This window comes from Olivibacter sp. 47 (genome assembly GCF_030372825.1).
GTDB lineage: Bacteria > Bacteroidota > Bacteroidia > Sphingobacteriales > Sphingobacteriaceae > Olivibacter > Olivibacter oleidegradans.
Genome location: NZ_JAUCNR010000001.1, coordinates 1,060,422 through 1,169,793 on the forward strand (window position 1 = coordinate 1,060,422; position 109,372 = coordinate 1,169,793).

The following is a 109,372-nucleotide window of genomic DNA, read 5'->3' on the forward strand; positions in this document are numbered from 1 at the left end:
GATCTTACCCCGAATCAGTAAAGCGAAAGATTGTATCTTAAATTCAAACCGGATCGCTCAGCCAACGAGCCGCCGAGAAAAAATTCAAGATCAACAGAAAAACGATCGATAGTTGGATAACTCAACATTCTTTGATTCCTTTGAAGCCGAAGACATTCAGCCAAACTATAGCGATGACAAAACCTTCCGAGAATGGCAGGTAGTTTTCTATCCAAACACGTTAGTGAACTACTGAATATTCATACTGCCCCCCTCTAAACGGGTAATTGGTCTTTATCGGAGTCAGGTTGTTCCTTGTATGGATTTCAGTAAATCAAGTAAGTTTAGAATCTATGCTAAAATAGAGGCTTTGTAAAAACAGAGGAAACACAAAAACAGATATTAGTTACTGAAGAACGGCTCTACGTGATGAGTATCCATATATTCTTCAATTAAATCCACTTCGCTGGTAGGTACCAGCTGAACTGCGGAATAGGTTTTAATACTTTTCCAAATACTGTGATGCTCTGGAAGTTTTTTTGATGGTTCGTCACCGATGAAAAAGAATTTGGTATCCTTGTTCTTTTCCTTCATTTTATCAACTAGAAACAAATGAGATCCAACTTGTTGTTTAAGCATATACAAGGCTTTGGTAAAATCGCTCATCTCCCCTACCACCTCTACATTATTTTTACCAACAAAAGTAACTTTAGACGGAACAATTAAGCCCGGCACCTCATTTTCCGTCATTTCTACATCGAAATTGACACGCTTTGCGATAGACTTGGCAAGTCTCTTTCTCACTATATCAATTTTACTTACTTTTTCTGTCCGATTAACAGGTATGTTAAAAACAAACTTCTCGAAAAGACGGTTAAAGTTATTCTGATCTAATGTGATGTTAATTTTAGTAGGCGCAGAAAATGTAAGCAGATTATTTGCGTATACAGAAAGATAGCTAAAATAACTTTCGCTCAAAATGGAGCTACTTTTATGCGCATGCATAAAATCGTCCGCGTATGCATTTGCTAGCTCACTGATAGCTCGCAGATTTGACTTTAAAAGCGAAAAAGCATCTCCCGGAATTAACTCTTTTAAGATATTTAGTTTCTCCTTCGAAAAAGAAAAGAAGCACCTTTCACCATCAGCCATAAAAAGGCCAATACTAATCCGTTCGCCTTGATTGGGGCGAATAGTACAGTACAATATGGAGTAAAACGCGCTCATCTTTTTATTATATACTCTGCTACCAGTTCTTTAAAGTTCGCTTTTGTATCCGCTATCCACGTAGCATTATCAATAATACTACTTTTTATTTGTTCGTGCAAAGTTCCCTTATCACTACACCAGTCATCAGGGATACCAGCTACTATTTCAGGTAGTGCATTGTTACAGGCAGTTACAAAGTTAGGAAAGTTATTCAACAGTAACAGTGTCTCTTCTGCAATTTTTTATTGTTATATAACAAAGTCTTCGCCAAATCGGAAGACAATATACTATCATACTCAGTCAATTGGGCAAGATCCTGCCCTAACCTACATCCATCAAAAATGTCGGAATGGTCAATGGGTGTTATTTCATAATAGCCTTTATTTGAATTCATCAAAAGGTTATAATTATTGACACTTCTATCTGTATTGGCAACCCAAAGATCAAATAAACCGATTTTTAAGAGGTCATATCTATTTTGAAATTTCTGCAACTCATTGTAATCTGACTTTAACCCTACTAACAGATTGGAGGCGTCTGTTGCTAAGTTATTATACCGCAAACCGAAACAGGGTTTATTGAAATGATGTAATTGTGTGCGATTTGAAAGTATGCTTGTACCCACATGTTCGGGAAGGATCTGTACAATGGCGGCATCTAATATTGGTAATTCCCAAATACGTAAAAAACAATGAGCTATGTATTCACTGATTAACTTGCTGCTGGCGTCGTATTTACATGCATAATCTTCTAAATCGTCTACCAAGACTACTACAGGCCGACTGCCATTGGTATCAATTACTCTACGAATAGATTCTATGGATATTCTAAGTGGCAGCATTTAGGCTTAGTTTCCGAATTTATTATATCATTGGCAATTTAACGAATTTAGAAGAAATATTAAAAACTTCGACACATGCTAGGCCAAATAACCGTAAATATTAACGGTAGTCGTGCTTTATACTTGAACTTGAATCTTATGGTGCATCCAATCCATTTTCAATAGATTGAATGCACTATGAACTTAGCTAAAAAGTTTATCGCTCACGATATCTGGATTGCTTTTCACAAAATTGCTAACGGTTAGGCGGTGTACCCCTAGAATTCTACCGATTGCAGAGAAAGACACTTGTTTATCCAATAGCTCTTTAATTTTCTTTTCCTGGCCCGTGAGCTTCATTTTAGACGATTTACTGCCGTGGGGGCGTCCTAGTGTAACTCCTTCTGCGCGCTTTCTAGCCAAGGCCTCTTTAGTGCGTTGGGAAATCAAATTTCTTTCAATCTCTGCGGAGAGGCCGAAAGCAAAAGCTAAAACTTTAGAGTTTATATCGCTACCTAAGCGGTAGTTATCTTTTATTGTCCAGACACGGATATCGCGGTTCATACACTCGTTTAGTACCCCCATGATCATCAGTAGATTCCTTCCTAATCTGGACAGCTCGGAACAAATAAGTACATCACCTTTTTTCATTCGTTTTAATAAACGACCAAGCTTTCGCTCTTCCACACTCCTAGCTCCAGATATTGTCTCTTCTATCCACTTATTGACGACAGTGCTATTTCTATCGCAAAAATCATTAATCTCAAATCGTTGGTTTTCTACTGTTTGTTTGTCTGTACTGACTCGGATGTAACCGTAAATCATCATAGTTGAATCTGTTAAAATATGTTATACAATAATGGTTTAAATTAAACGGATATTGTCTAAAATAAAACATTGCTATTTTTATGACACAAAAACGAGCGTTTATTTTAGACAATCAGCTTCGATCTGCGCCTTTTCAGGAGATTCTAGTTGGGTAATCTTAAGCGAAATAGAACAGCGTATCAAAGCCAAAATTGAAGCAGTCGGAACACCATTAAGGGATTGGAATATCAACATCTATCGTGGAATTCTTACCGGATATAACGAGGCTTTTATCATCGACAAAAATAAGCGAGATGAACTTATTGAAGAAGATCCAAAATCTGCCGAAATTATACGACCCTTATTAAGAGGACGTGATATTAAGAGATATTCTTACGAGTTTGCTGATTTGTATCTTTTATTTATTCCTTGGCATTTCCCATTACACAAAGATCCAAGTATAACTGGTGCATCCCAACAAGCTGAAGAAGCATTTGAAAATCAATATCCTGCAGTATATAGACATTTATTAAAGTTTAAATCGGAGCTCTCTAACCGGAACAAATCTGAGACGGGAGTTCGTTATGAATGGTACGCGTTACAAAGGTGGGGAGCAAATTATTGGGAGGATTTTTTTAGACAGAAAATAGTGTATCCCGACATTATGCGAATGCCTCGGGATAAGACGCTACTAAGAGAATATCCGTATTTCCACTTGGATAACGACAATTTTTTCATCGAAGCGACTAATTTTATGATAACTGGGGAGGATATTGATTTAATTTTTCTTTTTCTTACATCAAACTTAGGTTTTTTTGCATTTTCTAAATTCTATACTGGCCCACAATTTGATTCAACTGGCTTTCGATATAAAAAAGCATATCTGGATGAAACTTTTGTGCCTAAGCCGAACGATGTAGCAGCATCTTTGCTCCGCAACAAAATGGAGCACCTATCACACGAAGATATGGAAGACAGCTTAAATGATTTATGGTCAGATATTGTCGGTTTAACGATTGAAGAACGTCATTTCGTAAACGTATATAAAGAAAATCTTTTAACTAGCACTTTCAATGAATTTGATTTCCTCGATTGATAGATTATATAATTCGTAAATTGCCGCGTCTATTTCGTTTCTATTTTCTAAAGTTGGCGAAGAAACTAAAGCAGAAAAAGTTTCTTGATCCTTTGCAGATAGGATCCGAACAGGAAGTTGTTCGACAAACATTGGTTTATATTCAAAGTAACCTCCATTTCTTGTTACTCCCTTCTGTCGAATATACCAATCCCCCAGTTTGGAATTAAGGATTGCCAGTAAATATGCGTTATATGGAACGATTATCGAGCACGGCGCATTTAGAAACATTCCACTTGGAGTTGCAGAAAAGGCGGCCGAAAGCGATAAGTTTCCCCATACTATTTTTTGTCTAAAAAAATCCTCCATATAAGCACAGTTGCGAAGATTGTATGGAGTATCGCCTTTGTCAGTCCGCTTTGCCAGTTGTGGGTAGAAATTATCCAAATGCTTTTTTATAGCAGGGTAATCGTCTATTTTGATGGGTGTTATGCCTTTTTCTTTGATGCCGTTATGGACGTTTATTAGCCATAGATCCGCAAAATCATATCCATACTTTTTTATATCTCTGCCGCGTAAAATAGGTCGTATAATTTCATCACTTTTTGGGTCCTGTTCTATTAATTCTTTACGCTTAACACCATCTATGATAAACGCATCATTAAAGCCAGTTTTTATACCATAGTTAATTTGGATATCCCAATCTTTGAGTGGAGTGCCTATCCGTTCTATTTTCTCTTTAATACTCCTTTCTATAGACGAAAGTATGACCCAGCTGTCATTAGTTGTAAATTCTGCAATGGTTAGGTGTTGTCTAAAATAAACGCTCAAATTATTTAACACCTTTTCTTTGATAATACAAGTCTCCGTTTGTTGTCTATTTTTATCGTTAGCAAACATCAAAATATTGGTATCGACTGTTGCTGTATCAAAAATCTGCGTACCACCAAAATCTATCAAAATTAGTGGATCTGTTTTCTCTGCTAAAAACCTTCTTAGACTTTCTCCGTACGCTGCACGCATCCATTTATTGGATGTTATAAATGTCAACAAACCTTTTGGTCGTAAAATATAGAGTCCTTGTTCATAAAATAGGCTATAGATATCGCCTGTTTTGGCATAGGTATCATAGTTCATTTTTTGAAGAACATCGCTCTCGGTGCCCATTTTCTGTAATTGTATATATGGTGGATTACCGATCAACGCGTCAAAACCGACAAAATTGCCTTCGCCGTCCAATACCTCCGGAAACTCAAAACGCCATTCGAACGCATTTTTAAAATTAGCATTATCCAGTATCTCGTTCCTCTTCTTAATTTCTTTGTCGGCCTTGCTTTTTAACTTCTTTAACTCGTCCTTGTCCGCCTGCCTTAGTTTCTCACCAAATTGCAATAGATTTTGTTGACGTTGGCTTTCTTGTTCATATGCTCCCATGGCTTTCTGTACAGCCTCTTTGATCTTTCTATCAAGGGTTGATTTGAAATTGCTTTTTATGGTGTCAATGATGTTTTGGATTTCCCTTTTCTTACTTTTAGAGTTCGTTTTTTTGTAGTCGTTAACTGCTTGCTTATAGTCTTCAATAGTATAACTGACTTCTTTATTCTTAAACGCCGATTTGAGACTGTCCTCTAGAGAAAAACGATGAATTAACGAATTACCATGCTTGATATTAATATCAATATTAGGCAGTGTTTGCAGCTCCCCTTCGTCGGTATAATATGCATTCTTTAGAAGCTCAATCCATAGGCGCAAGCGGCATATATTTACGGAATTGGGATTAATGTCTACGCCAAAGAGACAATTCTCGATAATGGTTTGCTTCTCGTGAAAAATCGTTTTCTGTATACGCAGGCTATTTGGATCATTCCTACGATATTCAAACAAATCTCCATGGGCGTCCGAAATATAAAGTTCATCGTTTTCAATCTGGATATCACACGGTAGACGATGGCCATGCTCGTCCACTAGGATCCCTAATTCGCTTTTTATAGCAATTAATTCATTAAGAGCAGAAACCAAAAAATGCCCAGAGCCCACCGCGGGATCGCACACTCTGATAGAGTTGATGATTTCGTTAAACCGTTTTACATCTTGGTTCTTAAAGAAGCGAGCGCAGTAAGATTTAAGATCTTCAAAGTCATCAATTTGCTGATTCTCTAGAGCTTGAAACTTTTCGACTACCACTTTCCTCAGGGTCTCTCGACACATAAACATGGTAATGACACCGGGAGTATAGAAAGATCCATCTTTATAACCATTAATTTTTTCAAATATCAACCCAAGCACAGAAGCATTTATCAACCTTTTGCTTTCATGAGTATGGTCTGTTTCCGTACCCGCTTCAGCTGAAAAATCGTAGGCATCAAGAAATTTGAAAAGATATTCTAAGGTATTGATCTTGCCTTTTAGTCTACGGCTGTTGCTGTCTTTCAATATTGTAGCCGCATATACATCCATTACCTCATCTTTTAGCGATGTAATATCAAAGGTGATCTGCTCAATATAGCTGCGCTCAAATAGACTACTATTGAGATATGGAATATGTTTAAATTTGTCCGCATACCGCGCATGACGCTCACCTAGTGGCTTGGCTAAAGCGGAGAAAAACAGGTCGTTTAGCTCATCAAAGCCATTAATAAAGTCGATATTTAGAAATTTATAGGCAGGTGTTTGTAGATTATAACTTAATAATTGAGACTCGAGAAGCTTTAAGAATAATATTCGATTGACCCACGTCAAACACAACTCTAATCCTGCTGTGAAAGCTTTGTTTGAGTCGTTCGGTATATGCTTTACATTACTAAGATAATCTCTATCCTCAAGAGTGAAGATAGTGTTCTCCATCAGGGAACCGTAATCACGATCTCTGTTTTGCTTACGCTGAATAATCCTTTTAGAGTTTTCTTTGACTTCTTCCAGACCGATAATATGCAATAGTTCGTTATAAAACTCTTTGTTAAGGTAATTGCTGTCATTACCGAAACTCTTACCCATTAGGTGAACGTCGGAAAATAGTTTATAGATGTTTACTAATTCTTTGGAACTATGCTTGGCAACATCTTTTGTACGGAAATCTATATAAACATAAGGCAGTTCATTTTTAACAGTTTCAATATTGGGAGATGCTATCTCACTGAAGAAAAGTTCATTTTTTGAGGTGTCTTTTAACCTGTCTCTAAAACGCTCGTATTCTTTGATTAGATTTTTGTTCTTGTAAAAAGCGTTGTAGAAATCCTCTCCTTTGAATAGAAACCACTCCAATCCATTTGTTATGATAAGATGCTTGATATTATTGTTTTTGTGGTCTACCCGCTCTCTCAAGTAATACAATAATAGTTCTTGAAGAGCCTTCTTATTTAAGTTTGCGTTGGTTGGGAATTCAGCCTTGTTACTTGGGCGTTTTGCTTCTATGACTACACCGATATCGCTTTTTGCATCGCGGCCTAGATAAATTGCGAGGTCAATACGACCTTTCGTATTGATCTCATGCTGATTGTAGAAAGTCGCTTCCAAAAATTTTCTAATCGGTGACTTTAAATGCTCTTCGCTTTCACCTTTCTGATCGATGAACTTAATAGTCTCAATGCACTGCTCCAGCTTTTCAACAAAATCATCCACATCCTTTTTCAGGGGTTTGAATTTTTTATATGCAGGATTTAAAGCTTTTCGAAAATCGGTTTGGTTTGCGCTCATGTTAGTGGTTCGTATTCTTAGTTAATAGGTAAGGCTATATTATATTAGGTTAAAAGCAATGTTCCAAGTTGTAGAAATTTATCAATTCTTCATATTGTGAGTATATTCTTTCAAATATGCCCTTTCGGTAAGTAAGTAAATCGACAGAATTTTTAAGCACAAAATCTAACGTCAGTTCATTATCTACGTATAGAAATTTTTCCAGAATATCATTGCCTATTAATTTTGGCGAGATTGTGATATTAAAGCCTTTCTGCTCAACACTGCTTAAGTTGTAGAGTAAAGATTTCATGTTTCCAAGGCCACCACCAGATCCTTGTAAAGCAAATGTAGCGTCCGAAAATTCATATATTTTCCCCGAACTCCTTTGACGAATGATAGGCATTACCAAATGCCATTCACTACCGAGAGATTGCTCTTTTGAAATTAAAAGATAGACGTCTAGATCACTTTTTAATTTTCTGACCAGTTCTATCTGACTTCCACTTAGAAGTGTTTTGAAGTCCTGACTTCCTTTTATCTCAGGCACCTCTAATCGTTCATCATTTTCATGGACAGAAGTCGCACGTACTTGTTTAGAGCTAGGTTGATACGTAACATTAATGATATTGAAAGATATACCATTTAAACTTGGTTCAAAGAGGCTTATATTGAACATAATTTTTATTCTTTAACTAAAACAACATGAGACACCATACTCTCTATTATTTCCTCTATAGCAAAGATAGATTTTTCTGCAAGAAACGTATACAGTACCACTCAATTCCCTAATGTGTTATATTTTTAACCTTTTTGAGTAATTGCGATCTATTTATAAAACCATCCAAGGTATCGGTGGTAGTGGCGGCAAGTGTGAAAATTCAGGCATAGGTTATTGGTTTTGGTAGAAATACTACATATTATATAATTGGTTTTCTTTTAATGATTCATAAAAATGTCTCTCTTCGATTATATGTTGCCCTTGTATGATTGCAAATTTGGCAGCATCAGTAGCTATCTTAACAATAAGTGCCGCTGAGAAACCTTCCATTTGTTCTGCAAGCTTAGTCCAGTTCATCTTTTTGGCTACTTCTATTGAAGCTAATGTAGATTGAAGGATGCGTTTGATCTCCTCTTTGCCCGGCTTGGGCATCTCAATAATATCGTCGAAACGACGGAACAGTGCCTTATCTAAGATACCCTGTAAGTTGGTGGTAGCAATGATAATTCCCGGCCCATCATAATCTTCCAATACGTTCAGTAGAATATTTACTACCCTGTGCATCTCACCCACGTCCTGTTTACCATCACGTGATTTTGCAATAAAGTCAAATTCATCCAATAATAGTACACAGGGATAATGCTGTATCGCATCAAACAGGCTTTTCAGGTTACTTGCTGACTCTCCCAAATAGGAAGAAATAATAGCCTCAAATCGTACCTTTAAAAACGGTAAACCTATATTCCAAGCGATACGCTCGGCACTCATACTTTTTCCACAGCCCGGAGCTCCATGCAACAGGATTCTCTTTTTGGGTTTAAGTCCAAAATGCGCAAGACGCTCGCGCGCAATATATTCTTTCTCTATTCGATGAATCTTCTGCTCTACCTCTTTGGGCAAAATCATATCATGTCGAAGATGTTCCCTTGGCACCTCAACCGCCAAGGGTATATTCTTGCGCTTATCATTAGGTATATTTACCGAACCGCCGAAAATATTTTTCAGCTCTCCCTTTAGCGATTGCCCAGTATGTATATTCCGTTTCAATATAGCATCTAACCGATCTGCTAATTTCTCATGCCCTTTCTTGCGTTCAGAATCAATAATAACGTTAGCCACCTTAACGATATCGTCCTGTGGTTCTCCTTCGATTGAACGAAATAAACGTAGCATTAAGTCTTGATTCATGACACTTTGTTATTTTGATATAAATTTAGGCAAATATACAGTTAGACAAAAATTTCCTGGTCATAAAAAGGAAAGGATTTTACTGTTGGTCGAGTTCTTTTTTTACTATTGGGCGGAGATGTATTTTGAAGTATCTTGGTTATGCAGACAATAAATCTCCAATTTTCTTAAAGCAAACTTCATCGCTAAATTCATCTGCCACCCATTGGTATGCATTCTTGCCGAGTCGATGCCTCAACTCATTGTCATTAATGAGCATAAGAAGAGATTCAGCAAATGTGTCAGGATCATCCGCTATTAAAAAGGAGTTGTTTATACCCTTTTCCAGACCACTTGCACCATGAGTAGTGGTTATCAGAGGCAATCCGTTTGCTAGGGCTTCTATATTTTTAATTTTTAATCCAGAACCGATTCTAACAGGGTTTATAATAACATCCATATTCTTATAGACCTCTGTTAAGTTATCTTTAAAGCCTTCCAAGATTACGTTGTCAAATACGGACAACAGGGACGGGGCAATTTTTCTACCTACCGCACCAAAAATATGCAATTTTACTCCTATAGACGGTGGAATCAAAGGCCACACTTTTCGCAAAAACCAACTTATTGAATCAACGTTTGGCAGATAATCGCTTGCGATAAACCCAATTGCCGACGGTCTGCTACGAAGGCTCTGATATCTAGGAGTTGCTGGATGGGGCGCTAAGATCAGTCTTTCAGCACCAATAGCTTCGGTTACTGTATCGTAGTCTTTTTTTGATATCAATATAACGTAATCAAAAAGTCGATAAATCTTAAACTCTCTTTCTCGTGATAAATTATAATCCCAGTTTGCATACTGCAAACTGTTAAAGCTCCTGTTTCTCTCACTTATGATATCGTGAGTGTCTAAAATAGTGATAACTTCGTCGGGAACAGAGGCGAGATAGCGGGCATGGTGAATATACTCGAAAAAACAAACCTTATATTGTTCGAAGGAAAACAATCGCCCGATAAAATCGATATTCCTTTTTTTATCCTCCCTAGAGCTATTTTCCAAGAAAACAATGTTCACCCTGGGAGGAAGAAAACGTTCTATAGAGCGAAGTGGCTCCCGGCCCAAGTATACCACAGTAACGAAGCTATACTTAGTTAGAAACTGGATCAGCTTCTGTAATCGAGAGATGTGACCTGCACCGTATACCCAAATCGCAATATCGGTGATAATCATGCATTTTTGCATATCTAGCTAGGAAATGATAGGAAATTGATTTATTATAAAAAGCAATGCAGAAATTTTCTCTTCAAATAACCTTACCTGTTACGTGATTACAACACCTTTCATTTAATCATTTTTATTTTAAATTTTTTCTGAATTACTTCTGCAAGATTCTCTAGCTCCTTTTTATTTTCTTTACGCACAGGAATCCAAACCGGGATCAAAGGATAATAACTACTCATAAAAATCAAATACCCCTTGTAAAATTGTAAACTCTGAAACATTTGCAAGCCACATTCATTCACCAAATGCCCATAACTTATACGGACTCTCTTTTCATCTAAATCATAAACCATGCTCGTTTTTCCAACCTGCCTTTCGAACTCCCGCATAAATGGTATCCCTCTCAAAGAAGCGTTTAGCTTATAAAACCACCATGCTATCACCAATAATGCCGAAAACATCATAAAATACCAAAAGCGGACATCTAAAAGGAAAAGGCAATAATCATTAGAAAGGCCATCTTCTTGGTTGGCGCCTATTATTTGCGCCAAGCTATACACTGTAACAGTTGCCGACAAAAACAACCATCCTTTGTTTCGTTCATACCACCATCTTTTCGTCATTCGTTTATAAGTCTCCAGATAATGATCGTCTGTAATTATTAACTGCATAGATTGTTTAAATCATGGGTTTTAGGTTTATTCTTTCTTTGCTATCTGCCTGGTTTATTAACACTAATTTATAAATTAAATGATGTATTGCAAAATATGTAAAAATTTAAGAACACAATCTCTGCTTTCCTACAAGCTTACTATCATTTAGCAGTATAATAATCCCAGGTTGCTTTGGCGATGGAGGCAATCATATCCTCCGCAGTTTTGTATTTTTCCGTTGTGTTATACACAAACACTGCAATTGCAAAATGTTTTCCGTTGGGTAATTGTATAATCCCTACATCATTAACTGCAGCCGTTAATCCTTGTTCATTGGTAAAAGAGCTGCCCGGTCTATGCGCAACTTCTGCATTTGCAGGTAGTTTTCCTTTTATACGGTTCGGCCCAACAACCGTTTCTACCATAGTTTTATACAGGAATTCGGTTGATGATTTAGTTAAAATTCTTCCTTCGTAAAACTGCTTCAACTGCTGCGTAGAAAAATTTGGCGTTATTGTATTTACATATTGGGCATCCCAATTTCGGTGCATTTCTTCTTCGTTGTTTTTAATAACGAAGTTGGGACTGGCAATGAAGGTGTCAATAGCATGTACTCCTCCTACAAGTCTTATCAAAATGTCACAGATATTGTTATCGCTGTGGGAAACCATCCATTGTAACGATTCCTTTAGGGTTATATAGACATTTCCCTCCGGATATTTTTTCCTGAACGGACTCCATGTTTCTTTGAGCAATTCGTCTTTTTTTATAAAGATTTTTTGATTTAGTGATAGTTCACCTTTGTCAACCTTGTTTAAAACTGTCAACGCAATTTGAAATTTGAAAACACTGATCATAGGATAGTGTTTGTAACCGTTAACGCTCAGGGTATCATTGTCTTCAATACCTAGAATAGAAACGCCTACTTCTGCGTTTCCCGTCGCGATAATTCCCTTTATCTGACTGCGAAGTACTTCTTTTGGAGGTTGCGCGAGCGCATGAAAGGAAATAAATATAAAGAGGGCTGATATCAATAAGCGTGTTGGTAAACTATATTTCATAAGATGCTGTTAAAACGGCAAAATAACGTTTTTATACCTTATTTTCCTTCTTTTACAAATCAATTACATGACGACTTGAATATTAACAGTAGTCCCTCTACAAAATATGTGAAATACTGAAAAACACCATCCTTCGCATTCTACTATATGCCAGAAACAAACTTAATTGGCTTTATTTTTAGGCTTCTATGGAAAACTATTTCCTAAAGAACGATCGATTGTTCGGAATCAGACAAGAGTGTCCGTATCTGAACAGCAACCGATTGGTATAGAGAGCTTAACATGTCTATGCAATCGGAATTCCCGTGTTTGGCAAACTTCTTGTCAAAGGATAACTAAAAGAAATACCATGAAAAGGTTAATCCTATTTGTTTTATCGGTGATTCATTTAGTATGTTCAGCACTTGCTCAATCGGATGATCGCTCAGCTGCTATTAGTGGTTTGTTCAAGGGGTATGATATCAATAACATGGCCGGTGTGAGCGTAATGGTGATCAAAGACAGCCAAATCATTTATAACCGATCTTTCGGCTTTGCAGATGCCGCTCATAAAGTACCCGCTACTCCGCATACGAATTATCGCCTCGCTTCCCTGAGCAAGCCATTCACTGCTATGGCTGTAATGATACTACGGGATGAGCGCAAGCTTTCACTGGATGACCCTCTGCATAAATTCTTTCCAAAGATTCGTATATATGGGAATCAGATAACAATACGCCATATGCTGACCCATACAGCCGGCTTACCGAATTACGGCGACCTCATTCCGCCGGGAACCACCAAACCGCTTACCGACTGGGATGTGCTCAATTTAGTAGAACAACAGGATACGGCTGCTTTTAAACCGGGGCAACGGTTCGAATACAGTAACACTGCTTATTCTCTACTTAGTCTTATTGTAGAAAAAGTATCCGGGATGCCGTATGATGAATTCATAAAACAGCGCATTTTTAAACCACTGGGAATGACCAATAGTACCCTTAACGTCATGGGCGACAGCATTCGGAACCGTGCCTATGGCTACGACAAAAAAGGCGATAGCCTGGTGATGAGCGATCAAAGTCTATACAGTTATGTTCTGGGCGATGGCGGCGTTTACTCTTCCGTAAGTGACCTTTTTAAATGGGATCAGGCTTTATATACTTCTAAATTGGTAAAATCTGAAACAATAGACGAGATGTTTACAATTAAATCCTGGGAAAATGACCACACAGCATACGGATATGGATGGTATATCGACGAAAAATACGGTCAGAAACGGGTTTCCCATTCCGGCGGTACATCAGGCTTTTCAACTTACATGATCCGTTATCCTACCCTGAAATTTTCAATTATCATACTTTCCAACCTGGATGAAGGTTTTACTGTGGGAGAGGTCGCCAATCGGATTGAGAATATTTATTTGAAAGGGCATTGACAGGTCAGCTTCAACGTCTCAGCGTAATAGTTCACGATAGAAAGGTCCGTGAGGAGTTCCAGTTTAGTTCCACTAGGTTATAAATTAAATGATATTTCACAAAGTTTGTAAAATTGAGAAGATTTCTTCTCCCCCATCCTGTCAACCAATTAGCTGCTTTCTTGTCAGGGTGTTAAACTATTGATAAGCATATAAATAATGTTTTCAATGAAAGCTAATTGATAAAGGTTTAGTTATCGCAAAATTTGCAACAGCCGTATTAGACGCTATCATGTAGACTATTACAATTCGGAGGTTATTATTTCCGTTGTAATTCCAAAATTGTCGCCCGCTTGTAGTTTAAGCCTTTTTCGGGATCGTGTAGTCTTGCTCATACCGATCTATAAAAAAGTAAGTGAGTGACGTAAATACAACACTAAATAAAGCTGCCAAACAGGGATAGAGCAAATTGACATACCAGGGATCTGTCACAAATAGATTCAGTACAAAACAACCCAGCATAACAATGTAGAACATAAACAATACGAACAGCGTAAGAAATTTCCTGTAAAAGGTATAATTTCTACCCGCTTTCCGCTCGTAATCTTTGATCAATTGGAAAGGCAATAAAAGGAAAATCAAGCAAACAAAATAAAGTAGAAAAAAGACCCCATAGTCATAAATAGAAGTTAAGTATTCATAAAATGATGCGAACCGTTGTCCGTTCGTTTCATATTTACCCGATATCAGCGCTTTGAAAACACCTTGTAAAGCGCCCACATGCAATACGATGGGTGACAATAAAGCCAAAAGCAGATTTAATGCTATCTTTCTTAAAGTCATGTAAAAAGAACTTTATCCGATCCGGGCAATCTCACTTAATATCCCCCTTTCACAAATGGTCTTACAGTACAATTAGCCGTCATAGGTGGTAGTTGATTTACCAAAGAAACTGCTTAATTATTACTAAAACATTATGCTGTTGTTACTTTTAGGAAGAAAGGAATCGTAGCAGAACAAGAATCAACACGTCAAATCAAAAAAGTTTAATCGGTTCTGTTTTGTTTTTTACAGCGTAAAGGAAGGGAAAGTGTGTAAAAAAAGCCATCTAGGAGATGGCTTTTTTAAACAATTATATCAGTTGTAAAACCTACAACTTCTCTACTACCGCCAAGGGCAGTTTTAGACTTTCAGCAATGACGTGGTTGGCTACACCTGCGTTTTTTAAAGACTGTGCAGAGGCCAATTTCTCTTGGTCTGCTTTTTTACGCTCCTTTTCAGCTGCTTTTTCAGCAGCCTTTTTCTCAGCAAGCGACATCGCGCTGTTCCATAACCACTTGTCCTGCAAACTTGCTTCGTATGCCATTCTTTCCTCCTTTGTTAAATTGGACACTTCTGCTATTTTAAAAATTCGTTGAAATATCCGTTTGTTCATGAACGTTGGGATCTTATCCGCCTTACTTAGGTTATTCAATAGCCAGAACCACCTATCCTTATCCGATTTTATTTCCTCGTCCTTTTTGACAAAGTTAGGGAGTTCTAGGAATATATAGCTCAATTTACTGTAAAAAATTCTTCCCGAATCTTTGTCTATCAAGGAGATACTCTTCAAATATCGTTCCCGTTCCGTATCATCCATCCTAAACTCCAATATGCCTATGAAAATCACTTCCGGCAGTTCAAAGTTCCAGTATTCAACTCCTTTGGGATACTGGCTGCTTATAAGCCGCGAAGTACTGAACATAACCCGCTCTTTAAAGTTATCGTGGTTCATACGCTGCATTTCCACAATGATTTCTTCTCCGTTATCACCTGTACATCGAAGATCAAAAATAACTTTCTTCTGATCGGCTGTTTCGCCCAAATATTCTGTGGGGCCATATACAAGGCTTTTGATACGTTTACTGCTTCCGATCAATTCATTCAAAAAGGGGATCAATATATCCTGATGGGCAGGTCTTCCAAACAAAAATTTAAATCCGAAGTCGCTCCCGGGGTCAATATATCGACCAACAGTAGGTTTGTCTAAGTTGTTTTTTGTCATGCTTTGATATTTAGGTCATTTACAAATATAGCAAAACAGATTTTAAATTACTAAAAAAATTAGCTTTGTTTTGTAGTTGGTTGTCGAAAACAATCATGTTTCTAACCGAATATAATCGGTTCTGCTTTGGGTTTTTACGATTTCCGTAAGTTGATAGGATTACTGATTTACCACCCGTTTTCCCAGAGCCGTCAATGTATACCGTTGCTCACTACTTGTAGGGTTATCTGGATTTGACAACGCTACAAATCCTGCCTCGATTGCTGGACTTAAATAGTTTTTAGTGAAGTTTCCTATCTGATAAACCTAACAGATGTTGTAATTCTTGCCGTTTATGTTCCTTAGTAAATACAGCCAACAATCGCTCAACTTGGGGGGATACTTTGAACTTTCTAAAATCTTAGGCACACCCGATCCAAGTTGTTCTACCAATTCCAGATCCCGATAAACTCGCATAAGTTCCCGATTTCTCGGAATGGATACACCATCAAAAGACTCTGCGACACTTAAACCTTCCGGCAATGTTCCTGCCGACGTAATTTCTATTCGATCGGAAAATATTTCAAATTTAGGGGGTACTTCTCTCGTAAAATCATTACGTACTACCGCCTCGTGTGTCTTTAGCTTATCACATTATCATTCTGTCTTTAGAGACTTGACCGGGTTCATCAGAGCAGCTTTCAAGGATCGGTACCCAACGGTCAACATTGCTATGACCAGCGTGATCGCAATAGCCATTATGAAGATGCCGGCGCCAATATTAATCCGGTAAACAAAGTTTTCCAGCCAGCTATTCATTATCCACCAGGCCACGGGTGTTGCGATCAGAAAAGCAATAAGCAGTAGCCGGACAAACTCTCTTCCGTACAGCCATAGGATGTTTCTTATACTAGCTCCCAGCACTTTGCGTACACCAACTTCTTTGGTTTTCTGAGTGATCATAAAAGAGACAAGGCCGTACAAACCTAGACACCCTATTATTATCGCAATGCCGGCGAAGGTCTGGACTAAGCGCAGTATCCTATAGTCCTGCTCGTAAAACCGTGCAATCTGATCATCCAAGAAGTCATATTCATATACATGATTTGGAAAGGTCACTTTCCAAACCGGAGCAATCGCTTCCAACGTACGTCGCAGATTAGAAGGGTTGATCTTTACAGCAATCCGATTGTACCAGTCACCTTGTGTTGTTATGCAGAGTGGGTCAATGCCTGTATGGAACGATTGATTATGAAAGTCCTTTACTACGCCAACAATAGTACCTTTCGTATCGTTAATAATGGCGTTCTTTCCGATCACTCCGTCATTGGACACGCCTAATTTTTTCGCCAAGGTTTCATTAATAAGGTACTCACGTACAGTATCCGAAGAATGCAGATTACGCCCCGCCAACAATTCCAGTCCGAAAGTGGATAAATACTGCTCATCTCCTCCTTTGAAGACGACGTCGTAATTTTCCTTTTCGGTGCGGGTGTCATATACAATTTCGAAGCTGTTGCCACTCTCGCTGGCCGGAGCTTGTGTGCAAAAACTCACCCTTTCAACCCCCGCCAGTCTGGAGAACTCGGAACGGAGCGTACTTACAGTTGATTTGTCGCTGGTTGGCAGCGGCAATGTCACGATAGCGTCCTTGGTAAATCCCATATCGGTCTGCCGGGTAAAGTTTATCTGATGTGCTATAACCAACGTACCGATGATGAGGAGCTGAGAAATCGTAAACTGTGTCACGACCAATCCCCTTCGCAGTGAAAAGCCTCCTGTATGACGCTCGGATATTTTTCCTTTGAGCGCCAACACAGGCTGGAAACCCGCCAGAACAAGACCCGGATATGCTCCCGAAAGGAAAGTAATCAGAAGAAAAAGTAGCGGCAAAAATATCAGCAGATAATAATCGTAGAAAAAGATGCTCATAACAGGCACTTCAAATACCGATCTGAGTAAGGGCAAGGCCCAGTATAACACCATGAATGCCAACACTATAGCTATGAAGACAATGAGAGCCGTTTCGACCATAAATTGCCAGAAAAGTTGTTTTCGGAAGCTACCCAATGTTTTCCGGATGCCGATCTCTTTTGCGCGGTTCAATGCTTGAGCGGTAGCCAGGTTAACAAAATTTACCGATGCAGTTATAATGAGAAAAACCGCAATAAGAGACAACGCCCAAAGGCTTTGCTTAGTTATCTTTCCATCGAAGTCCGGATTGAAGTGAATATCCGAAAGAGGTTGGAGACGGAACCGCCATTCTTTAACATAGTTTCCGTCGTAATACTTACTTGAAAAATCATGAAAAGCCTGATTGACGGTGGCAGGCAGGACGCCTGGTTTCAATAATACGAAACTTTGCAATTCGTCGGCATAACTGAGCCAGTTGTTGTCATTGCCTGCCCATGGATTGTAATCTTTCAGGTTGCCGTATGACAGATAGATCTCCTGCCTTCGATCCGTATTTTCCGGGAGATCTCGCAGAATACCGTCGATGCGGAAGTTTAGCTTATTATCTAAACGGATGATCTTTCCCATAGGGTCTGTGTCGCCGAAATATTTTTTTGCTACCCGTTCGGTAATCAGGGCTGTATTCGGATTCGTTAAAACGGTATTTTTATCACCCTTCACTAACGGGAAGTCCAGGATATGGAAAAAATCCGGCTCGGCAAAAGCGACACCGTCTTCTTCCAAAAATTTTTGATTATCAGAGGAGTGCGGAAGAGAGATTAATCGTTCCCTTTTTACATAGATTCGGGCAACTTTTTCTCCAAATGTATAATCTTCTCTGAAAGCCCTCCCTAGCGGTGGCGGACCACCCGGACTATATACAGTTTGCTCAAGGCGGTTTTCCGTAACGATACGGTATATCCTATTTTTTTTTGCGTGAAAAGCGTCAACACTCAGGTGATATTTAACAAGAGAGAAGATGAAGACCTTACAGGCAATTCCCAGTGTCAGGCCCAGTACGTTAGTCAGGGTATAGCCTCTATTGCGGTTTAGGCTTCTTAGCGCAGTCTTGCAATAATTCCTTATCATTATCAGGCAGTTTTTTGAAAAAGCTCAAGAATATTGCCGGCTGTCGAAAATCAACTTCAAATACCATCTGCAATGATTTTAGCTATCGGAAAGTGTTCGAATGCGAACACCCGGTGTCTGAAGTTGGACAGTGACTATTGCGCGTTGTGAGTGCCATCCTTTAACCTCAATTTTTGTTAGCATTTTGATTTTAGCTAATAGTTTCAGTTTAGTTCTACTAAGTTATAAAATAGATGTCATGTCACGATTTGTAAATATTGAGAAATTTCCCTCTCCTAGCCTACTGTGCTTCGGAAACGAATATAATCGGTTCTGTTCATTTTTTATGGGAAGCCGTAAGTTGATATGATTACTGATTTACTATTCGTTTCCTCTTTTCTGTGAATCAGCATAGGCGCCTGAAATCAGGTGATTGGTTTTATTTCCGCCAACTGCTGTTTTAATCGCTCCACCTCCTGCTTGAGTTCCCCGATCTGTCTGTCCTTGGGCGCTGTTATTTCGTCAATTTCCGACAGGCTATATTTCGGAGTGATGTGTTGTGGGCAATTCCAGTCATAGGCCTTGATGTGGAACAATAAGATACGTTCGGGCCTGAATTTATAGTCTTCGGGTTTGAGAAAATCGAACAGCTCCGGCCTATCATCGATCTCAACGATTTCAGCCTCGGCATACATCTTCAACCTTGCCCGCATTGGATAGGATACAAAAATCAGGGATACCTTGGGGTTCATGGTAATATTTCCTAGGGAAATGTATTGCCTATTTCCTGTGAAATCGATCAGACCGATCGTTTGATCATCAATTACCTTTACAAAACCTTTCGGCCCCCCTCGGTGCTGAATGTAAGGGTAACCATTATCCCCGAAGGATGCCATATAGAAGCTATCCAATTGACCGAGAAACTGAATTTCAATAGGTGTCAACCCATCTACATAAGTCATTTTCTCGACGCGCTTATAAGCCGTTCTGCTGCCCAGTTTTTCCTGGAGGGTTTTAACGACATCGGTAAATGCAAGCTTTGGGTAATTCATATTAATTTGTTATGATGATTCTGTACTATATGAAAGCTTCATGTTTCATACTCCAAAGATCCATCATAAACAAATGGCGATGTTAGGCAGAAATTCCTTTAGTGTAAACAATTTTTCCTTTTAGGCTGTTGCCCGTTCGGATTTCTCGCGGTACTGCACAGGAGACATTCCTTCCCTACTTTTAAAGAAACGGCTGAATGTTTGGACGTCCTCATAGCCGAGCTCATAGGCAATTTCCTTTATCGATCGATTCGAATAATTAATCTGTCGTCTGGCATGGATCATGATACGATCATGAATAATATTGAGTGGACTACGGTTGGAAACAATGGAAAATAGGTTTGATAGTGTTTTGGGAGATTTGTTAAGCCTGGAGGCATAATAGGCAACATCATGGTGCTCAGCAAAATGCCTTTCAACCAGATAGTTGAACTCCCGGACAATGTCGCTCTGATTTTTCTCCAGCTTATGAAAGTTTGTGGAATGGGTCAAAATGCGAGCGGATAAGATCAGCATACGTTTAAGGATGGCCTGCAGCATGTCCTGCTGTAATAGGTCGCTTTTACGGATTTCCGAAGAGAACATTTCCCAGGAGATTTCAAAATCCCTCAAGTTTCTTTCATCGACAGAGACGATGGGAACACCCGAAGCGCCGAAGAAAAGAAATCCCTTGCTACCCACCTCGTTATCATGGTTTACTATACAGTAAAACGGCTGATTGAACCGTACCATTCGCGCAGATTCCAAGTCAATGGCATCAATCTTGTGAAATTCGGTAAGGAAAATAATCTGATGCTTTTTCAGTTGGTAGGGGATTCGGTCGATGGTAAGGTTCATAACCTCGCCCGTGTTCCAGATAAAGGTCATATCCGTTTCTTTTACATCGAAAACGAGATTAATGTTTTCTTTATCCAGCTCATGCACGCCGATGCATTCGTTCGTATTATTGACAAAAAGCATACTTTTTCTTTTCAAAGATATAACGATATCCCAAAGTCACAAACTCGGAATCAACTTTTAAACGGATACTATGAGGTATGGTATCGATTGGTGACACGACATACTGATGAGCAATGATTATCTTCTATTATTTTAGGAACGTACACTACTAACTATTTCGTTGATCTCGCCGTTTACTTTTACTTTTACGCGTGTAGGATTCGGTGAAGTAATGTGGTAATGAGTTACCTTTCCGTCTTTCCACTCGAAGTCTACCGTAAAGTTGCCACGGGCCTTTAGACCCCTTATTTCCCCGCTTCCTTTCCATGCATCGGGAAGGGCCGGCAGTAAGTCAATTATTCCGTTATGGCTTTGCAGCAACATCTCTGCGATTGCGGCAGTGCCACCGAAATTACCATCGATCTGCATGGGAGGGCCCGCTGTAAACAAACTCGGATAGGTGCCGCCGCCTGCACCGTAGTTGACGTGCGTTTCCCGGGTAAGTGTCAGTAATTGCTTGAACAATTTATAAGCCCGGTTACCATCCAACAGGCGGGCCCAGAAAATCTGTTTATAAGCAATGGCCCAGCTTGGACCATCATCTCCCCGTACATTGAGCGACTTTTTTGCAGCTTCGGCCAATTCAGGAGTTTTATAAGGCGAGATGAGATCGGCCGGGAATACGCCATATAGGTGGGAAATATGCCGGTGCTGCGAGTCAACTTCCTTGTATTCTTCCAGCCATTCCAATATCCGTCCGTCCGAGCCGATCCGGCCGGAGGGGGCCAAGTGTTTTAACTTATTCCGTAGGGTATCTTGGAAGGCGGGATCGATGCCAAACAGTTCCGCAGCGGTCAGCACATGCGTAAACAGTTCGCGCGTAATCTGATTATCGATCGTTGGCCCCATGCAGACATTGGCATGGTTGCCGTTTGGAAGATAAAACGCATTCTCGGGCGATACCGAGGGGCCGGTTACTAACCAACCCGATTTTGGATCTTCCATGAGCGCACTATTGTAAAATTGAGCAGACCCCTTGAGAACGGGATAGATGCGACGCAGGTACGCTGTATCCTTGGTAAAAGCATAGTGTTCCCAAAGATTATTGCATAACCACCCCGATCCCGCATTAGCCACTCCCCAGGAGGCGCTTTCGCCGGGCTCCGTGTATCCCCAAATATTGGTAATAACATGCGCCACCCATCCGTCTGCCGCATAGTAGGCTTTAGCGGTTCGGGTTCCGGGCTCCACCAGTTTAGCTACCAATTCAACCAAGGGAAAATCAAGTTCACTTAGGTTGGCGGGGCCAAGATGCCAGTGGTTCATCTGCACATTGACGTCGAGGTGGTAGTCACCATTCCAGGGTGTTTGTATCTGGTTGGCCCAAAGTCCCTGCAAATTGGGCGGCAACAACCCGACCCGCGTACTGCTAATACTCAGGTAGCGTCCGAATTGAAAAAATAAGGCTGCCATTTGCGGATCGGCATCGGCGTTTTCGGCAAACCGGGCTAACCGCTGGTCGGTAGGCAGTCCGTCGGTAGTGGGTTCTCCTATCCGGATATCCAATCGGTTGAAAAGCTTTTGGTAGTTCGTGGTATGCTGCTGCAATTGCAAGTCATAGGTTTTGTGCATTGCCTCGGAAAGTGTATGCGAGGAAGCAGTCAAGTAATCAACGTTGTTGAAATCTGTTGCTGTGGTCAGATAGATTTCGGCAGCGTCGGCTTGCCGGATAATCAGTGCATTTTCCGTCACTTCTATGTTGCCACCCGTTGTCTTTGCTTGTATGCGTGTAATAAACCGCATGCCTTGTCCATCCACCCCATCGTCCAACTGTCCCACCAATTGAAGTTCATTGCGTACCGTTTGGGCAGTTGCCCGCTCGGGCCGGTCGATTGTGATACGGACGTTGATTTTCCCTGATCGGTCGGCTCGAAGCCTGATTACACCTACGTCATCGCCAAAGCTGGTAAAATACTCCCGTGAATACTGTGTGCCTGCCAGGGAAAATGCCGTAGCCGAGCGTGCGTCATTTAGGTCAAGCTGGCGCCGGTAATCAATCGGTTCATTCGTTGCCGGTTCTCCGTAGTCGTATGCTAGGTGCAAGGTGCCCATCGTTTGAAAACATCCCCACTGCTTCCCGCCGGACCCAGGCCCCCGGCAGATAAAATGAGCATCTACCAGCTTCTGTGCCTCATCATTTTCCCTTCGCGCAATAGTTTCCGTATTTGGGAAAGGTAGTTATTTGCTTCGTAATTATTGGCATCTTGCAGGCTACCGGACCATAGCGTGATATCATTCAATACAATGGTTTCTTCGCGTATTCCACCATCGGGCATCATGCCGATCTTTCCATTACCCAACGGAATGGCTTCTTCCCATTGCTGAGCCGGTTGGGTATACCATACTGTGAGTGGCTCCGCGTCGCACCGGATGGAAAAAAAAATAAGACAGAAGGCTAAGTTTAAGAAAATACGAAAACACAACATAGTACTAGGGAATAATTGTAATATCTTTCATTCGATACAAGAAAACATTCTGTTTTTTTATGCACACCCCGATCCTCTGAAATGACCTCGGCCATGGGTTAAATTTAATTTTTGGATTATCGTTTACTATTGGTTCTAACCACTGAAGGAAATGAACGAACAAAAGTAGCAGGCTTTGTGCGCTCAACAAATGGATGATTCTGTGAAAAACATGGATAATATTACCATTAATTGAGTACGGCAATTGCCCATCATCATATTTACATCTTGGACTTAATGGCTTGGTCGCTGATGCTCATACATGCGGTACTTTAGTGTCAAATGCTAATTAGCAATCGAATCCTTATTAATAGGAAGTGCGGTAACAACCCCCGCTTCCAATATTTGCAGTTGGTGCTCAATACCGAGAATACGGAAAGCTTCTGTTAAGCTTGAGGTATTTTCGGTATAGTGTGACCATCCTTCTGCATGCAAAGGAATCAAAGTTGCCTGCGGAAATATATGGGCGGTATCGATTGCATCATTGGTACCCATGGTAACATTGAAAGGACCGCGCGGTCTCGCTGCTCCGGCAAAAATGAAAATATACCTAGGATTGATATGCTGTCCGAGCTTTTCGATTTCGTTGTAGTAAACGGTGTCACCGGTGATGTACAGCTCAAAGTCATTGTCGCCACTGACTGACAGATGAAAACCGATCACATCCCCCGTAATTGATTCGATACCCGCAGGGCCATGACGTGCCGGTGTCGCCGTGATCTTAATCCTATCACCGTTGGGCGCGTCGTACATGCGATACTCACCCGGATCAAGACCGATTGCCGTTCCTTTCAACCGCTCAGCGCCTACTTTGGTCGTTAGCGTAGTCTGTACTTCTTTCAAAAAATTCCGCCCGCTTCCATCTAGGTTATCGAAATGCTGGTCGTGACTTAAAAGAACGATATCTATGGGAGTCTCCGGAAAAGCAGCGGGTCCGGAATATTTCTTTTCACTCATCCGCTCGTTCAGGACGAATTCCGTGCCTGCAGGATCAAGCGTTGGATCGGTCATTAACCGCAAACCACCTATTTCCAGCACTACCGTAGGACCTCCCAGGTAAGTTGCTTCCAGCGGGGCAGTCGATATTTTTTTCATTTTTCTGTTAATGTTTATTTTGATTTATAAAATTTAAGCGCTTCGCACTATCAGAAGCAACAACCAGTCCCGCAGCCATCATAACCACGTCTTTCAGCACAAGACGCCCTGCGCCAGATAAAACATGAAAGAAGGGCTTTCAGGATGGTTCAGTATTTAAATAGACTGTATCTGCCTGATCATCTGACTGGTAAAACCCCACTCATTATCGTACCAAGCCATCACCTTAACGAGATCACCATCAACCACGCGCGTCATCTCCAGGTCAATGGTGGCTGCGAACGGACTTTTGATAATGTCTGTGGAGACAAGAGGTTCGGATGTAACGGCCACTACCTGATTATATCTTTCGGTTTCGGACTCTTCGGTAAGAATCCTGTTGATCTCCTCCACATCGTTAGCCCGCGCTGCAATAAAAGTAATGTCTGATATGGAACCGACCGGAACGGGAACCCTTACGGCAATCCCATCAAATTTACCTGCATATTGAGGTAAAGCCTTCGTAGTCGCGATTGCTGCTCCGGTTGCAGCTGGTGCGAGGTTAATCCCTGCAGCCCTACCCATCCGCGGCTCCCGTTTGGAAGGTGCATCAACCAGCGCCTGCGAAGCGGTATAACCGTGTGTTGTATTCAAGATCGCCTTTTTTATGCCAAGTCGCCGCCCCAGGATTTCAATTACCGGACTTATGCTGTTAGTCGTACAGCTGGCACACGAAAATACAGACACCTTCCCATCTTCCGTATTCACTCCGTGCACAACGGTAGGTGTATCTTTAGTCGGACCCGAAATTACTACGTAGCTCGCACCTGCGGTCAGATGCTTTTGAGCATCCGCATTGTTCGTAAAGATCCCGGTACTTTCAATTACCACATCTGCCTGTACAGCCTTCCAGGGCAATTGCTCAATGTCCCGGATACTGTGGTAAGCTATGGCCTTGCCGTCGACTAATATGTTATTACCTTCAACGCGTACCTCTTTATCGTATTTCCCGTAATTGCTGTCATATTTGAGCAAGTATGCCGCATTATCAATACTCATCAAGTCATTTATGGCAACTACCTCCAGATCCGCAGTTTCAGCGGCTATCTTAAGTGCGGCACGTCCTATACGCCCGAATCCGTTTATTGCTATTCTTTTCATACTATATTTTTGTATTTTGTTTTATTTTAACTCAAAGTTGCAGCATAAAGAAAGATTGTTGTTAGGCATCAATTCCCGTCGTGTTGGCAATATTTCCTTCTAATTAAAATCTGTTTTTGTTCCTGATCTCCTCCGGTATTCATCTCCGTCAGTGCCACTAGATTTATATAATGATTATACCAACAGCTCATCAAATCATTCGTACCGTTCTCTTATCACTGTTTATATTGTCTTATCTGTTCGCTAAGTTCATCTATATTCCAATTAAAAAGATTGACATTTGTCAATACTTTTTTTTAGCAAAAGTCATCGTTGAGCGGGTAAAGAACGAGGCAAATTTGTGTCATTAAACGACCGTCTGGTTGGTAATGGGATTAACTATTTAAAACAAAACATTATGCACACAAAAGCTTTTAATCCGGAGAATTCAGCGATATTGTTAATTGATCATCAGGTGGGGACAATGGGCTGGACTCATTCACATGACATCAATCTTGTTAAACAAAACGCCATAAAATTAGCTAAGATTGCTGCTGCACTTAATCTTCCGGTTGTATTGACATCTAGTATGGAAGAAAATGTTCAGGGTCCGCTGATTTCAGAACTTGAGGAAATTTTACCTGAGGCATTCGCAGCGCGTATAAGGCGACCGGGCATTGTCAATGCGATGCATCACGATGGCTTCAACAAAGCAGTGAAAGCACTTGGCCGCAAAAAACTGTTTGTAGCAGGTGTAACGACAGAAATCTGTGTTACGTTTCCTGTTTTGCAAATGCTTGATGAAGGGTACGAAGTTCAGGTCTCTGCCGATGCTTCGGCGTCATACACAAAATATGGGGACGAATTGGCATTAGCACGCATGCGCTCGGCAGGAGCTATCATTACAACCGTTGATCAGATTATTTCAGAATTGGCAATTGACTGGACGAGTCCCAAGGGTCAGAAACTGATGGGTATTCTAAACTATCATTAGATTCAGCCCCAACGGTAACCCACATAAATCATCGCATTTTTCAATCTCTTAAATTGAAAATGCTATCAATTTTTTAGATGGGAAAAATTGATAACTCTTCGGGAAAGGGCGCCTAACATCTCCTTTTATATAATGGTCAACTTTGTGCTATCAAATTAGATAAACAAAATCAAAAATTAAAAAAATTATGGCACGTATTATAATGGTAGACCCAGCAGAAGCTACCGGAAAAACAAAAGAACTGCTAGATGTTGTAAAAGCTAAAATGGGTATGGTTCCTAATATGATGAGAACGATGGCGAATTCTCCCGCAGTGCTTAGCGGTTATCTTGGATTTAGCAGTGGGCTTAGCACCTCATCTTTAGGTGGTAAATTGGGTGAACTTATCGCGTTGACGGTAGCCAACGGAAACGGATGTAATTATTGTAATTCAGCTCACAGTTTTGTTGCCGGGAAAATGGGCATCAAAGATCAGGATGTTGCGGATGCGCGACATGCCTCCTCTACAGATCTAAAAATAAATGCCGCTTTAACTTTCAGCAAGGAGATTTTAAACAGCCGGGGTGCGGTCTCTGAGGAAGCATTAAGTAGTGTTAGAGCAGCAGGCTATAATGATCAGGAAATAGTTGAAATATTGGCGCAAGTTTCATTGAGCATTTTCACCAATTATGTCAATATTCTTGCGGATACGGACATAGATTTTCCTAAACAGCCACCCATTGAAAAGAAATAATAACCACTAAAAATTTAAACGATGAAAACAACTTTCAAAACCGAAAATATTAATGGAGTAGATATTTTTTACAGAGAGGCAGGAGATAAAAGTAAACCGACATTGGTATTACTTCACGGATATCCTACATCATCACATATGTACCGCAATCTTATCCAGTCCTTATCCGACAAATACCATTTGATTGCTCCGGATTACCCAGGTTATGGTAGAAGTGAGCAGCCACCGATGGCAGAGTTTGAATATACCTTTGACAATTTTGCGAGAATAATTACAGCTCTTTTAAAAAAGCTTGAAATTCAAAAGTATAGTCTATATCTGATGGACTATGGTGCACCAATAGGTTTTAGAATTGCCAGTGCAAGCCCTGAAAAAATAGACACACTGATTGTACAGAACGGGTGCGCGTATGAGGAAGGATTGGAAGCGTTCTGGGATCCAATCAAAGCTTACTGGGCCGATAAGAACAACAAAGAGGCAGAAAACACGTTAAAAGGTTTTCATGATCTGAACGGCTTAAAATGGCAATATACACATAACGTTCCTGATCAAAGCGTAATCTCGCCGGACAATTGGGAAATTGATTTAAGACATCTTGAAAGACCGGAAAATGGTGCGATACAGCTTGCTTTATTTTATGACTATCAAAACAATGTACCATTGTACCCTAGTTGGCAACAATATTTCAGAGATCATCAACCGGAGATGCTGATTGTTTATGGGAAAGACGACTATATTTTTCCCGGCGCTGGAGCTGAAGCCTTCAAAAAAGATGTTAAGAAACTCGAATTTCATTTGTTTGACACCGGGCACTTTGCTTTAGAGTCACATGGCGAGGAGATTTCGGCTATCATAGATGATTTTCTTGAGCGAAAAGTTCTTGCGAGTTAATCTTTAATTGCTTTTGTGTGTTGCTTAAGAATATAATTTCCCATTCACTGACGTTCAAGGTGAATGGGAATTAAGATTGGGGATTTCAATATCCGAAAATAGTACCGTTATTCTAATAACTAGCTCTAAAAACACTAAATCATGGAACAAAGACATCCTTTACCTCCATTTACCTTGGAAACAGCACTTCAGAAGGTTCAATTGGCAGAAGATGCATGGAACTCTAAAAACCCGGAAAAAGTTGCGCAGGCCTATACATTGGATAGCAAATGGAGAAATCGATCAACTTTTATAAATGGCAGGCAGGAGATTATCGAATTTTTAACTGAAAAGTGGAAAAGAGAACTTGACTATAAATTAAAGAAAACGCTGTGGGCATTCACTGATAACCGGATCGCCGTTCGTTATGAGTATGAATTTCATAATGCCGAGGGCCAGTGGTTCAGAGCATACGGCAATGAAAACTGGGAATTTGATGAGAATGGATTCATGCAAAAAAGATTTGCAAGTGTGAATGACCTTCCGATAGATGCATCGGAAAGAAGGCTGTAAGACACCGGTTAACTTGTATTTTGAAAAGCGGAATTTTTTATTATTTTTGGTATGCATGCTATTTGTACGATACCAAAAATTAATGAAGAATGTACGACCCGCTTTTTGATTATATCGAACGATACAGCGATGCTCAACTTCTACCTTTTGATAGGGACCGTATTGCCAGTATCATGAAACCTAAAAAACTCCGTCGTAAACAGCTGTTCCTCGAAGAGGGAAGTATATGTGCATATACGGGCTTTATTCTTAAAGGGGCTGTGCGCCAATTTAGCATATCGGAAAACGGTATGGAATGCATTAACCAACTATGTATTGAAAACTGGTGGATCACAGATCGCGAAAGCTTTATACATCGTATTCCGTCAACATATTATATTGAGGCATGGGAGGATACAGACCTACTTGTCTTTCGGAGGTCGGATCTTGATTTACTTCTGGAAATACCCGCGATTCAACGTATGTTCTGGAAAATGAGCGAAAATAATCACATCGCATTTCAAAAAAGGTTGGACGCAGCAATAAGCTTAAATGCTTTGCAACGTTACGAAAGATTCTTACGGTGTTATCCGGAAATCGTCCAGCGATTTCCTCTTCATCACATTGCATCATATTTAGGAGTAGTGAAAGAAACTTTAAGTAGAGTAAGAAAACCAAGTAAAATGTAAAGCGAAAACAGCGGTTCTATCTCCTCCACCTCAAGCCATCCAGGTCAATATCCAGATCGTACGTATATACACTAAAATCCGGGAACTGTTAGTGGCCCATAAGGATGTATTTTTGAGGGTAGAACAGGTAGAAGAACAGATGATAAAACAGGACCAAAAAATCGAGGTGCTTTTCAGTTATCTTAGTAAGTTTATTGAAAAAGAAGAAAAGCCGAGAAAAAAAGTTGGATACGAGATCGGAAAGAATAAAATCTAACAGATGTTGTAATTCTAGCCGTTTATGTTCTTATTTCAAATTTAGGGGGCACTTCTCTCGTAAAATCATTATGTTGATATGATTACTGATTTACAAGAGATTTGGTATATAATATTAAACCTTGAAACTAATTCTTTGCTTCCTTGAATTGAGCCGGCGTTAGGCCTGCTACTTTTTTAAATAGACGCGTAAAATACGATGGGCTTTCAAACCCCAGATCATAGGCAATTCCGGAAATGCTGCTGTCTGATCCCAACAATAGATTTTTCGCTTCTGTTACCAGATAGATATGGACATGCTCCAGCGCGGTTTTCCCGGTTTCCTGCTTCAGAAGATCGCTCAGATACCTGCTTGACAGAAACAGTTCTCCCGCGAGATAGTTTACGGTGGGCAACCCATCTTTTAGGTGCAGTTTCTTATCAAAATAGGTCTGTAATACTGCCTGAAACCTTTTAAGCGTTGCGCCCGAAACGTTGTTGCTTCGATCCGAAAACTGTCTTTTATAAAAACGGTATGAATATTTTAGGATGGAATCAATATGTGACAGTATAATTTCACGGCTGAACTCATCCGAGTTTTCGTCATATTCTTTCCTTATCTTTTCATATAGCTCCCACATAATCACTTCCTCAGCAGGCGATAAGTGAAGCGCTTCGTTTATCTCATACTCAAAATAACCATAGTTTTTGATCTGTTTATGCAGGATGTGTCCGGCCAGGTAATCCTCATGGAAAAATATAACAAAACCCTTTTCTGCAAACTGGACGTTACTGACTTCGATAATCTGTCTTGGCTTCACGAAAACAGCGGAACCGTTGCTGTGGTCATATTTTGTTTTACCATAAAGGACATATCCCGACTTGATCTTTTTCAGGGCAATCATATAAAAGTCACCTGTGAATCTGTCTTCTCCGACCGAATAGGTCATAAGTTCTTTACAGGTCATCAGGCTTAAAAGTGGATGTTTTGGAGTTTCAAAGCCACTTCTTTCGTGAAGTTCGGTTATGCTTTTATAATGATTGATCTTTTCCAATGTGTCTGATTTTAAAAAATTACTCGTTGAAATGATCCAAAATTACATTTTCGTAAATCTGTGCTATTCTTCCGCTGATATGGAGTAGAGCAAAGGCCTGGTCTGGATATAACTTTGTCTTATCAAAATAACAAATAAAATTCTAAACAATAACAAAATGGCAAAGACAATTTTCATTACAGGCGCAACATCGGGATTTGGAAAACTATGGGCTGAAGCACTATTGCAACGTGGAGACAACGTAGCGGCAACCTCCAGAAGAGCTAACGCTTTTACAGCGCTGTCAGAAAAGTATGGTGATCAGTTTTTACCGCTACAGCTTGATATTACCGATAGAGAAGCCGTATTTGCTACCGTTAACAAAGCTAAAGAACATTTCGGTCAGCTTGATGTGGTGATCAACAATGCAGGTTATGGAGTTTTCGGTGCAGTAGAGGAAGTGAGGGAAAAAGTAGCAAGAGATGTTTTCGATGCGAATCTGTTCGGAACACTATGGGTGACGCAGGCGGCACTGCCGATCCTGAGAGCACAGGCCCACGGACATATCATCCAGCTTTCAAGTGTACTCGGTGTATGGAGCCTTCCCACTTTCGGTATTTACAATGCAACCAAATTTGCGGTAGAGGGACTTAGTGAAGCGCTGGCTAGTGAGGTCAAAGATTTTGGTATCCATGTAACTTTGATTGAGCCGAATGGGTACAAAACTGAATTTGGAGGAAGTTCAGCGGTATTCGGCGATTCGCTCGATGTATATAATCCATTGAGGGAAAGCTTGGGGAAAATTGAGGGACTTGGACCGGATGATTATGGTACTCCCAAAGCCACTGTTCCAGCTATCTTGAAACTGATCGACAGCGAAAACCCGCCGCTTAGACTATTTCTGGGCAAATTGGGATATGTCAAAACAGAAAGGGTTTATGGTGAAAAACTTCAGCAGTGGAAAGAATGGAAGGATGTTTCAGAAGCAGCGCATGGATAATACGGTGCTTTTTATAAATAGGTTAACAAAACAAGAAAAATAAAAATGAGCAAAATAGTTTTTATAACAGGAGCTTCCAAAGGATTTGGAAAAATATGGGCTGAGGCCTTACTTAAAAGAGGGGATAAAGTTGCCGCGTCGGCAAGAAATATCAGTGCGCTGGCAGATTTAAAATCTGCTTACGGTGACAGTATTTTAGAAGTGAAATTGGATGTTAACAGCCGTGAAGATGTTTTTTCAGCTGTTAAAAAGATCAAGGACCATTTTGGACGGATCGATGTAGTGATTAATAACGCCGGCTTTGGCTTGTTTGGAACAACCGAAGAAACATCCGAGCAGCAGGCCCGTGATCAGATGGAAACCAATTTTTTCGGATCACTGTGGGTCGCTCAGGCAGTATTGCCTATTATGAGGGAGCAAAAGAGCGGTCATATTATTCAGGTCTCAAGCTTTCTTGGACTAACGACACTGCCATTATTGGGATTATATAATGCTTCGAAATTTGCCGTAGAGGGTTTGATCGAAACGATCGGTTCGGAAACTGCCCACTTGGGTATTAAAACCACTTTAATTGAGCCCAATGGTTTTGCAACAGATTGGGCTGGAGCATCTGCGGTTCAGACTTCTTCGGAGATTACGGATTACAACCCGGTGCGCGCAGCTTTTGCAGAGAGCGGTGACAATCCTGACACCTGGGGAAAACCGGAAGCGACCGTTGAGCCGGTTTTGAACATCATCGATAGCGAAAATCCGCCCAAGCGCATATTGTTCGGTAGAATTGCCTATCAGGTCATTAATGATGTATATACCAAAAGGCTTGAAGATATCCAAAACTGGAAACAGGTCAGTATTGCTGCTCACGGACATTAGAAGAAGCTGAAATGACTCATCGCTTGAATGATGATCGTTAACAACACCAATATCGTGATCATACAGTAGGACATATCAACCTTTTTTTACGTTAAATGAATCCTGCCTTTGGTAAAATCTTTTTAACATAGATAAAATTGAACCGATGCAACATTATAAAACCCTTACAGCATTACATCTGGGCAATCAATGGGAAGCCCCGCAGCATCCGCTCTTCAGTATGATCGGCTGTCAGTCCGAATGTAAATTGGGAAATAGGGAATTTACGACCGACTGTTATGTAATTGCTTTTAAGAAAATTAAATCCGGCAATTTTATGTACGGACGTACGAGCTATGATCACGATAACGGATGCCTTTTCTTCGCCAAACCACGGCAGATCATCGAAATGAAAGATCTTGAATTCGAAGAAAAAGGATATATGCTGATGATCCATGAAGATTACCTGCATGGTCATGAACTTTTCAAAGAAATCGAGAAATACAGCTTTTTTGATTACGAAGTTACAGAGGCGCTGCATCTTTCCCCGAAAGAAGAACAGATTATATTGGAGCTTCATTCAAAAATCCAGACAGAATACTTTAATAATCCGGACGAATACAGCCGTGAAATTATTTTGAGCCATATTTCCTCTATCCTGAAGTATGCGCAGCGCTATTACAAAAGACAATTTGTTGATAGGGCGCAAGTCATCGGGAAGACAGCGTCCAAGTTTAACGATCTGCTGAGAAAATATTTAAATCAGGGTCTGATGGTAAAAAGCGGGCTTCCGAATGTGGCATTTCTGGCTGATCAGCTATTTGTTTCTCCACGCTATCTGAGTGATCTGCTGAAGCAGGAAACCGGAAAGACGGCAATGGAGCTAATTCATATCTTTATGATTTTAGAGGCCAAAACTTGCTGCGGCTGGGGAAAAAGGGCATAGCCGGAGCTAAAATGAAGATCAGGTAATCGGAAGCCCACTTATTTTGCGGGCTTCCGACGGCTACGATTCGTTGTTTGTCGGTTGCTTATTCTTTTCTGTATACCGATCAACCAGAAAGTACAGTAGCTTGGTAAAAACAAGCTGGAAAGGCACCAAGATCAGAATGGTTGGCAAAGCATATTCTATTCTGGTTTGGGTATGAAAATTTGGAACAAACCGCCACTATAATGATTATGTTCGATTAAGACCGGATAAATTCCAAAAGGTCTTTATTAATAGTCTGATGCTCTGTGGTAGGCATTCCGTGCGAGAAACCAGGGTACGTAATCAGCTTCCCGTTTTTCAGCAGCTTCGCAGATTTTATAGCTGAATTCTCTATTGGTACGATTTGGTCATCTTCACCGTGCAACACTAAGACCGGAATATCAACTGCCTTTAAATCTTCTGTAAAATCAGTTTCTGAAAAAGCTTTAATTCCATCATAGTGGGCAACGATGCCGCCCATCATTCCTTGCCGCCACCAGTTCCTCTGCACACCTTCCTTTATATCTGCACCTTCACGGTTATAGCCATAGAAAGGGAAAGTTAAGTCAATATAAAATTGGCTTCTATTATTTAATGTCTGTTCTCTGATATTGTCAAATACTTCCATTGGGACACCATCAGGATTAGATTCACTTTTTACCATAACAGGCGGAACTGCACTGATTAAAACAGCTTTCTTCGCTCTACCTTTGGCATACTTGTTTACATAACGGATTACTTCACCGCCACCTGTGGAGTGGCCTATGTGTACCACTTCTTTTAACCCCAAAAACTCAACCAGCTCAGCCGCGTCAGAAGCGTATTGCTCGATAGTGTGACCATAAATATTCTGGCTGGAACGGCCGTGACCTCTTCTGTCATGCGCGATTACACGATAGCCTTTTTGTAAAAAGAAAATCACCTGTGCATCCCAGTCGTCTGAAGATAATGGCCATCCATGATGAAACATCAAAACCGGGCCTTCTCCCTGGTCTTTGTAAAAAATCTCTGTTCCGTCTTTTAATTTTAGCGTGCTCATTTTTCTTAAATTTTTAAAGTTTGTGATAGTTAATGTCAAGTAATCTTGCCCTAATTCTTTAGCAAAAGTAGTGCAACCAAATTCATTCGATCTTAATCTAGGTTAAGATCGCAAAAATTAATTGTAATTAAATCCGATCGGCTCACTTTGCCTGCATAAAGTATGCTATCTATAAATCCCCGGGAGGATAAAACGACTTAGCTTTTTTTGGTTAATCAGACGAAACAGCATATAAGTCTTCACATCGATAATTGTTTTAAAGAAGGCGAGTTAAATAGAGTGGCAACTGTCAAGGAATCCTTGACAGTTCAACTTGAAGGAAATAGAAAGGTAAAACGGAAAATAGAGCCCTATAATCTCGATGTTATCATTTCGGTTGGATATCGTGTTAAATCTTCACAAGGCAAACTGTTTAACGTATTTCTTTACCTGTTCTTGAATAAAGAATACACGTTATCGAACAGCTTATTTAGTAAATTTCTTTTCTCGGTTATAACTTCTGCATTTGCTATCAAGCCATTTTTTAGCTGAATTTTTCGTTTATAGGACGTATTATTGCCATTTATGAGCGTGATCTTTGCGCTATATAGCGAATCAGAAAAGTTTATATCGGAGAGATAATCTATTCTGCCATGCAGAAGACCGAACTCTTGATATGGATATGCGCGAACTTTGAGCAGTACTCGTTGTCCTTCTCTTACCTTTCCCAAGGAAAATTGATCAATATGTAACCGGCCAATATATTCACTGATACGATTAGGTTCGATAAAAAGAGCAGGCTCGTCGGCGGTAAGCCATTGCCCTTGCACCAGTCGTTTATGAAAAACAACCGTACCGCTTATACTTGCAGTTAATACATACTTTCGTTTCCATTGATCGAGCTCACTCTTGAAGTTATTGATGACGCTGAGATAACTTGCTTTTCGCTCATTCACTTCATTCTCCAAGGTTAACATTTTACTTTGTATCTGTTCCATTTGAGAACGGTTAGCTAAAATGGCTGACCTTGTTTGCTGAACGGGCATTTCGCTGTTAATGAGCCGACTCTCCGCATATCTGTATTCTTGCGATGATATAAGCTTTTTGTCGAAGAGCTTTTTATAAGCATCATAATTTTCTTTCTGAAGGCGGTAATCATCTTCCTGTAACTGTAACTGTTTCGAAGCCTGAAGGTTTTGAGCCTTTAGATTGTGAATTTCGTTTTTCATAGACTGGTGTTGCTTTGCCAATAACCCACTTTCCAGAAAAGCGCTGAAACTAATGAATTTTTCCAAAAACACTTGATAACTGCCCTGTAATTCCCCTAAATGCCTTACACTGGCTAAGTTAAATGTCCCTAATGTTTTAAAATCTTTCGAAGCGGCATATGCAAGCATCGTATCAATCTTCTCACTTAAAGCAAGAATATCACGATGTTGAGCGGTGCTCTGTAAAAAACCAAGAACCGAGCCGCTATCGACCTGCTGAGTCTCTCTAACCAACAGATTTACTAACTTTCCGCTGCTACCTGCTACCACGGCTTGTGGTGGTTGCTTATTCTCAATTACTGCAGTAGCTTTTAAAATATCAGGGGCGGGAATAAATGCAGCTGCGACTACAAAAATAACGAGTATGGTAAAGAAGATACTTATCCCCCACCGTACAAGCCAACTCGGCACATCGGTGATGATGTCTTGTAGCTCTTCACTAAAATCGTTGTTGTATTCTTGAATAGTTGGCATATGTGACTACGTTAATTTTCGAGCTCCAATTGATTGCTTACCAATTCGTAGTACTTACCCTTTAGACCTAAAAGATGATGGTGGGTACCTTGCTCAACAATACCTCCACCGTCTAGCACCACAATATTATCAGCGGTTTTTACCGTGCTCAACCTATGGGCAACCACAACTACCGTGCGATTCACGAAAAAGGAATTTAAATTTTCAATAATCGCTTTCTCATTATTTGCATCGAGCGCATTGGTAGCCTCGTCAAAAAAAACAAACGGTGCTTGCTTATAGATCGCACGCGCTATTAAAATTCGCTGTTTTTGACCTTGGCTAATTCCATTTCCTTCTGCGCCAATCTGCGTCTTTAATCCGTTTGGAAGAAGTCGGACAAAATCTTCTAAACAAGCCATTTGAATTGCTTTTTTTAACAAACTCTTGTCAACTGGCTTTTCAGAAAGCGTAATATTTGCTTCTATCGAATCGGAAAATATAAAGCTATCTTGCATCACAACACCACATTGGAGTTTCCAAAATTTTGGGTTAAACTGTTCCAGTGATATATCACCTATTTTGATATCGCCATGATACGACTGATAGAATCCTAACAGCAGTTTAACCAGTGTTGTCTTCCCGCTGCCGCTTACGCCAACTATGGCCGTCGTTTTTCCTTGCGGTATATAAAGGGTTAGATCTGTTAAAACGGGTTTGCCTCCCGGATAACTAAAACTGACTCCCTTCAAGGAAATAGTCACACTCTCTGGCAGTTCGTTGTAAAGTAACTTGCTTTCTCCTTCCTCATCTTCCAGCTCGTAAAGATCATTAAGTCTTTCCAAGCTAAGCTTTGCATCCTGATAACTTTGCACAAAGCTTAAAAATTGTTCGACGGGACTACTAAGCTGCCCAATTATATACTGGACGGCTACTAATCCTCCCAGCGACATATCACCGCTTATTACAGCTGTTGCTACGACATAAATAATCAATAAATTTTTCCCTTCGTTGAAAAAGACCCCGCCCGCTTGTTGATATTGCCCTAAGGCTAGCGAACGCACATTGAAATGAAATAATTTTGCCTGAAGATGTTCCCAATCCCACCGCTTTTTCTTCTCAGTGCCACTCAGCTTGATCTCTTGCATACCCTGCACGAGTTGTATCGTTGTGGATTGCGTCTTGGCAGAAATATCGAAGCGCTTATAGTCGAGCTGCTTTCTCCTTTCTAAAAACACATAGATCCATACACCGTATAACACGGTGCCTAAAATAAATATTCCAAAGACTTTCAAGTTGTAAAATGCCAGCACCATTGAAAATATCAGCAGATTAAAAATCGAAAAGCCGATATTCAGGGTTTGCCCTGTAAGGAAACTTTCTATCCGCTTCTGATCGTCAATACGTTGTAATATATCGCCTGTTTTTTTTGAATCAAAGAAACTGATAGGCAAGCGCATTAATTTGCTAAAGAAATCTGTAAGTACAAAGATGTTAAGACGCGTGCTTATATGAAGCAATATCCATGATCTTATAAAATCTACGCCTGTACGCCCTATTAGTAGTGCGAATTGGGCAATAAGTAACAGGTTAATCAACGCCATATCTTGCGTGGGAATACCTATGTCAACAATCGATTGTGTTAGGAAGGGTATCAAAATCTGCAAAAAACTGCCTACCAAAAACCCAATAAAGAGTTGCGCAAGAAGTTTTTTGTACCGAAACATGTACATGAAAAACTTGCCAAAGCCTGACTTTTTTTCTTCTTCTTCTTCCGATTTAAAAAAAGCAGGTGTTGGATCTAAAAGCAGCGCGATGCCATTTCCCTTATCCTGGCCCCAATGCTGCAAAAACTCTTGCTCGGAATACCGAATAATACCCATACCCGGATCGGCAACTGTAAAATTACTCTTGCGATGCTTAAAGAGCACAACGAAATGATTTTGATCCCAGTGTATAATAGCCGGCATAGGCGCTTCCTTGAGCTCTGAAAGAGGTAAGAATACGCCGCGTGTGTGAATTCCTATTTTCTCCGCAGCATCTGCTATACTATACATTGACACGCCTTCTCGATTTATCTGACAGTAATCCCGTAATTGCTGAAGGCTTATTGACTTACCGAAATACGCGGCAACCATTTTCAGGCATATGGGACCGCAATCCATTTGATCTAACTGCCGATGGAATTTTATTTTTTTGGACATAGGTTAACATCGCCTTCCTTTATATATTCATTTTACATTATCTAGCCAGGTATGCAGCCAATAATGGATGGCCGCTTTGCTGGGTTGTCTTTCCGCCATTTCCCTTATTTCATTGTAATCATATTCGAAAAGTTCCTTTACCGGAATTAGCTGCTGACGGGTTGATGAATTTTCTGCTAAGGTATCTCGCATCCGGTACGGCCCTGAATAGTAGGGGGTCGAAATAAGATCACGCATACCGCTTTCATAAGCAGAAACGATATCTTTAGCTACTTGTAGCAGGTAATTCTCCCTTGGCGGTGCACAAAAAAACTCCGACGCCAATGAATCATTTACAGGATCAATTAATAAATAACCCTTTGGACATGCTAAATGATACCTAATAAATTCATTCGGAATAACCAACTGAACGTCCCAATCTATGTAATAACCGCCGTGTCGATATACAATTAAATACCGCGCAATATCTGCTGCTTCTGCGAAATTTCTGGCTTGTTTAAAGGCTTCTACAGCAAAGGGGAATTCGGATTGTAGAAACTGCATCAGATCATCATCGTTCCAATATTTAATTGTGAAATCCAACTGTTTGAGCAATTGCCAGGATGCAAGACAATGCTGAACGACATCGTTTTTAACGCCACCTACAATTTGATGAATTACCGTTGGCACCATAGTACAATTAACAAATTAAAAGAATATGATTAAGAGTATTCCGGCCGGCTTTTGTTAACGAGCTTACCATCTCCACCACTCTCGGTTGATGGTTATAGTCAGGTAGCGCACCTCCGTACACCAAGTTGGTATAACGGGTTAAGTCGTGTTCCTGACGAAAACCTAACGAGGAGTTCAATGACGCAAAGCTTGCCGTCCAACGTTTATATCCTAACGATATGGCGGCTGTGTGTGCACAGGAACACAGAAAGTGTAAGGATTGATGATCCGCATTTTCCGGCCCTGCACGCAGACCTGTTTCGATTATAGATTCTGACCACTCTATTAGCCGATAAAGTGTTTTTTCAATCGTGTGAACATTAATACGAGCTGGCAATAAAAAACTGAGCACGATCAGCGTCTGGCCCGCCACCCTTATTACATCCGAATCCGTAAGACCGGTGTTCGGCATAATCTGTTGATCAACTTTATATCGAACGTCATCTGTAAGTAGTACCAAGCATTCCTGAAAACAGAGTTGACGGTACCTATTACTTTTTGGGTTTATATTGCTATTTCGCAATTGAAAGTACAACGCTGTTCCCAGTGAACCTTGTTGTATATCAAGGTTTTCATTGGGAGCATAAATAACCGCTTTATACAATTCATCATCAATGTCTTCCAATATTTCATCGGTGTTGAAGGGTGCAAATGAATTTTGAACAATCCACTCTAAACCCCAACCTATCCCCGCTAAACCATTTAAAAAGTTTAAATTATCAGTGTTTAATACCAAATCTGGCAAATCATCTAATATTGCAAACGCTTTTCTTGTGTCTTGTTCACCCCTGGAGTGGAAAGCTTTAAGAAAATGGTGGATACTTCGCCCGATATGCGACTCTAAAAACCGCACACTTTGTTGACTGGTTAACTGGTTGTCTATGCCGATCGTTTGTTCCATGTGTACATTATTTAACGCCAATGCCATGCTTCTGTATAGGCTTTCAGTTCGTTTTTATCCATGTTGCAAATCTTGAAATACTCCTCCATATATCGTTCCTGTACTTCATCGGCCATTTTTGAATTTTCCGATCGGGGATGCGGTAGATGATAAAGCGCTCCTCCTACGCGATCGATTCGGAAACCCAACGTATCCATCCGCTTCATACGTTCTCGATCTTCAGGGCCCCAGCTTTTGAAATGCTCATTTTCCAATCCGGCCGATATATAGCTATTCCGATTAAGAAAAACCACACCTCCGCATGAACGCCTCGTATCAACAACAAACTTGTTTTTGTTAACGGACAATAAAGACGGATCCAAAACTTTAGCGAACATCTGTTTGAACAATTCATCCAGCAAAACAAAGGTCCCATCATAAGGATAAACCATATCGCAAAAATCATATCTTAAGCGGTTTACACTTTCCAAAATTTGTTGAATGGGTATTACCGCGTCCGTATCATAAATTGCTATAATGGGCGTATCTGCTTTCTTAATCAACCAATTATTTAGGCTTGTCCTATGTAAAATCGGATTCTCATCTTCTAGAAAGAACAGTTGGCACCCTAACGGTAATAGTGATTTATCGACGCGGGCCATGGAATCGGACTCCGCAATTAGTATATGGGTTTTAAAGTACTTATCGAGATAGCTACATACTTGATAAAGGTTTTCTAATCTTTCTTCCGAGTCAGCTCTGATGGGAATTAAGAAACTTGTATCACTGAGATCTGCTCTTTTTTGGGTATCCCGAACCCGGTGTACATACTTAATCACAGCATGTGAAGCGATTTCTTTTGAAGAAAAATTGAGTTTTGAATCATGCCATGGTGAAAAATTTGCATAATCAGTTTTTGAAAAATTTTTTCCGTTGCCCCTTTGAGCGGATCCTGAATAATGTAAGATTTTTGTTGATTCATAGAGGACATTGGGATCATCGGCCCAACAAAATTTCAACTCATCATGTGTTTTTACTGTTATATCTAATGACCAAGCTCGCCATAATATTGCCCACATGTCGGCATACCAAGCTTGTAACCCGTGAAATTCACTACGTCTTAAACCTGTTAAGAGATATTCCTCTTCGGCCTTTTCGTTATTAAAATCACTGAGATGATAATAAAGATTTTCAGTATCTTCTTCAATAGTGTACCAAAAATCAGCTTTTACATTTTTCAGGAGATATTGTGCACCACCGGTATTTTTGTTATTTTTAAGTATCGTAGAAACGGGTATGTCCATTACTTGACACATTTCACTTAATAGTCTATCACCTCCGTATTTCTTAATGTATTCGACGGATAAATATGTATGAGTATCAGAAACGTACCAGGTATCGCCTCTTCTCAATTGCTCGAAATCAGGTAAGGTTCTGAAAATAACATCTGAGTCGTGATAAAAAATAATTGCTGATTCAAGGTCTTTAATTCGCAAATAATGCTGCCTGATTAAGTTTGGTCTAATGGAGGATGGATAAGACCTTCTCTTCCTGGTATCGGGATATATAAAAAACGGGCTTTATCCCTATTTTCGTTTATAAAAGCAGAAAATTCATCAGACAGCCCTTTTTTTTGCTCGTATCCAATAAGCACATGTATTGCAGATGGATGAATGCCCATATCGCTAAAATTCAGCAATTGAATCTCCAATTGCCAGATAAAATAAAATTCATCTGGCTGAGCTGAAAGATATATTATGGTATCATTCGTGTTCACTCGTTAAGCAGTTTATCTATTTCTTTAAAAAGCTGCTCGCTCTGGGACGGCCAAGGCAAATTGTTATTGACCAGCTTGCCATCTTTATTATACAACATGTACCTTGGTATGGGCATCACTGGCTGGTTAGTGATTTTTGATATAACGGGATAGGAATTGTTTGTTATCAGGTAATGATATCCTTCAAGCTGATAAAGTTCAATATCCTTTATCCAGCCATCGCCGTTTTTTGGAAAATCGACAGATAGGTATAGCAGCGCAAGGTTATTTTTCTTACTATAATCTTGCACGAGTTTTGCATTGGAAAATTCTTTTTTACAAGGAGCACACCATGTAGCCCAAAAATCAATTAAAACAGGTTTTCCTTTAAAATTTTGCTTTACAAAGTCGCCTAAATCTTTTAATGAATCCGTACTCAAAATTTCGAATGTATTGTCTTTGGCTTTATATTCGCCAAAAGTGTAGGGTCCGATTTGACCGGTACTTGATTGATCGAAATACTTGTTGAGAATCTTGTTGTAAGGACTGGCAGGGAAAGCTTCTTTAAACCGTAGATAGGCATTTACAATCTCTTCATTACTTTTAGTCTGAAAATTCACGTCGAACAACAAATTGGTTGCCAGCATTTTCTCCTGCAGCTCGGCAGGTGCCGCATCTCTAACTTTATCGCCACCTGTCCAAAGGCCTAAAGTATTCCTTGCTGTTCCTTCCAATATGCCCTTGTCTATTAGGCGACATTTCTCAACTGCATTCTCGGTCCGGGTGATGATAAAGACATCTCTATATTGCTCACTGAAAGGATCGTACTTCGTGAAAAGGTATTTGTATAGTTGCTGTATCTGGATATCTGATAATTTTATCTGATAATGATCTTTGATATGGGGTTGATTTCGGTTTGATATTACATTGGAAACTGTCAACAAAAATTTGGCCTCAATTTCGCGCGTTGCCTGTTTACAGAAATCTTCGGAACATGCCTTATTTTCCTTTAATGTAGAAAGTTCAGCAAGCAGCGTATTTTTAAATTGTTCCAACGACAGTATTAGGCGATCATTACCTTTGGCTTCAGCTAAAATTTGTGCTATTTTCTGTTCAATAATGTAGGCTTTGTTATAAAGATCGGAACTTAGAAAATACTGCTGACCCTTTGCATTATTACCTTCAAATGAAACGACCGGCTGATTTTTTGCACCGGTTTGTGTTATATTTATATGCAGCGAATCGCCTGGTGTTAGGATCAACCTCAATTTCGGAATATAAGGATTGTTATTTATCATCACCATCATAGGTGAGTTGATTGGTAGACTTTTTTTGAAGGTGCCGTTCTGAAAAACGGCTTTTTCATACATAAAGGCTTGATTGGCCGGATCACCATCTATCGACTGATAGAACCACACTTCTGTACCATCTTTTGCATTGGTATTTTTCCCGATAATTACTGCCTGCTGTGCGGAGGAATAGCTACTAAAAAATAACACGAAATATAACAAGATATAAACGCTTTGCCTTCTCATAATCATTAACCATCATAGTTCATAGAAATCCTCAATGCGGTCTAATGACTACATTGAGGATGAATTAGTGAAAACCTTCTCGGTAAAAAGGCTTTTACATGTCGGAGTCTAGCAAGAATCCCAACACCCCTGAAGTGATTTACAGCCGTAAGAAACTCCATTACATGTACATGGATAAGTTCCGGATGGACAATCGCTGCCACTGCTTGATAGCGCTTTGCCGCCTAAAACATTCTTTAATTGTTCTCTGGTTAGTACCTGCACGTTGCCTAACTGCTTCGCTTTTAAACTTAGCTTTTTCATAATTTTGATTTTTTAAAAAAATAATTGATATTGGTCACTTTTTTGAAGGTCGACCAACCCTTTGTCAATACTCTCCCTTGGAGACTACCGACGATCTCTAGCAAACATCAGCAAGGAACACTATAGCAAAAAATACTTTAAATCCTCTACTGTATAGAATGAGGGGATCCTTCGCCCATTTATATATATGGTTGGTGTGTATCGAATGTCATTATCGACGCACCACTGTTGCATGTTTTCCATTTCGTGGTCAAATTTTTCAGCATGGATTGATGGGTACTTTTCTTTGAAGCTTCTTAAATCCTTTTGATCACTTAAGTACCAGTCGTAAATAGCAGCTTTTAATTCACTTTGGTCGTACTGACGTGAAAGGGACAAGAAATGTCGGATTGTATCGGCATGTTGGTCATTATTTGGACGAGAAAAAATGATCTGTAAACAGACGTTATCGTTACGATCAATAATTTCGTCTAAAATAGCATGCGCCCGCGAACAAGGATCGCAATATGGGTTGCAGACTTTTACGATGTTTATTTCTGCGTCCGGGAAACCGAATCGAAAGCCTAATAATTTATTTTCGTTTACGATAGGTTGCTGAACGGACAGCAAATCTTGAAACATTGTCGGATCTTTTTTCAAGCGCTCGAAACGAAATAGTTTCTGTTGCTCCTTTTTTACGGTTGCTATATAGGGAACTAGCAAGTTTAAAATCAAGTATACGAATGAAAGACATACAATTAACGTGGATGACAGTATAACCTGACTCTCTTGAAAAATGATCTGCTGTATCCAGCCATCGTAAAAGCCGACCGTCAACTGCAAAACGAGTACACTTTGTACGATTAGGCACAATGCACACCACTTTCTAAGAACGAAGGCTTGTTGATAAAGGGAATAAACAATGACAGGTACGACTAAAACGTTTAAAAAAAACAGAAAATGGTAAGAAACGGGAGCATATGCAGCTTGGAGTATTAAAAACAATAAACTTCCTAAAAAGAATGTACCACCTAACAGTACTAAACTATGACCAAACAACTTTGCCCCTTTTGAACCGGAAACCTGCGAACAAGGAGAAGTTGATGCTGCGCTTCCGCAAAACATTTTTACGAGGCTTGTGTCTACGTGAAGAGATGACATAAGCAATAACATAGTGGCTGTAGCACCGACCAGCAAAAGCACATTATAGGCTATGTACGGCCATCCTCCACTTCCTAGTTCAGTATAAAGATAAAAAGTGAGCAGTAGTGTTAATACAGGAACAAGAAGTAACGCAACGGTATTTAACACGTGACGTTGTCGATCCGAAAGCAAGCTTTCGCGATCGTGGTTCTGCTTTGCTGAAAGTGTAGGCTCAACTAAAAGCAGATTATTTGAGCAGATATCTGCAAAGCTTTCTAATGACTTTGATGAATATCGAAGTGTTGTTGGATTCAAATAAGAAACGTTACTGCCGTTGATAGATCTTACTATGGAAAGAACGTCGCCTTCTTTATGCTGAATCTGTACCAAACAGGGTAGCATATTCGGTTCCAATGATGCTGGGGATGCCTGTATTGGGAGATTGTCAACACCAAAATATTTTAACGTATCTGAAATGGACAACAGGCTTGGATAATCCGGATGACTCTTGATCTCTTTTGAAAATGTAGATTTAGACACTTTGACATCTAGCTCTTTCAATAGTGTATATGCAACATCTAGCAAAATATCCCTTTCTAACAGCATACCTTTCATAATTAGGAAATTGGTTACATTGGTTATCGAGTCTTACCTTCTAAGTGGTTCAACTATATGCTTGTTGCAATGATATAAAAATCCCCGAGGCCTATGAAAAAGTTTACACATAATCTACCAGACTTTACACATAAAGAGCTACAGCTTACACTAATGAAACAATTTATCACCGATAGGAGACACTTATTAACGTTAAATTGAGATATCTAAACGTTATCGCATTACAATTAAAATCCATCGCGATTGAAAGAAACGTTTGGTCTGCCGCCGGGCAACAATTATTGGCAGAGGTTTAGGTAGCGATCGCGATCTTCACTTTTTGCTGCGTTGGCAATTACCAGTGCTTCCCTTGTATTGAAAACCGATGACTAAACCTGAGGAAGGGAAAACTTTATATTCATTTTCCAATTCATTCTCCGACACCACAAAATATTTGATGTAACGTTTCAGTCTTTCAGTCGGAAAATGTTTCTCGGACTTCATCTTATATAACAAAAAGTAGATGTATAAAAAGCATTCTACTCTTGCATATGCCATCAAAAACAATGGACTTTTAAACAAAGCAACTTCGGACGTTTGAACAAAGCCGGATTTTGATTGCCTGTTTACCTTTGTTTTATCAATAACGAATAAAATTTCTAAAAGATGGAAAAAAACAATTATCAGGGAGCATTGCAACAGCCAATAGGCTCGGGCTTCAACGCTGAATCAACAGCAGCAGACATCATCAAAGGTATTGACCTTTCAGGAAAAATCGCCGTTATAACAGGTGGTAACACAGGTATCGGTCAGGAAACTACCAAAACATTGGCACAGGCCGGGGCAACTGTCATCGTACCGGCAAGAGATGTAGAAAAAGCAAAACGTAACCTGGATGGAATCGCCAATGTCGAAATAGAGCCGATGGACCTGATGAATCCGGCTTCTATTGATGCCTTTGCACAAAAGTTTCTGAACTCTGGCAGGCCTCTGCATCTGCTCATCAACAATGCCGGCATTATGTGGGTACCGCTTCGCCACAACAGCCATGGTATTGAATCACAACTGGCGACCAATTACCTGGCACAATTCCGGTTAACAGCAAAGCTATGGCCTGCTCTCAAACAAGCGAATGGTGCCAGGGTCATCAATGTATCTTCCCACGGTCACCAGTTCGGAACCTTCGATTTTGATGACCCCAACTTTCAGCATCGTACATACGAAACATTACAGGCGTATGGTCAATCCAAAACGGCCAGTAATTTGTTCGCGCTTGAACTGGACAATCGGGCCAAAGCCTTCAATATACGGGCATATAGCCTGCATCCGGGTTCCATTGCGGGAACTGAACTTGGAAGGGAAGCACCCTTGGAATTATTTGTAAAAATGGGTTTTGTGGACGAACAGGGTAATATGTTGCCCGAAGTCTTGGCTTCACTCAAAACGATACCGCAGGGTGCTGCCACAACGGTATGGTGTGCCACTACGCCTTTGCTTGATAATATGGGTGGTGTGTACTGTGAGGATGCAGATGTTGCACCGTTAGCATCCGACAGCGGGCCGTCTCGGGGCGTAAAACGCTATTCGTTGGACGAGGCTGATGCCAAACGCCTGTGGAAATGGAGCGAAGAAACCAGCGGCATCTCTTTTCCACTGAGTTAATATCAAACTAAAGGGAATAAAAACGTTGAAAGATAAATCTGTCTGCCTTTCTTCGAAAGTTTAACAGGACTTTTAAACAAAGTAGATTAACTGATATTCTTTACTTTTACAGTAATTTTTCCGTACGGGATTACAATAAGAAACAGCTATGCAATACGAAGCCAAATACATAACGGATGATATCAAACTTTCCTGTTACGAGGATAAGTTTTTCAAATCAGACATTCTGTTTGAGCACCATATGCTGATCTGGTTCATTTCGGGCGAAACAAAAATTGTTCTGGCAGATGCGACTTATATTTTTAGAGAGGGTGATATTTTCCTGATTCCAAGAAACCAGCTCGCAACCATCATTAATTATCCCAAAGACGGCAAACCGCATCAGACAGTCGTGATGCATCTTTCCACAGCGAGATTAAGGGATTTTTATGCCAATCAGAATGGAGTTGCCAAAATCTTGGAACCGCCGAAAATCTATCATTTCAACAATCATCCGCTGCTGGAAAGTTGTTTATCTTCCCTGGTCCCGTATTTTGAAATGAACGAGCTGCCGGAGCATATCGCGTCATTAAAAATTACGGAGGCCATTAGTATCCTGAGGGCGATTGACAAAAGCATAGACAACATACTGACCAATTTTGAAGAACCGGGAAAAATTGATCTGACCGACTATATGGAAAAGAACTTTATGTTTAACCTTCCCCTGGAAAAATTCGCTTACCTGACCGGGAGAAGCCTCACTACCTTTAAAAGAGACTTCAGCAAAGTGTTTCATACTACCCCACAACGGTGGCTCACGCAAAAGCGGCTGGAACTGGCGCATTATCAGTTTACGGAAAAACAGAAGCGCCCGATTGACGTCTGTTACGAAACAGGCTTTGAAAACCTGTCGCACTTTTCGTACGCATTTAAGAAACATTTTGGCTATGCCCCAACTGAATTGCTGAACCAACCTACCAAGCCCCCGCAAACTTTAAATCCACGCCCGAACATTGAAACTTAAAATAATGCAAGGAGACAAGGGTTTGCCAAGGAAAACAAACGGGAATACCTGTTAAGCGACTTCTTAATAGACATGTTTTAACATCTCTGGAACCTTACTTAAAGGGTGAGCCGAACATCAAAATTTACAGTGCAATATAATTACCATTCAATCCGAAAGAATGATACTGGCAAAAGGATATGCTGCTGAAAGCAGTAAATGGGATGAGCACTTACAGTTAACAATCGTCCAACTTGAGGGGTAATTTGGGTATAAAAATTCCGGGCATATCCCGTCCAATTGTTTTAGATTCTCATAAGTTATAATTGTAAAATTTAAAGGTGCTCTCCTTAAACCCAACTTCCTCATAAAGCTTTTGCGCAGGGTTGTCTTTCGCCGTACTCAATGAAATTCGTGCACACTTCTGCTCTGTACAGAATTCAATAGCTTTACCTATCAGTAGCTTCGCGACACCTTTTCCTCGCTCAGACTCCAATACGTATAGATCGTTTAAAATAAAAACCTTTTTTAATGATGCGGATGAGAAGCTTGGATATAATTGAACAAAGCCGATTATTCGTCCATCCTTTTTTGCGTAAAATAGAGTTGACTCCTCGTTTTCGAGGCGCGCTCTTAAAAATTCAATCGCTGCCGACCTGTCCTTCCTCATCCCATAGAATTCTCTGTAAAGCGAAAACAGTGGTTCTATTTTCTCCACATCAACAACTAATGCGCGTATAATAGCGGTATTATCCATTCTATATTTTTATAATTCTACATTAACCTTCGATACGAGGGAATCTTATTGTTTTTCCATGATCCTTTTTAATGCAGGTTCAATTGCTAAAATATGACCATGTCCAAAAACCAACATTACTTTATTATGCATCAGGATCAAATTTTAAAGTACTTAACTGAGTAATGACCTTTGTTAATGCAAGATACAAGTATTTTTAAAACATATTGTTTTATGTTTAACGAATGCTGACCCGTAGGTCGAAGAAGCGTATGGCTCTGAATAAAGCTACCTGATAATTATTAAATGTAAGCGCAAAGATGTTATAAGTTACATTACATTGGATATGTATCTTTATCAAAAGTAATCATTATATTGTATCGACTGACAGATACCACTCAAAAACGATAAAAATGAATTTATATATAACCAAGGATTCCTAAGGAGTAGCTCAAGTAGAGTAACTGGAAAACAAACACCATGAACGTTTTTTTACACTTTTATAAGCGGGTTTTCGTTGCGAATTTTTCCTTTGCATTTGTCTTTTCGACATTTGCATATCTAGTTCCGAATTTGGCGCTGAGGGTTTTCGTTATATCACTTCCTACTTTTGCTTACGGGCTTACCTTATTTTTCTTTGAGAGATACAAATACCAATATTACATGTACAGAAATTTAGGGTATAAAAAAACGCAATTAATACTCTTTGGCTTTTTCGCAAACTGCATTATCGCATTACTTATGTATACTGTATTCAGCTTTCTTTTATGATGAACAAGCTAGAAATTGACTCTATTCAGCTCCATGTTGGTAATCATAGGCAACTCTTAACGGATTGCTATTTGAGTTGTTCTTCGGAAGAAATTATTGGGATATTGGGTCGGAACGGCAGCGGTAAATCTTCGCTGTTTGAAATCATCTTTGGCACGCTTGAACCATCCAATAAATTTATCAGAATTAATGGACAGGTATGTAAAACTCCGTTTGCAAAGAAATTGGTGGGGTATATTCCGCAGACATCCATTTTTCCGAAAGACGCCACCGTCCGGAAACTGTTGAAGTTTTTACTTAATAGCAACCGTTTTGAAGACCTCAAAAAAAATAAAAGGATTGAGTCGATTCTTTCCTCAAAAATCCGGCATCTTTCCGGTGGAGAATTAAAATACCTGGAAGTATCCACCATACTGCATATGGACCATCCTTTTGTGTTACTGGACGAACCTTTTTCCGGAATTGAACCGATATTTCAATCGGAAATCCAAGATTTACTTACGCGTAATCCGTATAAGAAGGGAATCTTGGTAAGCGATCACAATTTCCGAAACATAATGGATGTAAGCAACAAGCTCTTTTTACTAAACGATGGGGCTTTGGTGAAAATAACGAAAAATGTTGAACTGGAATATCTCGGCTATGTTCCCAAGGGTACATTTTCTGAAGATTGAACTCACGCTAATAAAAATTTGAATGAGGTTAAAAACTTTTGATGCGTCATCATTAACACCGACGGAAATGCAAGGTTATTTGCACTATGCCATTGCACCCCGACCAATATGTTTTGCATCCACTATTAATAAAAACGGCGAGGTTAATTTAAGTCCGTTTAGTTTTTTTAATGTATTTAGTATCAATCCTCCGATATGCGTTTTTTCGCCAACAAGCAGAGCGCGGGATAATACCACTAAGCATACGCTTGAAAACGTTTTGGAAATACCTGAATGTGTGATTAATATGGTGAACTATGATATGGTTCAACAGACCTATTTAACCAGTTTAGATTATCCAAAAGGAGTAAATGAGTTTTCGAAAGCGGGGTTTACCGAATTGGCCTCGGAGACGGTAAAGCCGCCCAGGGTAGCGGAATCGACCGTTCAATTGGAATGTGCAGTGAATGAGGTGATATCGCTGGGAAAAAATGGAGGAGCAGGTAATTTGATTATCGCAGAGGTGAAACGGATGCATATCTATGAAGGTATTTTGGATGCAAATGGCAAAATAGACCCTCATAAAATAGATTTGGTGGCTCGTTTAGGCGGTGATTGGTATTGCAGGGTAACCAGCGATAATTTATTTAAAATTGCCAAACCGATCGATTATGCCGGAATAGGTATCGGCGTAGATGCTTTTCCTGAAGAGGTTAAAAACTCCAACGTATTAACCGGGAACAATTTAGGGTTATTGGGGCTTGTTAAAACGCTACCATCCGATGAGGAGGTGGAAGCCTTTCGCAAAACCGATGAAATGAAAGAACTGCTTGATGATACCGCCGACCGCCACAACCGCACCACACGTCTGCATTTAAAAGCCAAGCATTTGTTAGATAACGGCCGTGTAATGGATGCATGGAAAGTGTTGTTGATGTAGTTTGTACTCTTCCATTTCGAACGGGGGAGAGCTAAATATCCAATAGGGGTAATATTGAAAGAAAAATTATGAGTAGATCCTCTATGGCGAATAGCTCAGGTTACGCGCCGGTGAAACACGGATGTAATTCCGGCGCGACCAAAAGAAGATCAAGTATTTGTCAGAGCAGGTTTTCTTGTGCCGCCTGATAAACGGTTCTTATCGAAGGTTGAAAGCCCAAGCTACGGGCGAGCGAGGCATCGGCATGAAGATACCAAGGGTTTATCAACGGCTCTGCGGATGAAGTCATCGTTTCGCCAACAAGCTGCAAGAGCTCGTATAATGTCGTTGGGGCCTCATCTGCGATATTGACCACTCGCCCATCCATGATCCCTTGCAAAGCCATGATGATAGCCGTGTATATATCGCGATGGTGGATGGTGCTCATCCGCATAGCCGGATGAAATTTTGCAGCAACCACATGTTTAGGTAATTCTTCCAGGTGGCCGTCACCATCACCATAAACAAATGGGAAGCGCAGAACAGACCAATTCAATCCGCTTTCACTCAACTCATTTTCCGCAGCAACTTTGCTAGCCGGATAGGCATGTTGCGGGTTAAGCGCATCATCCTCCCGACCGGGGTGTGGGCTATTTATATCGTAAACATGGCTGGTACTTGCAAATATGAAACGGGCATCAGGAGCGTTGCTCTTTACGGCATCAATGAGATTGCGCGTACCCTCCAGATTACTTTTCCAGATCAGGTCCATATCCGTTGACCGGAACACGGCTGCCAGGTGAATAACAGCTACGGCGTCTTTTACAGCTTCTTGAAGTGTCGCCGGATCAAATAAGTCGCCTTGCACAGCCGTTACTCCGGTCGCGACTTCTTTGCCACGTACCAGTGCAAAACAATCATATCCCGCTTTAACAAGGCGAGGCAAAAGCCTTGACCCAACTAACCCGGTTGCACCGGTTAGCAATATTTTACCAAATTGTTTGTCCATAATTAAATCGTTTTGGACAAAAGTGCGGCTAATGTACTAGTAAGATTCGGACAAAAACCGCTTTTACAAGGACAAATCCCGGTAAAAAGCGGCTATCGTTTTACCTGTTACCTTTTTGAACAGACGCGAAAAATAACTCGGGTCATTAAAGCCGAGCTCAAATGCCAGTTCCTTTACCGATGTATTTTGGTTATTATACATTCTGCGTCTGGCCTCCATGATCAAACGGTCTGTGATGAATTCCTTAGGTGAAACGCCGGAATGCTGTTTTACGATTCTATACAAACAATCTGTGCTTAAGGCCAGCTTATCGGCGATCTCCGTGATGGCAGGTTGATCAGTAAGATTATCTTCTACAAATAGTTTGAACCCTAAAAACTTATCAAGACCCGCTGCCGTGTGCTTCTTATGTAATGCATAATAAGCGGCGTTTATTTCTGTAAGCAGGCTGTTCAGGTAAGCCAGAATCAGCTCCGGATCATTGTCGGCAGTACGTAGCAGTTCGTTCAAAATCTTAAACGTATTCCGAAGTCTAAGTGCAGCATCGGGTGGAAAACTGATTTTTTGCCGGTTCAGAGGGTTGAGCAAAAAAGGGAACTTTTTCGGCAATCGCGAAAGGCACTCATCGTCAAACCCCAATTTATAATAGTCTGCGCTATGGTCGGTTGTAGGCAGTTGCCTAAGTTGGTGGGGTAACGCAAAAAAAAGCTCATGTTCGCCTACTTCGACCGTTTTCCCGTCTATGACCTCTTGGCTGTTCCCGCGCAGCACGAAAAGAAAGAAATAATAAGGTAGCCGTTGAGCAGAACCGTATTGAACCGCCATCTCTGATGATATATGGCCAAACTCCGGAGAAACGATACGTATAGAGAGCTCTTTGTTCTGGCTCAGATTTTCAGGAAAAGTATTAAGGGGCATAGTTTCTAACGATCACCTTTAAGCGAATTTACCAATTAATCTTTATATTTCAATATAAGTGAGGTTGGAACCATTATTCAATTAACTTTTATTCTGTAACTATACTCCCGTCCCAATCTCCTCCATTCGGAACAGAAGTGTGTTGGTGAATTAAAAGCCATTCATTCTTTTCGTCTTTTTTGAAACAGTCTGTTTCTCGGAATAATAAGGTCTTCTTAACATCATTTACGAGTACAATTTCTGCTTTTTGAATGGTGCATACAATGCCAATATCCTTGCTTAGAAATGTGTCCGTGTGAAGAATAGAAATTTTACACGATTTAAAGTTGCTAAAAGTAGTATCTAATTTTTTTATAGCAGGTTGAATACCGCGCGAAGCAAAAGGTGGGATATCGTACCATAAGGCATTTGTTGCCCAATTTTTTGTGCTTTCTAATCCTGATGTAGATTTTGTCATTGTTTCCACCATGGAAACAAGAATTTCTTTATCATCTTTTCTAATCATTATCAATTATCTTTTACAGTTAATAGTGCAAATATATTAGCAAGAAAGTATACATTTGATACCTATATACAAAAGGATACTTAATTTATGACAAAAGAAGAAGAAAACCTGTTTCAAGAGAATATCAGGGCGGTACAAGATACAATGTATGTAATTGGTGGTAAATGGAAATTACCAATCATCCTATCTATTTATAAGGGTAACAAGCGTTTTAATGACATAGCTAATTCTATTCCGAAAATTACAAATCGCGTTTTGTCGAAAGAGTTGAAACATTTGGAGGATAATTTTTTGATTAAAAGAACCCTCGTGAACGAATACCCGGTTAAAATCGAATATTCCGTTGTAGACTATACATTTTCGCTTCACGATATTATAAGGCCAATAGAAGTTTGGGGTAAAAAGCATAAAGAGAAAATCAGAAAGGAGTTATAATATTATCAGTTTTTATCTCTTTACTTATTATTACCAAATAGTTTAAATCGGAATCATTCAAGATACGTTCCAACTCCTATCCATTTCAGCTTTTTAGGGGCATTAAGCAAGATTTTAAATGGAGAAGAAAGTTATTATTACTTTTCATTTCTAAAAACAAATATCGAACAAACTGCTGCTATCAAAATACTAGCGCCAAATAGCTGAAATGCGCTATCTAGACCGATATTGACGATCAGGCTCAATACGAGACTTCCCAGACCGTAACCTGTGAAAAGGGAAAAAGCGAAAAGTCCGGTAGCAATGCCTTTTTTGGAACTGAATGTAGTGACAATGGCAGCAAACAAAGGATGGGATAAGTCAAATCCTAAAGATAGCAATGCTACTAAAACATGAGATGCGGCAAGGCTGAAATTCTGGCTTAGTAGTAGCACGGTTATACCGCTTAGCGCTAAGCCCACAGGTATTATCTTATTTCTTCCGTAGCGGTCAGCTAACCTGCCCAACAATGGACCCAACAACAGCCCCGGAATACCATAACCTAATAAGGCAAGACCGATCTGAAATTCGTTCAACCCATAATTCTTATAGAAGAAATAACCCAACCACGCAAAAACACCACTATGGAACATACCGTTGAACATTACATAAAGATAGGTCCGCTTGGCCCTTCCGGTCGACAAAGTACTCTGGATAGACAGTATAATATTATCCCTTTTTTTTACCGCAGCTTTGGTTTTTCCGAAGATGTTCTTTTGCTGCATCAATATCAGAACCAAAATAGCCAATCCGATAGATGCAACTTCCGCAAAAAGCCATTGCCAACCTATCAGGGAAGTAATTAATGCCCCTGTGGTGGCTCCAAATGCCGTACCGCCTGCCATGGCGCCGAAAAAAACGCCGAGGGCGTGACCCCGCTTTTCGTAAGGATAGGAATCACCAATCCAACTAATGGTTGTAGGAGCAACACCTGCAGCACCAATTCCTGTCAATAACCTTAGGAAAATCATCTGGTTGACTCCGTTTACAAAAGCAGTCGACAAAGTAAATAAGCAAAACATAAAAAGGCTAAATACGATAATCCGGAACCTACCGAAGCGGTCGCTAAGTGATGCATATACCAATGTGAACAGTCCATACCCGAGTAAGTAGGCAGGTTCGATAAAACTGACGTGACGGACAGTAGTACCGAACTGCTCGGAAAGCATGGGCAGTAGCGGTGCGACCATAAAGCCTTGAAAGATGATAATGAAAGTAGCCAGTGATACGATATAGACTGGTAGCATAGACGCCTGTACGGCTGTTTCGCCGCTTTTATTTAATTTGCTCATTCTTTTCTTTATTGTAATCGCCCAAATTTCGGGAGGATGAAAAGAATATCGCTTATACCAATTCAGGTGATGATTGGACTTTTTATCGATTTTGGCTTTAGAGTGGGCGTCGCATGAGTTGAAGGGCATCATCGCGGTAAGCCGTGGGTGTGATACCCGTCATTTTCTTAAAAAACCGGTTGAAATAAGGTGCTTCATTGAATTGTAGCAGGTCAGCTATTTCCGATACCTGAAGATCCGTATGTGTCAACAGGCTTTTTGCCTCCAGCAATATCTGTTCATGGATATGGTGCAACGCGGTGTGCCCAGTATACTTCTTGACAAGAAAGTTCAAATGACTGGGTGTGAGGTGTAGTTCATCTGCAATATTTTTTACGGTTGGTTTGTGCTCTTTTCTTTTGCTGGGTGCATCGATAGAATAACTATCCAACACTTTCCTGAACCTGATCATAAGGGATGCCTGTTTTAACTGAAAATCTGTTTTTGCCTCTTTGTCTTTATAGTACAGGCGACGGACACTAATAAGCAGCACCCTTAACAGCGGTTGTATCATTTCAAAATTATCCGCATGACCGGATTTCATTTCGCTGAGCAACGTTTCGGCTATACGTCCTACGGCATCCATATCTTCCTGCGATACCCTTAAAATTGAATTGGCTCCGTTCATGAAGAAGGGAAAGTCTTTTTCAAACCTCGGCCCTAGTGGGTCGATTTCCGCAAATTCCGGCGTAAAACAAATGAGGTAGCCATATATGGTTTCCACACGTTGCCAGCTTTCTATCTTGCCTGGATACGCAAAATAGATAGAGTTTGAGGATGTACTTACGGTTTCGTCGGGCAACAGGAATCGGAGCCCCGGTGTTTTGCAAATGACAAGCCGAAAAAAATTTCCACGAAAGAGCGGCATGAACAATAACTTATCTTTTGATTGGTCTTCCATCCGCATAATCGTAAAAAAATTATTCTCAGCCTTCCCGATCCGAAAAGTATCGTAGAAGTCGCTGATTTTATCGAGCCAGGGAATATAAACTTTGGTATTTGGCATAAACTAAAAAGACCACCGTAAATTTAAGTAAAAATTCCTCTTCGGATGTAATTAGGTCTGAAAGCGATGCTCTCAAAAAGTATCCCATTGATGGTTGAGTTAAATAGCATGTCGTTCGACAAGACAGTCTGGTATGCAGAATGATGATGGATTTTCGCGGCCAGTTTCTCCAAAGAATTCACTAAATCATTCCTTGATTTGCTTACAAGCTTCAGGGATTTGCATACACGCGCGCAAGTTGGTTTACCGACCTTTGGATCATGGAAATTAAACAAATTGCATTGGGCAGCCAGGGTTTGGTTGTGCCGATGGTCGGCCTGGGCTGTATGGGTATGACGGGTTTTGAAGAAGGCCATATGTACGGGCCTGCGGATGAGCAGGAAGCGATCGCGACGATTCACCGTTCGCTCGAGCTGGGCGGCAATTTCTTGGATACTGCCGATCTGTATGGACCGCTGAAAAACGAGCAGCTCATTGCGAAGGCAATCAACGGTAAACGCGATCAGTATATTCTGGCCACCAAGTTTGGCTGGGAGATCGATGACAACAATAAAGTGACTTGGGCCATCAATGGTAAAAGGGATTATGTAAAGAAATCTTTAGAGCGTTCGCTGAAGAATCTCGATACGGGTTACATCGATTTGTATTACCTACACCGTCTGGATAAAAATACGCCGATCGAGGAAACGGTGGAAGCCATGGCCGAGCTGGTTAAAGAAGGTAAAGTAGGTTATATCGGTCTGTCGGAAGTATCGTCTGAAACGGTTAAGCGTGCGCATGCCGTACACCCTATCACCGCAGTACAAAGCGAGTATTCTTTATTTGAACGAACGGTGGAAGAACGCGGAGTGTTAGCGACATTAAAGGAACTGGGTATCGGGTTTGTAGCTTACTCACCATTGGGCCGTGGCTTTTTATCGGGACAGATCAAAAGCATCGATGACCTGCCGGAGAACGATTTCCGCAGAGCGATTCCGCGTTTCCAAGGCGAGATGTTTAATAAGAATCTTGAATTGGTCAAGGCAATTGAAGCCATGGCTGAAGAAAAGAACGTAACTTCTTCGCAGCTGGCTTTGGCCTGGATCATGAGCAAGGGTATTTTACCGATCCCGGGAACAAAACGCAGAAAGTACCTGGAGCAAAACCTGGCGGCGACTACCATTGACTTGACGGAGGCGGATCTTTCGCAATTGGAAAGCATCGTACCTTTGGGTACGGATACGGGTGCACCTTACGATGAGTTCAGTATGGGTTTAATTGATTAATTTTGTGTATGAACGCAATTAACTCCATATCAGAATTTCACCGACTCCTGTCATTGCCCGAACCTCGCCACCCGCAGGTGAGCGTGATCAATCTGGCGGAAAGTGTTTTTTTTGGAAGACGATATCTGGAAAGGTTTCGTTAACCGCTTTTATTGCGTGGCGCTCAAACGCGACGCCAAAGGCAAGATCAGGTACGGGCAGCAGCATTATGATTACGATAAAGGCGTATTGAGTTTTACCGCACCTAACCAGGTGCAACAGCTGGACCTGCAAAATATGGAATGCGGGTCTGGTTATCTGCTGATCTTTCACCCGGACTTCCTGCTACGGCATACGCTGGCGAACAGCATTCATCACTACGGTTTTTTTGATTATGCGGTTAATGAAGCGCTGCACCTGTCGGCCGAGGAAGAAGACGACCTGATCACGATCTTCCATAAAATTGAGAGGGAGTGCCGTCATATCGATAAGCATACGCAGGAGATCATTCTGACACATATCGAGAGCCTGCTAAAATATTCCAACCGTTTTTATGAACGGCAGTTTTTGACCCGCAAAAATAATAATTCAGCGCTGCTGACCCGGTTCGAGCAGTTGATCGATGATTATTATAACAACGGGGTACAGGGTTTGCTTACGGTACAATATATTGCTGCACAGATGAACCTGTCGCCAAACTACCTGAGCGACCTGCTTCGGGTTCATACCGGACAGAACACACAGCAGCATATTCATGAAAAATTGATCGCGAAAGCTAAAGAGAAACTCTCCACGACCAATCTTTCTGTCAGCCAAATTGCCTATGCATTGGGCTTTGAGCATGCGCAATCCTTTAGCACGCTTTTTAAGAAGAAGACGAATTTATCGCCGCAGGCATTTCGGCAGACTTTTAACTGATTACCGGATTTTACGTATATTAATGATCTAGTATCGAAAGTTGACAGCGTTAAAATGTAAGATTTGTATCAGAGAATCAACTTTTTATCAAATGCAGCTGAACGGAATTATCACGGAGCTCGGAACCGGCTAGCTTAAATCTTAAATTAAGTTTGCTATTATCAGTGCCGAGACTACCACCGTGGGCAGTAATTATCGGACTAATGTTAAAATATATATCCGTTACAAAATTACCCTCTAGGAAAGCATTAAAGGTGCCTGTTCCTCCCCCGATTGCAATTTCTGTAAATCCCTTTTCGAAAAATAGTCGATTGCTTCTGTAGGTTTATTTACTACGGGATATGTAGATGAAATAAAAGATTTATCAGCTAATACGACAATTTCGACATTTTTGAATAACGCTTTTACATGATCGGGAAACTTCTCAAAGTTCTCAAAAGTTCTTGCTCCAATAACCAGGTTCCCGATCTGATTGACCAACTTCAGATAAAAATCCATCGTCTCCTGTGGTAGTTGATGGTGCGGGTGATCTGACACCAACACTTTTCCATTTGCAGCGATATTTGCAACGATTATTATTTTCATAACTCTTATATTTTAAGTTTTCAGCGCCAAAACTATTGGATAATTACTTTATATTTGATATTCATTACCTTTAGGAAAGTAACTATATGCAATGTAATGAAAGGGAACCTTCAAAAGAGAGCATGCTAGCATTGCGGGATGCGATTGAACTGCTTGGCGGAAAATGGAAAATTTGTATTCTTCGAAATTTATCGTTCGGTGAAATGCGTTTTAAAGACTTGCAGCAAATGGTGGTAGGGATTTCCCCTAAAATTTTATCGAAAGAATTACTGCATCTGGAACAAAACTTATTGATTACGAGAACGGTTAATAACACAAGACCTGTTACGGTTTCCTATGCTATTACAGACCATGCCCTACAGACGCTGCCTGTAATTGATGCTTTACTTGAATTTGGATTGAAGCACAGAAAAAAAATAAAGACAGGTTAAATCTTAAACAATTTATGCTTGAAATGCGAAGCCCAACACGCTTAGCATTTAAATATTATACAATAGATGGAAATGAAGTCATTTTTACTAATCGGCCAATCGAATATGGCAGGACGTGGATTTACACATGAAGTACCTTCGATTTACAATGAGCGAATTATGATGTTGCGAAATGGCAGATGGCAAATGATGACTGAACCTATTCATTTTGACAGACCAATTGCCGGCGTCGGGTTGTCGGCATCATTTGCAGAGGCATGGTGTAGCGATCATGAAGGAGAAAAAATTGGTCTCATTCCATGTGCAGAGGGAGGTAGCTCGATTGATGAGTGGTCGATAGATGGGACATTATTTCGCCATGCAATCAATGAAGCCAAATTCGCAATGGAAGATAGCGAATTAGCGGGCGTATTATGGCACCAAGGGGAAAGTGATAGTCACGATGGAAAACACAAGGTGTACCGTGAGAAAATATCGCGGATATTTGATGAAATAAGAAGAGCGTTATCAGCGCCTAGTATTCCATTTATTATAGGCGCATTGGGCGATTACTTGGGTAAGGTAGCATTTGGAGCAGGGTGTATAGAATACAAACTCATTAATGAAGAACTGCAAAAATATGCAATGGATAACAAAAACTGCTATTACGTAACTGCTGAAGGACTTACAGCCAACCCGGACGGTATCCATCATGATGCGATGTCACAACGCATATTTGGTATAAGGTACTATGAAGCGTATCTTAAAAACAAACATATATATGAACCGTTACCAAATGAAAAAGAACTAGTAGAAAAGTGTCATAATAGGGTGAATACTTTAGCGGAAAAAAGGTATATGGCACTGGAAAAGTTCACCTTAGGAGAGATTACTTATGAAGAGTTGATGAAGACTTTTTCGTAGGGAACATATCAACGTTTTATTACCGGATTTATGAGGACTGATCTAACTTCACTCCTAGCAGATTTCTCAACGGTGAGATATTTTTTAAGCGTCTTATTTTGACGGTCTTGCATATTTCTTATCTTTGAGATACATGATGATGTCGACTGTACTTCTCTATCACATGGGGCCGCAGCACACATAGATTACATATCAAGCTGTTTTATAAAATGTCGTAATTGTAAGCATTAACAAAGTTTGAAAATTGAAAGGAAGTAGATTAAAACCGGCTCAAAAAATTGCCGAATATGTTGACGAAATTCTCATCATTGAAAATTACGATGTTAAAGACAATTTCTCGCTGCCTCTTTTTGCAAATGGCAAACCGACGCTACTTTTTCAAAATACGTTAGGCACGATTAACAACACCAAAAATTATTTAACTCTTTTTGGACAGACGGTCCTTCCTGAAAAAATCACATTCTCTGACAACTTTACACTTATTGCCTACTTTTTTAAGCCGTTTTCTTTAAAGGCCCTTTTTGGCTTTTCTGCCCAAGAATTTACAGACAATCCTATTAACTTAAATTTAGTAGACTACAAAGTAGCGAGTGAGCTACAGGAAAAATTACTAAATGCCCTATCCATTCAGGCAATGTTGACCATTTTGGATGGTTTCATTTTCGGTCTTATTAATAAAATACAAATTTCCAATAAACTTATTGATTATGCTACGAAGCTAATTGCTGAAAATCCTTCAAAACAGATTTTAGCAAAAGCTCAAAACGAGATTTTTGTAACAGAACGGACTTTTCAGAGAATGTTTAAAAAGGAGGTAGGGATTTCACCAGATCAATATCGAAGAATAGCCCAGTTCAATTCTGCCTTTCAGCAACTAAATACCGGACTGTTTAAGCAGCTGACTGATATCGTATTTAATAATGGTTACGCTGACCAAAGCCACTTTATAAGAACATTCAAGGAGTTTACAAATTTAACACCTAAAGCGTATCTGAACTTAGGTAAGCAATAAGATATTTTGTCGGGATCATTCTATTTTGAGGTATTGCGGCATCCTACATTTGCAATATCAAAACTTTAAAAATTTATTTGAAATGAAAAATCCGATTTATCCGTGCTTGTGGTTTGACGGGCAAGCACAAGAGGCAGCTAAGTTTTATTGCTCAATTTTTCCAAATTCAAAAATCACCGCTGACAATCAGATGGTGGTAACGTTTGAATTGGACGGAAAAAAGTTTATGGGTTTAAATGGCGGACCAAATTTTACATTCAATGAAGCCGTATCCTTTGTTATTGACTGTGACACACAGGAGGAAATTGACCATTATTGGGAAAAATTGACATCCGGGGGTGGGCAAGAAGGAAATTGTGGTTGGCTGAAGGATAAATATGGAATGTCATGGCAGGTAGTTCCTACAGTTTTACCGAAACTGTTGAGTGATCCTGAAAAATCGCAGAAAGTACTGGACGCTTATTTAAAAATGAAAAAGTTTGACATTAAGACTTTGGAGGAAGTTTAAAACGGTTATATGTTACAATGCATTGGCGAAGTGACCGAATCTGCTACTTCGCCAATTTGTTATTCAAACGACCTTGGGTTCGACCGAATGCTTTATAAGATCCGGCCAATGAAAATATTTATTAACAGAATATTTCTGTTACTTATTCTTCAATTTCTGTAAACGTTCTTTTGCTGAAGGAATGACGTCATCATCTTCTTCATAGTTTTTAATCACGCTTTCCAACGTCTTCCTCGCTTGGAGCTTATCGCCCTTACCCGCATAGGCATCCGCAAGCAGAATGAAGCTTTTGGCCACCCAATAGTCATATGCACCCATGTTGTTGATCACATCAAAGGCTGTTTCCTGTGCTTTGTCGTATTCTTTGTCTTGATACTGCAGTTGCCCTATGCGGTACCTTGCCTCTGCACCGACTGCCGTTCGGCTCTTCAACGCCGCCTGATTCAGTTCATCCATGGCAGGCTCCACTTTCCCTTCCTGTAGCATGGCCCGTGCGCTGTATAAGTGTGCCTTGGCAATGTCCTCTTCAGACGACCGATCGTAATTCTTAATCAACTTCGCATACTTGGCCACCTGCTCGAAGTCGCCGATTTCGAAATAACAAATCATTAGGTTAGTTACCGCATAGCCATAGTTTTTTCTATATTCTGAAACGAGCTCCAGTTTTTTGAGATGCACGATGGCCTCGTTGTATTCCTTCAAGCTCAGGTATAAGGCAGCAACCGTTAGCAAGGTCTTCTCCGTATACTGGCTCGTCCAGTCGTTCAAGATAATGTTTAGGTCGTGCAGCGCTTCCTTCGGGTGCCCGGTATGGTACAAACTCACCCCGCGGATATAACGGGCATGTTTTTCCTGTACGGGTTTTGGGAATTTATCAAAATATGCATTAATCGCTTCCACAGCCGGTCCGTACTCTCCCCTGGTAAACAAGGAATTGGCCACCTGGAAAGCTAGGTTATCCTGCTCCGCAGTACTCAGATCACCGATATTGGCACCGGTTGCGTATTGAATATAACTCGAGGATCCCCTTGATCCAGATAGATGTTTTCAATGGAACGCAGCGCCTGCTTTGCCTCTTCGGTTGTGGGATATTTCTCTACCACCCGCTGAAAGGTGGCCTTCGCGGCTTCAGTTTCATCTTTATTGTACTGAACAAGCCCGATGGTCATCAATGCCCGGGGGACATAGCTGCTGCGGGGGTATTGTTCGATCATCTGTTGCAACCCTTCGATGGCGGCATCGTAATCTTCGGTAATGAAATACGTGTATGGAACCTCAAAAGCCACGTCGTCTGCATAGTTCGAACCGGGGAATTGTTCGATAACGGACCTTAGGGTGCTGAGTTTGGCTTCATTGTCGCCCTGCAATCCCTGAATAATACCGCGCTGGAACAACGCATAGTCCTGATTAGGAGCTTTGCTGTTGATCAGCTGGTCGTAGTATTCGTTGGCTCGGTCGTAATTGCGCAGGGACAGATACGAATCACCCAAACGGGCAATTACGTCATGACGCATATTTTCCTCTAGCGAACTTCCTTCGACAGCCAAAAAGCGTTCAAAATAATCGGCCGCTATGCTAAAGCTGTCGTTGCGAAACGCCGCATAAGCAAGGCCATAGTTTGCATAATTGTATACATTGGTGTTTCGGGCGGCGGGCAACCGAAGGAACCGGGAAAAGTTTTCTACCGCCTCTCTGTACTTACGCACTTCATACATCGCCTCCGCTTTCCAGTACGTGGCCAACGCCGCCATTTCCGCATCGATTGGGAATTTTTCCGATCGCATGAACAGGGATATGCTGTTTTCGAAAGCGCGCTCATTATAAAACTCCAGTCCGCGGTAATACGTTACCTTTTGGTAGACCATATCGGCTTCCCGCCCCCTGCTTTTGAACGATTCCAGCATAGCTACCCCTGCATGGAAATTGCTCGTACCCGACAAGACCTCGGCCAACAGGGTTTCCACATTCTCTGTATTTTCAGCATCAGGTTTACGATCCGCATATTTCTGAGCGATATATTTCTGAAGGACCTCCTGAGCAACCTGGGTGGAGTCTAATTCATATAAGATTTTAGCATAATTAAACAGCCCATCTAATTTCAATGCCTGATCGAAATCCAGCCTGGACGCTTTCACGAACACATCCCGTGCACGTTGCTTATCGCCGGTTTCTACGGCAATATGGCCCAAAGTAATCAATGAGCCCTGATAAAAGGCATCCGGATCTGCCACTTTCTCCAGAATAGAGTTTGCTCTTTCGTATTCGCCTGCTAAATAGGCGATAGAGCCGATCCGGAAATTATCGATATTGCTGCGTGAAGCATCCGGATACCGTTCAATTAATTTAACGTAGTAAGCTTGTTTGAATTTGTTCTGTGCAAAATACGTGGCGGCAGCGATACGGCGCAGCTCGATTTCAAGCGCTTCGCGTTTGATATTCATATCCGGACTCCGACGGATCTTTACGGCATCGGCCAGCATCGGCCGGTAATCACGTACGACATCGATGGACCCCATAGGCGTAGATTGCCCTTCGTCTAGCTTTTCAGTGGCTTGCTGCTTCTCTTCCTGCTGTTCTTTTTCCTCCTGCGCATACCCCATAACTAGCAAGGCTGAAAAGGCTGCGGTAAGCAGGTATTTCAGGTAGTTATAACCGATCCTTTCTTTTGATATCATTGTTTGTCTGTATTTCTGAGCTCTTCCAACATTCCTTCGAGGCGATAAAAAGCCAATTTACTTTTTCAATAAATGCACAAATTTACATATTTAAAATCTTTTCACAGAATTGCACAGAACTAACAAAATGCAATTATGCCATCCACCATTTCCCAATCTTTGGCAATGTAAATAGCTATCGTACAATTACCTTCGTCAACATGTCGGAAACAAACTTAATCGGTTATACTTTTAGGTAGGAGATACCGGAAAACAGCGAAGCGTATACAAAAAAGCCCAAATCGTCCCCGCGCTTTTTCATATTTTGTAGATAGAATATCCGCAGCTGACGAAACTAAAAACTGTATTGCCAATAGGTGCAAAATGTTGAAAACGGTATTTTGAACACAAGCTTGTCCGGTTTGGAAACATTTGCAGTTTCTGCTATGCTTACTTTTGCCTAAACTTACTAAAATATCAATATGCAAAAAACAATTTTTATAACGGGCGCTTCAACAGGCTTAGGCAGAGCCACTGCCAAACTATTTCAGCAAAAAGGCTGGAAAGTAATAGCCACCATGCGCAACCCTGATAAAGCCGGTGACTTGGCTAATCTCAAAAACGTCACCGTACAACAGCTTGATGTGACCGATCTTGACAATATCAATGCAGCGGTATCTACCGCTATCGCTTCCAACGATATTGATGTTGTTTTTAATAATGCCGGTTATGGGCTTATGGGATCCTTAGAAGCATTATCCGATGAGCAGATATTAAGAGAGATTAACACCAATCTTTTAGGTGTGATCAGAGTTACGCAAGCTTTTACGCCGCATTTCCGCGAAAGAAAGCAGGGTTTATTTATCAGTACTACTTCAATGGGCGGCTTTTTGGGCTTTCCGTTGCATTCTATTTACCATGCAACCAAATTTGGCATAGAGGGTTGGTCTGAGAGCATGTCTTTTGAATTAGCACTGTATAATATCGGTATCAAAACCATCGCACCGGGCGGTATCTCTACTGAATTTCTTGGCCGCTCGCTTGACAGAAGTTTTCATCCTGCTTATAAAGAATTAGAGGATAAGCTCTTTACCAATATTGACATGATGATGAAGGCTGCGTCAACGCCTGAACAGATAGCAGCAATAGTTTATGAGGCGGCCACTGACGGTAAAGATCAAATACGCTATGTGGCCGGTAATGACGCCAATGCACTATATCAAAAACAACTGGAGATCGGCAAGGAAGCTTTTCGTATAGAGATCAGACAGCAATTTTTAAGTAAATGAAATAAACAGGCAAACGGTTAAAACTGCGAGCCTATTACTACATTTGTATAACAGTATGGTAACAATTAGCTCCATTACCGAGTTTCATCGTAGGCATGGCCTGTCTGACCCTGTTCACCCACTGATCAGCTTGTTCCGCGTGGAGGATCTTCGTTTTATCAATGATCCCATGTGGAAGCAATATTCGCTTAATTTTTATTGCGTATCGTTAAAGAAGGAAATCACCAGCAAAGTAAAATACGGACAACAATACTATGATTTTGACAAAGGCTTGATGACCTTTATTGCTGCCGGTCAGGTACAAACTCTGGAAATACCTGAAGACGACTTATCCAAAGGTAGTGTTGGCACAGGCCATGCGCTGTTGTTTCATCCGGATCTACTATACGGGCATCCGCTTGCTGTAGCGATCAAAAACTATGGTTTTTTCTCTTACGCGGTTTATGAAGCGCTGCATCTTTCAGAGCAGGAAGAACAAAATGTGGTCGATATCTTTGACAAGATCGACCAAGAGATAAAATATATTGACCGTCATACGCAGGAGATTGTACTGTCACAGATCGATCTGCTGCTTAACTACAGCAAACGCTTCTACGAACGACAATTCATCACCCGGAAGGCTGTGAACCACGATTTGTTAAGCAAAATGGATAATTTGTTGACCACTTACTTATCAGATTCAGCAGCTTTAAAGAACGGGCCGCCAACGGTGGAGTATTTGGCTGAGCAACTTGCTCTTTCCTCACATTATCTGAGTGATATGCTTCGATCGCTAACCGGACAGGGCGCACAGCAACATATCCACAACAAAATGGTGGAGAAAGCGAAAGAGTACCTGAGTACCACTACACTTTCAGTAGCCGAAATAGCTTATCAATTAGGCTTTGAGTATCCTCAGTCTTTTAACAAACTGTTCAAAAAGAAAACCGATCTATCACCCCTTGAGTTTCGCCGTTCATTCAACTGATCTATACTTATCTGCAGCGCTGGTATAATATTATAAATCTGATGAATTAAAGATAAAATCAACCTGTTCCAAGATGGAACAGGTTGCTGCAGGCTGTGAAAAAGGTAATTTTAACATTAAATGATTTATCCCGAAACCTGCGTGCGTTGAATTATACTCGTCTTGCTGGCTGAAGCACCTTTTATAAATATCTTACCTTACCGTCGGGTAGCTAATTCCTAATTGTTCAAGATAAGTGCCGTATTTGCTGGGGTCATAATAGTATTTTTTCATGAGCGGACGGAATTCTTCCATTATTTTTTTATTCAGAAAAGTAGCGGGTTTATCTTTTTCTGAAACCAAGGGCGTATATTTTATTTCCTTGGTTTGTACCTCATTAAAATAAGTCCAAGCGTCTTTAATAATTTGTGGATCTACTAGCATATCCAGTAACGTAAGCGCTTCCACTTTTGCCCCGGCGATAACACCTTTATGTGCAATAGGTGTTGCCATGGCAATGGCATTAGCCCAATGATGACCAGGTAAACCAGGGATGTTGGAGGGATAACGTAACACTACGGTTGGCACGTTCCAGGCAATATCAGCAATATCATCAGACCCGCCGCCCATGAGAGATGGATTGGCATTGGGAATACCGAGTTTACTTAATTCTACGTTCATTCCTTCTTCTTTAACCTGAAGTTCCTTTTGTATCGCTTTGGCGAGTTGTTGATCCTGGGCGCTCCATGTAGGTAAACCCACTGCTTGAATGTTCTTGTACATGGTTTCGGCAATTGCTTGATTGAAATGTCCGGGCCAGGCGCTTCCTAACACTTCGTAGGTCATCTTGGTATTGGTCATTTTTGCGGCACCCTCAGCGATCCGAATGCCATCTTCATACATTTGCATGATCTTTGGATAGGTTTTCTCCCTAAAATAATACCATACCGATGCTTTAGATGGAACTACATTTGGCTGATCGCCGCCATCGGTTATCACGTAATGAGAACGCTGTGTGGGCTCCATATGTTCGCGGTGGTAATTCCAACCTGCATTCATGAGTTCTACGGCGTCTAAAGCACTTTTTCCACGCCAAGGGGCACCACCGGAATGGGCTGCTTCGCCCTCGAAATTGAACTTAACGGAAATCATGCCGTTCCCGCCACTGTCGCCATAGGATACCCCCAAGTTGTTTGCTACATGGGTGAAGATACAAGCGTCAATATCTTTAAAATAACCGTCACGTACATAGTAAGCTTTTGTACCCAATTGCTCTTCTGCAACCCCTGGCCATAAGACCAAGGTACCGCTGATGTGTTCGCGTTCCATTATCTTTTTTAGAGCCAGTGCAGCAGTAATATTTAAAGGAACACCCGAATTATGACCTTCGCCATGCCCAGGCGCCCCCTCCACTAGGGGAGCATGAAAGGCTACTCCGGGCTTTTGCGAGGCTTTGGGTATGCAATCAATGTCACTGCCAATAGCGATAACGGGCTTACCGTTTCCCCATCTCGCTAACCAGGCTGTTGGAACACCGGAAATGCCCTGCTCGATGGAAAAACCGTTTTCCTTTAGAATCCCGGTTAGATAGCGAGATGTTTCTTCTTCCTGAAAACCCAATTCGCCGAAACTAAAAACCATATCTACCATTTCCTGGCTCTTTTTCTGTTCTTTATCAATTTCAAGAATAAGCTCTTTTTTTAAAGTAGCTAATTTCTTGGCATTGATTTTTTGAGCGAAAAGTGGAGGCACACATCCAACTTGTATTATATAGAATACTACACTGATGAATAGAAGGTTGCTAATTTGATGTTTCTTCATGTTGAGCATTTAATTGAATGAACACATTTGGTCTATAAAATGAAGTGACGGGGTTCCTATAGGAGCACCGGGAGGCATTTGCATAGGGGCTTCGATTTCAAATTTTGAAGGATTTTCCCGGAAAGATTTAATTTGAGTTAAACCAAAGTGTAAATTAGAGGCGTAAGCTGGTGATGCATTGCCGAGATGATCTTGCATCCAGGTGGCTAGGTTCTCGATTAAATAGATGGCTTGCCCTTTCACCACGGTGGACGTCTCCTTACCGGCTGCTAACTGTAGCAAATACTGCAACGTAACATTATTTACCATGGCTTGTAATGCTCCCTTATAGCCGCCAACGAGGGGTTTCTTCCAAGTGAGCTCTAAAAGCCTTTCGGCCATGGGAATAAAACCGGGTTGTTTATCGTCTCTGCCTTGGTACTCAATTAACCTGGCTGCCCGCGCAGGATCTAATAGATGACCAAGCGTTGTGCTGGCAACTGTCTCTGCCGCGGCGATAGGATCAAAAGTAGGGCCTGTATAACGATTAAAGACTTCACGGGTCTGCGGATATCCCGAAGGCCGGGGCGGGATTTTCTGTATTAGCTGCTCCGGCAGTGAGAGCGCGTCTGCCTGGATTGTGCTGATTAAGGCATCAAAGGCCTTCCATTGTTCTTGGGGTTCAATGAGTTTGGTAATAACTTGTCCGTCATTCTTTAGGGCATGGGTAAAATACAAACCACCTAAAGACTTGGCTGCGGCTTCTATCTGATAACGGTGCAGGAGATAGATAGGCACCAATACTTCTTCCAAGGTGGCCATGGGTGCACCTTCGGGAATGGCTTTCTCTGAAAAATTTTGTAATAGTCGATTCCTGATTTGCAACAGGCGTTTTAACTCGTTAGGTGCATTGGTACCTTCATCCCATTGATTGGCGATGGGATGGACATAACCGCCGATATCGGGAATGAAGATATGCCCTTGAGCGAGGGTTTCTTTCATAATATCATCGAGGGCCTTGTTTTCATCGGTTCCTTCGGGGAAGTCTTGGTATCCCCAGATAATGGCACGCTTATCCCACTCACCTATACCTACGGCATAGGCATCTGCTACATTTATTTTACCTTGGTTGTCCATACTAAAGCGAGGGAAGGGATAATCCATTACCGATGCCCTGTTTTTCGTGCTGGAAGTAAAATTATGATATAAGCCAAGGGTGTGACCAATCTCATGAGCGGAAAGCTGACGAATACGTGCGAGCACAAAATTCTGCATATCATCATTTACTTCTTTTCCATCTTCATATTGCTGCAAAAGCCCTTCCACAATCAGGTAATCTTGCCGATGCCTGTCTGCTCCCAATGTTACCACACCTTTAATAATTTCACCGGTACGGGGATCTATATGGGACATACCGGTTGAAAAAGCCCTGGGGTTTCCGGTACGGTTAATCCAATTGACGATGTTATATCGAATATCCATGGGATCAGCACCTTCCGGTAGCTCTTTGATCTGAAAGGCATTCTTATATCCGGCCGCCTCGAAAGCTTGATTCCACCAGGAACCGCCTTCGATGAGCGCTTTCTTGATCAGTGCGGGCGCACCACGGTCAACATAGTAAACGATCGGTTTTACCGGTTCACTGAGCGCAGCCGTAGGATCTTTTTTTTCCAGGCGTTGCCTACGAGTAAAACGTTTAACGATGGGTTCTTTCATGGAAGCGGAAAAATCCATGTAGCTATACATATTAAAACCGGAGCGCGGATCAAATTTACGGGGCTTATAGCCAGCTTCGGGCAGCTCCACGAATGATTGATGCATCTTCACGGTAACTGCATTGGGGTCCGGCGCGATACCGGGCCCCATCCCCCAACCTCTGCCCTGGATGCTGCCTCCTGTAAAAGTGATGATGGCTTCGAATTCTGTGTTTTTTGGAAAGTTTTTAGTATTGTCTAAATAGATGGCCGATCTGCTTTCATCAAAATTATAAGCCGGGCCCATCTGTTGTGAAGCACCAATATGGAGACCGGGAAGGTTGTTACGCCCAATACTGGAAGCTATCTTCTGACTATCTCGTACCAAGAACGGGCTCAGGTCAATGAGTACTTTCCCCTGCCCTACCGCCAACACTTTGAATGACCAGATAACGGACTGAGCAAAGGCGTTTTCTACGGCTTTTTGCTCGTCTTTATTATCGGTTATCGCCCGGTAAGCATAGTTGGGCTCTACCAGCAAGATCTTCTGACCTACTTGGATAAATTTAGCTATAACTGCTGTTGCCTGTCCCCTTTCCGGCCCGCCGGAACCTACCCCATCGGTAAGCGAGGTGTAATACAAAAATTCAGTCCCTAGCTTGTCTATTTCCAGATAAATCTTATCATTTTTTCATCGTAATAGAAATTAAAATAACCGGGATACGCTTTTAGATTTTTGATGAAATCGGAGATACTTCCTGTTACAACGGGAGTAGCTATCGATTTCTGTGCCCGAAGGGTTTGGTAGGGTAGCAATCCCCCGATAAGGGACAACGTTATCAGGAAACACCTTGTAATCGTTTTTTTTAGACACATCATGTTCTTCTTGTTTATAAATCTTTGTTAGTTAATAGTTCTGAATTGGGCAAGGGAAAAATATAGGCTTCTTCTGTTGGTGAAACAGCTGGAGCAGTACCCTTTGCAGGAATAGTCTGCAAAGTACGCAACAGATCATTAGAACGCAATCCTTCGCCTAAAAGCTCAATTCGGCGTTCATGTAAAATCGTTTGGATCAGAGCGTCTACATTATTGATGGCACTTGTTGGGAACTGATAAGATGCATCAGCCCGGTTTCTAACATATGTTAGCAGATCGCGTGCTTTATCAAGATCTTCCACATGCGCTGCCGCCTCGGCATAATTAAGTAACACTTCGGCGTATCGGATCACAGGAATATAATCTAAAAATGGAGAAGGCTTGCTGTATTTTTTGAGATACTTGGTAGCTCCACCGGTAATGAACAGTCGGCGTTGATCGTTTTCGCGCCACTCCGTGTCGGCGATGATACCCAGTGGGTTTAAATTATACTCCGAATTTCCTGGCGAGGTATTGAGATTGTATCCTATGGACGATTGACCGGTGGTAGAATCTAAATCAGTCATGGGCATACTAAAGATAGACTCTGTTGTGGTATAATTATTTGATAAAAAAGGAATAGTAGCGTCGTCTTGTAGCGCATGGGCAACACCTGTTTCGGCTCGGTACGGTGCATTGGCCGAAACGATTTTCTGTGCTTCTTGTATCACCATACTGTAATTTCCCATCGTAAGGTAAACACGCGTTTTGAAAGCAATGGCCGTGTTGCGGTGAGCGCGCGTGGTATTGAGTAGAGGCGTACCATAGGATAACGGCAGGCCCGTTTCGGCTTCATCGAGATCTTTTAGTATTTGTGCATATACTTCGGCTACTGTACTGCGGGCTAATGAATTGTTGGCCGAGGAAGTTTCGGCCAGTAGACGCAAGGGTAAACCCGGCGCATTGCCATTGTTCTCGATATAAGGTCTTGCGTATAGGGTTACCAGGGCGAAATAAGAAACTGCCCGCACGAATTTAGCTTCGGCAGCGTATGCAGTAGCTGCTTCGGGATCTACTTTATCTGCATTGTCTACTAATCCCTGTAAAAAAACATTGCATAAATTAATGGTACGATATGCGGCAGCCCAAAGGTTTTGCACTTCGTTGGAACCGGCATTTAAGGTATGATTCCAGGAATCAAAAGCCGTAAAAAGATTGGCGGTTCTATTAATATATTCTTCACCTCGTACTTCGCAGTAAATGTAATAACGACCGCCATAAAATTGCTGGTCTTTCATGCCCCTATATAATCCATTTACCAAAGCCAGCACACGTTCAGGGGTGTCAAATGTTTGTTCTTGCGGAATATAAGTAGTGGGATCCGGATGCAGGTATTCCTGCTCGCTGCAAGAAATAAAGCATAGCACGGTAATCATGATTGATTGAATACCCTGTTTTAGAGTCTTATATTTTTTATTGTTCATAACCTATAGTTTTTATCACTTTTGTTTTAAACTGAATCCTGCTAGAAGCCTATGTTGACACCGAGTGTGAAAGTGCGTGCCTGCGGTACAGAATTTTTATCAACGCCCGGCGTTAAATTGTCGTTACCATTGGAAGAAAGTGCCGGATCTGAACCACTGTAGCCTGTAATGATGAATGCGTTGAACACCTGACCATAAAAACGCACCGAACTAATGCCGGATTTGCCCAGCAGTTTTGTCGGAAGCCGATAGCCCAATGACGCGGTTTGCAATCTGAGAAAATCTGCTTTTTCCACATTTTCTGATATGGGATAAGATGAGCCGTTTGAAATAACATCGCCATACACGAGGCGCGGGATATCTGTCTGCTGGCCCGGGCTTGTCCACCGATCATAGATTTCGGTGTAATTATTCCAGAAGCGCTGATCGCGCAGGGTAGCTTTGGTGCCATTCTGGATATAATTACCACCGGAGTATACAAAACTTAAGTTGAGGTCAAAGTTTTTATACTGAAGTGTGTTGTCAAACCCACCATACCAGGTTGGAAGGGCATTTCCCAGCAGGTAATAGTCGGCACCCGAAATTGCCTGAGCAGGTGAACCGTCCAGATAGGTCCATCTGCTTTCGCCCGCAGCCACCGCATGACTATATTGCACCCGCTCGCCGGCGCGGTTGATGAAAATACGCTGTCCTGTTTCGGGATTTACACCATCCGTTTTGGCTCCATATAAACTTCCAACGGAATAGCCAACCCGGGTAATATTAGTGGCTTCTGCCGCCGTACTGGTAGAACCAACAATGTCGGCATTGCCTTCTGCCAAGGCTGTAACACGGTTTTTAATCGTTGTAAAGTTAAACGATGAATTCCAGGTAAAACCGTTTTGTTCTAAAACACGGGCATTGAAGGTGAATTCAAATCCGCGATTGTACATAGAGCCAACATTTAACATAATGCCGTTATTGGGTATTCCTTTCGACGGCGTTTGCGGAGCATTGAGAATTAATCCATTTACGTTATTATAGAAATAAGTCATTTCTACTTGCAAACGGTCGTTGAAAAAACCTAAGTCCGCTCCAATATTGGTCTGGTCACTGGTTTCCCACTCCAAACCGCTATTTCCGGCTTGATAGTAGTTCAACATAGGTGCATCTCCATACAGAGCCGATTCATAAAGATTGAGCGAGGCAAACTTGTTTGGATTATTGGCATTTCCTACCCGCCCCCAACTACCACGCAATTTTATACTGTTTAAGGTTTCCGCTAGAGAAGACCCTTTATAGAAATTCTCCTCTGAAAGTGTCCAGCCAATGGAAGCCCCGCCGAAATTTCCGAATTTTGTTTTTTCTCCGAGTATGGAATTACCATCTCTTCGGAAGTTGATCGTTAAAAAATAACGCTTGTCGAAATCATAGTTTATCCTCGAAATATAAGAGATCAACGAAGATTCGGCATCTAGCATACTTCCAAAGGGTATAATACGTCCATAGCTTCCCTCAAAATTTTCATAATACTCATCGGATACCTGTGTACGGGTAGCACCCCATCGATTGAAATAAAAATGCTGCACTTCATAGCCACCTAATAGGGAAAGGTTGTGCTGACCAAAAGCTCTTCTGAAGGACATCGTATTGCTCCAATTCCAGGTGTTGATATTGTTAATTGTGTTGACAGCATTACCTTGAGGGGTAAAACCTGGTCCGTGTAGGGCACTTTCGAATGTTTTGTTTTCCACTTTAGTCCAATCCAATGCATAACTTGTTTTGAAATCTAAGCCTTTCAACAAGGTTACCGTAGCTCCCACATTTCCAATAATATGATCATTCTGTGCATCGTATCGGTTCAAACCCAATAAGGCGGTAGGATTATAGAAATTACTAACTACTGTATTGTTTCCCATCCCCATCGAATTGGTACTGCTAGCTATATTGTAAGTGCCATCGGGATTGTACGGACTAACATTGGGGGCCGTTAGCCAAGCTAAACGAGCAATACCGGTGAGTAAGAAAGCGTTCCCCCGGAGTGATCCCGTGTTGGGAGATTGATTATTACTGCGCGTATAATTAGCTCCTCCTGTTAGTTTTAACCAGTTCGTTAAATTATGATCTACATTGAAACGCACGCCAATTCTGTCAAATTCGTTATTTCGGATAAAGCCTTTTTGATCTGAGTAATTGGTAGAAAAGAAATATTTGGTATCCTCTGAACCCCCGGTCACATTAAGACTATGATTATGGGAAAAACCGGTGCGATAAGTTTCATCATACCAGCGTGTGTCCACTAATGATCCATCCTCCTTATAAGTGGGGAAGAAATACGCACTCGCGACATTGTCGTTAGCAGCGTTCCCACTTAAAATCTTTGAATTCAGTACAGCTTCGTTTTTTATCTCCATAAATTGAGCAGCATTAAGCATTGTTGGCAGCCTTACGGGGTTGGATATGCCCGTCCATCCCTCATAATTTACGCGTGCCTTACCTGTTTTACCTCTTTTAGTGGTGATGATCATGACACCAGCGGCACCTCTGGAGCCATAAATGGAAGTGGAGGCCGCATCTTTTAATATATTAACCGATTCGATATCCGCCGGATTGATATCTCCTAAAGGGTTATTAGTGACATTGGCATTCGATGAGACACTTTCTCCTGCATTGATCGGAATCCCATCCACCACAATAAGTGGGTAAGAACTTTGAGAAATGGAGTTAACACCTCTGATACGGATAACGGGAGCATTGTTTAATACACCATTAGGTTGCGCTATATTGACACCTGATGCCCTGCCGGCCAATGCCTGGTCGAAACTTTGGACGGGTTGATCGGCCAGTTTTTCTCCTCCTATGCGGGTTGCAGAACCAGTAAATTCTTCTTTTCGCTGTACACCGTAACCTACTACCACTACCTCATTTAACTCCGCAGCTACCGGTTCCATTTGTAGGTTTACCTCGGCTTTACCGGACACAGGCACTTCCGTTGGTCTGTATCCCATATAGGTAATGATTAAAATTGCATCAGGGGGTAAATTATTAATAACAAATTGGCCTTTTTCGTTTGTACTCGTTACCAAGGTAGTGCCCTTTATTTTCACTGCTGCAAATGGAATGGGTTGCCCCTGCTCGTCTGTCACTACACCACGTACGCTTCGCTGTTGTACATTTACCGGCTTTGATTGTACGGCAGCTATCTCGCTCGGTATATTTTTTTCGATAATGACGAAAAACCGATCATTGTTCTTCTTGAAGCTTAACTTTCGGTCTGCTAATGCGCTCGATAAGGCTGCTTCGATCGTGGATGCATGCTGAAGTACGGACATATCTATCTGATTATTTTTTAATAATCCGCTACGATATGCAATGGAGACATGGAACTTTTCTTCCAGCTTTTTTAAAGCCTCCTCGAGACTCACCGTTTGAAAAGATGGGCTGAAGGATTCAGAACTAGCTGCCATCAATTTTATGAGCTTTGGAGGCATAAACACACTCAATACCATTGTTAGACATATGATTTTTAGAATTTTACGAGCCATAATATTTGTTTTAGGATTGTTTGTTAAAAGGCAAAACGGTTTCATTAACCAGAAATGGATATTACTGATTTGGGTAGTACAAGGTCAATCTTACCTGTTCTGTTGCTAATTAGACGGTTGGCTTAGCAGCGCATAATGATGTTGATTAGTAATGATCTCATGTTTGTGGGTTTGAATGTTAAAAAAAGACAATAAAGAGCCGTTACGCACAAAAATGCGTGTAGCTTTTTGCAATAATGATGGCTTTTATCGACTCCTATTGGTGTGTAATGTGTTGCTTAGACTGAAATAAGAATCGATTATTCTTTCTCTTAATATCCAGATCGTATAATAATGCAATGTTAGAAATCATCTCATCAATATCCACATTTAAGGGCATAGATCCTGAAGCATCTCTCTTTAGTAACCTGTCATCTTTTAGGACGATTTCTACACCTTGAGTTGCTTTTAATACGGAAATCACTTCGTTAAGTGTGCTGTTGCTAAGTAATAGCTTGTGCTTTTGCCAAAGAAAAAACGCATCGATGGCAACATCGTTTTTCAGCTGATAATCACGACTGTTTTTAGCCAGCATAAAATGCTGCCCCGGTTGCATCTCGATTTTATAACTGTCTTGTTTACTAATACATCGAAAATTGATTTTACCTTCGCGTAATGCTATCAAAGTTTGGTTTCTATTTTGCACATTGAATTCTGTGCCTAGGACCTCAATAGAGGTGCTGTCGGATACATGTACGCTAAACCGTTGATTGTTTTGCTTATGTACAACAAGAAAGCTCGCCTCACCGTTTAACCAAACTTCCCGGTGGGCGTTAAAATTTCTTTTACGATAATATAAACTGGAATGGCCATTTAATTTCACTTGTGATCCGTCGGGTAAATGAATCATTTTGATCTCGCCATAGCCTGTTGTATATGTTATGGTAGGACCTTTTTGTAAGAATACAAAGACCGCAAATAATAAAATAACAGTAGCGGCACACCAAAGCATTTGATTCGAAGGTTTATACTTCTTCGGGGACGATATATTTGCGCGTGTTTTGATCTGGAATAACATATCATTGCCAAGCGCTTGCTTTGTTTGTGCAGAAAGTGTTTCGGTATATGCTTTACAGTGATCTGCTGCATTATACCAGGCTTCAAAACGCCGGGACATCTGGTTTTCTTCTGCTCTATGTATGTTATTTTGATCCATTCGGGATGTAAATACAATTAATAGTAAATTTAACAGGCATAGTACCTCTACTTTTTTTTCGATTATTTTAAAAATATGGTAAATAATAGCCAAATGAAGTGTTTAAGCTCCCTCCTTATTACTTTAAGTGCTTTGATAATATGTTTTTCTACAGTACTGGTTGATATTTTTAGAACGGCAGCAATTTCGGGATAGGTTAACCCGCCTTCTTGCTTTAATTTATAGGCGCGCCTGGTTTGATTAGGTAATTTTTCAATACTTTTTTTTAAAGCTTGATGTAGGTCGATGTAATTTATCCGTTCTTCTGTTAAATTATTTGTTGAATGGGGGCCATGTTGCTCATAGACGAATTGTCTATAACGGTCTTGTACTTGCTGTAATTTGTAGTAGTTATATATTTTAAATTTTAAAGCCTGGTGCAGATAAGATGAAATGGAAGTATGAATTTGTATTACCTCTCTATTCTGCCACAATTCCGTAAATAACTCTTGTATAAATTCTTTAACAATTTCTTCGTCAGCAAGTCTTTTATAGGCTTGATCAAAAAGTTTCGACCAATATTTATGATAAATTAGCTCAAAAGCTTTAGTATTGCCCGATTTTAGTTTTAGGAAGATATCGATGTCCGACATTTTCTTGCTTACTGACATAAAAATGGAATATTTTTTTTTAAAAACACGTCCTTTAGTCAGTTTAACAGGGGGGATATAACGGTTAATTGACACGAATTTAATTTAATTGCCATACAAAAACAACAAATCTGTTTTCTTTTTTACATTTTAATATCGATTATTTTTGATACAGGCCATCGAAAACGACTTGCAGATAGTAAAGGAGATGGCTTTTTTTCTATTAATGGAATTTTGTTCAGTTCTTCTTTGCTAAATCTGCATGGACTTGAATGAAGTCAACGGATACCTCCTCGATTTCTGCAGCCTCCTCATCGGATTTTCCTCTTATTTAAAATTAGCAATTCATTCCACTTTTCTCTACTTTTAAAGTAGATAAAGAAGGAAAACTGAAATAGTATTTGCTTAAGTCAGATCATATGAAAAGAGTAACATTACTAATCGTATTGCTATGCATGCACGTCATCCTGCTTATGGCGCAATCGAAAAAACCTAATATTCTAATTATTCTGGCAGATGATTTGGGATGGGGAGATTTAGGATATCTGGGAGGCACCATCAAAACCCCTGTAATCGATCAGTTAGCAAAAGACGGAATTCGCTTAAACCGGTTCTACACGGCGGCAGTCTGCTCCCCTACCCGTGCCGGACTGATGACCGGTCGTTATCCGGACAGGTTTGGTTTAAGAGAAACCGTTATTCCACCCTGGTCTAAATTTGGCGTGAACACTGACGAGACCTTTTTGCCCGAATATCTGGCTAAAGCGGGTTATAAGAACAGGGCAATTATCGGAAAATGGCATCTGGGACATGCCTCCTTAAAATATCATCCCTTACATAGGGGTTTCACCCATTTCTATGGTCATTTAAATGGAGCGATCGATTATTTTACGCATAAACGAGAGGGCGAATTAGATTGGCATAATGATTTTAATTCAAGCTATGATGAAGGTTACGCGACAGACTTACTTGCGGATGAGGCGGTAAAAAGGATTAGGCAGTACAGTCAAGAGGAAAACCCATTCTTTATGTACTTGGCTTTTAATGCGCCTCATGGGCCGTTTCAAGCAAAAGAAGAAGACCTATTAAAACCTCGCGGAGAAGACGATCTTAAAAAGCAAACTTATGCAGCCATGGTCAGGAGTTTAGATGGGAACATTGGGAAGGTCTTAGAAATATTGAAAACATTGAACATAGAAGATAACACCATCGTTCTTTTCTTTAGTGACAACGGGTATGCCCCGGATTCTCCCGGGTCATCCGGAGAACTGAAAGGGTCTAAATTTACCGAATGGGAAGGCGGCGTAAGGGCACCGGCCATTATAAAATGGCCTGCAAAGTTAAAAGGAGGAAAGACTATGGAGCAGGTAACCGGGTATGTAGATGTTTTACCAACCTTGCTGGATATAGCCGGAATTACAGAAGCACCCGAGAACCCGCTGGACGGAATAAGCATATACCCGGTATTAAATGGAAGCAAATCAGGCATACAGCGAAATTTCTACCTTGGGGAGGGAGCGCTGGTAAACAGTAATTGGAAATTAATAGAAGCAGGTAATAATAACTCGATAATGAAATTACAAACGGATGTTTTATTTAATATATCCCGAGATATAGGGGAAAGAAAAGATTTAAAAGATACAGAAACGACTATTTACAAGGATTTAAAAACAAAATTGGAAACGTATAATTCGATCAAAAGTTCGAAACAAGTTCCTCCCTATGGGCAGGGCAGAAAGGGATTTGTAGCACCAAAAGAGTGGGGTGTAAAAGAATAAGATCCATGTCGCTTTGTTTAATTAGGATTACCAACTACTGTTTTCGGCTTACGCCATTTCCACGGTGCAATGGGATTATGGTCATGCCATAGTCCTACCCTATTTAATCTGGCCTCTTGTTCGAGTTTTCCGATCGAACTAGCATATTCAATACGGATTCGGCTTTCGTCAAAGTCATATTTCATATCCATCTTTCGAGCTTGCTTTGCATATTTGCACTATTGCCGAGAGCGCCATAACAGGGTAAATACTTTAGCGGTAGCGCTGCAAAGATCTACCTTAGGAGAGATTACTTATGAAGAGTTGATGAAGGCTTCTTCATAGAAATATATCAACTTTTAAAAGAAAATGGTTTACTACAAAAAGGACTTCTTTAATAAATAATTAAGTATACAAAATAATAGCACCTTTGTATATATATGATAGAGCTTTTAAAAGGAGATATTACAAAACTTGAGGTGGATGCCATTGTAAACGCGGCTAATTCATCCTTGCTCGGTGGTGGTGGCGTTGACGGAGCTATCCATCGTGCGGGTGGCCCAGCGATATTGGAAGAATGCCAGCGCATCCGTGCAAAATAAGGAGGCTGTATGGTGGGCGAAGCCGTTATCACTACGGGTGGTAATCTCCCGGCGAAATTTGTGATTCATACAGTAGGTCCAACTTGGAATGGGGGCAAAAACAATGAAGAAGCGCTGCTCGCCTCAGCTTACAGAAGCAGTTTGGCATTAGCGGTTGAACATCAGCTCCAGTCGATCGCTTTTCCGAATATTAGTACAGGTGTCTATCGATTTCCCAAAGATCGGGCTGCCGAAATCGCAATTGATACCGTCAAGGAATTTCTCAACTTCAGTAGCGCAGAGATTAAAGTAACGTTTGTATGTTATGATGAGGAGAATTATTGGATTTATGAGGAGCTGATATAACTTTCCAAAGAAATCAATGAAAGAGACTTATCATATCAGTTATTTAAAAATTGCGCACAAAGGCAGTTCTTCGCATAGACAAGAAATATTAAGCAGCAAATTATGTGGCTGTTTTTATTGTAAAAAGACATACCCTCCATCTGAGATTTTCGAATGGATCAATGATATTAACGGCGAAACCGCGATCTGTCCGAAATGTGGGATAGATGCTGTTTTGAGTTCTAAATATCCTATTGAAGACAATAGATTCTTAAACGAGATGAATAGGTATTGGTTTTAATGGAGGGCTATTTTAAAAAACGGCAGTCAAAGCGTGATATCCGCTCAACCTCAACAGTTATTTAAGCTGATCTTCTGTTAGATTTGGTTAATTTTGACTAGAATTTTATAAGAAAGACGCCGGCTTATTTGTGAGGAGCCGGCAACATATTAAAATGTGTCCATTATAATGAATATTGTATCGAATAGGAGTTAAAGATGATAGTTACAGAAAGTGAAGTAATCAATATCATTCTAAACTGTAAACATGAGCCAAAAGTTGTTTTAATGTGCGGACTGTCAGGCTCGGGAAAAACGACATTCGCAAAGAAGCTAGAGGGTTATAATTTTCATAGGTTATCCATTGACGAAGAGATTTGGAATAACTATGGGAAATTTGGAATAGATTATGCCGAAGAAGAATATGAAAAACTGCAAGATTCAGCTGACAAAGCATTGTTTGTCAAATTTTTAGAACTCTTGAAATCCAAGCGAAACGTAGTTGTCGACTTTAGCTTCTGGCAAAAAGCAAAGCGTGATAGCTTTAAACAAATAGTAGAAAATAACAACGGAAAATGGTTTCTTATTTACATGAATACTCCTATTTCAACGATAAAGGCTAGACTGAAAAGTAGAAATAAAAGATTTGAGGCCAATGCAGCGTTTCCAATTACAACGTCAATCCTAAATAAATATCTGAGCACCTTTCAAATGCCTGACCAAGAGAACCAATTTGAAATAATCTCCAATACCGTAAATTAGGCAAAACTTTTGGTATGGAACTTCCGTTGGTTAATTTTTCCGTTAGTTCGTTATAGTTGTAACGATCGTTACTTGAAACAGGTGAACCGCTTAGCTCAACGACGAGACGTTGGAAAGGTTAGAGAATAACAAACAACAGCTCCGAAAAAAATCGAGGCTTTTATTTAATCACTACCTTCAAAAATTGCTAATTCTTTGTTCACCTCATTTAATAGCTGTTGTTCTGTTAGTAAGTAAATTTTTATGTTGGTAGCAACATTTTGCTTTTGCCTTTTTGGCAATCGTGAGTTTTACCATGGCCTTTATATCTGTTATGGATCAACTTATAATCAATCTAGTACTTATTTATAGTTAGTTAAAAATACTTATTTACGGGTATTGTATCTAATAAGAATGTCTCTTTAGATTTGCGCTTTAGATTTGCGCTTTATATTAATCTATGTACGAGGCTCATCTTAGGCTGGCTTTTATTGATTGCGTCTACTTTTATTAGAAACTATTTTTGGGCTAAGTCAAAGGATCCAAATTGTATTTTCATGAAAACAAACAAAATAACGAACTTCTCCATTATAATATGCACACTATTTATACTTGCTGGACTATCCGCCTGTAATAAAAGCGATGGCGATATTGGTGATTCTGCAGAGAAATACTTGATTTGTAAGCTAAATGGTAAAGAACATCGTTTTAACTATCATGTAAATGCCAATGATAAACCCGCTGAAGAAACCATACATTTTGTGGTAATTAGCGGCTGGGAAGAAGAGAATACAGCGACATCTCCCGGTTTTGGTATTGATTTGGTTTTACCGGAGGGCGCAGAAGAAAAGACCTATTCGGTAGCTGGTGGAAGCACTCCAGAGCTGGATGGTCAGTACTATATACAGCATGCTAAGGATGGAAAGACTTGGACCACTGTATATAGTGGCGGCAGAAGCACGGGTACCGAATTTACACTTAACATCACAAGCTTGACAGATTGGGGCGTAAAAGGAACCTTTTCGGGAAAATTAAGGCTATCCGGCGGTGATGAATACATAACCGTAACTGATGGAAAGTTTTCGGCTCCTTACAATGGTAATTAACTTTATGAAAATCATTTTAGACAAAGTCTATCAATAATTTCTGTATGAGCAGGATACCTGTCAATTAACTTATCTTTTTCTCCAAGCTCGAATTCTGAGAATTCAAAACCTGGAGCAACCACGCAGCTTGAAAGAGAAAAACCGCTGCGGGTGGGAATTTCCGCAGCAAACCATGCCCCAGCTTCGATGATTACAGATAATGACCCTGTCTCATTAATGGAGAGTTCCTTCCTTTCATATTGGCCATCTGGTCTGAGGATATGAATGTGAAGTGGGGAACCCACATGAAAGTACCATATTTCGTCTGATTGAAGTTTATGAAAACTGGAAAAATCAGCATTTTGTAGCAGGTAATGGATGGAAGTGCACGAATTTTTTAGTTGACTTTCTCCCTTCCTTGTTACTTGCTGCTCCGAGCGGAAGACTTCATTGTAATATCCTCCTTCTGGGTGTGGTTTTAATCTTAAATGATTTATCCAGTAATCTGCTTGTGTCGAATTCATGCTCATCTTAATTTTAGTAATATGCTAATGTTGGTGTAAAAATACTTTTTTCGACGAAAATCATAAGTCTCACCGGCTTCCACTTCCTTATAATCATCATTTCATTTTCTATTGTAACTACCGTTCCGGTAGAACCACTAAAGCCTATTGTTCGCAACTTAAACAACATACTGTTCATCGACCTTATATCGGAGAACAACAAAGCCGTTTTCTAAACGGCTTTGTTGCAGCAAATCATTCTTTGTATTTTATAAAGGTTGCCCTGATTTTCTTTTCTTTTAAATCCATAGTGGTACTACTTCCAACAACGGTTGTTTTGTTCTTCTTTTTTTCATTTACGCTACCACCAGTTGAACTGGAGGTTCCAAGAACCTCTTCTTCAATCGAAAAAATGATACCATCAGCTCCTTTTTCTTTTGCCAAGTCGATAATTTTCTGCTGTGTTTTTTCCAATGAGCGAAAACCTTTTGCAAGCTCAGTTTTCCCCATAACCGTGTATTCCTTTTCAACATCGGCAGGATCATAAAACTCATCGACATTTTTTGTAGCCGTGTAGGTTTTTCCGAAATACTTTTGTGCATACGACATGTTAAAAAAGAAGAATCCCAAAAAGACGCTTAAAATTGCTTTTTTCATTTTTCTTAAATTTTGTGTTAATCTTAAGGCACAAAAGTAAACCTCCTCTCCATCGAGAACGGTTACTTTTTTGGTGAAGTGATTAAAGTTTAGCATAGAGTGGCGGATTGACACAGCAAACTGTAAAAGCGCAACGATACCTCGAGGAGTAACTTAGCCGATGGAGAAATCGTTAGTTAATAATCTAACCACGATTTAAATAAAGGAGCTTTGGTTCTACTTACGATAACCTCGTCTGTACTGTCTTTTATGTGAAGCTTTAATTTGCCATTGAAAAAATTATAGACCTTTTCAATGGAGTTGACGTGAATGATGTATTGGCGGTTCGCCCTAAAAAAAAACCTCGGATCCAGTTCCTGCTCCAATGTTTCCAGGGTCTGCGGAACTACCACTCTTTCTCCGTTCATTAGATTGGCAAAACTGACGTTCATATGCGCATAAAAAAAAGCAATGTCCTCGACTTGAATCTTCCTATAACCATCACGATATGGAAGAAGAAAACGTGCGCGGTATACTTTCGGCTGGATATGGTTAAGTAACCCTTCGATTAATGCATACTGCTGGTATGGCTGCTGTACGGTGTTTTCAAATTTTAGAATGGCAGCTTCCAACTCATCCTTTTCTATAGGTTTGAGCAGATAATCCACACTATTATATTTGAATGCCTTAACTGCATATTCGTCGTACGCTGTTGTAAATATGACCGGGCATTTCACGTCTGTTAGGTTAAAAATCTCAAAACTTAGGCCATCTGCCAGTTGAATATCCATGATAATCAAATCAGGATTATCGTTGTCGGCAAGCCAATCCACGGTCTTTTTAACGCTGGGCAAGACATTGACAATCTCGATTTGTGGTCTTATTTTGCGCATTAACCGTTGGATTCGTTCGGCATTTAGCTTTTCATCCTCGAGGATCAATATTTTTCTTATTGTATGCTTCATGTGATAAGGGGTACTTTTACCGTAAAAGTTTTATCGCTTTGCTCCACAGAGGGCACTCTGTCGCTCAATAGCGCATAGCGACTGATGATATTTTTTAAACCTATGCCTGTAGAATGAGGCTTTTTTATCAAAGGCAATAGGGAATTGGATACCACCAACTCGTCCTGGTCATTGGAATAAATATGGACGACCAAGGGATCTTCCTCCTCTGTACGATTATACTTTAGTGCATTTTCGATGAAGATTTGAAGTGTGATAGGTGGAATCAACATGTTAAGCTTCGATTCATCAATATTGATCTGAAAGACGCTCCCACTCCCCATGCGATTGTGAATAAGAAAGAGATAGGCATCTAGAAATTTAAGTTCTTCGGACAAAGGAACTAACTTCTTTTTCGAGTTGACCAATAGATACCGATAAACTTTTGTAAAATTTTCCGTATAGGCGTACCCTAACTGTTGGTCTTTTAGTATTAATTCTGAAAGCACGCTCAGGTTATTGAATACAAAATGTGGATCAAGTTGTAACTTTAAGGCTTGCAGCTCAATCTCAGCTGCTAGTTGTTTGTGCTCTGCAGCTTTTATTTTATAGGCTGCGGCCGTCATTGTGGCTGTCTTCCAATTGACAAGTAAATAATATCCTGTGTTTAAACCGCTGACCATTAGCGCCCACAGTATGACCGCGATAACCGTATATAACCCTTCTCTTAGGCCTACATAAGGTGACTGATTAGTATTTTGTTTACCAAACACATAATAAAGAAAAACCAAACATATGATGAGGAACAGGGTGCCTAAGATGTGTAATAGTGTTTGGACCAGTAAGCGCCTTATAGGATGAGTTATCCATGATATTTTCTTATTTAATATGTGATCGATAAAGAGACTTAACTCTACGATTACCAAACAAAATACTAAATTGATCAACACGTCAATGACGAGCGAGAAAATTGGCATGCCGAAATAACTTTTCCAATAGGCATAGGGAAATATAGTGAACGAAGTTACATATGAACAAATAAAAGTAAACGCAACCAGAATAAACCGCTTTGCCTTACTTTTTCCTTTTACATGAACTGTTTCTTCTTGATTGCGCATCATTTTTAAAAGACAGAAAACCAAATTACCATTACTTCTTGAATAAAACGATTGTCTTGTTGAAATATATTTCGCAAAGCAAGCATCTTTTGAACAAATTTTTAAATGCAATGAATTGAAGTGTCTGAATAGTGTATTGAAATGACTTTCAGCTTTATTAAAGCGAAATACTGAGCGTTGATCTTGATAGATGCCTTTAAAGGTCTGCTTACCTTTTGTTTACTACTACAATAATCAGGAGAAATCGAAACAGACCGAAAGGCCCCCGATTGCTATGTTCGGTTTCAGGAATGGAGTATATTGTATCTTACCCTACCTACTTAAGAAAAGGAGCTTGCAAAATATCTGTTAAAAAGACCGGATAAAAAGTTGAAAGAAAATTTGCGAAACCGAAAAGTTGCACATATATTTGCAACCAATTGGTTTCTTAATTTAATAAAAAAATGAGAAGGGATGTTTTCCAAGCTATAGCCGACCCAACAAGAAGGGCTATCATAACGTTAATTGCCATACAGGCCATGACACCTAATGCGATTGCCGAGCATTTCGACACAACTCGCCAGTCGGTTTCCAAGCACCTGCGCATCTTGACAGAATGCGAACTCATAAAACATGAACAAAGAGGCAGAGAAATCTATTATCAGCTTGAGATTGATAAAATGAAAGAAATAGACAAATGGCTGGAACACTTCCGAAAAATCTGGGAAAACCGCTTTGATAATCTCGATAAATTATTGGCAAAAATGCAAAATAAGTAACCGATGGAAAACAGAAACAACTGAGCACAAATGACGAGAGCGGTAAAAGTGCTGATTGACCTCATTCGGAGTGTGTGAAAGAGTTAAAAAAGATGGATTTAATAGATTTTGAACGACGCAAAAAATATTTTGAACATAAAAATGGAAATCATGAACAGCAATTTATTATTTGACTTCACCGTCAACAAGGAAAACATGACAATCGAAATCAAACGTGAATTTAATGCCAGCTTAAAATTAGTCTGGCAAGCGTGGACAACCCCGGAATTACTCGACCAATGGTGGGGACCACAACCTTGGAGGGCCGAAACGAAGACGATGGATTTTCGGGTAGGTGGCTTTTGGCTTTACGCTATGGTAAGTCCTGAAGGCGAAAGGCATTACGCTAGAACGAATTTCATTTCTATTGTAACAGAAAAATCATTTGCGTCGAAAGGCGGATTCAGTGATGAAAACGGCACGATAAATCCTGCATTTCCCGTAAATTTATGGGAGAACAATTTTATAGAAGTGGGTGATAAGGTCCGTGTAGACATGTTACTGACCTATGATTCACTTGCCGATCTCGAAACGGAAATTGAGATGGGCTTTAAAGAAGGAATGACCGTAGATTTTCAGCAGTTGGATGAATTGTTATTGACCTTAACAAAGTAAGCGAATTAGCTTATAGCAAACCGGCAACTTGATTTTCTCGTATTTCTCAACCTACTGCTATCAAAGAGGACGCGTGTTGATTTTAATACGATAAAAAATTCATCTTTAAGTAAAACGACACGTTGCGTATTTGCTTTAATCAGATGTAATGATAGGACAAACAAAAGCAACATCTTGCGTGATTCAGGATGTTGCTTTATCGAACACCTTGGTTATGGTGCTGGAACAGGCATGTTGTTGTCACTCAAGGACCATGACTACGTCACAACCTTCTCCTGCAGCTCGGACAGATAGTATGATATCGCGTTCATTAAGCCTTATTGTACCTATCTCTATTAAAAACTCTTTACAAATTGTCTGACAGGTTCTATCGTGAACTTTGTTTTAATCGCATTAGTCATCTTTCAATATATAATATTTCTCAAGTTTTCATATTAAATTGTATACCATATTTAGGTTGTTTTATGGCTATCTTAGATAAAAACCTTATGAAAGCCAAATTTAACCTACCTCCACCCGGAATCAGACGTCTTCTTCTCGTTATTGGAGTTGTCCTTTGGATATCGCTTTTTGTATGGACTATTTCTGTGCGAAAAGAATTTTTGGTGGTAATCGTCATGCCAACCTTTTTCACTTTATTATATGGAATCTTAGCGGCCGTTGGCTTATGGATCTACGATGTTTTTTCTAAGGAGTAGCTAGTTCGAAGCCAGCTTGTTCATTTGAAAAATCTTAAAGGATTTATTAGTCTATGAACGATTGCGACGCAAACCTTAAAATGCGCTACTTGATGGTACAGCCAAATATCATTCTAATGATGTAGAAGTTTCTATCTCCGGTTATATAATTGTTTTACGGGAATCGACGACATCGGCACCGAAGAACGGGTAAAAGCAAATATAAACCGAATGAGGTTGTTAATTATAACAAGAAACGCCTTATCGATTTTTTGGCTTAGATCTATTTTGCTTCTTTTATCTAAATTCGTTTTTGTTCGACCGGGGATGTTTCTCTGAAAGAAAGCTACGAAATCACCCGATCATCATTTGACTTATAAAAAGAAAAGATTATTATGGCAAAAAGTAAATTACTGCGGATGGATAATATCGGCATTGTGGTAGAATCCCTCGATGAGACCATTTCATTCTTCGAAGAGCTTGGCTTAGAGCTCGAAGGGCGAGCCACGATTGAAGGGGAATGGGCAGGCCGCATTACGGGACTTGGCAACCAGCATGTAGAGGTTGCCGTGATGGTCACACCTGACGGTCATAGCCGCCTTGAAATTTCACGTTTTCTCAGACCAGCCGTCATCTCCGACCATCGGACCGCTCCTGTGAACGCATTTGGTTATTTACGGGCTATGTTTACCGTAGACGACATCGATGAATTACTCATTAGGCTACGACGGCACGGCGCTGAGCTTGTCGGCGAAGTAGTCCAGTATGAAAACAGCTATAGACTGTGCTATATCCGCGGACCGGAAGGACTTCTCATAGGATTGGCCGAACAACTTGATAATAAGTAAGAAGGAGATCTCAACTATTCCGTCTAATGAATAATTTGAGTTTGAGAGCGGGAAAGCAATGCTAATGCGAGTCAGTATAATTGATAGCAAAACGGTCGATATTGGGAATGGAACAGCGAACAGCTTTGTGGGGTTAAGGAAATCCTGTGCGAAACCGAACAGTATGCGTCCGATTTCGCACAGGACTTTTATTTTATTTAAGCATAAAAATATGATTTACAATCACTTAGTTTTATGGAAGTATTTTGGTAAGGTATTTATTGAATAATTGAATTTAACCAATACTGTATATATTGGACAATAAGACTAATGATCTAAAACATACCAATTATTATCCAGATAACTAAAGCGTTATTAAATACAGAGATTATGCTGAAAAATTATTTCAAAATCGCTTGGCGAAATATATTTCGATATAAAGCTAACAGTCTGTTCAACCTGCTGGGGCTAGCCTTGGGCATCGTATGTACGCTATTTTTAACATTATATATTAAAGAGGAGCTCAATTATGACAAATCATTCCCAAAACACGACCGTATTTACAGAATGGTATATACGGAATGGTCTAAATCCGCTCCACCTTTAGCTGAGGGATTAAAAAATTATTTCCCTGAAATAGAGCGAACAACACGCTTCGCACAGGCCGGAACTAACGTCGCGCGCACAAATGATAACAACCAGATGGAAATAGAGGGTTTCTATACCGATAGTTCCACAGTCCATATGTTTGATTTAAACAGCATTATCGGAAATGCTTTTCAAGCATTGAAAGAACCTTCCACGATCGTACTAACCAAATCTGTTGCTAAAAAGCTGTTTGGTAAAAAGAACCCTTTAGGAGAACAATTGATCTTTCAGGACGAGGAAGCTTTTCGGGTTAAAGCGGTGATAGATGACTTACCCGAAAACACCCATCTTAAGTTTGATTTTCTTGTCTCCATGCCCACTTTTATGTCGCTTGTTGAAAAAACTTATCCAGGATGGACGCAAAGCAAGGGATGGATGTTTGGGTGGACCTATGTGCAGCTTAACCATAAGGAGTCTATTAAACGTATTAAGCGAGACTTGACGCAATTTTATGTAAACTACCTAAAAGGAGAGGCTAGTGATGAACAAATAGCGGAATTTGCACAGAGTGCTCGGGTACAAGCACTCACTGATATTCATCTTAAATCGAATTTAGCGCAAGAATTGAGCCCAAACGGTAGCATGACTTATATCTATATTTTTATTGCTATTGAAGCGCTTGTTTTGCTTATGGCCTGTGTCAATTTCATTAATTTATTCACCACACAAGCATTAAAGCGCTTAAAAGAAGTCGGCGTCAGAAAAATTGTAGGCGCTAGCCGAAAACAGCTCATTCTGCAGTTTCTGTTAGAGGCCTTCTTACTCACCTTCATTTCTACCCTGCTAGCTGTTGTGTTATATTGGCTGATCCTTCCATTTTATAACCAATTAACGGGCAAATCCAATACGCTTTCGGATATCATGCAACACGGAAATTTATCAATTATACTAGCGATCCTTTTTACAATCACCTTAATTTCAGGATTATTTCCCTCTTTGTTTGCGTCTTCTTTCCTACCGGTAAAAGCTTTGAAATCGATTAAAACACCAAATACAACGGCAGTATACGTCAGGAAGTCTCTTGTTGTATTTCAATTTATCATAGCAGGCTTGTTGATTACTTCAACTTTATTGATTTATCAACAAATGCAATATTTTAGAAACAAAGAATTGGGATTTGATAAAGACCAAGTCATTGTGGCCAAATTATACGGAGATTTTAAAAAGACCTTAGAAAGTAACTCTTCGTTATTACAAACTGAGTTTCTCGCTAATCCAAATATTCTATCCGTCGCCAGAACATCAAACATAATCGGCGACCCCCTGAGCGTTGAGTTTATTGCTCCTACTAAAAACCCGGAAAATAAGGACTTTGGAACTTTAAAAGTCGTTCGCGTAGATGATAATTTTTTGAACGCTCTTAATATTACGTTGAAAGAAGGTCGAAACTTTTCAAAAGCATTTGGTGACTCAAGTGCTTTTATTCTCAACGAACAAGCCGTAGCGAAACTTGAACTCGAAAACCCGGTTAACCAGTCGCTCACGAATCACACAATTGAAAGACAAGGCAATATTGTGGGTGTTATTAAAGACTTTAATTTTGAATCCTTACACCATCAAATTGAACCGCTTGTATTGGAATATGCACCTCAAAAAACAGGTACCATGCTCATTAAAATAAGGGGAGGAAACGTCGAAAGTACGCTTGCTTTCCTTCAAAAGAAAGTGAGGCAAATAGCTCCCAACACCTTATTCTCCTACACTTTTTTAGATGAAAAGGTGAATTCTCTTTACAAGAAGGAAAATACAATGACATCTATTGTGTTGGCATTTACATTGCTTGGAATCATAATCTCGTGTTTGGGGCTATTAGGCCTTATTGGTTATACAGCTGAAATTCGGACGAAAGAAATTGGAATTCGCAAAATAATAGGTGCAAGCATCCAAAACTTGGTAACGCTTTTATCGGTAGATGTACTATTGATGGTTATTATCGGCAATGTGATCGCCTGGCCGCTAACTTGGTATTTTATTCATCAATGGCTTGAAAATTTTGCCTATAAGAGTCCAATCAGTTGGTGGACATTTGCTATATCATTACTGATCACCTTCATTATCGCTTTTACAACGGTTATTTGGCATTGCTTAAAAACCGCTTTTGCCAATCCGATACACGCTTTAAGAAATGAATAAACTTTAAGAATAACTACATTTATAGTACTTAACCAAGTTTTTTTCTCAACCATTTCCGCACAGGCTCGTCATACCATTTCAGGGCGACATAAGCCAAAACGATGGAGCCGCATAAAATAAGTAAGGCGTATGGCCAGGCCTGTAGAATGGTTACCCCCTTATTGTTACTGATCCAAGCAACATAAAAGTAAACAAAGGGATAATGCACCAGATAAAGTGGATACGAGATGTCGCCAAGAAATTTACATAGCTTACGTTCCGTTTTTGTAGAAACAATGCCACTAGCACCCAGATATACAATAAGGGGAAAAACGAAGATGATACATACAGATTCATAAACACCGTTCAGCCAAAGATGTTCCGCGCCACCAATCCGTGGCATATACAGTACCGTGGCTACTAAAATACTGCACCATGTAAAGGCGTTCCGGATGCGGGTTAATTTCGCTACACGGGAAAGTAACAAGCCTGCAAAAAAGGGATATATTGTTCGGGTAATCCCGATGCGCATGTGTTCGGCATTCAACGTCCAGCCGCCGCTTACATCACCTTTGGGGCTGGTAATAGCAAAATGAGCAAGTGCTACTGCTGCTATGAAAACAAAAACCGCTAATGCCTTATTTGAGAATTTTCTTACTATCGTGGCATAAAGGATGTTAGCAATATATTCAAAAAATAAAGACCAACCGACACTGTTGAGCGGATGCATTTCCTCCCAACCTCGAATATCGAGAGCTAATGGTACCGGTAATATTGTATATCCTATCAGCATGACCAGAAGTAACTTCCACAAGGGAACCGTATGGATAAGTGGCCAGATTGCCGAATCGGTAAAATAGAATCCGATCGCTCCGAGGGTCATTCCCAGAATTACCAAAGGGTGAAGTCGTTCGACCCGACGTTTTAAGAAGCTTCCGAGCGTCATTTTATGCCAACGATCGTCATAAGCATAGCCGATCACAAAACCTGATAACAGAAAGAAAAAATCAACGGCCAGATAACCATGGTTCACAAGGTTGTCCAGATTTCCGGTCGACAGAGGTTCGCTCAAGTGAAAAGTAACTACAATTATGGCTGCAATGCCTCGTAAACCGTCTAATATAGGGTAATGGGGTTTTGTGAAAAGATTATTGTTATTCATTGATTTTGGGAATAGAAACTAATATCGGCCATTAGTGAGCTGCTAAAATTAGATAAAAGGGATCACCGGATCTTACAAGATCTTATCAAAGTTCAGACATATTGTCTCATTTTGAATGGCATGCGAATAGCTCTCAGGCCGAATAGAAGAGACCATGAGAACCCAATGACATTAGCCACAAAAAATAGCCTGAAGTTATGATTGCATCCAGCAGAAATTCTTTAAATTTTAAAACAATTGTTTCAAAAATATTTTATCTTTGTTTCATCATGGCAAGATTGATAGAATTTGATGAAGAACAAGCCATACAGAAGGCAATGGAAGTCTTCTGGAAAAAAGGTTATGCGGCTACTTCTATGCGCGACTTAACTGATGCTATGCAAATTAATAGTAGCAGTCTTTATAACACAATAGGCGATAAACATCGCTTGTTTGTTAGGTGTATCAAGCATTATATAAAAATGCGAATTGATGCGGTTGAGCAGCGTTATATAAGTTTCGCCTCGCCGATCCAGGCTCTTGAAAGCTTTATTAAAGATGCAGCAGACATCATTACGACTGAACCGAACAGCTGCCTGTGCGTAAAGGCAACTTTTGAAATAGAAGGGGACGACCCGGAAATACAGGCGATCATAACATCCTATGATAATTTTACACACCGGTTTTTGAAAGATTTAGTAGAAAAAGCACAAAGCCAGCATCAGATTGGTCAAAACGAGAACGCAGATACTGTTGCGGATTATCTTGTTAGTACATTTATCGGTTGGTACAATTCATTCATTTTACATCAAGATCGAAATAAAATTTTAAATATGGCAGATTTTATCATTCGCCAATTAAGGTGTTAAATTTTTTTGACTTATTTTAAAACAAACGTTTCAAAATTAATATAAACATTCAATTCAAGTATTCATTATGAACAGTTTTTTAGAAGGACAGATTGCCTTGGTAACAGGCGGTACAAAAGGTATCGGAAAAGCGATTGCGGACAAATTAGGCGACGGAGGCGCTCAAATTATTGTAACTGCCAGAACCGAACCGACGGAAAATCCAAACGGGTATTATTTTATTGCTGCCGATCTTGCTCAACCCGAAAGTGCAAACATCGTCGCAAAAGAAATTTTGGATAAATATGGAAAAATCGACATTATCGTGAATAATGCTGGAGGTAATCTGGGACCTGGTGGCGGTTTCAGCACACTTTCGGACGAGCATTGGAACAATGAATTACAATTGAACTTGATGTCCGCCGTCCGTATTAACAAAGCATTATTGCCGACTATGATTGAACAGCAAAGTGGTGTAATTATCAACATTTCCACTTATGTTGCACAACAGCCGATTTGGGATATTACAATGACTTATTCTGTAGCCAAAGCGGCATTAAATGCATACAGTAAAGCATTGGCGAACGAAGTTGGCTCAAAAGGTATACGTGTAAACACTGTTTCACCCGGAGCAGTGAGAACTCAATTGATGCAGGACTTTATTGAAAATTTAGCAAAGTCATCAAATACAACGGTAGATGAAGCCTTTAAACTCGTTATGAGCAAAATTGGGGATATTCCGTTGGGCAGAATGGCTACCCCCGAAGAAATTGCTAATTTGGTGAGGTTCCTTGCGTCTCCGGAAGCACAATATATCACAGGTTCCAATTACCTGGTTGACGGCGGCGTTAGTTCGGCAATATGATTTAACCGTTATCTTCCTGCCCGCTTGGTTGCGGGCAGGGATATGTTGGACTCAGTTTAGCAAATTGCAAAATATAGGCTTCCAGCCCTTTCATAGCAGCAAATTAGTAACTGGTCTACACACTATCATCATTTGGTAGAACAACTTCCTTAATCCTCCGGTTTCTCGCGTGCATCTGCCATTCTGACTATTCTTGGCTCAAATTTAGCCAACACGTCAACCAGATCATGTTGAGCGGCCATTACCGCATGGATATTCTTATATGCCATAGGTGCTTCGTCGAGATCGCTTCCGAGCAAGGTGATGCGTTTGTCAACTAAGTCAGCAGCAACGACCGCTCTATCCAACGTTTTGAAAGCTGCGCTACGACTCATGGCCCTGCCCGCGCCGTGACTGGCCGAGTTGATGCTTGGCGTATGACCTTTACCGCGTACTAAAAAGCCGGGCGCACTCATACTACCTGGAATAATTCCCAACACACCCTCACCTGCCGGCGTAGCACCTTTACGGTGTACCATTACTTCAGTACCATCAGCCAGTTGCTCTTTCCAGGCAAAGTTGTGATGGTTCTCGATCATCATGATGGGTCTAAGTCCTAAGGCTCGTGCTATTTTGTTATGGATTTCATGATGGTTGGCACTGGCATATTCCCCTGCCAAGTTCATGGCTATCCAGTATTCCTGTCCTTCGTCTTTATCCAGATCAAGCCATGCTAAATGTTTAGCCTCGCCCGGAAGTTTGGTTTTAGTCATCGCTATCCTACTGTAATGATCTGCAATTGCACCTCCAAAGCCCCGAGAGCCGGAGTGCGAAAGCAGCGCTAAATACTTACCCGCCGGTATATCATTCAAGGCACCTTCGCCTAAGGTTAGTTCACCCCATTCTACAAAATGGTTACCGGTTCCACTGGTTCCTAATTGAGCGTACGCCTTATCCTTTAAACTGCGGATTATCTTGGTCTCTCCCCAGGTTTTACTATCGAATAAGGAGCTGTCAAAATATGATTTGGTAGTACAGCCCATACCAAAATAGGTGTGATCAACTAACAGATTCTTTAATTTATCGGTTTCGGTATCGAGTGTCTCAGCAGGTAGGTCAAATATACTTAAACACATACGGCATGCAATATCGACACCCACAGCAAATGGAATAATCGTGTTGGCCGTAGTGGCCAACACTCCGCCAATGGGAAGCCCATAACCTTGATGAGCATCCGGCATTAAGGCACCGGCGACCGCAATCGGTAATTGTACCGCTGTCCGCATTTGTGATAAGGCTCCTACTTCAATCTGTTCCAAGCCCCATACCGGGAAGTCAACTATTTCTTCTTTCAGTTTAAAGTTGCTACGTTCTTGTTTAACAAACTTACCCTCTTTTCGCAAAGCAATCACATCTTCTGCCAGGTTTTTGAATTTACCACCTTTCTTTAATGTATATGGCATAGGATCATCAATTAAAGCTTCTAGATTAGCCAGTATTTCGGGTTTATTCATTACGTTATGCTTTAACAAACCATTGGCTACGCGGCTAAAATTGACTAGTACTTCCACAGCATTGATCCCTAATGCCTTTAACTCGTTGTTGCTTATCTTTTCCTTTTCCATATCTATTAATTTTATTGTATGCTTAAAGTCTCTAAACTAATCTCGCTTTTCCGGTTTGGAAACGGAGTTTCATCAAATGTCTCTGCTTTTGATAATACAAAGAGAAATAACAAGTACGCAACCTATTTGCGCAGTAAAGAAATATTATATAAATTCATTCAAAATATTTGCTGATACTATGCCGATTAACCGCAACGCCCTGATTCGCTACCGCACGATCGACCAATGTCTCCAAAATCGTTTTAAAAAGTGGACACTTGAAGACTTGATTGAAGCTTGTAGCGATGCCATTTATGAATACCATGGAATCGATACGGGCGTAAGTCGTCGTACCGTGCAGGCGGATATAGCCATGATGCGCAGTAACAAGTTAGGTTACGAAGCACCTATTGTAGTGGTTGATAAGAAATATTACACCTACAGCGACAAGAATTATAGTATTACCAGTATCCCGCTGAATCAACAGGACATGGAAGTGTTGAGTGAAGTGTCCGGATTATTAAAACAATTTAAGGGCTTGAACCATTTTACCGATCTGAACGAACTGGTAAGTAAATTGGAAGACAAGATTTATTCGCAAAAAACGCAAAGTACGCCTGTAATTGATTTTGAAAAGAACGATGACCTGAAGGGTCTGGAATGGCTAGAGGTAATACGTAAAGCGATTGCAGCCAAGAAAACCATCTGTATTACCTATCAATCCTTTAAAGCCCGGGAGGCTAGTAGCTTCTGCTTCAGTGGGTACCTATTGAAAGAATATCGCAACCGCTGGTTTGTATTGGGCATGCCGCATAAACGGAATGCGCACATTATGAACTTGGCTCTGGATCGGATACAAGCCGTGGAAGAACGCGAAGAACCGTATAGGGAAAATAGAACATTGGATCTGGCAACCTATTATGATAACTGTATTGGTGTAACGAAAACACCCGACCAACGGGAGTGCGAAGTAGTTTTTTGGATCGATGCAGATAATGCACCTTATGTTATAACTAAACCCTTGCATCACACGCAAAAACTATTAAGCGACCAAGATAACGGTAAGATCTTTAGTATCAAGGTAATTTTAAATTTTGAGCTCGAGCGGGAATTATTGGGTTTTGGCGCTAAAATAAAGGTATTAGGACCGAAAATCTTGGTAAAACAGATAAAGCAGCAACTAGTAAAAGCATTAGAGCGATATGGGGTAAAGGAAACTTAAGACGAAATCAAATCCTTATGCATTATACACGTTTCACTTAACTCCTATAAAAATAATTGATTGCATAATTTGATAAAATTGGTATTTGATTATGCCAAATGGCCGCAAACTCTTATATTCGTAGCATTTAAAATAAAAGACTCTGTTATTTTGAAACGTCTGGCCATTATATTTTTAATTCCAATTGTGCTATTGCAAAGCTGCGCCGGACTATTCATCATGACTGCATTTTATGCCAACCGATCCTATATAGCTAATAATCTGTGTGAGAATAGAAACACCGCTATGGCTCCGTCTTGTGCGGGGACATGTCTTTTGATGAAAAAGCTGAAGAAAGAACGCGAACGGGAAAACAAAAACCCTGAGCTAAAATTAAAGGATTTTCAGGTGCTTGCAGCTCCGATTGATTTCAGAACAGTGAAACATCCTGTCACCACCGTCAAAAAGGAGACCTTCATCTATGGGGGAAATCTGCTATACCAGCCCCCCGTGCTGGGGTCCATCTTCCACCCTCCTCTCAGCTAAACAATTTTTCTTTTATTCGTCCATGTATAAAGACAACCATCCTTTACATGGCTGCGTAGCTTTTTGTTTATTTATATTTTTTCGTCAGCTGCAATTCGGCTGATCGAAATCGCTTTACACACTGGAAATGGTCAGAAAAACACTGGTCTATCTGTTATTATTTACATTGACATTTCAATGTCTTGGAAGTCTTGGTGTATTGACTTGGTTTCAGGTTAACAGAAATTATATTATCCGGGCTCTATGTGAAAATCGGGATAAACCTGAGATGCAGTGTAACGGACAGTGTGTCCTGATGAAAAAACTGAAGAAATTGGAAGAGTCTGAAAAAGGTTCGCGGAGTGCCGCTACCTCTAAGGCGGAAGTTACGATGGTGGTTTCAGAGATGCTCCATTTGCAAAGTCCATTTCCGGTACATCTATCGGAGAACCATCCGTCCTACGGCATCCTCTATAGATATCTCTATACAAACAAGCCATTTTTACCTCCTAAAATAATCTAACATTCCTCAATTTATATTTTTCGAAAGCATTATGTAGGTTATACCGGTTGTACAAGCCTATTGCCTGCACGTGGATAATTCATGCCTATTTACGTTGGCATTGAACTCCTATGCCTATACGCTATTGAAAGAATCGATTTTTAACAAAAAACTTAATAATAGAAAATGACAAACTTAATAAAATGGAAAATGATGGCATGGATAGGCTTATTCATGCTAACTGTAGTCAGTTGTAAGAAGGTGGAATCTCCGGATATCGATAGCACGAAAACGGGTGACTTTTCGATCGAGTTCGATAACCTAGTGGGCGATTACGGATTACAATTCAACAATACCAATAAACCGTATATAAACGCCAAAGGTGAAGCCTTCACTGTATCCCGTGTACAATATTATATTAGTAATATTAAGGTAAAAAAGGCGGATGGATCGGAATATGCCGTGCCTCAGGATCCGGTTGAAGAAAGTTATTTTTTGGTATATGGTGATAATCGTGGCTCCCGTTTTGCAAAAGTGAAAGTTCCCGAAGGGGATTATACTCAGGTTTCTTTTGTATTAGGCGTGGATAGTGCGCGCAGTACCATGGGGCTTGATGCACGCACAGGCGTACTTGACCCGACCACAGGTGACCACGAAACGCAGGGCATGTACTGGGGGTGGAACAGTGGCTATATTTTCTTCAAGTTTGAAGGCAATTCGCCGGTAATATCAGATGATCAACAGGGCGACCCAACAGGACGGAAGCAGTTTAAGTATCATATCGGTGGCTTCGGCGGATACAATGCGCCTACCTTGAATAATATCAAGACAATTACGATAGACTTAACAAAAGCAGGTGTTGCGCAGGTAAGGGCTGGCTACCGCAGCAATGTACATCTTTTTGTTGATCTGATGAAAGTGTTTAACGGCACACATACTTTCAGCATCGCTGAACACCCTAATGTTATGTTCAGCGAATACAGCCAATACATCGCCGATAACTTTCTGGATATGTTTACGCATGATCATACTGAAAATGGTGTAACCAGTGAGGATCAATTATAATAAAGCCATGAAAAAATGGATTGTTTTAATCGGGCTGGTAATTGTTGCATATGCCTGTAAAAAAGCGAATGAAACCTTGCCAGACCTTGACGAATTATTTCCCGGTTTTTTAAAACCGGGACATTTTCCCGAACCTGTTTACAAATTCACCGAAAACGAAGTAACGGAGGCTGGTTTTGAATTAGGTAAGCGCCTGTTCCATGAACCACGTCTATCTCGCAACAATACGATTTCCTGTGCCAGCTGCCATATTCAATCGGCCAATTTTACCCACCACGGACACGATGTTAGTCACGGGATTGACGATCAATTGGGTATCCGTAATCCCATGCCTATCATGAATCTCGCTTGGAACAAAGCGTTTTTTTGGGATGGTGGGGTGTTTAATCTCGACCTCCTTTCCATTGTTCCTATTGAAAACCCGGTTGAGATGGGTGAAAGGGTGCCGAACGTACTAGTAAAGCTGAGAACGCACCCGGATTATCCTACACTTTTTGAAAAGGCCTTTGGAAGCAGAGAGATCACTTCGGCGAAAATGTCTAAAGCATTGTCTCAGTTTATGCTAATGGCAGTTAGTGATAACAGCAAATACGATCAGGTGATCCGCGGGGAAAAGGGTATCTCTTTTACTGAGTCGGAACAGCGTGGCTACCTATTTTTCCAGAACAATTGTTCTCGCTGCCATAGCGAACCGCTGTTTACTGATGGCGATTTTCATGACAATGGACTGGGACGAAATCCAGCAGGTGACGAGGGGCGCTATGCCGTAACCTTGAACCCTACAGATAAACTAAAATTCAAGGTACCCAGCTTGCGTAATTTAAAATGGTCGGCTCCCTATATGCATGATGGCAGTATTTATACATTGAGCGGTGTACTGGACCATTACCGGAAATTTATGCAGCATACGGAAAATCTGGACATGGGTTTCCGGCACATGGACGGAACACGAGGGGTTGCTATGACAGATGTCGAGAAGGAGGATTTATTGAATTTCCTTAACACATTGAATGATGAAACTTTTGTAAAAAAACAACTGCTATCGGAACCGGGCGGTGGCTTTGTTATCAATTAAAGAAAAATGAGAGAACTACTTTTGATTTGTATTATGGTTTTATGTTATGCTTCCGCAAAAGCTTGTGACATCTGTGGCTGTGGTGTCGGAAGCTACTATCTGGGCATTTTGCCTGACTTTAATAAACGCTTTATTGGCTTGCGGTATCAATACAATACCATGCAAACGCATCTTGGCCCCGAGGGCCGGCATACACCACTCACTGCGGATGAAACATATCAGATAGTGGAGCTATGGGGCGCTTACAACTTTGGTGATCGGGTCAGGGTGATGGCTTTTCTACCGTTCAATTTCAACCAACGTCGGGTTAATGCCATGGAAGAGTCCGGTGAAAAGAGCGGATTGGGCGATATTGCGGCAATGGCCTATTATCGTATCTTTGAAGGGGGTAACACCACCACCAAATTCAAGCTGTTCAACCACTCCCTATGGGCGGGCGCAGGCGTGAAAGTGCCCAGTGGCGAATATGATAACTCCGAACGTGCAAGCGTCTCCGCCGATTCGCCCAATAATTTCCAATTGGGAACAGGCAGCACAGACTTCACGTTCAACGTAACTTACGACGCGCGTCTGATGGACATGGGATTTAACCTGAACTTATTATATAAATTCAATACCGAGAATCAATACGAATATCGCTATGGAAATAAATTCACCTGTAATGCGCTTTTTTACTACAAATTCTTAATCGATCAAAAGCTTAGAATTGCGCCGAATATAGGAATACGTTACGAAAAAGCGGAACAGGATGTATCTTATAGACGCTTTTATATAAACCAGTCGGGAGGAAACCTTACCTCGGCCATTGCAGGGCTTGAGTTAAACATTGGCAGATACGCTCTCGGTGTTAATTATCAGCTACCGGTTGATCAGCACTTGGCAGATAAGCGCGTTCACACGGGGAACAGATTAATGACTCACCTTTCTGTCTCTTTTTAAGCAACAAGGAAAATGAGGCAATTAAATAAAATCCAAAGGTTCAGTCCTAATGGTCGCCTGCTATTGATCATCCATTTGTTCGCCATGCGCCTACATGAGGAAATCTATTGATTGTAAAAATAGACACGGCTTCATTCACGATTATAAAAAACTGTTTGCCGGATAATTAAGTGAATCAATTATCCAGCAAACGTCTGTGATAATTGATTTGCCCGAGGTGATATGAAAGATGCATAGCAAGATGTGTTAAGAAATAACCGTTCGTAACTTTCTGATCCAATACATCTTGTGGATATTCTGCTGTCAGTTGCTCATCACTTAATTTACTGAAAGCAATTTCTATCACCGATATGGTTTCATCAATGCGCCTGATCAGTTCGGATCTTGGCACATCCTTAGCGGAAAACTCAAGTGGGCGATTCCGAACATAGCCCGTTTGCGCAAATTCGGCACCTATGTAGGTATTTAAATTGCCTATGAGGTGCAAGCATAGATTACCGGCGGTATTAGCGATCTGCTTTTCAACATGCCATATTCTTTGCTCGTTTTGGTATAAGGTTATTTCTGTTTTCAACTTGCCGAGGTCGCGCAAGAACAATTGTTTCAATACAGTTACCATCATTGATATTTGAATGGGCAAGGTAATAATTTATAACAATTAAAAAACCAGCGATAAGTTAAAAAAGGCAATCACCGAAAAATCGGAGGCTGGTTTAGAAATTCATTCTAAATCTGCAATACAAGAAGAAAATCAAAAGCACCGCTAGTAAGGACGGTTTTTGTTTGTTATTTTCGTTTACGTAATCAAAACTTACAATATATGACCTTTAGGCCGCGCGATCAGAACCAACCCCCGATTGAAGAAATGTATCAAATTGCGAAACAATACTCTCGTCGGCCGGAAGAAGTGGATGATTTGGTACAAGACCTGCTTCTTGAAGCGGTTAGAACGGGAAAGGATTTCCTGGACACTCGTTTTATGGCTTGGGGAAGAGGTTTTTTACGTAACCATGCCGCTTTCATTGCCCGTACAGAAGGCCGGCGTAGAAAGCGGGAAGAAGGGTATCAGGGGGATGATCCGAACCGTACTGATACTGATATAGGTAGACTTCCGGAAAACTTTATTGTTCCGCTCCGCCCATCCCTCCGAATACTGGCACGACTAATCAACGGCGGCCTGAGCAAAAAGGAAATTTTATATCTACTGGACATTCCGGATACCGCCCTGCGCCAGCGATTAACCGCCTTACGAAGAGAATGGAAAACTTATGCCACCGTAGGTTTTGAATCGGAAGGACCTGAAATTTTAACGCATACTCTACCTAGCGGATTAATGCGCCAATCTCTTTTACAAACATTCAAGCATGCCAACGATATAAAGCAGCAATTAATCGGGCGAGTTATTGGCAGCCACGACCCTGATGGACATTTATTTAGAATATATTCTTCTCCTGCTCACAAAAAAGAATTTCCCGGCAACAATGACCATGATAAATCGGGTTAAGATCCTGGACAATATTTAAAACTTTAAAAAAATCAACATGGGAGTAAAACTTAAAAAAGGTATCGCAGTTCTTTTCAACGTGAGCGATATCAGTCGTACCGAACGTTTTTACAGAGAAATTTTGGGAATCGAAGTGGAACGCCAACCTGGAGGCGATGAACCGGATTGGCTACTGGCTACGATAGGTAATGGTGTCGAACTACTTTTTTTTGAAGGAAAAGAAGAAATCGGCCGTTCGCCGATCGTAGTGTTCGAACTGGAAGAGGGTTACATTGAAACGGTGGTGGAAAATCTGGCTAAAGAGGGCGTAGAAGTGGTTACGCCGGTAACGGAAGCTCCGGGTGGTTGGAGCGCCGATTTCTCGGATCCTGACGGTCATCCGCTCGCATTTTACCAGTCTGGGGACTTGCCCTTAAGAAAATAGCAGGCCATGCCAAATTAGTACTCTTATGAAAAGCCCGACAGACTTCGGTATGTTTCGGGCTTTTTTCCCTTAACTTTCGAATGAATGTCTGCGAGACAGCTTTCTCCTACTTGTTGTAACCGTTACACCTCGTTCGTAACCCTTGCAAACTTATTTCTATACTCAATGGGCGTAAGGCCAGTAATCTTTTTAAATATGTCTCTAAATGCCTTTGTATCCGTATAGCCTACATCAAACATGGTTTCTGTCACATTTTTTCGTGATGCTTCGAAGAATTTTTTTGCAGCTTCTATTCTTACTCGTTGTATGTACTCAACAGGGGTATTGTTGGTTGCATCTTTAAATTTTCTTTCAAAAGTTCTACGACTTGTATTGATTAGGTTTGCCAGCGTTTCAATGGTTATTTTATTTTGATAATGTTTCTCGATATAATCTTGCACTTTTTTAATATCATCATCACCATGATTCCGTTGACCTTTAAATATTGCAAACTGAGATTGACTATCTCTCCCTATATCTAAAGCAAAATATTTTGAAATCATGATGGCTGTTTCTCTGTCGGCGAACTTTTCAACCAGATATAATATTAAATTCCACAAGCTGCTTGCTCCGCCGCTACTGTATATGTTGTCATGTTCGGTTATTATCGCACCATCCTCTACCTCCACTTCGGGATATCTTTCTTTAAATTCGTTGATATAAGCCCAATGTGTGGAGCATTTTTTCCCATTGAGTAAACCCGTTTCTGCTAAAAGAAATGCACCGATACATAAGCTGGCAATACTTGAACCTTTTTCATGCAATTTTTTAAAATAAGGTATTGCTTCTGCGTTGGCTTGTACGCCCTTGGCAGTGTCACCATAGGCAGGCGGGATGATAAGTAGGTCCGTTTTCGACACATCTTTGAGCAATCTATTGGTTTTGATTGTGTATTCGCCGTTATTGGCAGGTACATATTCTTTTAAACCTACATATTCAACCTCGAAGATCGGCTTTTTACCAAAAGTGTTTAAAAACTCATTAGCAGTATTAAAGGTTCTAAATGGTGGTGTAACCGCTTCAATTACGCCATACTCCGGTACAAAAACAGAAACTTGCATAAATTAAATCCTTACTATTAAGTCGCAAGATAAAAAAAAGTTTGTCACAATTCACCCCTAAAGTTGTCATTTTCACAACAGCCATAACTCGCTAAGCCGTTGTAATTTTGGATTATAAGATTTTAACAAATAAAAATTAAAAACAATGACACAAGCATCAAAAATTACGGTAGAAGCAACAGCAAATGCTCCCTTGGAAAAAGTTTGGAAAGCATGGAATACACCAAATGATATTATGCAATGGAACACTCCTGATCCAAGTTGGCATTGTCCAAGCAGTGAAAACGACTTGAGAACCGGTGGTAAATTCAAGAATAGAATGGAGGCTAAAGATGGCAGCTTCGGATTTGACTTCGAGGGTGTTTATGACAAAGTGGAACTACACAAGGAAATTACTTATACCATGGCTGATGGAAGAAGAGCCACTACACTGTTTACCGAGCAAAATGGTAAAACGAATATTGAAACTATGTTTGATCCTGAAACGGAAAATGATCCCGAATTTCAGAAACAGGGATGGCAGGCTATCTTGGACAATTTTGTAAAATATGTTGAATCGATCCATTAATTCATTAGCAAAGTGAAAAAGAATAAAACAATCTTTTGGGTAGCAACCACCATCATCATACTTTGGGAAGGTGTAATGCCCCTTGGCACCCTACTATTTGCGCCGCAATATGTAAACGCGGGTACAAAACCGTTGGGTTATCCCGATTACTTTGCCTATACGCTTATTATCTGCAAAGCACTGGGAGTGTTGGCGATTTCTCTCCCCAAAACACCGAACAAGCTAAAGGAATGGGCCTATGCAGGGCTTACCTTTAATTTGGTTTTCGCATTCATTAGCCACGCATGTGTAGATAAAAACATTGGTTTTATGTTAATGCCATTGGTGGTACTGGCTATTCTAGCAGTTTCTTACATTTATAACAACAAAATCCATGCAAATGGCTAAGACCAATTATCAAACTATTGATGAGTATCATCAGGATTTTAGCGGTGAAACCCTCGTGCGAATGCAAACCATCAGAAAAATCATTCACGAATTGGTGCCTGATGTAGCGGAAAGTATAAGCTATCAAATACCTTGTTTTAAATATAATGGTTACCTGATCTACTATTGCGCTTTCCCGAAACACATCACCTTGTCGAATCCCTACAGCGAAGTATTTTGGGAACATTTCAAGGCTGATCTCAAAGGGTATAAAACCAGTAAAGCGGCCATTCAGATTCCAATGGATAAACCACTACCCGAAGCATTGATTAGAAAAATCGTATCATTCCGAAAAAAAGAGAATGAGGAAAGGGTGAAGGATAAAAATGGCAAGTAATATGATTTCGCAACGTAAGCTAACGAAGGCAAGCCCCGAGAAGGTGTTTCAGGAATTTGCTACTGGCAAATTAGTGTCGGCCATTTTCATTACCTTTTCGGGTAATTGCAGAAAGGCCCTCACTTTTTATCAAACCTGCTTTGGTGGCAGATTACAATTTGAAACCTTTGAAAAAGAATTACAAGGATATACAGAAATACCGGTAGTTGTAGGATCGCTCGTTTCCGACAACATCATTATTTACGGCTCCGACTTGGTACACAACGAAGGAAGGACCATTGGAAATTATATATCTATTTTTCTACATTGCACCAATGTTTATGAAAGAAAAGCGCTGATAAAAAAATTGTTAGCAAATAAAAAGGACCGGATTATACCCGATCCTGACGATCAAAAATTAATCGAAATAACCGATGCTTTTGACGTGGGATGGGTATTGGGCATCTGACTTAGCGCCATCCCAATTCCGGCGCTACATGTTCCAATATCGCGGACAAGAGATGTACATTATAATCCACTCCCAGGGTATTGGGTATCGTTAGAAGAAGTGTATCCGCTTCTTGGATAGCTTCGTCCTGCTCCAATTCCTTGATGAGTTTATCAGGTTCGGCTGCATAACTTCGCCCGAAAATTGCACGTTTATCTTTTTCAATCATTCCAATTTTATCGTCACGACTAACTTCCTGTCCGAAGTAGTAGCGATCTTGATCGTTCATTAAGGCAAATATTGATCGGCTAACAGACACCCTTGGTTCGCGTTGGTGACCCGCCTTTTTCCAAGCTTCTTTGTACAACCGAATCTGTTCTGCTTGCTGAACATGAAAGGGTTTCCCACTTTCGTCGTATTTCAAGGTAGAGCTTTGCAGGTTCATACCATTTTCGGCGGCCCAAACGGCTGTACTGTTGGATGCAGCGCCCCACCAGATCCGCTCTCGTAAACCTTTAGCATGTGGTTCCAAGCGTAACAGTCCCGGTGGGTTCGGAAACATAGGATATGGATTGGGTTGTGCAAAACCGACACCGTCTAGCCTTTTCAAAAATTCCAGCGCTTTACGGCGTCCCATATCCGCATCAGTTTCTCCTTCTATCAATTCATAACCGAAATAGCGCCAGCCGTCGATTACTTGTTCCGGCGACCCCCTACTGATTCCCAATTGCAACCGGCCACCTGAAATAAGGTCGGCAGCACCCGCATCTTCCACCATATACGATGGGTTTTCGTAACGCATATCGATCACACCGGTGCCGATCTCTATTTTTTTTGTTTTAGCACCAATGGCTGATAGCAATGGAAAGGGCGATGCTAATTGAGCAGCAAAATGATGCACACGGAAATAGGCTCCATCCAGGCCAATCTCTTCCGCAGCTACAGCCAGATCGATGGATTGAAGCAGGGTGTCACTAGCTGTGCGAGTGCTATATGCCGGATGATTAGACCAGTGCCCGAAGGATAAAAATCCTATTTTTTTCATAAGTAACTATAGTAAAAACGATCTCAATTATTTTCGTTACTGCCAAATATACTCAAATACTGCTTGCTACCGCAAGCTCGCTTTGTTAAACGAGACATTTCCTTTACAAAAATACGCTCGTTAGATTTTAGCAAAATTAATCTTTCTAAAGTGAACGGTGCTCTCCCAAAGTGACTCTTTAAAGACAGCATCATTTTGATATTCGAGACGAGGAAGGATTCTGTATTCAAGGGTAAGCTCAAATTCGTTATCCGTAAAAGGCCAGGGATCAACACTTAATATACTACCGCTTTTGTCAAAAACATAATAACTGCGGGCTTCCGGCCCCTGACTGACTTCCAACTTTCTCCCTTCGGGGGGAATCTGATCTTGGCAAAGGATCAGTGATAGCGCATCGCACCATTGCAAAATCGCATAATGGGCTTGTACTGTATCCCTATCGATCCCAAGCTCCGCCATCCATTTATGCTGCAACGATTGTAAACTTTTACAATATTGCGCCGATTCATCGGATTCAGTTGCATACAAGAATTGAATATGAAAAGATAACAAGAGCGCAACGTATAGACTTCGGGTAAGACCTTTCTTCAATAAAGCCTCACAACGCTGAAGGTTGAAGGACTCCATTTTGAAATCTTTTGGCCCTTTAAACCGGTTGATAATCCCTTCAACCTCGAATTCATTATAGGTGTCGTCGTGTATTCCCGTCGCAAACAGCACATCCAGTTTGAAAGGATCTGCTTCTAACCATTTAAGCTGATTTAAAATGGCCGCTGCTAATCGCCCGTGATGCCTTTGGAGTACAATTTCGAATCCCCTATCGGTATAAGTTACAATCATTTTATTCGGTAATAAGTCTATTCACTCGCTTTTTTTTTTCGGTGTCGAGTTTTCTGCGAGCCACCGCTTCTCTTTTTCTCCAAGTGTTAATATGCGGATCTTCATAGGTAGGCCTTCCTTTGTCATCCAAGAGGCCAAGTGATTTAGCAAGGCTTCGGCTAACGGTAGCAGAGCGGCGATTCGCTTTCTTCCAAGCCATCTGATCATCCCATAGATCTTTTTCATAGGCATCAATGCCCTGCTTGATAACAACGAGTTCATCCCGATATTGCTTCTGTCTTCGATAGATAATCATCAGGCGATTGTATGCTGCCGAGTGTAGTGGATCGGTTTGTATGATGCCCTTATATATCTTGACAGCGGCTGACATATCTCCTTCACGCTCTAATTCGCGGGCTTTCGTCATCTTTTCTTTTACGGACAATTTTTCTTTGGTCATTTGATATAAACATGATACTCAATCAACAAGTATCGGGCAAAGATGTTTATGTTATGATCTATGCTGGATAAAAACGTCTTTAGTTGCTGTCCCTTGCCAACTCTGTTGTTCGACACGCATATGAAGGCTTACCTTGAAGTGCTAAACAATATGGATTGGACGACGTTTATTAAGTCATATGGATCATAAGCTTAAAATGACAGTTGCCATTGTCGGATCGGGTGCCAGTGGTGTTACCTGCTTTATACAACTTGTATTAAAATATATAATAACCAAGCCGTCCAAGATACTTTCGATTATACTATTCGAAAAGAAAGGTGAATTTGGCACTGGTTTGGCCTATGGAACCGGACAAGAAGGACATTTATTAAACACAAAGGCTGGTTTAATGGGATTGTTTCCGCAAGAACGATTGCATTTTGTACGATGGATGCATGATCATAAAGACAGGATTGAGCAGGAATTCCCTCAAGTAAGTCCTCATCCCGATGCCTACCCGCCGAGAATGCTTTACGGTAAGTATGTTCAGGCCATGCTGGACGAGTATTGGCAGCTAGCCCGGCAAAAGGGCATTGAGGTGAGTAAACAGCAAGTAGAAATCGTTGATGCCGAAGTGCAGAAAGATAAGCGTGTTATATTGAGATCGGCCTCTGATCATAGCTACCCTGTAGATTATGTTATATTGGCGACAGGCACGCCTGAAGCAGCAACGTTTGAGAACCTAAAGAGCTCGGAAAGGTATATCGATTCACCTTGGCCATCAAAAAGAATTATACAAACCATTAAGGATAAATATGCGAAGATAAGTATTGTGGGTAGTAGTTTGACAGCCATTGATGCTTTGATTACTTTGGTTGCAAACGGGCATAAAGGTCCGATTACGTTTTTTTC

At 40.6% G+C, this 109,372-nt stretch carries 105 protein-coding genes and 3 pseudogenes; 48 read left to right on the plus strand and 60 right to left on the minus strand.

Annotated elements, in window-relative coordinates:
* Positions 1-381 precede the first annotated feature (381 nt).
* The 3 genes from QT327_RS04665 to QT327_RS04675 form a co-directional block, all read right to left on the minus strand.
* Complete coding sequence (locus QT327_RS04665; protein ID WP_289552181.1) at positions 382-1,206, minus strand: hypothetical protein; 825 nt, start codon at positions 1,204-1,206, stop codon at positions 382-384.
* 193 nt (positions 1,207-1,399) lie between these two features.
* The gene (locus tag QT327_RS04670) at positions 1,400-2,029 is read right to left on the minus strand and encodes a HipA family kinase (RefSeq protein ID WP_289552183.1); all 630 of its coding nucleotides are present in this window, start codon (positions 2,027-2,029) and stop codon (positions 1,400-1,402) included.
* Between the two features lie 183 nt (positions 2,030-2,212).
* The gene (locus QT327_RS04675; RefSeq protein ID WP_289552184.1) at positions 2,213-2,836 is read right to left on the minus strand and encodes a master DNA invertase Mpi family serine-type recombinase; all 624 of its coding nucleotides are present in this window, start codon (positions 2,834-2,836) and stop codon (positions 2,213-2,215) included.
* Between the two features lie 52 nt (positions 2,837-2,888).
* Between QT327_RS04675 and QT327_RS04680 the strand changes: the two genes are divergently transcribed.
* The gene (locus QT327_RS04680; protein WP_289552185.1) at positions 2,889-3,911 is read left to right on the plus strand and encodes a DNA methyltransferase family protein; all 1,023 of its coding nucleotides are present in this window, start codon (positions 2,889-2,891) and stop codon (positions 3,909-3,911) included.
* Here QT327_RS04680 and QT327_RS04685 read toward each other — a convergent pair.
* The 6 genes from QT327_RS04685 to bla all read right to left on the minus strand — a co-directional run bounded on the left by QT327_RS04685 (position 3,873) and on the right by bla (position 12,386).
* The gene (locus QT327_RS04685; protein ID WP_289552186.1) at positions 3,873-7,583 is read right to left on the minus strand and encodes a type IIG restriction enzyme/methyltransferase; all 3,711 of its coding nucleotides are present in this window, start codon (positions 7,581-7,583) and stop codon (positions 3,873-3,875) included. The genes QT327_RS04680 and QT327_RS04685 overlap by 39 nt on opposite strands.
* Before the next feature lie 49 nt (positions 7,584-7,632).
* The gene (locus tag QT327_RS04690; RefSeq protein WP_289552187.1) at positions 7,633-8,241 is read right to left on the minus strand and encodes a hypothetical protein; all 609 of its coding nucleotides are present in this window, start codon (positions 8,239-8,241) and stop codon (positions 7,633-7,635) included.
* A 234-nt stretch (positions 8,242-8,475) separates the two neighbouring features.
* Positions 8,476-9,471 carry an AAA family ATPase gene (locus QT327_RS04695; RefSeq protein WP_289552188.1) on the minus strand — a complete coding sequence of 332 codons (996 nt, stop codon included), beginning with the start codon at positions 9,469-9,471 and terminating at the stop codon, positions 8,476-8,478.
* 139 nt (positions 9,472-9,610) lie between these two features.
* Entirely contained in the window at positions 9,611-10,681 is a 1,071-nt protein-coding gene (locus tag QT327_RS04700; protein ID WP_289552190.1) for a glycosyltransferase family 4 protein, read from the minus strand.
* Between the two features lie 110 nt (positions 10,682-10,791).
* Positions 10,792-11,343 (minus strand): hypothetical protein, encoded by a 552-nt coding sequence (locus QT327_RS04705; protein WP_289552191.1) that lies wholly within the window; start codon positions 11,341-11,343, stop codon positions 10,792-10,794.
* Between the two features lie 143 nt (positions 11,344-11,486).
* Positions 11,487-12,386: a class A beta-lactamase, subclass A2 gene (bla, locus tag QT327_RS04710; RefSeq protein ID WP_289552193.1), complete on the minus strand. Its 900-nt coding sequence runs from the start codon at positions 12,384-12,386 to the stop codon at positions 11,487-11,489.
* A 349-nt stretch (positions 12,387-12,735) separates the two neighbouring features.
* On the opposite strand from bla, the gene QT327_RS04715 reads away from it, so the two are divergent.
* Entirely contained in the window at positions 12,736-13,803 is a 1,068-nt protein-coding gene (locus QT327_RS04715) for a serine hydrolase domain-containing protein (RefSeq protein WP_289552195.1), read from the plus strand.
* Between the two features lie 339 nt (positions 13,804-14,142).
* Here QT327_RS04715 and QT327_RS04720 read toward each other — a convergent pair whose 3' ends face one another.
* The 12 genes and pseudogenes from QT327_RS04720 to QT327_RS04765 form a co-directional block, all read right to left on the minus strand.
* Complete coding sequence (locus QT327_RS04720) at positions 14,143-14,625, minus strand: hypothetical protein (protein WP_289552196.1); 483 nt, start codon at positions 14,623-14,625, stop codon at positions 14,143-14,145.
* A 307-nt stretch (positions 14,626-14,932) separates the two neighbouring features.
* The gene (locus QT327_RS04725) at positions 14,933-15,826 is read right to left on the minus strand and encodes an Rpn family recombination-promoting nuclease/putative transposase (RefSeq protein WP_289552197.1); all 894 of its coding nucleotides are present in this window, start codon (positions 15,824-15,826) and stop codon (positions 14,933-14,935) included.
* A 159-nt stretch (positions 15,827-15,985) separates the two neighbouring features.
* A complete protein-coding gene (locus tag QT327_RS28150) occupies positions 15,986-16,123 on the minus strand; it encodes a Fic family protein (protein WP_354004808.1) in 138 nt (45 codons plus the stop codon).
* 9 nt (positions 16,124-16,132) lie between these two features.
* Complete coding sequence (locus QT327_RS28155; protein WP_354004809.1) at positions 16,133-16,387, minus strand: ATP-binding protein; 255 nt, start codon at positions 16,385-16,387, stop codon at positions 16,133-16,135.
* A gap of 75 nt (positions 16,388-16,462) precedes the next feature.
* The gene (locus tag QT327_RS04730; RefSeq protein ID WP_289552199.1) at positions 16,463-18,847 is read right to left on the minus strand and encodes an ABC transporter permease; all 2,385 of its coding nucleotides are present in this window, start codon (positions 18,845-18,847) and stop codon (positions 16,463-16,465) included.
* 404 nt (positions 18,848-19,251) lie between these two features.
* Positions 19,252-19,878, minus strand: coding sequence for a pyridoxamine 5'-phosphate oxidase family protein (locus QT327_RS04735; protein ID WP_130856620.1), 627 nt, complete (start codon positions 19,876-19,878; stop codon positions 19,252-19,254).
* 120 nt (positions 19,879-19,998) lie between these two features.
* On the minus strand, positions 19,999-20,853 hold the full coding sequence (locus QT327_RS04740; RefSeq protein ID WP_149106156.1) for a helix-turn-helix domain-containing protein: 855 nt from the start codon (positions 20,851-20,853) through the stop codon (positions 19,999-20,001).
* Between the two features lie 117 nt (positions 20,854-20,970).
* Positions 20,971-22,449, minus strand: a complete 1,479-nt coding sequence (locus tag QT327_RS04745) for a glycosyl hydrolase family 95 catalytic domain-containing protein (RefSeq protein ID WP_354004810.1) — start codon at positions 22,447-22,449, stop codon at positions 20,971-20,973.
* A 102-nt stretch (positions 22,450-22,551) separates the two neighbouring features.
* Positions 22,552-23,303, minus strand: a pseudogene (locus QT327_RS28160) (glycoside hydrolase family 95 protein); the annotation flags it as partial.
* Between the two features lie 324 nt (positions 23,304-23,627).
* Positions 23,628-24,437, minus strand: coding sequence for an MBL fold metallo-hydrolase (locus QT327_RS04755; protein ID WP_289552202.1), 810 nt, complete (start codon positions 24,435-24,437; stop codon positions 23,628-23,630).
* A 7-nt stretch (positions 24,438-24,444) separates the two neighbouring features.
* Positions 24,445-24,555, minus strand: a pseudogene (locus QT327_RS04760) (hypothetical protein); the annotation flags it as partial.
* Between the two features lie 38 nt (positions 24,556-24,593).
* Positions 24,594-25,577, minus strand: a complete 984-nt coding sequence (locus QT327_RS04765; RefSeq protein ID WP_289552204.1) for a type I glyceraldehyde-3-phosphate dehydrogenase — start codon at positions 25,575-25,577, stop codon at positions 24,594-24,596.
* 397 nt (positions 25,578-25,974) lie between these two features.
* On the opposite strand from QT327_RS04765, the gene QT327_RS04770 reads away from it, so the two are divergent.
* The 5 genes from QT327_RS04770 (at position 25,975) to QT327_RS04790 (ending at position 29,394) form a co-directional block, all read left to right on the plus strand.
* Positions 25,975-26,550: an isochorismatase family protein gene (locus QT327_RS04770; RefSeq protein ID WP_289552205.1), complete on the plus strand. Its 576-nt coding sequence runs from the start codon at positions 25,975-25,977 to the stop codon at positions 26,548-26,550.
* A gap of 187 nt (positions 26,551-26,737) precedes the next feature.
* Positions 26,738-27,283, plus strand: coding sequence for a carboxymuconolactone decarboxylase family protein (locus QT327_RS04775; protein ID WP_149106160.1), 546 nt, complete (start codon positions 26,738-26,740; stop codon positions 27,281-27,283).
* A 21-nt stretch (positions 27,284-27,304) separates the two neighbouring features.
* Positions 27,305-28,174 carry an alpha/beta fold hydrolase gene (locus tag QT327_RS04780; protein ID WP_130856612.1) on the plus strand — a complete coding sequence of 290 codons (870 nt, stop codon included), beginning with the start codon at positions 27,305-27,307 and terminating at the stop codon, positions 28,172-28,174.
* 141 nt (positions 28,175-28,315) lie between these two features.
* Complete coding sequence (locus QT327_RS04785; protein WP_149106162.1) at positions 28,316-28,726, plus strand: nuclear transport factor 2 family protein; 411 nt, start codon at positions 28,316-28,318, stop codon at positions 28,724-28,726.
* Positions 28,727-28,815: 89 nt separating this feature from the next.
* The gene (locus tag QT327_RS04790; protein ID WP_149106163.1) at positions 28,816-29,394 is read left to right on the plus strand and encodes a Crp/Fnr family transcriptional regulator; all 579 of its coding nucleotides are present in this window, start codon (positions 28,816-28,818) and stop codon (positions 29,392-29,394) included.
* A 383-nt stretch (positions 29,395-29,777) separates the two neighbouring features.
* Here QT327_RS04790 and QT327_RS04795 read toward each other — a convergent pair whose 3' ends face one another.
* The gene (locus tag QT327_RS04795) at positions 29,778-30,683 is read right to left on the minus strand and encodes a helix-turn-helix domain-containing protein (RefSeq protein ID WP_289552207.1); all 906 of its coding nucleotides are present in this window, start codon (positions 30,681-30,683) and stop codon (positions 29,778-29,780) included.
* 157 nt (positions 30,684-30,840) lie between these two features.
* On the opposite strand from QT327_RS04795, the gene QT327_RS04800 reads away from it, so the two are divergent.
* The 3 genes from QT327_RS04800 to QT327_RS04810 all read left to right on the plus strand — a co-directional run bounded on the left by QT327_RS04800 (position 30,841) and on the right by QT327_RS04810 (position 33,457).
* Complete coding sequence (locus QT327_RS04800; RefSeq protein WP_289552209.1) at positions 30,841-31,662, plus strand: SDR family NAD(P)-dependent oxidoreductase; 822 nt, start codon at positions 30,841-30,843, stop codon at positions 31,660-31,662.
* 45 nt (positions 31,663-31,707) lie between these two features.
* Complete coding sequence (locus QT327_RS04805; protein WP_289552210.1) at positions 31,708-32,532, plus strand: SDR family NAD(P)-dependent oxidoreductase; 825 nt, start codon at positions 31,708-31,710, stop codon at positions 32,530-32,532.
* Positions 32,533-32,677: 145 nt separating this feature from the next.
* Positions 32,678-33,457: a helix-turn-helix domain-containing protein gene (locus tag QT327_RS04810; RefSeq protein ID WP_130856606.1), complete on the plus strand. Its 780-nt coding sequence runs from the start codon at positions 32,678-32,680 to the stop codon at positions 33,455-33,457.
* Positions 33,458-33,698: 241 nt separating this feature from the next.
* Here the strand turns inward: QT327_RS04810 and QT327_RS04815 are convergent, their stop codons facing one another.
* Positions 33,699-34,520 carry an alpha/beta fold hydrolase gene (locus QT327_RS04815; protein ID WP_149106165.1) on the minus strand — a complete coding sequence of 274 codons (822 nt, stop codon included), beginning with the start codon at positions 34,518-34,520 and terminating at the stop codon, positions 33,699-33,701.
* A gap of 279 nt (positions 34,521-34,799) precedes the next feature.
* Between QT327_RS04815 and rhuM the strand changes: the two genes are divergently transcribed.
* On the plus strand, positions 34,800-35,051 hold the full coding sequence (gene rhuM / locus QT327_RS28165; RefSeq protein WP_354004748.1) for a RhuM family protein: 252 nt from the start codon (positions 34,800-34,802) through the stop codon (positions 35,049-35,051).
* Here rhuM and QT327_RS04820 read toward each other — a convergent pair.
* The 10 genes from QT327_RS04820 to QT327_RS04865 all read right to left on the minus strand — a co-directional run bounded on the left by QT327_RS04820 (position 34,946) and on the right by QT327_RS04865 (position 45,829).
* Positions 34,946-36,241, minus strand: a complete 1,296-nt coding sequence (locus tag QT327_RS04820; RefSeq protein WP_149106167.1) for an HlyD family secretion protein — start codon at positions 36,239-36,241, stop codon at positions 34,946-34,948. The genes rhuM and QT327_RS04820 overlap by 106 nt on opposite strands.
* An 11-nt stretch (positions 36,242-36,252) precedes the next feature.
* Positions 36,253-38,424, minus strand: a complete 2,172-nt coding sequence (locus QT327_RS04825; RefSeq protein ID WP_289552211.1) for a peptidase domain-containing ABC transporter — start codon at positions 38,422-38,424, stop codon at positions 36,253-36,255.
* A 27-nt stretch (positions 38,425-38,451) separates the two neighbouring features.
* Positions 38,452-39,096 (minus strand): glycosyltransferase family 32 protein, encoded by a 645-nt coding sequence (locus QT327_RS04830; RefSeq protein ID WP_149106169.1) that lies wholly within the window; start codon positions 39,094-39,096, stop codon positions 38,452-38,454.
* Positions 39,097-39,103: 7 nt separating this feature from the next.
* Entirely contained in the window at positions 39,104-40,036 is a 933-nt protein-coding gene (locus QT327_RS04835) for a hypothetical protein (RefSeq protein ID WP_289552212.1), read from the minus strand.
* 11 nt (positions 40,037-40,047) lie between these two features.
* Positions 40,048-41,511: a galactosyltransferase-related protein gene (locus QT327_RS04840; protein ID WP_289552213.1), complete on the minus strand. Its 1,464-nt coding sequence runs from the start codon at positions 41,509-41,511 to the stop codon at positions 40,048-40,050.
* Between the two features lie 14 nt (positions 41,512-41,525).
* Complete coding sequence (locus tag QT327_RS04845) at positions 41,526-41,792, minus strand: hypothetical protein (protein ID WP_289552214.1); 267 nt, start codon at positions 41,790-41,792, stop codon at positions 41,526-41,528.
* On the minus strand, positions 41,789-43,306 hold the full coding sequence (locus tag QT327_RS04850; RefSeq protein ID WP_168204600.1) for a TlpA family protein disulfide reductase: 1,518 nt from the start codon (positions 43,304-43,306) through the stop codon (positions 41,789-41,791). The genes QT327_RS04845 and QT327_RS04850 overlap by 4 nt, the downstream gene beginning before the upstream one ends.
* Before the next feature lie 108 nt (positions 43,307-43,414).
* Complete coding sequence (locus QT327_RS04855) at positions 43,415-43,609, minus strand: hypothetical protein (RefSeq protein ID WP_149106173.1); 195 nt, start codon at positions 43,607-43,609, stop codon at positions 43,415-43,417.
* Between the two features lie 120 nt (positions 43,610-43,729).
* Positions 43,730-45,337: a vitamin K epoxide reductase family protein gene (locus QT327_RS04860; protein WP_168204601.1), complete on the minus strand. Its 1,608-nt coding sequence runs from the start codon at positions 45,335-45,337 to the stop codon at positions 43,730-43,732.
* 321 nt (positions 45,338-45,658) lie between these two features.
* Positions 45,659-45,829 (minus strand): hypothetical protein, encoded by a 171-nt coding sequence (locus tag QT327_RS04865; protein WP_210421328.1) that lies wholly within the window; start codon positions 45,827-45,829, stop codon positions 45,659-45,661.
* Positions 45,830-45,991: 162 nt separating this feature from the next.
* Here QT327_RS04865 and QT327_RS04870 point away from each other — a divergent pair, with 162 nt between their 5' ends.
* Both QT327_RS04870 and QT327_RS04875 read left to right on the plus strand, forming a co-directional pair.
* Positions 45,992-46,987 (plus strand): SDR family NAD(P)-dependent oxidoreductase, encoded by a 996-nt coding sequence (locus QT327_RS04870; RefSeq protein WP_289552218.1) that lies wholly within the window; start codon positions 45,992-45,994, stop codon positions 46,985-46,987.
* Positions 46,988-47,135: 148 nt separating this feature from the next.
* Complete coding sequence (locus tag QT327_RS04875) at positions 47,136-47,990, plus strand: helix-turn-helix domain-containing protein (protein WP_289552219.1); 855 nt, start codon at positions 47,136-47,138, stop codon at positions 47,988-47,990.
* Between the two features lie 292 nt (positions 47,991-48,282).
* Here QT327_RS04875 and QT327_RS04880 read toward each other — a convergent pair whose 3' ends face one another.
* Positions 48,283-48,726, minus strand: coding sequence for a GNAT family N-acetyltransferase (locus QT327_RS04880; RefSeq protein ID WP_289552220.1), 444 nt, complete (start codon positions 48,724-48,726; stop codon positions 48,283-48,285).
* A 746-nt stretch (positions 48,727-49,472) separates the two neighbouring features.
* Here QT327_RS04880 and QT327_RS04885 point away from each other — a divergent pair.
* Together QT327_RS04885 and QT327_RS04890 are read left to right on the plus strand one after the other, a co-directional pair.
* Positions 49,473-50,150, plus strand: a complete 678-nt coding sequence (locus tag QT327_RS04885) for an ATP-binding cassette domain-containing protein (RefSeq protein ID WP_289552221.1) — start codon at positions 49,473-49,475, stop codon at positions 50,148-50,150.
* A 22-nt stretch (positions 50,151-50,172) separates the two neighbouring features.
* Positions 50,173-51,069 (plus strand): flavin reductase family protein, encoded by an 897-nt coding sequence (locus QT327_RS04890; RefSeq protein WP_289552222.1) that lies wholly within the window; start codon positions 50,173-50,175, stop codon positions 51,067-51,069.
* A gap of 160 nt (positions 51,070-51,229) precedes the next feature.
* Here the strand turns inward: QT327_RS04890 and QT327_RS04895 are convergent, their stop codons facing one another.
* From QT327_RS04895 to QT327_RS04905, 3 genes are all read right to left on the minus strand, one after another.
* Entirely contained in the window at positions 51,230-52,057 is an 828-nt protein-coding gene (locus QT327_RS04895; protein WP_013668198.1) for an NAD-dependent epimerase/dehydratase family protein, read from the minus strand.
* Between the two features lie 63 nt (positions 52,058-52,120).
* Positions 52,121-52,975, minus strand: coding sequence for an AraC family transcriptional regulator (locus QT327_RS04900; RefSeq protein WP_289552226.1), 855 nt, complete (start codon positions 52,973-52,975; stop codon positions 52,121-52,123).
* Between the two features lie 88 nt (positions 52,976-53,063).
* On the minus strand, positions 53,064-53,480 hold the full coding sequence (locus QT327_RS04905; protein WP_149106181.1) for a Cif family virulence factor: 417 nt from the start codon (positions 53,478-53,480) through the stop codon (positions 53,064-53,066).
* A gap of 87 nt (positions 53,481-53,567) precedes the next feature.
* On the opposite strand from QT327_RS04905, the gene QT327_RS04910 reads away from it, so the two are divergent.
* Positions 53,568-53,915: a winged helix-turn-helix transcriptional regulator gene (locus QT327_RS04910; protein ID WP_289552227.1), complete on the plus strand. Its 348-nt coding sequence runs from the start codon at positions 53,568-53,570 to the stop codon at positions 53,913-53,915.
* Positions 53,916-54,052: 137 nt separating this feature from the next.
* Here the strand turns inward: QT327_RS04910 and QT327_RS04915 are convergent, their stop codons facing one another.
* Positions 54,053-55,246 carry an MFS transporter gene (locus tag QT327_RS04915; protein WP_289552228.1) on the minus strand — a complete coding sequence of 398 codons (1,194 nt, stop codon included), beginning with the start codon at positions 55,244-55,246 and terminating at the stop codon, positions 54,053-54,055.
* Between the two features lie 97 nt (positions 55,247-55,343).
* Complete coding sequence (locus QT327_RS04920; protein WP_289552229.1) at positions 55,344-56,291, minus strand: helix-turn-helix domain-containing protein; 948 nt, start codon at positions 56,289-56,291, stop codon at positions 55,344-55,346.
* Between the two features lie 326 nt (positions 56,292-56,617).
* On the opposite strand from QT327_RS04920, the gene QT327_RS04925 reads away from it, so the two are divergent.
* Positions 56,618-57,556 carry an aldo/keto reductase gene (locus QT327_RS04925; RefSeq protein ID WP_289554407.1) on the plus strand — a complete coding sequence of 313 codons (939 nt, stop codon included), beginning with the start codon at positions 56,618-56,620 and terminating at the stop codon, positions 57,554-57,556.
* Between the two features lie 111 nt (positions 57,557-57,667).
* Positions 57,668-58,453: a helix-turn-helix domain-containing protein gene (locus QT327_RS04930; protein ID WP_354004749.1), complete on the plus strand. Its 786-nt coding sequence runs from the start codon at positions 57,668-57,670 to the stop codon at positions 58,451-58,453.
* A gap of 237 nt (positions 58,454-58,690) precedes the next feature.
* On the opposite strand, the gene QT327_RS04935 is transcribed toward QT327_RS04930, so the two are convergent.
* Entirely contained in the window at positions 58,691-59,038 is a 348-nt protein-coding gene (locus QT327_RS04935) for a dihydrofolate reductase family protein (RefSeq protein WP_289552231.1), read from the minus strand.
* 122 nt (positions 59,039-59,160) lie between these two features.
* Here QT327_RS04935 and QT327_RS04940 point away from each other — a divergent pair, with 122 nt between their 5' ends.
* The 4 genes from QT327_RS04940 to QT327_RS04955 all read left to right on the plus strand — a co-directional run bounded on the left by QT327_RS04940 (position 59,161) and on the right by QT327_RS04955 (position 61,892).
* Complete coding sequence (locus QT327_RS04940) at positions 59,161-59,469, plus strand: winged helix-turn-helix transcriptional regulator (protein WP_289552232.1); 309 nt, start codon at positions 59,161-59,163, stop codon at positions 59,467-59,469.
* A gap of 72 nt (positions 59,470-59,541) precedes the next feature.
* Complete coding sequence (locus tag QT327_RS04945) at positions 59,542-60,372, plus strand: sialate O-acetylesterase (RefSeq protein WP_289552234.1); 831 nt, start codon at positions 59,542-59,544, stop codon at positions 60,370-60,372.
* Positions 60,373-60,616: 244 nt separating this feature from the next.
* Positions 60,617-61,384 (plus strand): helix-turn-helix domain-containing protein, encoded by a 768-nt coding sequence (locus QT327_RS04950; protein ID WP_289552236.1) that lies wholly within the window; start codon positions 60,617-60,619, stop codon positions 61,382-61,384.
* Between the two features lie 82 nt (positions 61,385-61,466).
* Positions 61,467-61,892, plus strand: coding sequence for a VOC family protein (locus QT327_RS04955; protein WP_130856590.1), 426 nt, complete (start codon positions 61,467-61,469; stop codon positions 61,890-61,892).
* A gap of 138 nt (positions 61,893-62,030) precedes the next feature.
* Here the strand turns inward: QT327_RS04955 and QT327_RS04960 are convergent, their stop codons facing one another.
* Together QT327_RS04960 and QT327_RS04965 are read right to left on the minus strand one after the other, a co-directional pair.
* Positions 62,031-62,834, minus strand: coding sequence for a tetratricopeptide repeat protein (locus tag QT327_RS04960; protein WP_289552239.1), 804 nt, complete (start codon positions 62,832-62,834; stop codon positions 62,031-62,033).
* Positions 62,835-62,866: 32 nt separating this feature from the next.
* Positions 62,867-64,492: a tetratricopeptide repeat protein gene (locus QT327_RS04965; RefSeq protein WP_289554408.1), complete on the minus strand. Its 1,626-nt coding sequence runs from the start codon at positions 64,490-64,492 to the stop codon at positions 62,867-62,869.
* Positions 64,493-65,028: 536 nt separating this feature from the next.
* On the opposite strand from QT327_RS04965, the gene QT327_RS04970 reads away from it, so the two are divergent.
* The gene (locus QT327_RS04970) at positions 65,029-65,835 is read left to right on the plus strand and encodes an SDR family oxidoreductase (RefSeq protein ID WP_130856585.1); all 807 of its coding nucleotides are present in this window, start codon (positions 65,029-65,031) and stop codon (positions 65,833-65,835) included.
* A 55-nt stretch (positions 65,836-65,890) separates the two neighbouring features.
* Positions 65,891-66,802 carry a helix-turn-helix domain-containing protein gene (locus QT327_RS04975; RefSeq protein ID WP_289552240.1) on the plus strand — a complete coding sequence of 304 codons (912 nt, stop codon included), beginning with the start codon at positions 65,891-65,893 and terminating at the stop codon, positions 66,800-66,802.
* A gap of 192 nt (positions 66,803-66,994) precedes the next feature.
* Here the strand turns inward: QT327_RS04975 and QT327_RS04980 are convergent, their stop codons facing one another.
* From QT327_RS04980 to QT327_RS05005, 6 genes are all read right to left on the minus strand, one after another.
* Positions 66,995-68,602, minus strand: coding sequence for an amidohydrolase (locus QT327_RS04980; protein ID WP_289552242.1), 1,608 nt, complete (start codon positions 68,600-68,602; stop codon positions 66,995-66,997).
* 9 nt (positions 68,603-68,611) lie between these two features.
* Positions 68,612-70,918: a zinc-dependent metalloprotease gene (locus QT327_RS04985; RefSeq protein WP_289552243.1), complete on the minus strand. Its 2,307-nt coding sequence runs from the start codon at positions 70,916-70,918 to the stop codon at positions 68,612-68,614.
* Positions 70,919-71,165: 247 nt separating this feature from the next.
* Complete coding sequence (locus QT327_RS04990) at positions 71,166-72,614, minus strand: RagB/SusD family nutrient uptake outer membrane protein (protein ID WP_289552244.1); 1,449 nt, start codon at positions 72,612-72,614, stop codon at positions 71,166-71,168.
* Between the two features lie 41 nt (positions 72,615-72,655).
* On the minus strand, positions 72,656-76,138 hold the full coding sequence (locus QT327_RS04995) for a SusC/RagA family TonB-linked outer membrane protein (RefSeq protein WP_289552245.1): 3,483 nt from the start codon (positions 76,136-76,138) through the stop codon (positions 72,656-72,658).
* 256 nt (positions 76,139-76,394) lie between these two features.
* Positions 76,395-77,333: a FecR family protein gene (locus QT327_RS05000; protein WP_289552246.1), complete on the minus strand. Its 939-nt coding sequence runs from the start codon at positions 77,331-77,333 to the stop codon at positions 76,395-76,397.
* 62 nt (positions 77,334-77,395) lie between these two features.
* Positions 77,396-77,983 (minus strand): sigma-70 family RNA polymerase sigma factor, encoded by a 588-nt coding sequence (locus QT327_RS05005; RefSeq protein WP_289552248.1) that lies wholly within the window; start codon positions 77,981-77,983, stop codon positions 77,396-77,398.
* Between the two features lie 398 nt (positions 77,984-78,381).
* Here QT327_RS05005 and QT327_RS05010 point away from each other — a divergent pair, with 398 nt between their 5' ends.
* On the plus strand, positions 78,382-79,740 hold the full coding sequence (locus tag QT327_RS05010; protein WP_289552249.1) for a sulfatase-like hydrolase/transferase: 1,359 nt from the start codon (positions 78,382-78,384) through the stop codon (positions 79,738-79,740).
* A 17-nt stretch (positions 79,741-79,757) separates the two neighbouring features.
* Here QT327_RS05010 and QT327_RS05015 read toward each other — a convergent pair whose 3' ends face one another.
* Positions 79,758-79,931: a hypothetical protein gene (locus QT327_RS05015; protein ID WP_157622304.1), complete on the minus strand. Its 174-nt coding sequence runs from the start codon at positions 79,929-79,931 to the stop codon at positions 79,758-79,760.
* Positions 79,932-80,159: 228 nt separating this feature from the next.
* On the opposite strand from QT327_RS05015, the pseudogene QT327_RS05020 reads away from it, so the two are divergent.
* From QT327_RS05020 to QT327_RS05030, 3 genes and pseudogenes are all read left to right on the plus strand, one after another.
* Positions 80,160-80,666: pseudogene (locus tag QT327_RS05020) on the plus strand (O-acetyl-ADP-ribose deacetylase).
* A gap of 477 nt (positions 80,667-81,143) precedes the next feature.
* The gene (locus tag QT327_RS05025; RefSeq protein WP_130856576.1) at positions 81,144-81,686 is read left to right on the plus strand and encodes a P-loop nucleotide/nucleoside kinase family protein; all 543 of its coding nucleotides are present in this window, start codon (positions 81,144-81,146) and stop codon (positions 81,684-81,686) included.
* Between the two features lie 536 nt (positions 81,687-82,222).
* On the plus strand, positions 82,223-82,771 hold the full coding sequence (locus QT327_RS05030; protein ID WP_289552250.1) for a hypothetical protein: 549 nt from the start codon (positions 82,223-82,225) through the stop codon (positions 82,769-82,771).
* A gap of 11 nt (positions 82,772-82,782) precedes the next feature.
* On the opposite strand, the gene QT327_RS05035 is transcribed toward QT327_RS05030, so the two are convergent.
* The 4 genes from QT327_RS05035 to QT327_RS05050 form a co-directional block, all read right to left on the minus strand.
* The gene (locus QT327_RS05035) at positions 82,783-83,274 is read right to left on the minus strand and encodes a cupin domain-containing protein (protein ID WP_289552251.1); all 492 of its coding nucleotides are present in this window, start codon (positions 83,272-83,274) and stop codon (positions 82,783-82,785) included.
* 234 nt (positions 83,275-83,508) lie between these two features.
* On the minus strand, positions 83,509-83,910 hold the full coding sequence (locus QT327_RS05040; protein WP_130856574.1) for a hypothetical protein: 402 nt from the start codon (positions 83,908-83,910) through the stop codon (positions 83,509-83,511).
* Positions 83,911-84,086: 176 nt separating this feature from the next.
* Positions 84,087-84,854: a LytR/AlgR family response regulator transcription factor gene (locus QT327_RS05045; RefSeq protein WP_130856573.1), complete on the minus strand. Its 768-nt coding sequence runs from the start codon at positions 84,852-84,854 to the stop codon at positions 84,087-84,089.
* A complete protein-coding gene (locus QT327_RS05050; protein ID WP_289552252.1) occupies positions 84,851-85,954 on the minus strand; it encodes a sensor histidine kinase in 1,104 nt (367 codons plus the stop codon). The genes QT327_RS05045 and QT327_RS05050 overlap by 4 nt, the downstream gene beginning before the upstream one ends.
* 440 nt (positions 85,955-86,394) lie before the next feature.
* On the opposite strand from QT327_RS05050, the gene QT327_RS05055 reads away from it, so the two are divergent.
* From QT327_RS05055 to QT327_RS05075, 5 genes are all read left to right on the plus strand, one after another.
* Positions 86,395-86,709 carry an ArsR/SmtB family transcription factor gene (locus QT327_RS05055; RefSeq protein WP_013668221.1) on the plus strand — a complete coding sequence of 105 codons (315 nt, stop codon included), beginning with the start codon at positions 86,395-86,397 and terminating at the stop codon, positions 86,707-86,709.
* A 150-nt stretch (positions 86,710-86,859) separates the two neighbouring features.
* Positions 86,860-87,363 carry an SRPBCC family protein gene (locus QT327_RS05060; RefSeq protein ID WP_130856571.1) on the plus strand — a complete coding sequence of 168 codons (504 nt, stop codon included), beginning with the start codon at positions 86,860-86,862 and terminating at the stop codon, positions 87,361-87,363.
* Between the two features lie 488 nt (positions 87,364-87,851).
* A complete protein-coding gene (locus tag QT327_RS05065; protein ID WP_130856570.1) occupies positions 87,852-88,061 on the plus strand; it encodes a hypothetical protein in 210 nt (69 codons plus the stop codon).
* A 374-nt stretch (positions 88,062-88,435) separates the two neighbouring features.
* Positions 88,436-88,888 carry a VOC family protein gene (locus QT327_RS05070; protein WP_130856569.1) on the plus strand — a complete coding sequence of 151 codons (453 nt, stop codon included), beginning with the start codon at positions 88,436-88,438 and terminating at the stop codon, positions 88,886-88,888.
* 369 nt (positions 88,889-89,257) lie between these two features.
* A complete protein-coding gene (locus tag QT327_RS05075; RefSeq protein WP_149106206.1) occupies positions 89,258-91,648 on the plus strand; it encodes an ABC transporter permease in 2,391 nt (796 codons plus the stop codon).
* 28 nt (positions 91,649-91,676) lie between these two features.
* On the opposite strand, the gene QT327_RS05080 is transcribed toward QT327_RS05075, so the two are convergent.
* Positions 91,677-92,789 carry an acyltransferase family protein gene (locus QT327_RS05080; protein ID WP_130856567.1) on the minus strand — a complete coding sequence of 371 codons (1,113 nt, stop codon included), beginning with the start codon at positions 92,787-92,789 and terminating at the stop codon, positions 91,677-91,679.
* A 269-nt stretch (positions 92,790-93,058) separates the two neighbouring features.
* Here QT327_RS05080 and QT327_RS05085 point away from each other — a divergent pair, with 269 nt between their 5' ends.
* Entirely contained in the window at positions 93,059-93,637 is a 579-nt protein-coding gene (locus QT327_RS05085) for a TetR/AcrR family transcriptional regulator (RefSeq protein ID WP_041388747.1), read from the plus strand.
* 67 nt (positions 93,638-93,704) lie between these two features.
* Complete coding sequence (locus tag QT327_RS05090) at positions 93,705-94,481, plus strand: SDR family oxidoreductase (protein ID WP_130856566.1); 777 nt, start codon at positions 93,705-93,707, stop codon at positions 94,479-94,481.
* Positions 94,482-94,630: 149 nt separating this feature from the next.
* On the opposite strand, the gene QT327_RS05095 is transcribed toward QT327_RS05090, so the two are convergent.
* Positions 94,631-96,085 (minus strand): RtcB family protein, encoded by a 1,455-nt coding sequence (locus QT327_RS05095; RefSeq protein WP_130856565.1) that lies wholly within the window; start codon positions 96,083-96,085, stop codon positions 94,631-94,633.
* 178 nt (positions 96,086-96,263) lie between these two features.
* Here QT327_RS05095 and QT327_RS05100 point away from each other — a divergent pair, with 178 nt between their 5' ends.
* The 6 genes from QT327_RS05100 to QT327_RS05125 all read left to right on the plus strand — a co-directional run bounded on the left by QT327_RS05100 (position 96,264) and on the right by QT327_RS05125 (position 101,371).
* Positions 96,264-97,286 (plus strand): helix-turn-helix transcriptional regulator, encoded by a 1,023-nt coding sequence (locus tag QT327_RS05100; protein ID WP_013668230.1) that lies wholly within the window; start codon positions 96,264-96,266, stop codon positions 97,284-97,286.
* A 60-nt stretch (positions 97,287-97,346) separates the two neighbouring features.
* Complete coding sequence (locus QT327_RS05105) at positions 97,347-97,811, plus strand: hypothetical protein (RefSeq protein ID WP_130856564.1); 465 nt, start codon at positions 97,347-97,349, stop codon at positions 97,809-97,811.
* Between the two features lie 127 nt (positions 97,812-97,938).
* Complete coding sequence (locus QT327_RS05110) at positions 97,939-98,313, plus strand: hypothetical protein (protein WP_013668232.1); 375 nt, start codon at positions 97,939-97,941, stop codon at positions 98,311-98,313.
* 165 nt (positions 98,314-98,478) lie between these two features.
* A complete protein-coding gene (locus tag QT327_RS05115; RefSeq protein WP_013668233.1) occupies positions 98,479-99,357 on the plus strand; it encodes an MbnP family protein in 879 nt (292 codons plus the stop codon).
* 7 nt (positions 99,358-99,364) lie between these two features.
* On the plus strand, positions 99,365-100,432 hold the full coding sequence (locus QT327_RS05120) for a cytochrome-c peroxidase (RefSeq protein WP_130856563.1): 1,068 nt from the start codon (positions 99,365-99,367) through the stop codon (positions 100,430-100,432).
* Positions 100,433-100,438: 6 nt separating this feature from the next.
* On the plus strand, positions 100,439-101,371 hold the full coding sequence (locus QT327_RS05125) for a transporter (protein ID WP_149106212.1): 933 nt from the start codon (positions 100,439-100,441) through the stop codon (positions 101,369-101,371).
* Positions 101,372-101,546: 175 nt separating this feature from the next.
* On the opposite strand, the gene QT327_RS05130 is transcribed toward QT327_RS05125, so the two are convergent.
* On the minus strand, positions 101,547-101,993 hold the full coding sequence (locus QT327_RS05130) for a DUF1572 family protein (RefSeq protein WP_130856561.1): 447 nt from the start codon (positions 101,991-101,993) through the stop codon (positions 101,547-101,549).
* A 198-nt stretch (positions 101,994-102,191) separates the two neighbouring features.
* On the opposite strand from QT327_RS05130, the gene QT327_RS05135 reads away from it, so the two are divergent.
* Together QT327_RS05135 and QT327_RS05140 are read left to right on the plus strand one after the other, a co-directional pair.
* The gene (locus QT327_RS05135; RefSeq protein ID WP_130856560.1) at positions 102,192-102,875 is read left to right on the plus strand and encodes an RNA polymerase sigma factor; all 684 of its coding nucleotides are present in this window, start codon (positions 102,192-102,194) and stop codon (positions 102,873-102,875) included.
* A gap of 37 nt (positions 102,876-102,912) precedes the next feature.
* Complete coding sequence (locus QT327_RS05140; protein WP_013668238.1) at positions 102,913-103,299, plus strand: VOC family protein; 387 nt, start codon at positions 102,913-102,915, stop codon at positions 103,297-103,299.
* A 122-nt stretch (positions 103,300-103,421) separates the two neighbouring features.
* On the opposite strand, the gene QT327_RS05145 is transcribed toward QT327_RS05140, so the two are convergent.
* Positions 103,422-104,399 (minus strand): GlxA family transcriptional regulator, encoded by a 978-nt coding sequence (locus QT327_RS05145; RefSeq protein WP_013668239.1) that lies wholly within the window; start codon positions 104,397-104,399, stop codon positions 103,422-103,424.
* 145 nt (positions 104,400-104,544) lie between these two features.
* On the opposite strand from QT327_RS05145, the gene QT327_RS05150 reads away from it, so the two are divergent.
* From QT327_RS05150 to QT327_RS05165, 4 genes are read left to right on the plus strand one after another with little or no spacing between them, the layout of a single operon-like run.
* Positions 104,545-104,967 carry an SRPBCC family protein gene (locus QT327_RS05150; RefSeq protein WP_130856559.1) on the plus strand — a complete coding sequence of 141 codons (423 nt, stop codon included), beginning with the start codon at positions 104,545-104,547 and terminating at the stop codon, positions 104,965-104,967.
* Positions 104,968-104,979: 12 nt separating this feature from the next.
* Positions 104,980-105,354 carry a DoxX family protein gene (locus QT327_RS05155; protein WP_130856558.1) on the plus strand — a complete coding sequence of 125 codons (375 nt, stop codon included), beginning with the start codon at positions 104,980-104,982 and terminating at the stop codon, positions 105,352-105,354.
* A complete protein-coding gene (locus QT327_RS05160; protein ID WP_130856557.1) occupies positions 105,347-105,730 on the plus strand; it encodes an iron chaperone in 384 nt (127 codons plus the stop codon). The genes QT327_RS05155 and QT327_RS05160 overlap by 8 nt, the downstream gene beginning before the upstream one ends.
* Complete coding sequence (locus QT327_RS05165) at positions 105,720-106,178, plus strand: VOC family protein (protein WP_242627228.1); 459 nt, start codon at positions 105,720-105,722, stop codon at positions 106,176-106,178. The genes QT327_RS05160 and QT327_RS05165 overlap by 11 nt, the downstream gene beginning before the upstream one ends.
* 1 nt (position 106,179) lies before the next feature.
* Here QT327_RS05165 and QT327_RS05170 read toward each other — a convergent pair whose 3' ends face one another.
* The 3 genes from QT327_RS05170 to QT327_RS05180 form a co-directional block, all read right to left on the minus strand.
* Complete coding sequence (locus tag QT327_RS05170) at positions 106,180-107,202, minus strand: LLM class flavin-dependent oxidoreductase (RefSeq protein ID WP_130856556.1); 1,023 nt, start codon at positions 107,200-107,202, stop codon at positions 106,180-106,182.
* A 120-nt stretch (positions 107,203-107,322) separates the two neighbouring features.
* Entirely contained in the window at positions 107,323-108,042 is a 720-nt protein-coding gene (locus QT327_RS05175; RefSeq protein ID WP_130856555.1) for a DUF3891 family protein, read from the minus strand.
* Between the two features lies 1 nt (position 108,043).
* The gene (locus QT327_RS05180; RefSeq protein ID WP_289552256.1) at positions 108,044-108,481 is read right to left on the minus strand and encodes a tetratricopeptide repeat protein; all 438 of its coding nucleotides are present in this window, start codon (positions 108,479-108,481) and stop codon (positions 108,044-108,046) included.
* A 178-nt stretch (positions 108,482-108,659) separates the two neighbouring features.
* On the opposite strand from QT327_RS05180, the gene QT327_RS05185 reads away from it, so the two are divergent.
* Positions 108,660-109,372: FAD/NAD(P)-binding protein (locus QT327_RS05185; RefSeq protein ID WP_289552257.1), on the plus strand; the 713-nt coding region annotated here is incomplete at its 3' end.

Excerpts from the sequence above, each read along its gene's own strand:
- QT327_RS04665 (WP_289552181.1), bottom strand. The coding sequence starts at position 1,206 with ATGAGCGCGTTTTACTCCATATTGTACTGTACTATTCGCCCCAATCAA.
- QT327_RS04670 (WP_289552183.1), bottom strand. The coding sequence starts at position 2,029 with ATGCTGCCACTTAGAATATCCATAGAATCTATTCGTAGAGTAATTGAT.
- QT327_RS04675 (WP_289552184.1), bottom strand. The coding sequence starts at position 2,836 with ATGATGATTTACGGTTACATCCGAGTCAGTACAGACAAACAAACAGTA.
- QT327_RS04685 (WP_289552186.1), bottom strand. The coding sequence starts at position 7,583 with ATGAGCGCAAACCAAACCGATTTTCGAAAAGCTTTAAATCCTGCATAT.
- QT327_RS04690 (WP_289552187.1), bottom strand. The coding sequence starts at position 8,241 with ATGTTCAATATAAGCCTCTTTGAACCAAGTTTAAATGGTATATCTTTC.
- QT327_RS04695 (WP_289552188.1), bottom strand. The coding sequence starts at position 9,471 with ATGAATCAAGACTTAATGCTACGTTTATTTCGTTCAATCGAAGGAGAA.
- QT327_RS04700 (WP_289552190.1), bottom strand. The coding sequence starts at position 10,681 with ATGATTATCACCGATATTGCGATTTGGGTATACGGTGCAGGTCACATC.
- QT327_RS04705 (WP_289552191.1), bottom strand. The coding sequence starts at position 11,343 with ATGCAGTTAATAATTACAGACGATCATTATCTGGAGACTTATAAACGA.
- bla (WP_289552193.1), bottom strand. The coding sequence starts at position 12,386 with ATGAAATATAGTTTACCAACACGCTTATTGATATCAGCCCTCTTTATA.
- QT327_RS04715 (WP_289552195.1), top strand. The coding sequence starts at position 12,736 with ATGAAAAGGTTAATCCTATTTGTTTTATCGGTGATTCATTTAGTATGT.
- QT327_RS04720 (WP_289552196.1), bottom strand. The coding sequence starts at position 14,625 with ATGACTTTAAGAAAGATAGCATTAAATCTGCTTTTGGCTTTATTGTCA.
- QT327_RS04725 (WP_289552197.1), bottom strand. The coding sequence starts at position 15,826 with ATGACAAAAAACAACTTAGACAAACCTACTGTTGGTCGATATATTGAC.
- QT327_RS04730 (WP_289552199.1), bottom strand. The coding sequence starts at position 18,847 with ATGATAAGGAATTATTGCAAGACTGCGCTAAGAAGCCTAAACCGCAAT.
- QT327_RS04735 (WP_130856620.1), bottom strand. The coding sequence starts at position 19,878 with ATGAATTACCCAAAGCTTGCATTTACCGATGTCGTTAAAACCCTCCAG.
- QT327_RS04745 (WP_354004810.1), bottom strand. The coding sequence starts at position 22,449 with ATGCACAAAACCTATGACTTGCAATTGCAGCAGCATACCACGAACTAC.
- QT327_RS04755 (WP_289552202.1), bottom strand. The coding sequence starts at position 24,437 with ATGAAAAAAATATCGACTGCCCCGCTGGAAGCAACTTACCTGGGAGGT.
- QT327_RS04765 (WP_289552204.1), bottom strand. The coding sequence starts at position 25,577 with ATGAAAAGAATAGCAATAAACGGATTCGGGCGTATAGGACGTGCCGCA.
- QT327_RS04770 (WP_289552205.1), top strand. The coding sequence starts at position 25,975 with ATGCACACAAAAGCTTTTAATCCGGAGAATTCAGCGATATTGTTAATT.
- QT327_RS04775 (WP_149106160.1), top strand. The coding sequence starts at position 26,738 with ATGGCACGTATTATAATGGTAGACCCAGCAGAAGCTACCGGAAAAACA.
- QT327_RS04780 (WP_130856612.1), top strand. The coding sequence starts at position 27,305 with ATGAAAACAACTTTCAAAACCGAAAATATTAATGGAGTAGATATTTTT.
- QT327_RS04785 (WP_149106162.1), top strand. The coding sequence starts at position 28,316 with ATGGAACAAAGACATCCTTTACCTCCATTTACCTTGGAAACAGCACTT.
- QT327_RS04790 (WP_149106163.1), top strand. The coding sequence starts at position 28,816 with ATGTACGACCCGCTTTTTGATTATATCGAACGATACAGCGATGCTCAA.
- QT327_RS04800 (WP_289552209.1), top strand. The coding sequence starts at position 30,841 with ATGGCAAAGACAATTTTCATTACAGGCGCAACATCGGGATTTGGAAAA.
- QT327_RS04805 (WP_289552210.1), top strand. The coding sequence starts at position 31,708 with ATGAGCAAAATAGTTTTTATAACAGGAGCTTCCAAAGGATTTGGAAAA.
- QT327_RS04810 (WP_130856606.1), top strand. The coding sequence starts at position 32,678 with ATGCAACATTATAAAACCCTTACAGCATTACATCTGGGCAATCAATGG.
- QT327_RS04815 (WP_149106165.1), bottom strand. The coding sequence starts at position 34,520 with ATGAGCACGCTAAAATTAAAAGACGGAACAGAGATTTTTTACAAAGAC.
- QT327_RS04820 (WP_149106167.1), bottom strand. The coding sequence starts at position 36,241 with ATGCCAACTATTCAAGAATACAACAACGATTTTAGTGAAGAGCTACAA.
- QT327_RS04825 (WP_289552211.1), bottom strand. The coding sequence starts at position 38,424 with ATGTCCAAAAAAATAAAATTCCATCGGCAGTTAGATCAAATGGATTGC.
- QT327_RS04830 (WP_149106169.1), bottom strand. The coding sequence starts at position 39,096 with ATGGTGCCAACGGTAATTCATCAAATTGTAGGTGGCGTTAAAAACGAT.
- QT327_RS04835 (WP_289552212.1), bottom strand. The coding sequence starts at position 40,036 with ATGGAACAAACGATCGGCATAGACAACCAGTTAACCAGTCAACAAAGT.
- QT327_RS04850 (WP_168204600.1), bottom strand. The coding sequence starts at position 43,306 with ATGAGAAGGCAAAGCGTTTATATCTTGTTATATTTCGTGTTATTTTTT.
- QT327_RS04855 (WP_149106173.1), bottom strand. The coding sequence starts at position 43,609 with ATGAAAAAGCTAAGTTTAAAAGCGAAGCAGTTAGGCAACGTGCAGGTA.
- QT327_RS04860 (WP_168204601.1), bottom strand. The coding sequence starts at position 45,337 with ATGCTGTTAGAAAGGGATATTTTGCTAGATGTTGCATATACACTATTG.
- QT327_RS04865 (WP_210421328.1), bottom strand. The coding sequence starts at position 45,829 with ATGAAGTCCGAGAAACATTTTCCGACTGAAAGACTGAAACGTTACATC.
- QT327_RS04870 (WP_289552218.1), top strand. The coding sequence starts at position 45,992 with ATGGAAAAAAACAATTATCAGGGAGCATTGCAACAGCCAATAGGCTCG.
- QT327_RS04875 (WP_289552219.1), top strand. The coding sequence starts at position 47,136 with ATGCAATACGAAGCCAAATACATAACGGATGATATCAAACTTTCCTGT.
- QT327_RS04880 (WP_289552220.1), bottom strand. The coding sequence starts at position 48,726 with ATGGATAATACCGCTATTATACGCGCATTAGTTGTTGATGTGGAGAAA.
- QT327_RS04885 (WP_289552221.1), top strand. The coding sequence starts at position 49,473 with ATGATGAACAAGCTAGAAATTGACTCTATTCAGCTCCATGTTGGTAAT.
- QT327_RS04890 (WP_289552222.1), top strand. The coding sequence starts at position 50,173 with ATGAGGTTAAAAACTTTTGATGCGTCATCATTAACACCGACGGAAATG.
- QT327_RS04895 (WP_013668198.1), bottom strand. The coding sequence starts at position 52,057 with ATGGACAAACAATTTGGTAAAATATTGCTAACCGGTGCAACCGGGTTA.
- QT327_RS04900 (WP_289552226.1), bottom strand. The coding sequence starts at position 52,975 with ATGCCCCTTAATACTTTTCCTGAAAATCTGAGCCAGAACAAAGAGCTC.
- QT327_RS04905 (WP_149106181.1), bottom strand. The coding sequence starts at position 53,480 with ATGATTAGAAAAGATGATAAAGAAATTCTTGTTTCCATGGTGGAAACA.
- QT327_RS04910 (WP_289552227.1), top strand. The coding sequence starts at position 53,568 with ATGACAAAAGAAGAAGAAAACCTGTTTCAAGAGAATATCAGGGCGGTA.
- QT327_RS04915 (WP_289552228.1), bottom strand. The coding sequence starts at position 55,246 with ATGAGCAAATTAAATAAAAGCGGCGAAACAGCCGTACAGGCGTCTATG.
- QT327_RS04920 (WP_289552229.1), bottom strand. The coding sequence starts at position 56,291 with ATGCCAAATACCAAAGTTTATATTCCCTGGCTCGATAAAATCAGCGAC.
- QT327_RS04925 (WP_289554407.1), top strand. The coding sequence starts at position 56,618 with ATGGGTATGACGGGTTTTGAAGAAGGCCATATGTACGGGCCTGCGGAT.
- QT327_RS04935 (WP_289552231.1), bottom strand. The coding sequence starts at position 59,038 with ATGAAAATAATAATCGTTGCAAATATCGCTGCAAATGGAAAAGTGTTG.
- QT327_RS04940 (WP_289552232.1), top strand. The coding sequence starts at position 59,161 with ATGCTAGCATTGCGGGATGCGATTGAACTGCTTGGCGGAAAATGGAAA.
- QT327_RS04945 (WP_289552234.1), top strand. The coding sequence starts at position 59,542 with ATGAAGTCATTTTTACTAATCGGCCAATCGAATATGGCAGGACGTGGA.
- QT327_RS04955 (WP_130856590.1), top strand. The coding sequence starts at position 61,467 with ATGAAAAATCCGATTTATCCGTGCTTGTGGTTTGACGGGCAAGCACAA.
- QT327_RS04965 (WP_289554408.1), bottom strand. The coding sequence starts at position 64,492 with ATGGGGTATGCGCAGGAGGAAAAAGAACAGCAGGAAGAGAAGCAGCAA.
- QT327_RS04970 (WP_130856585.1), top strand. The coding sequence starts at position 65,029 with ATGCAAAAAACAATTTTTATAACGGGCGCTTCAACAGGCTTAGGCAGA.
- QT327_RS04975 (WP_289552240.1), top strand. The coding sequence starts at position 65,891 with ATGGTAACAATTAGCTCCATTACCGAGTTTCATCGTAGGCATGGCCTG.
- QT327_RS04980 (WP_289552242.1), bottom strand. The coding sequence starts at position 68,602 with ATGAAGAAACATCAAATTAGCAACCTTCTATTCATCAGTGTAGTATTC.
- QT327_RS04990 (WP_289552244.1), bottom strand. The coding sequence starts at position 72,614 with ATGAACAATAAAAAATATAAGACTCTAAAACAGGGTATTCAATCAATC.
- QT327_RS04995 (WP_289552245.1), bottom strand. The coding sequence starts at position 76,138 with ATGGCTCGTAAAATTCTAAAAATCATATGTCTAACAATGGTATTGAGT.
- QT327_RS05000 (WP_289552246.1), bottom strand. The coding sequence starts at position 77,333 with ATGGATCAAAATAACATACATAGAGCAGAAGAAAACCAGATGTCCCGG.
- QT327_RS05005 (WP_289552248.1), bottom strand. The coding sequence starts at position 77,983 with ATGTCAGTAAGCAAGAAAATGTCGGACATCGATATCTTCCTAAAACTA.
- QT327_RS05010 (WP_289552249.1), top strand. The coding sequence starts at position 78,382 with ATGAAAAGAGTAACATTACTAATCGTATTGCTATGCATGCACGTCATC.
- QT327_RS05015 (WP_157622304.1), bottom strand. The coding sequence starts at position 79,931 with ATGGATATGAAATATGACTTTGACGAAAGCCGAATCCGTATTGAATAT.
- QT327_RS05025 (WP_130856576.1), top strand. The coding sequence starts at position 81,144 with ATGATAGTTACAGAAAGTGAAGTAATCAATATCATTCTAAACTGTAAA.
- QT327_RS05030 (WP_289552250.1), top strand. The coding sequence starts at position 82,223 with ATGAAAACAAACAAAATAACGAACTTCTCCATTATAATATGCACACTA.
- QT327_RS05035 (WP_289552251.1), bottom strand. The coding sequence starts at position 83,274 with ATGAATTCGACACAAGCAGATTACTGGATAAATCATTTAAGATTAAAA.
- QT327_RS05040 (WP_130856574.1), bottom strand. The coding sequence starts at position 83,910 with ATGAAAAAAGCAATTTTAAGCGTCTTTTTGGGATTCTTCTTTTTTAAC.
- QT327_RS05045 (WP_130856573.1), bottom strand. The coding sequence starts at position 84,854 with ATGAAGCATACAATAAGAAAAATATTGATCCTCGAGGATGAAAAGCTA.
- QT327_RS05050 (WP_289552252.1), bottom strand. The coding sequence starts at position 85,954 with ATGATGCGCAATCAAGAAGAAACAGTTCATGTAAAAGGAAAAAGTAAG.
- QT327_RS05055 (WP_013668221.1), top strand. The coding sequence starts at position 86,395 with ATGAGAAGGGATGTTTTCCAAGCTATAGCCGACCCAACAAGAAGGGCT.
- QT327_RS05060 (WP_130856571.1), top strand. The coding sequence starts at position 86,860 with ATGAACAGCAATTTATTATTTGACTTCACCGTCAACAAGGAAAACATG.
- QT327_RS05065 (WP_130856570.1), top strand. The coding sequence starts at position 87,852 with ATGAAAGCCAAATTTAACCTACCTCCACCCGGAATCAGACGTCTTCTT.
- QT327_RS05070 (WP_130856569.1), top strand. The coding sequence starts at position 88,436 with ATGGCAAAAAGTAAATTACTGCGGATGGATAATATCGGCATTGTGGTA.
- QT327_RS05075 (WP_149106206.1), top strand. The coding sequence starts at position 89,258 with ATGCTGAAAAATTATTTCAAAATCGCTTGGCGAAATATATTTCGATAT.
- QT327_RS05080 (WP_130856567.1), bottom strand. The coding sequence starts at position 92,789 with ATGAATAACAATAATCTTTTCACAAAACCCCATTACCCTATATTAGAC.
- QT327_RS05085 (WP_041388747.1), top strand. The coding sequence starts at position 93,059 with ATGGCAAGATTGATAGAATTTGATGAAGAACAAGCCATACAGAAGGCA.
- QT327_RS05090 (WP_130856566.1), top strand. The coding sequence starts at position 93,705 with ATGAACAGTTTTTTAGAAGGACAGATTGCCTTGGTAACAGGCGGTACA.
- QT327_RS05095 (WP_130856565.1), bottom strand. The coding sequence starts at position 96,085 with ATGGAAAAGGAAAAGATAAGCAACAACGAGTTAAAGGCATTAGGGATC.
- QT327_RS05100 (WP_013668230.1), top strand. The coding sequence starts at position 96,264 with ATGCCGATTAACCGCAACGCCCTGATTCGCTACCGCACGATCGACCAA.
- QT327_RS05110 (WP_013668232.1), top strand. The coding sequence starts at position 97,939 with ATGGTCAGAAAAACACTGGTCTATCTGTTATTATTTACATTGACATTT.
- QT327_RS05115 (WP_013668233.1), top strand. The coding sequence starts at position 98,479 with ATGACAAACTTAATAAAATGGAAAATGATGGCATGGATAGGCTTATTC.
- QT327_RS05120 (WP_130856563.1), top strand. The coding sequence starts at position 99,365 with ATGAAAAAATGGATTGTTTTAATCGGGCTGGTAATTGTTGCATATGCC.
- QT327_RS05125 (WP_149106212.1), top strand. The coding sequence starts at position 100,439 with ATGAGAGAACTACTTTTGATTTGTATTATGGTTTTATGTTATGCTTCC.
- QT327_RS05130 (WP_130856561.1), bottom strand. The coding sequence starts at position 101,993 with ATGATGGTAACTGTATTGAAACAATTGTTCTTGCGCGACCTCGGCAAG.
- QT327_RS05135 (WP_130856560.1), top strand. The coding sequence starts at position 102,192 with ATGACCTTTAGGCCGCGCGATCAGAACCAACCCCCGATTGAAGAAATG.
- QT327_RS05140 (WP_013668238.1), top strand. The coding sequence starts at position 102,913 with ATGGGAGTAAAACTTAAAAAAGGTATCGCAGTTCTTTTCAACGTGAGC.
- QT327_RS05145 (WP_013668239.1), bottom strand. The coding sequence starts at position 104,399 with ATGCAAGTTTCTGTTTTTGTACCGGAGTATGGCGTAATTGAAGCGGTT.
- QT327_RS05150 (WP_130856559.1), top strand. The coding sequence starts at position 104,545 with ATGACACAAGCATCAAAAATTACGGTAGAAGCAACAGCAAATGCTCCC.
- QT327_RS05160 (WP_130856557.1), top strand. The coding sequence starts at position 105,347 with ATGGCTAAGACCAATTATCAAACTATTGATGAGTATCATCAGGATTTT.
- QT327_RS05165 (WP_242627228.1), top strand. The coding sequence starts at position 105,720 with ATGGCAAGTAATATGATTTCGCAACGTAAGCTAACGAAGGCAAGCCCC.
- QT327_RS05170 (WP_130856556.1), bottom strand. The coding sequence starts at position 107,202 with ATGAAAAAAATAGGATTTTTATCCTTCGGGCACTGGTCTAATCATCCG.
- QT327_RS05175 (WP_130856555.1), bottom strand. The coding sequence starts at position 108,042 with ATGATTGTAACTTATACCGATAGGGGATTCGAAATTGTACTCCAAAGG.
- QT327_RS05180 (WP_289552256.1), bottom strand. The coding sequence starts at position 108,481 with ATGACCAAAGAAAAATTGTCCGTAAAAGAAAAGATGACGAAAGCCCGC.